Source organism: Microvirga ossetica (assembly GCF_002741015.1).
Lineage (GTDB): Bacteria > Pseudomonadota > Alphaproteobacteria > Rhizobiales > Beijerinckiaceae > Microvirga > Microvirga ossetica.
Genome location: NZ_CP016619.1, coordinates 795,990 through 911,332, shown reverse-complemented (window position 1 = coordinate 911,332; position 115,343 = coordinate 795,990). Strand labels below are relative to the sequence as shown.

97 protein-coding genes and 13 pseudogenes are annotated in these 115,343 nt (G+C 60.9%); 67 read left to right on the top strand and 43 right to left on the bottom strand.

Annotated features, from left to right (window positions below; all coding sequences use genetic code 11):
* Positions 1-137 precede the first annotated feature (137 nt).
* From BB934_RS42575 to BB934_RS42545, 7 genes are all read left to right on the top strand, one after another.
* Positions 138-1,133, top strand: coding sequence for a LacI family DNA-binding transcriptional regulator (locus BB934_RS42575; protein WP_237050689.1), 996 nt, complete (start codon positions 138-140; stop codon positions 1,131-1,133).
* Between the two features lie 133 nt (positions 1,134-1,266).
* Positions 1,267-2,496, top strand: a complete 1,230-nt coding sequence (locus tag BB934_RS42570) for an ABC transporter substrate-binding protein (protein WP_157934666.1) — start codon at positions 1,267-1,269, stop codon at positions 2,494-2,496.
* 44 nt (positions 2,497-2,540) lie between these two features.
* Positions 2,541-3,482 (top strand): carbohydrate ABC transporter permease, encoded by a 942-nt coding sequence (locus BB934_RS42565; protein ID WP_237050687.1) that lies wholly within the window; start codon positions 2,541-2,543, stop codon positions 3,480-3,482.
* A gap of 14 nt (positions 3,483-3,496) precedes the next feature.
* Positions 3,497-4,336: a carbohydrate ABC transporter permease gene (locus BB934_RS42560; RefSeq protein WP_099515565.1), complete on the top strand. Its 840-nt coding sequence runs from the start codon at positions 3,497-3,499 to the stop codon at positions 4,334-4,336.
* Between the two features lie 36 nt (positions 4,337-4,372).
* Positions 4,373-5,704 (top strand): alpha-glucosidase/alpha-galactosidase, encoded by a 1,332-nt coding sequence (gene melA / locus BB934_RS42555; protein ID WP_099515564.1) that lies wholly within the window; start codon positions 4,373-4,375, stop codon positions 5,702-5,704.
* A gap of 75 nt (positions 5,705-5,779) precedes the next feature.
* Positions 5,780-6,835, top strand: coding sequence for an ABC transporter ATP-binding protein (locus tag BB934_RS42550; RefSeq protein WP_099515563.1), 1,056 nt, complete (start codon positions 5,780-5,782; stop codon positions 6,833-6,835).
* Between the two features lie 289 nt (positions 6,836-7,124).
* The gene (locus BB934_RS42545) at positions 7,125-8,780 is read left to right on the top strand and encodes an MFS transporter (RefSeq protein ID WP_099515562.1); all 1,656 of its coding nucleotides are present in this window, start codon (positions 7,125-7,127) and stop codon (positions 8,778-8,780) included.
* An 86-nt stretch (positions 8,781-8,866) separates the two neighbouring features.
* On the opposite strand, the gene BB934_RS42540 is transcribed toward BB934_RS42545, so the two are convergent.
* The 3 genes and pseudogenes from BB934_RS42540 to BB934_RS42530 form a co-directional block, all read right to left on the bottom strand.
* A complete protein-coding gene (locus BB934_RS42540; protein WP_099508970.1) occupies positions 8,867-10,321 on the bottom strand; it encodes an IS4 family transposase in 1,455 nt (484 codons plus the stop codon).
* A 286-nt stretch (positions 10,322-10,607) separates the two neighbouring features.
* Positions 10,608-10,811: pseudogene (locus BB934_RS42535) on the bottom strand (helix-turn-helix transcriptional regulator); the annotation flags it as partial.
* Between the two features lie 54 nt (positions 10,812-10,865).
* A complete protein-coding gene (locus BB934_RS42530; protein ID WP_099515560.1) occupies positions 10,866-11,564 on the bottom strand; it encodes an IS6 family transposase in 699 nt (232 codons plus the stop codon).
* A gap of 365 nt (positions 11,565-11,929) precedes the next feature.
* On the opposite strand from BB934_RS42530, the gene BB934_RS42525 reads away from it, so the two are divergent.
* The 7 genes from BB934_RS42525 (at position 11,930) to nac (ending at position 18,847) form a co-directional block, all read left to right on the top strand.
* The gene (locus tag BB934_RS42525; RefSeq protein WP_099515559.1) at positions 11,930-13,123 is read left to right on the top strand and encodes an ABC transporter substrate-binding protein; all 1,194 of its coding nucleotides are present in this window, start codon (positions 11,930-11,932) and stop codon (positions 13,121-13,123) included.
* A 20-nt stretch (positions 13,124-13,143) separates the two neighbouring features.
* Positions 13,144-14,016: a branched-chain amino acid ABC transporter permease gene (locus BB934_RS42520; RefSeq protein WP_099515558.1), complete on the top strand. Its 873-nt coding sequence runs from the start codon at positions 13,144-13,146 to the stop codon at positions 14,014-14,016.
* Between the two features lie 39 nt (positions 14,017-14,055).
* The gene (locus tag BB934_RS42515; RefSeq protein ID WP_099515557.1) at positions 14,056-15,069 is read left to right on the top strand and encodes a branched-chain amino acid ABC transporter permease; all 1,014 of its coding nucleotides are present in this window, start codon (positions 14,056-14,058) and stop codon (positions 15,067-15,069) included.
* Positions 15,066-15,836 (top strand): ABC transporter ATP-binding protein, encoded by a 771-nt coding sequence (locus tag BB934_RS42510; RefSeq protein WP_099515556.1) that lies wholly within the window; start codon positions 15,066-15,068, stop codon positions 15,834-15,836. Before BB934_RS42515 ends, BB934_RS42510 begins: the two co-directional genes overlap by 4 nt.
* Complete coding sequence (locus BB934_RS42505) at positions 15,829-16,569, top strand: branched-chain amino acid ABC transporter ATP-binding protein (RefSeq protein WP_099515555.1); 741 nt, start codon at positions 15,829-15,831, stop codon at positions 16,567-16,569. Before BB934_RS42510 ends, BB934_RS42505 begins: the two co-directional genes overlap by 8 nt.
* 53 nt (positions 16,570-16,622) lie before the next feature.
* Positions 16,623-17,831, top strand: a complete 1,209-nt coding sequence (locus tag BB934_RS42500; protein ID WP_099515554.1) for an aspartate transaminase — start codon at positions 16,623-16,625, stop codon at positions 17,829-17,831.
* 77 nt (positions 17,832-17,908) lie between these two features.
* Positions 17,909-18,847 (top strand): nitrogen assimilation transcriptional regulator NAC, encoded by a 939-nt coding sequence (nac, locus tag BB934_RS42495; RefSeq protein ID WP_099515553.1) that lies wholly within the window; start codon positions 17,909-17,911, stop codon positions 18,845-18,847.
* A 349-nt stretch (positions 18,848-19,196) separates the two neighbouring features.
* On the opposite strand, the gene BB934_RS51520 is transcribed toward nac, so the two are convergent.
* Together BB934_RS51520 and BB934_RS51515 are read right to left on the bottom strand one after the other, a co-directional pair.
* Positions 19,197-19,502, bottom strand: a complete 306-nt coding sequence (locus BB934_RS51520; protein ID WP_472436447.1) for a hypothetical protein — start codon at positions 19,500-19,502, stop codon at positions 19,197-19,199.
* A gap of 255 nt (positions 19,503-19,757) precedes the next feature.
* Positions 19,758-19,919 carry a hypothetical protein gene (locus BB934_RS51515; RefSeq protein ID WP_472436446.1) on the bottom strand — a complete coding sequence of 54 codons (162 nt, stop codon included), beginning with the start codon at positions 19,917-19,919 and terminating at the stop codon, positions 19,758-19,760.
* A gap of 255 nt (positions 19,920-20,174) precedes the next feature.
* Between BB934_RS51515 and BB934_RS42485 the strand changes: the two genes are divergently transcribed.
* The 8 genes and pseudogenes from BB934_RS42485 to BB934_RS51365 form a co-directional block, all read left to right on the top strand.
* Positions 20,175-22,238 (top strand): hydantoinase/oxoprolinase family protein, encoded by a 2,064-nt coding sequence (locus BB934_RS42485; protein WP_099515691.1) that lies wholly within the window; start codon positions 20,175-20,177, stop codon positions 22,236-22,238.
* A gap of 11 nt (positions 22,239-22,249) precedes the next feature.
* A complete protein-coding gene (locus BB934_RS42480) occupies positions 22,250-23,929 on the top strand; it encodes a hydantoinase B/oxoprolinase family protein (RefSeq protein ID WP_099515552.1) in 1,680 nt (559 codons plus the stop codon).
* A 9-nt stretch (positions 23,930-23,938) separates the two neighbouring features.
* On the top strand, positions 23,939-24,763 hold the full coding sequence (locus BB934_RS42475) for an SDR family oxidoreductase (RefSeq protein ID WP_099515551.1): 825 nt from the start codon (positions 23,939-23,941) through the stop codon (positions 24,761-24,763).
* Positions 24,760-25,461 carry an HpcH/HpaI aldolase family protein gene (locus BB934_RS42470; protein ID WP_099515550.1) on the top strand — a complete coding sequence of 234 codons (702 nt, stop codon included), beginning with the start codon at positions 24,760-24,762 and terminating at the stop codon, positions 25,459-25,461. Before BB934_RS42475 ends, BB934_RS42470 begins: the two co-directional genes overlap by 4 nt.
* A gap of 15 nt (positions 25,462-25,476) precedes the next feature.
* Complete coding sequence (locus BB934_RS42465; protein WP_099515549.1) at positions 25,477-26,244, top strand: SDR family oxidoreductase; 768 nt, start codon at positions 25,477-25,479, stop codon at positions 26,242-26,244.
* A 123-nt stretch (positions 26,245-26,367) separates the two neighbouring features.
* A complete protein-coding gene (locus BB934_RS42460; protein WP_099515548.1) occupies positions 26,368-27,309 on the top strand; it encodes a 2-hydroxyacid dehydrogenase in 942 nt (313 codons plus the stop codon).
* 10 nt (positions 27,310-27,319) lie between these two features.
* Entirely contained in the window at positions 27,320-28,354 is a 1,035-nt protein-coding gene (locus BB934_RS42455; RefSeq protein WP_099515547.1) for an L-idonate 5-dehydrogenase, read from the top strand.
* A 25-nt stretch (positions 28,355-28,379) separates the two neighbouring features.
* A pseudogene (locus tag BB934_RS51365) lies at positions 28,380-28,499 on the top strand (hypothetical protein); the annotation flags it as partial.
* Between the two features lie 322 nt (positions 28,500-28,821).
* Here the strand turns inward: BB934_RS51365 and BB934_RS42445 are convergent.
* Positions 28,822-29,847: pseudogene (locus tag BB934_RS42445) on the bottom strand (Tn3 family transposase); the annotation flags it as partial.
* A 60-nt stretch (positions 29,848-29,907) separates the two neighbouring features.
* On the opposite strand from BB934_RS42445, the pseudogene BB934_RS42440 reads away from it, so the two are divergent.
* Positions 29,908-30,595: pseudogene (locus BB934_RS42440) on the top strand (IS6 family transposase).
* A gap of 53 nt (positions 30,596-30,648) precedes the next feature.
* Here the strand turns inward: BB934_RS42440 and BB934_RS42435 are convergent.
* The 4 genes and pseudogenes from BB934_RS42435 to BB934_RS42420 form a co-directional block, all read right to left on the bottom strand.
* Positions 30,649-31,011 (bottom strand): annotated as a pseudogene (locus BB934_RS42435) (IS110 family transposase); the annotation flags it as partial.
* Between the two features lie 121 nt (positions 31,012-31,132).
* A complete protein-coding gene (locus tag BB934_RS42430; RefSeq protein WP_099515546.1) occupies positions 31,133-31,990 on the bottom strand; it encodes a phosphotransferase family protein in 858 nt (285 codons plus the stop codon).
* A 405-nt stretch (positions 31,991-32,395) separates the two neighbouring features.
* On the bottom strand, positions 32,396-33,097 hold the full coding sequence (locus BB934_RS42425) for an NIPSNAP family protein (protein WP_099515545.1): 702 nt from the start codon (positions 33,095-33,097) through the stop codon (positions 32,396-32,398).
* Positions 33,098-33,167: 70 nt separating this feature from the next.
* Entirely contained in the window at positions 33,168-34,037 is an 870-nt protein-coding gene (locus tag BB934_RS42420) for a GntR family transcriptional regulator (RefSeq protein ID WP_157934665.1), read from the bottom strand.
* A 265-nt stretch (positions 34,038-34,302) separates the two neighbouring features.
* On the opposite strand from BB934_RS42420, the gene BB934_RS42410 reads away from it, so the two are divergent.
* The 9 genes from BB934_RS42410 to BB934_RS42370 all read left to right on the top strand — a co-directional run bounded on the left by BB934_RS42410 (position 34,303) and on the right by BB934_RS42370 (position 43,423).
* Positions 34,303-35,193: an NAD(P)-dependent oxidoreductase gene (locus tag BB934_RS42410; protein ID WP_099515542.1), complete on the top strand. Its 891-nt coding sequence runs from the start codon at positions 34,303-34,305 to the stop codon at positions 35,191-35,193.
* Positions 35,190-36,101 carry an amidohydrolase family protein gene (locus BB934_RS42405; protein ID WP_099515541.1) on the top strand — a complete coding sequence of 304 codons (912 nt, stop codon included), beginning with the start codon at positions 35,190-35,192 and terminating at the stop codon, positions 36,099-36,101. The genes BB934_RS42410 and BB934_RS42405 overlap by 4 nt, the downstream gene beginning before the upstream one ends.
* 53 nt (positions 36,102-36,154) lie before the next feature.
* Positions 36,155-36,943, top strand: coding sequence for an RraA family protein (locus BB934_RS42400; protein WP_099515540.1), 789 nt, complete (start codon positions 36,155-36,157; stop codon positions 36,941-36,943).
* Between the two features lie 106 nt (positions 36,944-37,049).
* Positions 37,050-38,300 carry an ABC transporter substrate-binding protein gene (locus BB934_RS42395; protein WP_099515539.1) on the top strand — a complete coding sequence of 417 codons (1,251 nt, stop codon included), beginning with the start codon at positions 37,050-37,052 and terminating at the stop codon, positions 38,298-38,300.
* 56 nt (positions 38,301-38,356) lie between these two features.
* On the top strand, positions 38,357-39,235 hold the full coding sequence (locus BB934_RS42390) for a carbohydrate ABC transporter permease (RefSeq protein ID WP_237050686.1): 879 nt from the start codon (positions 38,357-38,359) through the stop codon (positions 39,233-39,235).
* Between the two features lie 6 nt (positions 39,236-39,241).
* The gene (locus BB934_RS42385; protein WP_099515689.1) at positions 39,242-40,186 is read left to right on the top strand and encodes a carbohydrate ABC transporter permease; all 945 of its coding nucleotides are present in this window, start codon (positions 39,242-39,244) and stop codon (positions 40,184-40,186) included.
* A gap of 45 nt (positions 40,187-40,231) precedes the next feature.
* Positions 40,232-41,290 (top strand): ABC transporter ATP-binding protein, encoded by a 1,059-nt coding sequence (locus tag BB934_RS42380; protein ID WP_099515538.1) that lies wholly within the window; start codon positions 40,232-40,234, stop codon positions 41,288-41,290.
* 169 nt (positions 41,291-41,459) lie between these two features.
* A complete protein-coding gene (locus BB934_RS42375) occupies positions 41,460-42,656 on the top strand; it encodes a CaiB/BaiF CoA transferase family protein (RefSeq protein WP_099515537.1) in 1,197 nt (398 codons plus the stop codon).
* Positions 42,653-43,423 carry an enoyl-CoA hydratase/isomerase family protein gene (locus tag BB934_RS42370; RefSeq protein WP_099515536.1) on the top strand — a complete coding sequence of 257 codons (771 nt, stop codon included), beginning with the start codon at positions 42,653-42,655 and terminating at the stop codon, positions 43,421-43,423. The genes BB934_RS42375 and BB934_RS42370 overlap by 4 nt, the downstream gene beginning before the upstream one ends.
* Before the next feature lie 16 nt (positions 43,424-43,439).
* Here the strand turns inward: BB934_RS42370 and BB934_RS48505 are convergent, their stop codons facing one another.
* The 5 genes from BB934_RS48505 to BB934_RS50495 all read right to left on the bottom strand — a co-directional run bounded on the left by BB934_RS48505 (position 43,440) and on the right by BB934_RS50495 (position 48,172).
* Entirely contained in the window at positions 43,440-43,658 is a 219-nt protein-coding gene (locus BB934_RS48505) for a hypothetical protein (protein ID WP_162299278.1), read from the bottom strand.
* Positions 43,659-44,273: 615 nt separating this feature from the next.
* On the bottom strand, positions 44,274-45,473 hold the full coding sequence (locus BB934_RS42360; protein WP_099515534.1) for a mandelate racemase/muconate lactonizing enzyme family protein: 1,200 nt from the start codon (positions 45,471-45,473) through the stop codon (positions 44,274-44,276).
* A 51-nt stretch (positions 45,474-45,524) separates the two neighbouring features.
* Complete coding sequence (locus BB934_RS42355) at positions 45,525-46,574, bottom strand: L-idonate 5-dehydrogenase (RefSeq protein ID WP_099515533.1); 1,050 nt, start codon at positions 46,572-46,574, stop codon at positions 45,525-45,527.
* 31 nt (positions 46,575-46,605) lie between these two features.
* Positions 46,606-47,367, bottom strand: coding sequence for an SDR family oxidoreductase (locus tag BB934_RS42350; RefSeq protein ID WP_099515532.1), 762 nt, complete (start codon positions 47,365-47,367; stop codon positions 46,606-46,608).
* Positions 47,354-48,172 (bottom strand): FadR/GntR family transcriptional regulator, encoded by an 819-nt coding sequence (locus BB934_RS50495; RefSeq protein WP_099515531.1) that lies wholly within the window; start codon positions 48,170-48,172, stop codon positions 47,354-47,356. The genes BB934_RS42350 and BB934_RS50495 overlap by 14 nt, the downstream gene beginning before the upstream one ends.
* Positions 48,173-48,310: 138 nt before the next feature.
* Between BB934_RS50495 and BB934_RS42340 the strand changes: the two genes are divergently transcribed.
* Positions 48,311-49,009 carry a DctP family TRAP transporter solute-binding subunit gene (locus BB934_RS42340; RefSeq protein WP_099515688.1) on the top strand — a complete coding sequence of 233 codons (699 nt, stop codon included), beginning with the start codon at positions 48,311-48,313 and terminating at the stop codon, positions 49,007-49,009.
* Positions 49,010-49,017: 8 nt separating this feature from the next.
* Here the strand turns inward: BB934_RS42340 and BB934_RS42335 are convergent, their stop codons facing one another.
* A complete protein-coding gene (locus BB934_RS42335; protein WP_099513354.1) occupies positions 49,018-51,084 on the bottom strand; it encodes a recombinase family protein in 2,067 nt (688 codons plus the stop codon).
* Positions 51,085-51,479: 395 nt separating this feature from the next.
* Here BB934_RS42335 and dctP point away from each other — a divergent pair, with 395 nt between their 5' ends.
* The 8 genes from dctP to eda all read left to right on the top strand — a co-directional run bounded on the left by dctP (position 51,480) and on the right by eda (position 60,102).
* On the top strand, positions 51,480-51,821 hold the full coding sequence (gene dctP, locus BB934_RS42330; protein WP_237050685.1) for a TRAP transporter substrate-binding protein DctP: 342 nt from the start codon (positions 51,480-51,482) through the stop codon (positions 51,819-51,821).
* 168 nt (positions 51,822-51,989) lie between these two features.
* Positions 51,990-53,006 (top strand): TRAP transporter substrate-binding protein, encoded by a 1,017-nt coding sequence (locus BB934_RS42325; protein ID WP_099515529.1) that lies wholly within the window; start codon positions 51,990-51,992, stop codon positions 53,004-53,006.
* 110 nt (positions 53,007-53,116) lie between these two features.
* Positions 53,117-53,698 carry a TRAP transporter small permease gene (locus tag BB934_RS42320; protein WP_099515528.1) on the top strand — a complete coding sequence of 194 codons (582 nt, stop codon included), beginning with the start codon at positions 53,117-53,119 and terminating at the stop codon, positions 53,696-53,698.
* Positions 53,695-54,975: a TRAP transporter large permease gene (locus tag BB934_RS42315; RefSeq protein ID WP_099515527.1), complete on the top strand. Its 1,281-nt coding sequence runs from the start codon at positions 53,695-53,697 to the stop codon at positions 54,973-54,975. The genes BB934_RS42320 and BB934_RS42315 overlap by 4 nt, the downstream gene beginning before the upstream one ends.
* A 204-nt stretch (positions 54,976-55,179) precedes the next feature.
* A complete protein-coding gene (locus tag BB934_RS42310) occupies positions 55,180-56,751 on the top strand; it encodes a Re/Si-specific NAD(P)(+) transhydrogenase subunit alpha (RefSeq protein WP_099515526.1) in 1,572 nt (523 codons plus the stop codon).
* A gap of 11 nt (positions 56,752-56,762) precedes the next feature.
* Positions 56,763-58,193, top strand: coding sequence for an NAD(P)(+) transhydrogenase (Re/Si-specific) subunit beta (locus BB934_RS42305; protein ID WP_099515525.1), 1,431 nt, complete (start codon positions 56,763-56,765; stop codon positions 58,191-58,193).
* 241 nt (positions 58,194-58,434) lie between these two features.
* Entirely contained in the window at positions 58,435-59,331 is an 897-nt protein-coding gene (locus BB934_RS42300) for a sugar kinase (RefSeq protein ID WP_099515524.1), read from the top strand.
* Between the two features lie 36 nt (positions 59,332-59,367).
* A complete protein-coding gene (eda, locus tag BB934_RS42295) occupies positions 59,368-60,102 on the top strand; it encodes a bifunctional 4-hydroxy-2-oxoglutarate aldolase/2-dehydro-3-deoxy-phosphogluconate aldolase (RefSeq protein ID WP_099515523.1) in 735 nt (244 codons plus the stop codon).
* Positions 60,103-60,175: 73 nt separating this feature from the next.
* On the opposite strand, the gene BB934_RS42290 is transcribed toward eda, so the two are convergent.
* The 7 genes from BB934_RS42290 to BB934_RS42260 all read right to left on the bottom strand — a co-directional run bounded on the left by BB934_RS42290 (position 60,176) and on the right by BB934_RS42260 (position 65,966).
* Positions 60,176-60,871: an SDR family NAD(P)-dependent oxidoreductase gene (locus tag BB934_RS42290; protein ID WP_418294824.1), complete on the bottom strand. Its 696-nt coding sequence runs from the start codon at positions 60,869-60,871 to the stop codon at positions 60,176-60,178.
* Between the two features lie 106 nt (positions 60,872-60,977).
* On the bottom strand, positions 60,978-61,475 hold the full coding sequence (locus BB934_RS42285) for a 2,4'-dihydroxyacetophenone dioxygenase family protein (RefSeq protein ID WP_237050473.1): 498 nt from the start codon (positions 61,473-61,475) through the stop codon (positions 60,978-60,980).
* A gap of 17 nt (positions 61,476-61,492) precedes the next feature.
* Positions 61,493-62,989, bottom strand: coding sequence for a tripartite tricarboxylate transporter permease (locus BB934_RS42280; RefSeq protein ID WP_099515521.1), 1,497 nt, complete (start codon positions 62,987-62,989; stop codon positions 61,493-61,495).
* Positions 62,990-62,995: 6 nt separating this feature from the next.
* Positions 62,996-63,469 (bottom strand): tripartite tricarboxylate transporter TctB family protein, encoded by a 474-nt coding sequence (locus tag BB934_RS42275; protein WP_099515520.1) that lies wholly within the window; start codon positions 63,467-63,469, stop codon positions 62,996-62,998.
* Between the two features lie 110 nt (positions 63,470-63,579).
* The gene (locus BB934_RS42270) at positions 63,580-64,551 is read right to left on the bottom strand and encodes a tripartite tricarboxylate transporter substrate binding protein (RefSeq protein ID WP_099515519.1); all 972 of its coding nucleotides are present in this window, start codon (positions 64,549-64,551) and stop codon (positions 63,580-63,582) included.
* Positions 64,475-65,311, bottom strand: coding sequence for a FadR/GntR family transcriptional regulator (locus BB934_RS42265; RefSeq protein ID WP_099513434.1), 837 nt, complete (start codon positions 65,309-65,311; stop codon positions 64,475-64,477). The genes BB934_RS42270 and BB934_RS42265 overlap by 77 nt, the downstream gene beginning before the upstream one ends.
* A gap of 7 nt (positions 65,312-65,318) precedes the next feature.
* Complete coding sequence (locus BB934_RS42260; RefSeq protein ID WP_099513435.1) at positions 65,319-65,966, bottom strand: RraA family protein; 648 nt, start codon at positions 65,964-65,966, stop codon at positions 65,319-65,321.
* Between the two features lie 118 nt (positions 65,967-66,084).
* On the opposite strand from BB934_RS42260, the gene BB934_RS42255 reads away from it, so the two are divergent.
* The 6 genes and pseudogenes from BB934_RS42255 to BB934_RS42230 all read left to right on the top strand — a co-directional run bounded on the left by BB934_RS42255 (position 66,085) and on the right by BB934_RS42230 (position 71,389).
* Positions 66,085-67,005, top strand: a complete 921-nt coding sequence (locus BB934_RS42255) for a dihydrodipicolinate synthase family protein (protein WP_237050684.1) — start codon at positions 66,085-66,087, stop codon at positions 67,003-67,005.
* Between the two features lie 35 nt (positions 67,006-67,040).
* Positions 67,041-67,193: pseudogene (locus BB934_RS49965) on the top strand (IS6 family transposase); the annotation flags it as partial.
* A gap of 146 nt (positions 67,194-67,339) precedes the next feature.
* Positions 67,340-67,471: pseudogene (locus tag BB934_RS51360) on the top strand (IS110 family transposase); the annotation flags it as partial.
* A 104-nt stretch (positions 67,472-67,575) separates the two neighbouring features.
* A complete protein-coding gene (locus BB934_RS42240) occupies positions 67,576-69,291 on the top strand; it encodes an IlvD/Edd family dehydratase (RefSeq protein ID WP_099515517.1) in 1,716 nt (571 codons plus the stop codon).
* Positions 69,292-69,648: 357 nt separating this feature from the next.
* Positions 69,649-70,913 (top strand): annotated as a pseudogene (locus tag BB934_RS42235) (IS256 family transposase).
* A gap of 44 nt (positions 70,914-70,957) precedes the next feature.
* On the top strand, positions 70,958-71,389 hold the full coding sequence (locus tag BB934_RS42230; RefSeq protein WP_099515516.1) for a TetR/AcrR family transcriptional regulator C-terminal domain-containing protein: 432 nt from the start codon (positions 70,958-70,960) through the stop codon (positions 71,387-71,389).
* A 124-nt stretch (positions 71,390-71,513) separates the two neighbouring features.
* Here BB934_RS42230 and BB934_RS42225 read toward each other — a convergent pair whose 3' ends face one another.
* Positions 71,514-71,657 (bottom strand): hotdog family protein, encoded by a 144-nt coding sequence (locus BB934_RS42225; protein ID WP_418294823.1) that lies wholly within the window; start codon positions 71,655-71,657, stop codon positions 71,514-71,516.
* Between the two features lie 59 nt (positions 71,658-71,716).
* Between BB934_RS42225 and BB934_RS51355 the strand changes: the two genes are divergently transcribed.
* On the top strand, positions 71,717-71,899 hold the full coding sequence (locus tag BB934_RS51355) for a DDE-type integrase/transposase/recombinase (protein ID WP_099515687.1): 183 nt from the start codon (positions 71,717-71,719) through the stop codon (positions 71,897-71,899).
* Positions 71,900-72,040: 141 nt separating this feature from the next.
* A pseudogene (locus tag BB934_RS48875) lies at positions 72,041-72,231 on the top strand (CoA-transferase); the annotation flags it as partial.
* A 530-nt stretch (positions 72,232-72,761) separates the two neighbouring features.
* Here the strand turns inward: BB934_RS48875 and BB934_RS42210 are convergent.
* The 3 genes from BB934_RS42210 to BB934_RS42200 form a co-directional block, all read right to left on the bottom strand.
* Positions 72,762-73,340, bottom strand: coding sequence for a PRC-barrel domain-containing protein (locus BB934_RS42210; RefSeq protein WP_099515686.1), 579 nt, complete (start codon positions 73,338-73,340; stop codon positions 72,762-72,764).
* Positions 73,341-73,673: 333 nt separating this feature from the next.
* On the bottom strand, positions 73,674-73,979 hold the full coding sequence (locus tag BB934_RS42205; protein WP_157934664.1) for a hypothetical protein: 306 nt from the start codon (positions 73,977-73,979) through the stop codon (positions 73,674-73,676).
* A gap of 363 nt (positions 73,980-74,342) precedes the next feature.
* Positions 74,343-75,899 (bottom strand): ISL3 family transposase, encoded by a 1,557-nt coding sequence (locus BB934_RS42200; protein WP_099515514.1) that lies wholly within the window; start codon positions 75,897-75,899, stop codon positions 74,343-74,345.
* 667 nt (positions 75,900-76,566) lie between these two features.
* Between BB934_RS42200 and groES the strand changes: the two genes are divergently transcribed.
* The 3 genes from groES to tnpB all read left to right on the top strand — a co-directional run bounded on the left by groES (position 76,567) and on the right by tnpB (position 80,262).
* Positions 76,567-76,881 carry a co-chaperone GroES gene (gene groES / locus BB934_RS42190; protein ID WP_099509915.1) on the top strand — a complete coding sequence of 105 codons (315 nt, stop codon included), beginning with the start codon at positions 76,567-76,569 and terminating at the stop codon, positions 76,879-76,881.
* A 43-nt stretch (positions 76,882-76,924) separates the two neighbouring features.
* Positions 76,925-78,574: a chaperonin GroEL gene (gene groL, locus BB934_RS42185; protein WP_099515512.1), complete on the top strand. Its 1,650-nt coding sequence runs from the start codon at positions 76,925-76,927 to the stop codon at positions 78,572-78,574.
* A gap of 1,394 nt (positions 78,575-79,968) precedes the next feature.
* Entirely contained in the window at positions 79,969-80,262 is a 294-nt protein-coding gene (tnpB, locus tag BB934_RS42175) for an IS66 family insertion sequence element accessory protein TnpB (protein WP_157934663.1), read from the top strand.
* Positions 80,263-80,337: 75 nt separating this feature from the next.
* Here the strand turns inward: tnpB and BB934_RS42170 are convergent, their stop codons facing one another.
* Positions 80,338-82,140 carry an NAD(P)/FAD-dependent oxidoreductase gene (locus tag BB934_RS42170; protein ID WP_099515509.1) on the bottom strand — a complete coding sequence of 601 codons (1,803 nt, stop codon included), beginning with the start codon at positions 82,138-82,140 and terminating at the stop codon, positions 80,338-80,340.
* A gap of 316 nt (positions 82,141-82,456) precedes the next feature.
* Between BB934_RS42170 and BB934_RS42165 the strand changes: the two genes are divergently transcribed.
* Positions 82,457-83,482 carry an IS110 family RNA-guided transposase gene (locus BB934_RS42165; RefSeq protein ID WP_099514522.1) on the top strand — a complete coding sequence of 342 codons (1,026 nt, stop codon included), beginning with the start codon at positions 82,457-82,459 and terminating at the stop codon, positions 83,480-83,482.
* A 798-nt stretch (positions 83,483-84,280) separates the two neighbouring features.
* Positions 84,281-84,430 carry a hypothetical protein gene (locus BB934_RS50770; RefSeq protein WP_157934662.1) on the top strand — a complete coding sequence of 50 codons (150 nt, stop codon included), beginning with the start codon at positions 84,281-84,283 and terminating at the stop codon, positions 84,428-84,430.
* A gap of 173 nt (positions 84,431-84,603) precedes the next feature.
* Here BB934_RS50770 and BB934_RS42155 read toward each other — a convergent pair whose 3' ends face one another.
* The 5 genes from BB934_RS42155 to BB934_RS42135 form a co-directional block, all read right to left on the bottom strand.
* Positions 84,604-85,278 (bottom strand): alpha/beta hydrolase, encoded by a 675-nt coding sequence (locus tag BB934_RS42155; RefSeq protein ID WP_210422184.1) that lies wholly within the window; start codon positions 85,276-85,278, stop codon positions 84,604-84,606.
* Positions 85,279-85,400: 122 nt separating this feature from the next.
* A complete protein-coding gene (locus BB934_RS42150) occupies positions 85,401-86,267 on the bottom strand; it encodes a hypothetical protein (RefSeq protein WP_099515506.1) in 867 nt (288 codons plus the stop codon).
* A 353-nt stretch (positions 86,268-86,620) separates the two neighbouring features.
* On the bottom strand, positions 86,621-87,682 hold the full coding sequence (locus BB934_RS42145) for a hypothetical protein (protein ID WP_099515505.1): 1,062 nt from the start codon (positions 87,680-87,682) through the stop codon (positions 86,621-86,623).
* Positions 87,683-88,235: 553 nt separating this feature from the next.
* The gene (locus BB934_RS42140) at positions 88,236-88,880 is read right to left on the bottom strand and encodes an NrsF family protein (protein ID WP_157934660.1); all 645 of its coding nucleotides are present in this window, start codon (positions 88,878-88,880) and stop codon (positions 88,236-88,238) included.
* On the bottom strand, positions 88,877-89,434 hold the full coding sequence (locus tag BB934_RS42135) for a sigma-70 family RNA polymerase sigma factor (RefSeq protein WP_237050683.1): 558 nt from the start codon (positions 89,432-89,434) through the stop codon (positions 88,877-88,879). The genes BB934_RS42140 and BB934_RS42135 overlap by 4 nt, the downstream gene beginning before the upstream one ends.
* A gap of 454 nt (positions 89,435-89,888) precedes the next feature.
* Here BB934_RS42135 and BB934_RS42130 point away from each other — a divergent pair, with 454 nt between their 5' ends.
* The 5 genes from BB934_RS42130 (at position 89,889) to msrB (ending at position 93,251) form a co-directional block, all read left to right on the top strand.
* Complete coding sequence (locus tag BB934_RS42130; protein ID WP_099515504.1) at positions 89,889-90,176, top strand: pentapeptide MXKDX repeat protein; 288 nt, start codon at positions 89,889-89,891, stop codon at positions 90,174-90,176.
* Positions 90,177-90,255: 79 nt separating this feature from the next.
* Positions 90,256-91,104, top strand: coding sequence for a cytochrome b/b6 domain-containing protein (locus BB934_RS42125; RefSeq protein ID WP_099515683.1), 849 nt, complete (start codon positions 90,256-90,258; stop codon positions 91,102-91,104).
* Complete coding sequence (locus BB934_RS42120) at positions 91,101-91,877, top strand: molybdopterin-binding protein (protein ID WP_099515503.1); 777 nt, start codon at positions 91,101-91,103, stop codon at positions 91,875-91,877. The genes BB934_RS42125 and BB934_RS42120 overlap by 4 nt, the downstream gene beginning before the upstream one ends.
* 69 nt (positions 91,878-91,946) lie before the next feature.
* Positions 91,947-92,690: a peptide-methionine (S)-S-oxide reductase MsrA gene (msrA, locus tag BB934_RS42115; protein ID WP_099515502.1), complete on the top strand. Its 744-nt coding sequence runs from the start codon at positions 91,947-91,949 to the stop codon at positions 92,688-92,690.
* 57 nt (positions 92,691-92,747) lie between these two features.
* A complete protein-coding gene (gene msrB, locus BB934_RS42110; protein ID WP_099515501.1) occupies positions 92,748-93,251 on the top strand; it encodes a peptide-methionine (R)-S-oxide reductase MsrB in 504 nt (167 codons plus the stop codon).
* Between the two features lie 336 nt (positions 93,252-93,587).
* Here the strand turns inward: msrB and BB934_RS42105 are convergent, their stop codons facing one another.
* Both BB934_RS42105 and BB934_RS42100 read right to left on the bottom strand, forming a co-directional pair.
* Positions 93,588-94,319 (bottom strand): anti-sigma factor, encoded by a 732-nt coding sequence (locus BB934_RS42105; RefSeq protein WP_099515500.1) that lies wholly within the window; start codon positions 94,317-94,319, stop codon positions 93,588-93,590.
* Entirely contained in the window at positions 94,316-94,888 is a 573-nt protein-coding gene (locus tag BB934_RS42100) for a sigma-70 family RNA polymerase sigma factor (protein WP_099515682.1), read from the bottom strand. Before BB934_RS42100 ends, BB934_RS42105 begins: the two co-directional genes overlap by 4 nt.
* 556 nt (positions 94,889-95,444) lie before the next feature.
* Here BB934_RS42100 and BB934_RS50435 point away from each other — a divergent pair.
* Complete coding sequence (locus BB934_RS50435; protein ID WP_099515498.1) at positions 95,445-97,310, top strand: calcium-binding protein; 1,866 nt, start codon at positions 95,445-95,447, stop codon at positions 97,308-97,310.
* A gap of 1,651 nt (positions 97,311-98,961) precedes the next feature.
* On the opposite strand, the gene BB934_RS42080 is transcribed toward BB934_RS50435, so the two are convergent.
* Positions 98,962-99,456 carry a YciE/YciF ferroxidase family protein gene (locus BB934_RS42080; RefSeq protein ID WP_099515497.1) on the bottom strand — a complete coding sequence of 165 codons (495 nt, stop codon included), beginning with the start codon at positions 99,454-99,456 and terminating at the stop codon, positions 98,962-98,964.
* Between the two features lie 196 nt (positions 99,457-99,652).
* On the opposite strand from BB934_RS42080, the gene BB934_RS42075 reads away from it, so the two are divergent.
* A complete protein-coding gene (locus tag BB934_RS42075; protein ID WP_099515496.1) occupies positions 99,653-100,828 on the top strand; it encodes a YihY/virulence factor BrkB family protein in 1,176 nt (391 codons plus the stop codon).
* A 182-nt stretch (positions 100,829-101,010) separates the two neighbouring features.
* Positions 101,011-101,376, top strand: a complete 366-nt coding sequence (locus BB934_RS42070; protein WP_099515681.1) for a response regulator — start codon at positions 101,011-101,013, stop codon at positions 101,374-101,376.
* A 313-nt stretch (positions 101,377-101,689) separates the two neighbouring features.
* Here the strand turns inward: BB934_RS42070 and BB934_RS42065 are convergent, their stop codons facing one another.
* The gene (locus tag BB934_RS42065) at positions 101,690-102,112 is read right to left on the bottom strand and encodes a TIGR02588 family protein (RefSeq protein WP_099515495.1); all 423 of its coding nucleotides are present in this window, start codon (positions 102,110-102,112) and stop codon (positions 101,690-101,692) included.
* 7 nt (positions 102,113-102,119) lie between these two features.
* On the bottom strand, positions 102,120-102,962 hold the full coding sequence (locus BB934_RS42060) for a TIGR02587 family membrane protein (RefSeq protein WP_173909569.1): 843 nt from the start codon (positions 102,960-102,962) through the stop codon (positions 102,120-102,122).
* A 148-nt stretch (positions 102,963-103,110) separates the two neighbouring features.
* On the opposite strand from BB934_RS42060, the pseudogene BB934_RS42055 reads away from it, so the two are divergent.
* A pseudogene (locus tag BB934_RS42055) lies at positions 103,111-103,485 on the top strand (cytochrome P450); the annotation flags it as partial.
* A gap of 22 nt (positions 103,486-103,507) precedes the next feature.
* Here BB934_RS42055 and BB934_RS42050 read toward each other — a convergent pair.
* From BB934_RS42050 to BB934_RS42040, 3 genes and pseudogenes are all read right to left on the bottom strand, one after another.
* Positions 103,508-105,418 carry a potassium transporter Kup gene (locus tag BB934_RS42050; RefSeq protein WP_099515494.1) on the bottom strand — a complete coding sequence of 637 codons (1,911 nt, stop codon included), beginning with the start codon at positions 105,416-105,418 and terminating at the stop codon, positions 103,508-103,510.
* 666 nt (positions 105,419-106,084) lie between these two features.
* Positions 106,085-109,078 (bottom strand): annotated as a pseudogene (locus BB934_RS42045) (Tn3 family transposase).
* Between the two features lie 323 nt (positions 109,079-109,401).
* A complete protein-coding gene (locus BB934_RS42040; RefSeq protein ID WP_099515493.1) occupies positions 109,402-110,346 on the bottom strand; it encodes a GlxA family transcriptional regulator in 945 nt (314 codons plus the stop codon).
* 117 nt (positions 110,347-110,463) lie between these two features.
* Between BB934_RS42040 and BB934_RS51350 the strand changes: the two genes are divergently transcribed.
* From BB934_RS51350 to BB934_RS42025, 3 genes are all read left to right on the top strand, one after another.
* Entirely contained in the window at positions 110,464-111,018 is a 555-nt protein-coding gene (locus tag BB934_RS51350; protein WP_418294822.1) for an SDR family oxidoreductase, read from the top strand.
* Positions 111,019-111,155: 137 nt separating this feature from the next.
* Positions 111,156-111,608, top strand: a complete 453-nt coding sequence (locus BB934_RS42030) for a nuclear transport factor 2 family protein (protein WP_237050682.1) — start codon at positions 111,156-111,158, stop codon at positions 111,606-111,608.
* Between the two features lie 182 nt (positions 111,609-111,790).
* Entirely contained in the window at positions 111,791-112,375 is a 585-nt protein-coding gene (locus BB934_RS42025) for an NADPH-dependent FMN reductase (RefSeq protein ID WP_099515492.1), read from the top strand.
* A gap of 95 nt (positions 112,376-112,470) precedes the next feature.
* Here the strand turns inward: BB934_RS42025 and BB934_RS42020 are convergent, their stop codons facing one another.
* On the bottom strand, positions 112,471-113,169 hold the full coding sequence (locus BB934_RS42020; protein WP_099515491.1) for an IS6 family transposase: 699 nt from the start codon (positions 113,167-113,169) through the stop codon (positions 112,471-112,473).
* Positions 113,170-113,227: 58 nt separating this feature from the next.
* Between BB934_RS42020 and BB934_RS42015 the strand changes: the two are divergent.
* A pseudogene (locus BB934_RS42015) lies at positions 113,228-113,542 on the top strand (polyhydroxyalkanoate depolymerase); the annotation flags it as partial.
* A gap of 1,111 nt (positions 113,543-114,653) precedes the next feature.
* On the opposite strand, the pseudogene BB934_RS42005 reads toward BB934_RS42015, so the two are convergent.
* Positions 114,654-115,043: pseudogene (locus BB934_RS42005) on the bottom strand (Bax inhibitor-1/YccA family protein); the annotation flags it as partial.
* Between the last annotated feature and the right edge of the window lie 300 nt (positions 115,044-115,343).

The window sequence follows — 115,343 nt, the reverse complement described above, 5'->3', positions numbered from 1 at the left end:
TCCTTTTAGCTAATTCGTTTTAGCAGAGGGTCGATTGCGTGGCGCGACGTGGCATAACGAACGCAGCACAAACCGGAGCTCCGACGAGCGCCGATGTTGCGCGTCTCGCTGGCGTATCCCAGGCAACGATCTCCCTCGTGCTGAACGGCCGAGCCAGTAACGTTCGCATCTCCGATGAAACCCGCGACAGGGTGATTTCTGCGGCGACACAGCTTGGCTACACCCCGAACCACGCCGCTCGCAGCCTGCGGCAGCGTCGGACAAATATCATCACCTTCGTCCTGCCGACCCTGGATAACCCCTACTTTTCCGATGTCGTGAGGGCGGCCCAGACGGCAGCCCAACAGCGTGGCTATGCGGTTTCCGTCATTCCGGCGAAGACGAAGCCGGGGGAATTCCATGCGTTATCGTTTCTGCAGGGCGCTGCCTTCGACGGCATCATCGTGGCCGGACGCGAGAACTGCACCGCAACGGAACTAAGGCAACTCGCAGCCCGAGGCGTCGCGGTCGTCGTCCTACAAGAGCAAAGCCCGGATCCGTCTATCCAGAGCGTGAGCGTCGACCTGGAGGCGGGGGGCTACATGGCGACCCGGCATTTGATCGACCTGGGTCACCGCCGCATTGCTCACGTGACGGAAAGGCTGCACGAGCCCGGGACGCGGCGCGACCGTCTCGAGGGTTACCGCCGCGCGCTGGAGGAGGCCGGCTTGGCCTTCGATCCTTCTCTGGTCCTGACAGCAGAGAACACGATGGCCGGCGGCAGCAAGGCCATCGAGCAACTGCTTGACTCCGGGACGCAGCGCCCGACGGCCGCCTTCATGTACAACGATCAGATGGCGGTCGGCGCCCTTCACGCCTTGCGCGCGCATCGGCTGAGCGTTCCTGACGATTTCGCCGTGGTGGGGTTTGACGGAGTCGCCATCGGGCAGTTTACCGTCCCGACCCTCACCACCATCGATCACCCGCGCGAGGAACTCGGTCGTCTTGCGATTGAGGCGCTCATCGGTGCTCTCGAGAAGAGGCCCTCCGATGCGAGGGAGCATGTGCTCCCAGTCCAACTCGTTGTCCGTGAATCGTGTGGGGGAGGGAAGACATCGTCCCCCATGACTCGACGCCGAGCTCCAGCGAGATGAGCGCCGGACCTGCGCGATCGAACGCAGGACGGCAATCCAACCCAAGCACAACCAAACCAAGGAGGAAACCATGACGCAGACATTCGACCGCCGAACGATCCTGAAAGCAGGGCTTGGGGCAAGTGCTGGCCTGATGGTCACCGGGCGGGTCAACTCCAGCCTGGCACAGAGCCCGGTGCGACTCACCATGGCGGTATGGGGTGGCAAAGCGGAGGTCGATGCCTACAACCAGGTGATCGCCAAGTACCAGGCGGCCAACCCAAACGTGACGATACGCCTTGACGTCATTCCGTTCGGCCAGTTCTATCAGCAAGTCGACACGCGGCTCGCTGGCCGGCAGGCGCCGGATCTGTTCCGCGTCACGTACCAGCAGGTCGGCCGCTATGCCCTTGGCAAGGCTGCGATCGATCTCAGTCAGTTCATCGATTCCGGCTATAGCGCCGCTTTCACGCCTTCGGTCTGGAGTGCGGTTAATTACCAGGGTAAGCCCTATGCGCTGCCGCATCACACCGATACGTTCGCATTGTTCTACAACGCTGATATGCTGGCCCAGGCAGGAGTGACGGTGCCGACGAGCCTGGATCAGGCCTGGACTTGGGATCGGTTCATCCAGGTTGCCAAAGTCCTGAAGGAGAAGTCTATCGGCTCTTATCCGTTCGCTATGAGCTGGCAGAATTCAGCCGTTCACCGCTGGATGATCTACCTGTACCAGCATGGCGGCCAACTCCTGAACAATGATCTGACTGCGCCTCAGATCAACACCCCGGCCGGCATTGAGACCATCGCCTGGACCCAAAGCTGGTTCAAGGAGGGACTGGTTCCTCCGAGCACGTCCGTGAAGAGCGCCGAACCGGTTCAGAACCTGTTTGCCAACGGAACCGTCGCGATGATGCTGAACGGCAACTGGCAAATCCCCTTCGTGAACCAGCAGATGACCAAGTTCAAATGGGGCGTCACCTACCTGCCGCGCGATGTGGCGATGGCCGACGATCTTGGCGGCACCTGTGTGGCCATCTCGCGCGACAGCAAGAACCCTGAGGTTGCGGCAGACTTCCTCAAATTCCTCGTCAATGAAGAGAACATGCGCGACTACATCAGCGCGGCGCAGTTCCTGCCTGTCCGCAAGTCGCTGGTAGAGGGTGGGGTTCAGTATGCCCTGAGGCCGGATGAGATGAAGGTATTTGTCGAGCAGACGAAGACCATTCCTCAGCATCTCGTCAGCACGGTCGTGCTGCCGACCTGGGGAAAGTTTAACCCCAAGCTGGCGGATGAGCTCGACCTCGCCTTCACCTCGGGACAGTCGCCTGAGCAAACGGCCCAGAACATCGAGGCGCATGTCAAAAATATTCTGCTGTCGTCCTAAAGGCTTGAGATGAATCCAATCATTCCTCTCACGACGGAAACACCATGGCCGATCTCTCCATGACCTATCCGAAGGAGCGGAGCGAGACGACCACCAGCCGGAAACCCGGCTGGTGGAGTTCATATCGGTCTCGACTGACTCCCTATCTCTTCATCGCACCGAACCTGTTGCTGTTTTCCATCTTCGTGTTCTTCCCACTTCTATATGCCGCCTATATCAGCGTGCATCAGTGGTCCTTGATCGATGCGCCGGAATTCAACGGCGTCCAGAACTACACAAGACTTCTGAGCGACGGGCAGTTCTGGCAATCATTGACGAACACCGTCGTCTACTCGGCCGCCACGGTTCCAACGAGCCTCTTCCTGGGCCTGTTTCTGGCCATCGGACTGAATCGAAAACTGGCTGCCCGGACACTGTTACGCAGCATCTACTTTCTGCCCGTGGTCGTCTCCAGCGTCGCAACAGCCGTCATCGCTGCGTGGCTGTTCAATGACAACTACGGCATCATCAATGCGCTGCTCAAGCAGGCGGGCGTCGGGCCCGTGGCTTGGCTGTCGTCGCCGCGATGGGCGCTCCCGTCGATCATCCTGACGACGCTCTGGGTGCGGATTGGCTTCTGCATGGTGGTCTACCTTGCGGCGCTCCAGTCCATCTCTCCGAGCTACTACGAGGCAGCCGTGATCGACGGCGCGACACGTCCGCAACAGTTCCGCTTTGTGACATGGCCTTTGCTGCGGCCGACCACATTCTTGCTGCTCATCCTGAACGTCATCTACTCGTTCCAGGTCTTCGATCTGATCTTCGTCATGACCGGAGGCGGACCAGGCTTCTCCACCACGATGATCGTCCAGTATATCTACCAGGCGGCCTTCGCGAGCTCAGAAATGGGCTACGCGAGTGCCATGGGCATGGTCCTCTTCGTGCTGATCCTGCTCTTCACCCTCATCCAGTGGCGGATCAACCGTCGCACCGAGCAATTCGTCTAGGAGGCCGAATCCCGATGGTCACGACTACGAGTCCTGCACGTCAACGCCTCGAGACCGGCGGTCTTTGGCTTCTCCTCACCGCCGGCGCGCTGGTGATGTTTTTCCCGATCTATTGGATGTTCGCCACGGCGATCCGGCCCCGGGACGAGATCTTCAGCGGAGCGGTCAATCTTCTGCCCACAGGTTGGGTGTGGAGCAATTTCACGGCCGCGTTGAGCCGCATGCCATTCCTGGACTGGACCTGGAACTCCCTGGTCATCGCCATTGCGGCGGTCGTGATCACGGTCAGTCTCAATCTGTTGTGCGGCTATGCCTTCGCCAAGTTTCGTTTTGCAGGCCGCGACATTCTGTTCATTGGGGTGCTCAGCGCCCTGATGATCCCGATCCAAGTCATCATTGTGCCTTTGTTCCTGGTCGTGGCGGATCTGGGGCTTTTGAACAGCTACTGGGGCGTCATCCTCCCGCGCGCGGCCGAAGCGTTCGGGATCTTCATGGTGCGCCAGTTCATGGTCAGCATCCCGGACGAGCTGCTCGAGGCCGCGCGGCTCGATGGCGCAAGCGAACTGACGATCTTCCTGAAAGTGGTGCTCCCGCTCTCCAAGCCGATCATTGCGGTGCTGATCATCTTCACCTTCATGTGGCGCTGGAACGATTTCGTGCTGCCGCTCGTCATCCTCACCGATCAGGAAATGTACACAGTGCAACTCGGGTTGAACCTGCTGAAGGGGCAGTACAACACGGAATGGACCGACATCATGGCGATTGCCTTGCTCTCTCTGATGCCCATGCTCGTGATCTTCGTGTTCTTCCAGCGTCAGCTGATCCAAGGTATCGCCGGGACTGGCCTCAAATAGCGTCGACGTTTCAAAGCACTCTCGAAAGGACCCCACATGTTCAAAGTGGCTATGATCGGCGCCGGAAGCGTCGTGTTCGTCAAAAATCTTCTCACGGATATTCTGGACCTGCCCGAGCTTCGGGAGGTGACAATCTCCCTGCATGACATCGACGCGGAGCGTCTTGAAACCGCTGGTATGATGGCCCGCTGGACGGCCGACCAGTTCGGCGCCAATGCCAAAGTCGAGGAGCATCTGGACCGCCGGGCGGCTCTCGATGGTGCGGATTTCGTCATCAACATGGTGCAGGTCGGCATGCATGAGGCGACACTGCTCGATTTCGAGATCCCGCGCAAATACGGTCTCAAGCAGACCATTGCCGACACCTTGAGCATCGGCGGCATCTTCCGCGGCCTACGCACGATCCCTTTCATGGTCGACATGGTGGCCGAGATGCGCGAGCTTTGCCCGGACGCGCTGCTGCTCAACTATACCAACCCGATGAGCATCCTGACCCAAGCCGTCTATGAGGCTTTCCCGGAGCAGAAGGTGGTGGGCCTGTGCCACAACGTGCAGAATACCGCCAAGGAACTCGCAAGTTACCTGAACGTTCCGGTCGAACGTCTGTCGTATGATTGCGCCGGCATCAACCATCAGACCTGGTTCCTCAAGCTGCGGATCGATGGTGAGGACGCCTATCCGCGTCTGTGGCAGGCGATGGAGGACCCGCAGATCTTCGCCAAGGACAAGGTCCGCTTCGAGCTCATGCGTTCCTTCGGCTGGTTCATCAGCGAGTCGAGCGAACACAACGCAGAGTATACCCCTTACTTCCTGAAGCGGGACGATCAGATCGCCGAGTACGACGTGCCGGTGGACGAATACATTCGCCGCAGCGAACGCAATCTCCGCCGCTATCAGGACACGCGCAAGCAACTGCTGAATGGGCACGAGTTCCCGCTCGAGCGGAGCGTCGAATATGGCTCCCTGATCATTCACGCTATGATCACCGGCAAGCCCCAGGTCATCTATGGCAATGTGGAGAACACCAGGTTGATCGACAACCTGCCGGACGGCTGCTGCGTTGAGGTGCCGATGATCGTAGACCGCAATGGATTGCGGCCCTGCCACGTCGGCAATTTGCCGCCGGAGCTTGCCGGGTATTGTGCTCCGCACGTCTTCGTTCAGGATCTTACGGTGAAGGCAGCGCTCGAGGGCAATCGGGACCGGGTGCATCGTGCAGCCCTGCTCGACCGCCATGCAACGAGCGTCCTGTCGATCAAGGAGATCCGTGCCATGGTGGAGGAACTCATCGAAGCTCACGGCGACGCCATGCCGGAGGGTATTCGGACTGCCAAGACGCGCCCTGAACAAGTGAAGCGTTTCGCTTGAATTCCATCCCTGCATGCGGCGGGCGCCAGGGCTCGCCGCATGCCGCCAAGAACAAAAGACTTCGGAGGAAACCTCGTGGCCTCAGTTGAGATCCGCAACATTCGCAAGAACTTCGGAACCGTCCCGGTCATTCACGGTGTCTCCATCGAGATCCAGGACGGCGAGTTCGTAATCCTGGTCGGGCCGTCCGGCTGCGGCAAATCCACCCTCCTGCGCATGATCGCGGGACTGGAAAGCGTGTCCGGCGGCGAGCTTCGCATCGGCCCGAAGGTCGTGAACGACGTTCCGCCCAAGGAGCGCGACATCGCGATGGTGTTCCAGAACTATGCGCTCTACCCGCATATGACGGTCGCCGACAACATGGCTTTCTCGCTCAAGCTGAAGCGGGCGCCCAAGACCGAGATCAAGTCCCGCGTCGACCGCGCCGCCGAGATCCTCGGCCTGGGCAAGCTTCTCGACCGCTATCCGCGCCAGCTCTCGGGCGGCCAGCGCCAGCGCGTCGCCATGGGACGCGCCATCGTGCGCGATCCGCAGGTCTTCCTCTTCGACGAGCCGCTCTCCAACCTCGATGCCAAGCTGCGGGTCGCCATGCGCACGGAGATCAAGGCCCTGCACCAGCGGCTGAAGACCACCACCATCTACGTCACCCACGACCAGATCGAGGCCATGACCATGGCCGACAAGATCGTGGTGATGCACGATGGCGTGGTCGAGCAGGTCGGCGCGCCGCTCGAACTCTACGACCGGCCGGCCAACCTCTTCGTCGCCGGCTTCATCGGATCGCCGGCCATGAACTTCCTCAAGGGGCATCTGCAGGGCGGGCGCTTCGTGACCGATACCGGGCTGACCCTGCCGGTCGCCAATCCGCCTGCCGCCTCGGACGGGCAACCGATCATCTACGGCATCCGGCCGGAGCATTTCATCCTCGACGACGTCAACGGCGTTCCGGCCGAGGTCGCCGTGGTCGAGCCGACCGGGTCGGAGACGCAGGTCTTCGCCAAGTTCGGTGGCACGGATATCGTCGGCGTGTTCCGCGAGCGCGTCGATGCTCAGCCGGGCCATCACATCCGTATCACGCCCGACCCGAAGCTGGTGCACCTGTTCGACGAGCAGACCGGCAAGCGTCTGTAACCCAGAGATCCCGAAATAGGAGAGAGTAAGACCACGGTGCGCTCGACCTTTGACTTGGAGAAACCTGCAGCGGTCCAATATTACCCTGATGACCGCCGAAGTGGCTTGCTAACGTTCAAGGTCCAATCCCCCGTGTCTGTGGAGTTTCAACTCCTCGCTATCATCCGCGCAGTGCTCAAAGCTGAGTTCGCCGGTGCAGAGCCACCATGCGGGTCGATAGTGACGGATCCGCGTTGACCGCGCATCCGCTTGGCATGTCAAACCGTAGGAGAAGGGAGAGAACACTCCATTGGAACACCAGCCTTCTGCGCTCTCACCTTTCCGACACCCAATCTTTCGGGCAGTTTGGCTTGCCAGTCTTGCGTCCAACTTCGGCAGTTTGATCGAGTCGGTCGGAGCCGCTTGGCTGATGACCTCCCTAGGAGCGTCGGCCGGTATGATAGCCCTGGTGCAGGCATCGACAACGCTCCCTATCATGCTGTTCTCCCTGGCGGCCGGTGCCATCGCGGACAACTTCGACCGGCGCAGGCTCATGCTCACGGCTCAGGTTTTCCTGCTAATCGCTTCGATCGGCCTCACCCTCGTCACCTTTCTCGGCCTCGTGACGCCCTGGCTTCTGCTTCTCTTCACCTTTCTGGTCGGCTGTGGCACCGCGTTTAATGGCTCGGCCTGGCAATCCTTGGTCGGCGAGATGGTGCCACGCTCTGACCTTCCGGGCGCCATCGCCCTCAACAGCATGGGGTACAACGTCGCCCGTAGTGTCGGACCGGCGATCGGCGGTTTCATCGTGGCCGCGGCTGGGGCCTTTGGAGCCTTCGCAGCCAATGCGGTGAGCTATATCGGTCTCATCGCCGTGCTGGCGCGCTGGCGACCCGAAGCGCCTCCCAGGATCCTACCACCGGAGTCGCTGGGGACCGCCATGGCGGCCGGCCTCCGCTACGTGGCCATGTCGCCGAATATCAGTCTTGTTCTGGTTCGCGGAGCCATGTTCGGGCTGGCTGCGATTGCCGTTCAGGCACTGATGCCGCTCATCGCACGGGACCTGGTTCACGGCGGGCCTCTCACCTTCGGGCTTCTGCTGGGCGCGTTTGGTGCAGGAGCCGTCTGCGGTGCCCTGCTGGTCGCACGCCTGCAGCGGGCCCTGTCGATCGAGGCCATTGTTCGCCTCGGCTTCATTGGCTTTGCCATCTGCGTGATTGGTGCTGGCCTGAGCTCGTCGGCCATCCTCACCATGGTCGCGATGGTGTTCGGAGGCGGGAGTTGGGTGGTTGCCCTGTCAAGCTTCAATGTGACCGTTCAGCTCTCCGCACCTCGCTGGGTCGTCGGCCGGGCGCTTGCGCTTTATCAGATGGCCACCTTCGGCGGCATGGCCTGCGGTAGCTGGATCTGGGGGGAAATTGCTGAGCGGTATGGCATCACCGAAGCTCTGTTGATGGCAGGCCTTGTTCTTGTCGCTGGCGCGGCCTTCGGGCTGCGCTACGCATTGCCGGAGCTGAAATCGCTCAATCTCGACCCGCTCAGCCGTTGGAAGGAGCCTGAAGTTGCGCTTGATATCCGTCCGCGCAGTGGTCCGATTGTGGTGACGATCGAGTACATCATTCGCGAGCCCGATGTTATTGCCTTTCTGGAAGTGATGGCCCAGCGCAGAAGGGTGAGGCGCCGGGACGGCGCCCGTCACTGGACCCTGCTGCGCGACCTTGAAAACCCCGAATTGTGGGTGGAACGCTATCATACCCCCACGTGGCTGGAATACGTGCGACACAACCAGCGCCCGACGCATGCCGACGCCGCTATCATCGAAAGGCTCCGGAGTTTGCACCAGGGATCCGAACCGCCGCGCGTCCATCGCATGATCGAGCGGCCGACAGGCTGGCTTACCCCGGACGCAGCGTCCTCAGTCCGTGACACCGCAGGACCTCTCGCAGACTCAGCCGGTCCATCCTGACAGCTTCAATCAAAGGTTTAGAGAGGCATCCTTACAGAAGCGGATCAGGATCGAGCCATCTAGTACAGCCCATCAGGGACTTTCAATTACCCATAGATTTGCGCCCCAATCCTAGCGCCGAGTTCGATATCCATCAGGCGGGATAGTCCTCTCCACATGACGGTGTTTCCTGGCGGAGGATCATGGCCACGGGCAAGGTAGCCGCCCATGCGGGCGATCTTAGTTAAATAGTAGGCGAGCGTCTTGCTCCGCAGCAGCACCTGGCCCTTGTCTCGCACCAGCTCGTCGAGCAGGTCCATTTCCAAGTCCGTCAAGGCCAGCCGCGGCGGCACGTCCGGAACAACACGATTGAGCATCGTCATCCAGAAGATCCGCCAGCTCAGGATGCAGTAGATGCTGAGCAGGTTCACCAGGCGCTCGGCCGTTCTCAGCTTGGTCTCCTCCGCTCGGCACCCGGACTTGAGGATCTTGTGGAACAGCTCGACCTTCCAGCGCATGGCGTACCAGTCGAGCATCTGGATCGCGTCCGCGCGGGATCGTACCGGCAGATCCGTGATCAGCTTCCAGTCGATCCGCGCCCGGTCTTTGGGTGGATGACGCTCCTGTGCGTGGATCACCGTCAGGCTCAGGGCTGGATAGCGCTTCTGCTTGCCGATCGGAGGCAGGATGTGGATCCGGCGGTATTTGAGCTCTACGGTGGCAAGGCTCACATCGCCTTTCGGGCTGCGAACTTCGACCTGATGCCGTCCTTTGACCTTCACCTCTGCCATCTCGTCCGCGATGGTGTGCTGGCCATCGCCCGCCAACCGATCCACGCAGGTTCGGACCAGGAAGTGCGTGCTCAGAGCCTGAGCCGTGCAGAAGAACTCGTCGATGTCGTTCTCCCGGTCGCCGATATGGATGCAGCGCTCAGGAGCACCGAACAGCGCCACGGACTGCCTCATGCACTCCAGCCAGCGGATACTCTCCTTCTGATCGATGGGCACCCGGGTCGGGTTGATCTTGCGTTTGAGCGTCCGGGCGCCCTTGAACTGAGGCCTCGTCCAAAACTTGATTGCCGAAAGCCCCAGCGGCAGCCCATCCGCGGTCACAGCCAGGCAAGAGTGCATGAGCAGCCCGCAGACCGTGTGCATCCTGGAGCGACCTTCCTTGTCCCGGCCGCTGTTGACCCGGCGGGTCGCACCAATCCGTTCAGGCTGTGCTCTTTCGTAGGACAGTTCGGTTGTGTCCTGAATGACCAAGATAGGGCCACCGAAGGCGGCAAAGCGGGTTCGGGTGGCTTGGAAATGGCCCTGAAGGATCTCATGGTCGGAAACTTTGGGATTGGACAGGAAGCGGTAGGCCGCTTTGGTGTTAGCCCAATCCTGGCAGGCCAGCGGAAGGCTGCCGCCAATGGCACCGGCCATGTGGGTCAGGAGCTTGCGCAGGCGCTGGCCGAGACGATTGTCCCGAAAGCGGCACCCAGCGAGTTCCTGATCGACCCAGGAAATAACATTGGCTGCCTCTCCCAGAGGATGCGTCGGAAGAGACGTCTTTGTCATGGCCCAGCTCCCGCGCCGCCTCGTGGGAGCGAATAGGAGGCCGTCCGGCGTATGCCCGGCGCGCAGAGATCAGCGAGATCACGGGAAAGCCGAGACAGAGCCCTGTCCATGGGACACCTCTCACAGATGAGGAGATGCTCACCAAGGAATCACGCTTGGTGCTGGTCAGGCAAGCACTGCTGCTAAGTCAGAAATGTGGGTAATTGAAAGCATCAGGGAGCCCCTACTATCACGGGGCTCAAGTAGCTCGAGGCAAACTTCAAGATCATCCGGTCCAATGAATCAATTAGCGAGTGCTCCGTTGGGACGCATACATACCCGTTGTGCGGAATTCAGTTGGGCTGGTGTTAAATACCCGCCGAAAAGCTTTGGCGAAATAATTTGGATCATCAAATCCGCTGGCATTCGCAATCTGCTTCACGGATATGTCGCCCTCGACGAGGAGCTTCGTCGCAAGCGCCATTCGTTCATTCAGCACGAACTCTGCGGGTTCTGTCGCGAATTTTAGCTAAGGACAAAAAGGCACCTGTCCCGCACGCACGCTCTACGCGGCCAGGAGCTCGAACTGCTCGGCGAGGGACAATTCCGAACGGCAGGCATACTTCGCCTGTCCTTTCCGCATCATGTGAACCATCTCGATCCCTCCTAAGATCGCCTGAGCGGATACCATCGACTTGAACCCGAGCATTAGTCGAACCCGGCGTTTGACGGCGCGATGGTCCTGCTCAATGCGATTGTTGAGGTAGGCACTTTGCCGAATCCGGATCGGCTTCAGCTTGTGTCTTGACCGATCCTGGAGCCGACTTGCCGTATCGCAGGATTGTATGGCTTCCCGGTTGGTCTGGCTGCCGTCTATAACGATCCGCTCAGGACGGCCGTGCCGCTTCAGCGCTTGGCGCAGGAACCGTTTGGCGGCCGTGAGGTTGCGCCGCTCGCAGAACCAGAACTCGACCGTGTCACCATCGCTGTCGATGGCGCGGTACAAGTACATCCACCGCCTACGGACTTTAATATACGTCTCGTCCACGTGCCATCTCCGGCTGACAGCTCGCTTGCGCCGATTGAATTGCTCGAGCAGGAGCGGAGCGTAGTGAACCGTCCAGCGATGGATAGTGGCATGATCCACCGTCACACCTCGCTCGGCCATCATCTCCTCCAGGTTCCACAGGCTCAGGCCATAAGCCAGATACCACCGAACGCACAGCATGATGACTGAACGATCGAAGTGACGGCCTTTGAACATCATGTACCTCCGGAGTTGCCTGGAGACATAGGGCGAACCCTGTTACCGAACGGTTTGCGACAGTTCCCTGAGAAGTGGTCGTCCCTGATTCATGGGTTAGGACTCCCAGGGATAGGTAACGTTATACGCAAGTAAGAGTTCTCCCGCGGGTAAGGATTCGCCGCGGCCGTCGCTATAAATAAACGCTATAGCGGCAGAATGGAGTTGTGTTGGCGGACCTGCTGTCCTGACCCTACTCTCATCGATTAACGGGCCAAGAGGAAGATGGCCTGGCTCAAGAAACGAACCGCATCAATGCGGCACATAAAACAGCGTGCGCTGGCATAGGGCCAAGCTCGTGCGTTCCAGTAACATGGAGTGGGAACATGACCAAAGTGATCAGCCGTAGAGCATTTTGCCTCTCGACCGCAGTTTTAACTCTTGCCGCCGCGATTCCGAACTTTGCAGGGACAGCGTATGCGGCGGGAGAAAGTATCAAACTCGGCCTCGTGGCGCCGATGAGCGGGCCTAACGCCCGCTATGGCTCGTTCTCGATGCGCGGCGCACAACTCGCCGTAAAGGAGATCAACGATGCCGGGGGCGTGGATGGCCGAAAAATTGAACTCGTCTCGGGCGACAGCCAAGGTACGCCTGTTGAGGGTGTTTCAGCAACCCGCCGCCTGATCGACAGCGACAAGGTCGATTTCATTATTGGTGACGTTTCCAGTTCCGTCACTCTCGCCATGCAGCCCGTTGCAGAGGACGCTCGAATTCTTCTCCTCAACGCAGCCTCCTCAAATCCCAAGATCACCTATGGGGCCGGGGTCGGCGGCTATAAGTGGACCTTCCGCAACTACCCAACCGACGAGAACCGCGCCCTGATCGTCGCAAAGTATGCCGCCGAGCAACGTGGGCTCACGAAGTTCTCCGTTCTTTCGGTCGACAGCGACTATGGCCGTTCCGCCATCGAGTTTACGAAGAAGTATCTGCCCCAGTTCAAGGGACAAATCCTGACAGAAGACTACTACAAAGAGGGTGAAGTCGATTTCCGCAGCGTTTTGGCAAAAATCCGCGATGCCGGCGCTCAAGCCATCATCTTGTATGGTCTTGCCGACACAACCCCGATCATCGCGCGGCAGATGACCGAAGTCGGGCTCGCCGGCAAGGTGCCGCTGATTGGGAACGCCGAATTCAACACCCCATCGAATATCAAGGCCGCACCGCGTGCCATGGAAGGGGCCGTAGAAGCCGCGGCATGGCTGCCGGCCTGGGACTCGCCCAAGAGCAAAGCTTTCGTCGAAAAGTTCACGGCGGCCAACAAGGAAGGGCCCAACAACCACGCCTACGTGCATTGGGAGACGGTTCATCTCCTGGCGCAGGCCATCAAAGAAGCCGGAAGCCCAGACCGTGAGAAGGTTCGTGATGCGCTGTCCAAGATCAAGTATGACAGTGCTGTCGGCGAAGTCACGTTCGACAATCACAACCAAGCCCGGCTGCCGATGATCCTGCTTCAGATCGAAGGCGGAAAGCCCAGCATCAAGGGCGCCTATACGGCTGAAATCCAGTATCCAGCACCGTAAAAGCGTCGAAGGATGAGGCCATGTTCTCCACTTTTGCAGAACAGATCATCAACGGCATCGTAACAGGCTCTGTCTATGCGATCGTTGCTGTCGGCATGACGATGATCTTCGGTGTTCTACGGGCAATCAACTTCGCTCACGGCGAATACTATATGCTTGGGACGTTCGGGGCATGGTTCGCCATCGATTACCTTGAACTGTCCTATGAAGCGTCGATCGTCGTCGGGATTCTGGCCACGATCGTCATAGCCTATGCCGTCGGCAGGCTCGTGATGCAGCGCATGGTCGGCGCCCCGGCAGAGGCCGGGGTGCTCGCCACCCTCGGCATCGCCCTCATCCTCCAGAACACCGTCATCCTCGTCTTTGGCGGCGGCTACAAGTTCTTCTCAGGTGGATACATCGAACCGGTTTCGGTTCTGGGTTTCACCCTGGCTCAGCAACGCATCCTCATCCTTGTCGTTTGTGCGCTCGTTTTCATCGGCCTTGAACTGATGGTGACGTACAGCCGCATGGGAAAGTCCATGCGGGCGGTCTCGCAGAACATCGAATGCTGCGAGGTCGTCGGGATCGATGTGCCGCAAGTCGTACTGCGAACCTTTATTCTCGGCGCGGCGCTTGCGGCTCTGTCCGGAGTGCTGACTGCGCCCGTCAACGTCAATGTCTATGGCGGGATGGGTGAGCTCATCACGTTCAAGACCCTCCCGATCATCATCATGGGCGGTCTCGGGAACGTCCGGGGCACATTCTTTGCTGCTATGCTCCTCGGCATCGCCGAGAGTCTGGTCGCAACCTATGTCGGCCTGCAGTTCCGTGACACGGTCGGGTTTGTGACCCTGATCCTGACGCTGATGTGGCGGCCCTACGGCCTGTTTTCCACGGAAGCACGTTTTTGACGGCATTGCCGAACTTCTCTCGAACTCTGAGGACACCCTATGTCTCTCACCCAAACAACGCGCGAGACGTCTCTCGCTGAGCCGACATCTAAGGTGCGACGCCGCGATTTGCGGCTGCCGCTGGCGACCCTCGTCGCAATCGTGGCGCTATCCACCCCGTTCCTGATCGGCTCCTATGCGCTTCACGCTATTATCATTGCCTTAATCTTCCTCCTCCCGGCCCATGGGCTCAATCTTCTGGTTGGTTATACAGGGCTCCTATCGCTGGCTCAGGCCGCATTCTTCGGCATCGGCGCCTATACCGCTGGTCTTCTGGCGGTTCATTACGGGACACCTTTCTACGTCAACCTTGTCGCTGCCGGCTTGATGGCTGGCCTGATCGCTCTTCCGCTCGGGATCCCGGCACTGAGGCTTCGGGCGACCTCCTTCGTCATGTGTACGCTCGGATTCGTCATCATCGGTCAGGCGATCGCCAAGAACTGGATCAGCGTGACGCGTGGAGACATGGGCCTTTCCAGCATCCCGAAGCCGCATTTCGCCCTGGGGCCGGCGTCGTTTACGGTCTCCGGCACAACCGGGTTCTATTATCTCACGCTCGCCGTGGCGGTTCTCGCGACCCTCGCCGTCTGGGCCATCGTCCGCTCCCCAGCCGGGCGCAACATGATCGCCATCCGCGAGAACGAGACGCTGGCGGAGTCCGTCGGCGTGCCGACCTGGCGCTACAAGCTGATCGTCTTCATGCTCAGCGCGGTCTTTGCCGGCGTCGGCGGCAGCATCTACGCCCATTATCTGACAGTGGTCAGCCCGCTCACCTTCCAGATGTACTATTCGACCACGATGCTGATCATCGTGCTCGGCGGCGGCGCTGGAACGATCTCTGGCGTGGTGTTCGGCAGCCTTCTCTTTGTCGGCTTGTCGGAAGCGCTCCGTGTGGCCCCGGAGCTGCGGATGATCGCCTACGGGTTCTGTCTTCTGATCCTAGTCTTTTGGTTCAAGAAGGGCTTCGCCCCACTTCTCAACCGATTCTGGTCCTTTGTCGGAGGTGTGAAATGAGCACCCTGCCAATCCTCGAAATCTCGAACCTCACGAAATCATATGGTGCCGTGAAAGCCGTCAACGATGTGAGTATTCACATTCATCGTGGTGAGATCTGCGGGCTCATCGGACCGAATGGCTCCGGCAAGTCGACCTTCTTTGACTGCAGCACCGGCCTCGGCAAGCCTGACTCGGGCAAGGTCACTCTGGATGGGCAGGATATCACGGGCTGGTCTCTCAACCGCATCGCCCGCGAGGGCCGGATGCTGCGTTCGTTTCAGAAGACGGTCGTGTTCAAGGCGCTCGATGTTGAGGAAAATCTGATCATCGCCGGTCAGATGTTCACATTCCCAAGCCTGCTCTCGACCTTCAGCCTCGGACGGATGTCGCGCCAGCGCGTCGCGGCCCTGCGGGAGAGGGCTCGCGAGCTCATCCGGATGGCTGGGCTGTGGGACGTTCGCCATATGCCGGCGGGCAACCTTTCCGGCGGGCAGCAGAAGCTCATCCAGTTTGCCTCCATGCTGATGCCGGAGCCCAAAATCGTTCTTCTCGACGAGCCCATGGCGGGCATCAACCCCAAGATCATCGAACGTGTCGTCGAGACGATTAACTACGCCAACAAATCCCTCGGCGTGAGCTTCCTCGTGATCGAGCACAACATCGACGTCGTCACCAGTATCTGCGAACGGGTTGTCGTCCTCGACCAGGGCCGCAAGCTTGCCGAAGGCACACCCCAGAGCATCGTTCAGAACCAGCAGGTGAGGGAGGCCTATCTCGGTGGCTGATTCAAACCTTTCCATCAAGAACCTACGCGCTGGCTACGGCTCACTCGACATCCTGAACGGGGTCGACCTGGACGTGCCGCAGGGTCAGTTTGTGGCCCTCATGGGACCAAACGGAGCCGGGAAGTCTACCCTGCTCAAGACGCTCTATGGCATGACCACGATCAAAGAGGGCAGCATCAGCTGGCAGGGTAAGAATATCGCCGGATACAAATCGCGAGCGATCCTTGGCGAGGGCATCTCCTTCGTGCCACAGGGCCGATGCAATTTCCCGGTCATGACGGTGGACGAGAACCTGCAAATGGCGGCCTACACCCTGCGCGACAGCCAGGTCAAAACCGACCGCGATTATGTCTACGATCTCTTCCCAATCCTGAAGACGCGCCGCGCGACGCTCGCTGGCAACATGTCCGGTGGCGAGCAGCAACTCCTGGAAGTCGCGATGGCTGTGCTCCAAAGGCCGAAGATCCTTTTGGTCGATGAGCCGTCCGTCGGCCTGTCGCCCGCCGCGATCGGTGTCGTCTTCAACGAGCTCCTCCGGTTACATGCGTCAGGTCAGACGATCTTACTCGTCGAGCAGAATACCAAGAAGGCGATGGAAGTCGCAGAGCGTGCCATCATCCTTCGTCTTGGCAAGGTAATCTGGGATGGTCGGCCGACGGACATTACCCACGACGAACTCGGCGAACTTTTCCTGACCGGGAAGATGCGGGGCGAGACGGAAGCGATCCATTAGATCTGCCGTATCTTCCAGCCACACTTCAGTCCGATCACATAAAGAACAATCTCATGAGCAACTTCGTGCCTGCTTCCCGCGTCTCGCGCATCAAAATCTCACCCAGCACGGCGGCTTCGGCGCGTGCGCGCGAGCTCAAGGCAGCCGGCCGCGATATCGTCGACCTGACGGTAGGCGAACCGGACTTCGATACACCAGAGAACGTCAAGGCGGCCGCCCATGCCGCAATCGACCGGGGCGAAACCAAGTACACAGCCGTCAACGGAACGCCGGCATTGCGGAAAGCCATCATCAGTGATTACCAACGTCGGCTCGGTCTTTCCTACCGAGACAGCGAGATTTGTGTCGGCGGCGGCGCCAAGCAAATCCTCTTCCTGGCTCTGATGGCGAGCGTGGAGAACGACGCCGAAGTTATCATTCCGGCTCCCTACTGGGTCTCCTACCCAGACATGGTCATTGCCAATGAAGGCAAGCCGATCATCGTGGAATGCCCGCAAGAGAAGGGATTCAAGCTTACTCCGGAGGCCCTTGAAGACGCCATCACACCGAAAACTTTGTGGCTCATCCTGAACACACCCTCAAACCCCACAGGTGCCGCCTACAGCCGGGCCGAACTCGAGGCCTTAGGCGAGGTTCTGTCGCGTCATCCTCACGTGCTCGTGCTGTCGGATGACATTTACGATCAGGTCTGGTTCGAGGACGAGCCGACAACGACTCTTGTCGCGGCGGTTCCCGCGTTAAAGAATCGTGTCCTGCTCACGAACGGCGTATCAAAGTCCTACGCTATGACGGGGTGGCGGATCGGCTACGCTGCCGGCCCCGAGCCGCTCGTTGCAGCTATTAACAAGCTCCAATCCCAGATGTCCTCTTGTCCCTCCTCGGTGAGCCAGGCAGCCGCCGCCTACGCGCTGACCGAGGATCAAGCCTTCGTCACTGAGAGCGTGAAGGTCTACAAGGAACGCCGCGACTATGCCTGTGCGCGTCTCAATGCGATACTGGGTCTTTCCTGCCTCCCGCCGGCGGGCGCTTTTTACCTATTTCCAAACTGCTCGGGCGTAATCGGGCGAAAGACACCGGAAGGAAAGGTTATCGAGAACGATCTCGATTTCGTCCTCTATCTGCTGGACGGCGTTGGCGTTGCTGCACTGCAAGGAGCCGCCTATGGCCTCTCGCCTTATTTTCGGCTGTCGATTGCCACGTCGATGGAGGTGATCAAGGCTGGCTGCGACCGCATCGAGACCGCCGTCGCAGCGCTCCAATAACTGCTCCGGCCTGGCAGGAAGGGGATTGCGCCCTTCCCGCGCAATGCTCTAGTTTTGGCAGGAAAGAGCCTGGAACGATGAGCGTCGACTTCAGAAAACTGAAAAGCTTTGTTAAGATCGTTGACACTGGCAGCATGTCGCGTGCAGCCAGTGTCCTGCGCACGGCACAGCCGGCGCTTTCGCAGCAGATCGCGTCGCTCGAAGCCCATTTCAACCACAAACTTCTGATCCGCAGCAACGTCGGCATTGCTCCAACGGAGGCAGGCCTCGTTCTCTACCGGCATGCCCAGTTGATGCTCAAGCAGATCGAGCAGGCTCAGATCGATATCAATCTGTCAGCTACAACGGTAGCCGGTCGGGTTTCCATTGGGCTTGCGACCTATTCAAGTTCGAGCGCCCTTTCGTTGCCGCTGCTGAAGGAGATGAAGGTCCAGCATCCGCGGATCGTTATCCACATCAATGACAGCTTCGGGCATATCCTGAGCGAACTGATCATGACCGGCAAGATGGACATGGCGCTCATTTATTCGGCGGACCCGATGAAGGGCGTGACCCTTCAGCCGCTCTTCCGCGAGGAGATGTTCCTCGTCTCGCCTTCTGGGCTGGAGCTCCCCGGCGAAGCCGGTGAGCCTTTGCCCCTTTCAGCTTTGAATGGTGTTCCACTTCTGCTGCCGAGCAAGAGCCATCTGCTTCGTCGGCTGATCGACGAGGCTCTGTCGCGGGCGCGGGTCATGCCCGAAGTTGCGGCCGAGATCGAGTCCGTTCCGGCCCTCAGCGCCGCGGTGCTGGATGGCTTGGGTTCGACCATTCTTCCTGCCTCAGTGGCGACCGAGACCGCAAGCTTCGCCGGTGCCCAGGTCAGACGACTCGTGCGGCCCGTGATCGAGGCCACCGTATCCCTGTGCACCTCCGATCATCTCCCGCTGTCCGAGCCAGCCTTGGCGGCCCGATCGGTCCTGCTTGCCACGGTTGAAAGGCTGATGCGTGATCTCCATCAAGGCATACGGTCGGCCTAAGCGTCACTCGGCATTATCAACCGAAGACAGCTCCTTTCGCAGATCGATCCCACCCGCTTTGTTCGGCGCATCTCACGCCCCACGGCTGAGCGGAAGGCTGCTGAAAGCTGCAACGCTTGTGGAACCCGCGCCAATAGGGTCTTAGTAATCTTATGCCCTTAGCGCGCCCACCGGCACGCTTGCCCTGTGACGACCCGCTGAGACCACAACCGAAAGCCGCTCTCGTGGAAATAGAAATCCGCCAGATGCGGGCTGACAGGGTCGACCGTTGGGACGGCGCGGCGGATTCTTCCGCGGAGTTGATGTGAGCCGGTCGCAGGCGTAGTCGCAAGCCTCATAGTAGACGGCGTCATGGGCTGCCAAGGCACTGTCCAGAGATACACGCCTTCCATTCATCATTCATTAGATGTGCGCTGGGATCGACAGACTCCGTGAGGGCGCGATCGGCCTCGAATTCGAACAAATCCTCGATCACTACTGCCCGAGTCTTACCGGCGCATGCACCAATGCTTTGATCCGGCGGCCGCTGCACAGCCACGAGCGCCACCGTTTTCAAGGTCTTAAGGTGGTCTTTGGGGCCATGTCCTAGTGAAACATAGTTCGGCTCCCTCTGCGGCTTGCCACCCACATCGAGGCCGTTGTTCGACCACGCCATCCAGCGCCTGCTCGTGCCGCGCCATCAGGCGCAGGGCATCGGCCATACGCCAAGCCGTCGGCGCGCTGATGCCGTGGGCTTCCACCAAGCGGATAGAGAAGATGTCTTTGTCCGACTGTAGTATCAGCCACATCTGAAGCGACCGCCTCGTCGCGTGTAAAGGTGTTCGTGTCGTGACGATGAACCGAAATCGGCAAGTGCCGTTTGAGCATTGGTAGAGTCCGGGCCAGGCCCGCTTCCTATTCTCCCGGCCCATCAAGACGATGGAGGAACGATAGTTGCAGCCAAGCAAATCCGTCCGGTTGGCCAGACCATGGCTTCGAGTGGCCGTCGGCAATGATCCTCGTCCTTGAAGGCTTTGATCACGTCCTGCACCGTAGCGACGCCCGACAGCGCCTCGCGCACTGATGCTTCCATCGCAACCTCCCGCTCCCACTACTGGTTTTGCAGCCAGAGTCTCACGCGAGGCCTGCCTTCCAAGGAAAAGCTGCGTGTGGTTGACAATGCCGGCGTCACTTTATCCGGACGCTATAAAGAAAGGCTATAGCGGCAGACCGTAGTTGTGTTGGCGACCGCGGAATCCTTCGCCTAACCTCACCGATGACATGGAAATTTGGCTTGGCCAAATTCGCTGGAACGACGCCAAGCGTCGCCTGCTCGCTCGAGGGAAACATGGCAAAACTGGCTTTCGACACCGGGGGAACCTTCACGGATTTCGCCCTCCTGGACGACGACGGCGACCTTCACCTCCACAAGGTCCTGAGCACTCCAAAGAACCCAGCAGAGGCTGTGGTGCAGGGTGTCACAGAACTGCTCGAGCAATTCGGGCAATCGATCTCCCTCGAAAACCTCCAGGTTCTGGGTGCGACCACGGTCGTCACGAACGCGGTTCTGGAACGCAAGGGCGTCGAGACCGGCTTCATCACGACAGACGGCTTCCGGGACATGCTGCGCATCCGGAATGAGGGCCGTTACGATCTCTATGACTTGAACATCAAGTATCCCGATCCGCTTGTCAGCCGGGCAAACAGCTTCGGCGTGGACGAACGCATCGCCGCCAGCGGCGACGTCATCACGGAGCTGAAGGAAGAGACCGTCCGTGAGATTGCCGGCAGGCTCAAGGAGAAGGGCATCCGCTCCGTCGCCGTCTGCCTGCTGCACGCCTACAAATATCCGCAGCACGAGCAGCGCGTTGCGGCTCTCCTGCGTGAGGAGGACCCGGACATCTTCGTGTCGCTGTCTTCGGAAGTCTGTCCGGAGGTTCGGGAATTCGACCGCGCCTCGACGACCGTCGTCAATGCCTATACCCGGCCGCAGATGTCCGGCCATGTGGCCCATCTCCAACGCGAGTTCGCCAAGAAGGGCATCGACCGCCAGGTTCTCTGGATGACATCCTCGGGTGGATTGGTCCCGAGCCGGCGCGCCGCCGAGCTGCCGGTGCGCCTGATCGAGTCCGGCCCGGCCGCAGGGGCGGTCGCCGCCGCAGAGTTCGGCCGGATCGCCGGCGAGGGAAGCGTGCTGTCCTTCGACATGGGCGGCACGACCGCCAAGCTTTGCCTGATCCCGCATGGCGAGCCGACTGTCGGCACCGAGTTAGAGGTGGCTCACTACCAGCGCTTCCGCAAGGGATCGGGCTTCCCATTGAAGATCCAATCGATCCAGATGATCGAGATCGGCGCCGGCGGCGGCTCCATCGCGGCCAAAAACCCGCTCGGCCTGCTCGATGTCGGCCCGCGGTCGGCCGGAGCTCTGCCAGGCCCAGCTGCCTATCAACGCGGCGGCACGGAACCGACGGTAACCGATGCCGACATTTTGCTTGGCTATATGGGGGTCGAGTCGTTTGTCGGTGGCTCGTTCAAGGTCTCGAAAGACGCAGCTCGCACAGCCATAGAGAAGCTCGCAAACGATCTCGGCGTCAGCGTCGAGCGCTGCGCCTGGGGCATCCACGACCTCGTCAACGAATCCATGAGCAAGGCTGCCGCCATGCACGCGACGGATCTCGGGGTCGACCCGCGCTCGCTGCCCATGGTGGCATTCGGCGGCGCCGGCCCGGTCCATGCCTACGGCATCGCCCGCAAGCTCGGCATCAAGCGGATCATCTGCCCAACGGGCGCCGGCGTGACATCGGCGATCGGCCTCCTGATTGCACCGGTCGCAGTCGACCTGTCAGCGAGCCATCCGATGGCAATCGACAGCTGGGACATGGAGGTCATGAACCAGGTTCTCGACGATCTCGCGGCTCAAGGGTCCGAGGTCGTCAGTGCTGGTGGCGTCTCCAAGGACACGATCACCAACCGCTATACGGTCGACATGCGCCATATCGGCCAGGGTTATGAGATCACCGTCCAACTGCCGGATCGCAGCCTGCCAAAGGATGAGTTCCTGAAGCAGTTGCTCGATAACTTCTACAAGCTCTATCGCGAGCTGTTCGGACGCACCGTGTCCGCCCCGGTCGAAGTGATCACCTGGCGCCTGCGAGCCAGCGGTGAGAAGGACCAAGTTACCCGTCCGCATCACACCGACGTCGCCGATGCCCTCAAGGGACATCGTGAGGTCTATTTCCACGAGCTCGGCGCCTTTGTGGCAACGCCGGTCTACGATCATTACCGCTTGCCGGTGGACGAGCCGATCCAGGGGCCTGCCATCGTTGAGCAGCGCGAGTCGACCGCCGTGGTCGGGCCGAGCGGCACGGCGCACGTCGACGCCAACGGCAACCTCGTCATCAACATCCTGTAAGGGGCAGTATCATGTCGAAGTCAACGCCCGATTTTAACGACCCGATCAACCTGCAGGTCATGTGGAATCGCCTGATCTTCATCGCCGATCAGGCCGACAACGCCCTCGGCCGGACCGCCTTCTCACCGATCGTACGTGAGAACCACGATTACGTGACGGTGCTGATGGACAGCCGCGGACGTGCACTCGCACAGTGTACCTGGTCAATCCCGGTCTTCATCAGCTCGCTTCCGGCCGCAGCGCAGCAGTACTTCCTGCCGAAGTTTCCGGTTGACAAGCTCGAAGAGGGCGACGTTCTCGCTACCAACGATCCGGAAATCGGCACCGGGCACCTTCCCGACGTGACGATGATCACACCGATCTTCAAGAACGGCAAAGTGGTGGCCTATGCGGGATCGATCGCGCATCTTCCCGATATTGGTGGCCGTCCGCTCCATTCTGAGGCGAGCGACATCTTCGAGGAGGGCATTCGCTTCCCCATCCTCAAGCTCCACAAGGCCGGGGTTCCGAACCAAGACGTCCTCGATATCATTGCCGCCTCCGTTCGTATGCCGACCGAAGTTCTCGGCGATCTGGAATCCATGGTTGCCGCGAACGGCGTCATGGCCCGAGAGCTCGTGAAGTTCCTCGACGAGTATGGCTTGGATGACGTGGATGGGCTCGCCGACGCCATTCAGTCCCGCTCGGAGGCACAGTTCCGCAAGGCCATCCGTGCTTGGCCGAACGGCACCTATGGCGCTGAGGTCCTGCTTGACGGCTATGGCGCTGACGTGAGGCTGAAGGTTTCAGTAATCGTCAATGACGATTCCATTCACGTCGACTATGCCGGCACGTCGGACCAGATAGCAGACTCATCCATCAACTGCCGCACGAACTACCGCTACGCGCACTCCGTCTACGCGTTGAAATGCCTTTTGGACCCCGACACACCGAACAACGAAGGCTGTATCACGCCTGTTACCGACGAGGCGCCGAAAGGATCCATCCTCAACCCGGAATCATGGGTAGCCGGCAACTCGCGTAACGTCATCGGCCATGTGATCCCATCGCTCATCTTCAAGGCGCTTGAGGGGGTCGTGCCGGATAAGGTGATCGGCGACAGTGGCGGTGCGCCGATCTGGGCCACGAACTGCGTGGGTCAACACGATGATGGAACCCAGTACTCAGCCGTCCAGAACTATCACGGCGGCCAGGGAGGCCGGGCGGAGTTCGATGGCCTTGATACGCTGAGCTTCCCCTCAAACTGCAAGGTCACAGCCATCGAAATGTTCGAGATGGCCGTTCCAGTACTCATCGAGCGTAAGGAACTTATGGCAGACTCCGGAGGCGCCGGTAAGCATCGCGGCGGCCTTGGCCAGAGAGCAGTCCTGCGCAACCTCGGCAAGTCACCGATGCGCATCTACCTCGCAACCGAACGCGTTCGCCACCCGTGCTTCGGCGTGGTTGGCGGTGAGTTCGGTACGCCCGGCAAGGTCCTGAAGAATGGCGAGGTACACTCTCCAAAAGGTAAGGCCGTTCTTGAGACAGGTGACCGCCTTCAGGTCGAAACGCCCGGTGGCGGCGGCTGGGGCCAGGCACATGACCGCTCCGTCGGCCTGATTGAACAGGACCTTGTCGACGGCCTGATCACTCCCGAAGCCGCCAAGGAACATTATGGCTACGTTGGGCCAGCCGTCCTGGCTGCCGAGTAGGAGATTTCGATGGGATTGCTTGATGGCAAGGTTGCTCTCATTACAGGTGCAGGGACTGGGATCGGCCGCGAAGCCGCAATCCTGCTGGCGAGGGACGGTGCCCGCGTGATCCTGACAGGTCGCCGGATCGAGCCCCTCGAGGAGGTTGCCGCAGCGATTGAGGCGGAAGGCGGATCGGCGGCTGCTCGTTCCCTCGATATCGAGTCGCGTGACGATATCTTTGAGACGATTGCGTGGATCCGCAAAGCCGTTAGCCCCGTCGACATTCTCGTGAACAATGCCGGGAGCGCCAGTAAGGTTCTGAACGCCCGCTTCCTCAGCGAAGAAGAATGGAACTCAACCGTCAACGTCAATCTGACGGCGGTGTTCAATCTGACCCAGGCGGTCCTGCCTGGCATGATTGCGAAACGGGAGGGCACCATCATCACGGTGTCGTCCCTCGCGGCCCTGAATCCGAACCTGCTCGGTGGCGCCGCTTATGGTGCCGCCAAAGCAGGCGTGAAGAATTTCATGACCTTCCTGCACAATACCTATCGCAACCAGGGTATCCGGGCGACGACGATTCTGCCGGGCGAGACCGATACGCCGATCATGAACAATCGCGCGCGGCCGCCGCTTGAAAGTGAACGCGAGAAGATGCTCGACCCGCACGATGTCGCTCGGGCCATAGCGCTATGTGCAAGCCTGCAGAAGGGCGCCGTCATACCCGAACTTCATATCTGCCCAACCTACATGCGTGATACCTCCGCCGACATCGAGACCGCCCGCTGGGTGGGTGCGCCGGCGGATACGCCGGATCTGCCAAAGAAACAATCGACAGGAGAAGCCTTATGAACGGTGCGAAACTACGCGCCCGGCTGCAGGCCGGCGAGAGCATCACCATGTTCAATCCGCACCATGTCTCGCCGGGTCTCGCCGTTCGGCTGGTGGAGCTTGGTGCCGACAGCATCTTCGTCGATTGCGAGCACGGGACGTGGGGCTTTGAGGATGTCCGCAATGCCGGTCAGGTCATTCGCGGCGCGGGCGGCGCCGCCATCGTACGACCGCATTCCCACGAACGCCCGATCCTGATCCGGTACCTCAATGCCGGTGCCGACGGCATCATGGCGCCCATGGTCGACACAGCGGACCAGGCGCGTGCGATTGTGGATGCGGTGCGCTACGCCCTGCCATCGGATTACGAGAAACGACTTGTGGTCGGCATGGTCGAAACGTTGGAAGCCATTGAGAACCTCGACGAGATGCTCACTGTAGATGGTATCGACGTGTTCTTTATTGGTCCCGGGGATTTATCGCAGAACATGGGCTACCCGCCCGCGCCGCCGTTCGGCGAACCCCGCCCGAAAGAGGTGTTGGAGAAGGTCGCGTATGCGGTGCGCAAGATCCGCGACGCGGGAAAGATCGCTGGAACGCTGGTGACAGCCGACGAGATGCCCCACTGGTTGGAGAAGGGCGTGCAGTATTTCTACGTCCATTCAGATCCTTTCCTACGTATCGGCATGAACGGCATCAAGTCGATCCTCAAGCGCTGATTGAGAAGTTTGCTTATGGACTATCCACTGTTCTCTCTTGAAGGCAAACGTGCCCTCGTTACAGGCTCATCGCAGGGCATAGGGCTTGCTTTGGCCAAGGGCCTGGCCGAGCACGGCGCTGCAGTTGTCCTCAACGGTCGCGACCCGGGCAAAATCGACGTGGCCAGTTCCGAACTGTCGGCCGCGGGACATAAAGTCACGACCGCGATCTTCGACGTCACGTCAGCGGAGGCCGTCCGGAACGGAACCGAGGCGATTGAGGACCGCGAGGGCCCGATCGATATTCTGATCAACAATGCGGGCATGCAGTTCCGCACCCCGCTCGAGGACTTTCCGGTCGATCGCTGGGAGCAGCTGCTCACCACCAACATCTCCAGCGTGTTCTATGTCGGACAGGCGGTCGCCCGGCGCATGATCGCCCGTGGGCGTGGCAAGATCATCAACATCGCCTCGGTGCAGAGCGAACTCGCCCGGCCCGGGATCGCTCCCTACACGGCCACCAAGGGGGCGGTGAAGAACCTGACCCGGGGCATGTGCGCGGACTGGGCCAAGCACGGCCTACAGATCAATGCCATTGCGCCCGGGTACTTCAAAACCCCGCTTAACCAAGCCCTCGTCGACAGCGCGGAGTTCTCGGGCTGGCTGGAGAAGCGCACGCCGGCCGCCCGGTGGGGCAATGTCGAGGAATTGGTAGGCGCGGCTGTCTTCCTATCGAGCGCGGCATCCTCGTTCGTGAACGGCCATACACTCTACGTCGACGGCGGCATCACGACTTGCCTTTGAGGCAGGTCGCTGCCCCACGCTCACCGTCATGACGGGCGGCAGTTCCCCGTCCGATTAACGATTGCGGCAGCCCACGGAGCACGCCGCAACTCCGCCAATAGCTGACATGGGAGGACGATCACAATGACTAAGCCCGAGATTCTGATGATGGGTCCGTACCCGGCCTGGGACCTTGAGGACCTGGAAAGCAACTACAAGGTTCACAGGCTCTGGGAGGCTGCTGACCGGGCGGCCTTTCTGAGCGAAGTGGGTGGCAACGTTCGCGCCATTGCGACACGCGGTGAGATCGGCGCGTCAGCTGAGCTTATGAAAGCCCTACCAGGGCTCGAGATTGTCTCCTGCTACGGTGTTGGGACTGATGCCATCGACCTCTCACACGCCAAGGCAAATGGGATCCGGGTCACCAACACGCCCAACGTCCTGACTGCTGACGTGGCCGACATCGGTGTTGGGCTGCTCCTCGCCGTGGCCCGCCAGATCCCCCAGGCGGACCGGTATGTCCGGGATGGACGCTGGCGCAACGCCAACATGCAGCTCGTCACCCGGGTTCATGGCAAGAAAGTCGGCATCGTCGGCATGGGGCGCATCGGTGTCGAGGTGGCCAAGCGTCTCGCCGCGTTCGACTGCCCGATCGCCTACTTTGACATCAACCAGCGGGACGATCTGCCGTATACCTTTGTTCCGCATCTGCTCGCTCTGGCCGAGCAGTCCGAGTTCCTCATTGTGACCCTGGCCGGGGGCGCCAGCACCCAAGGGATCATCAACGCCGATGTCCTGCAGGCGCTGGGAGGCGACGGCATCCTGATCAACATCTCGCGCGGATCAACCATCGATGAAGCAGCCCTGCTCGACGCGCTCGAGCGCAACGTCATCAAAGGAGCAGGCCTCGATGTGTTCTGGAACGAGCCGAACATCGACGAGCGCTTCCTGACGCTGGAGAACGTCGTCCTTCAGCCGCATCACGCGTCAGGGACCGTAGAAACCCGGCAGGCCATGGGCAAGCTGGTGCGCGACAACCTGGCGGCGCATTTTGCCCGTCAGCCGCTTCTCACGCCCGTCATCTGAGGATTGCCCCATGAAAGCTGTTGTCATTCATGCCGCCAAGGACCTGCGCATCGAGGAGCGCGAGCCGGAGGCTCCTGGGCCCGGACAGGTCGAGGTCGCCATCGAGGCTGGCGGCATCTGTGGCTCCGATCTGCACTACTACAACCACGGCGGCTTCGGGGCGATCCGCGTGCGCGAGCCGATGATCCTCGGGCACGAGGTGGCGGGCACCGTCCGTTCGCTGGGCGAGGGCGTGTCCGGTCTCGTGGTCGGAGACCGGGTAGCGGTCTCGCCGAGCCGGCCCTGCAATCGCTGCGAGTATTGCCTCAAGGGTCAGCAGAACCAGTGCCTGAACATGCGCTTTTATGGCAGCGCCATGCCGATGCCGCACATCCAGGGCGCGTTCCGGCAGAGCCTGGTGGCCGAGCAATGGCAGTGTCACAGGGTGTCCGATGACGTCTCGATCAACGAGGCAGCCTTTGCCGAACCGCTGGCGGTGACGCTGCATGCCGTCAACCGGGCCGGGTCGCTTCTGGGCAAGCGGGTGCTGGTGACGGGCTGCGGCCCGATCGGGGCGCTCGCCATCATCGCGGCGCGGGCGCACGGTGCCCGGGAGATCGTGGCCACCGACGTCATGGATGCCGTGCTCGAGAAGGCACGGGCTGTGGGCGCCGACCGGACGATCAATGTGGCGAGCGAGCCCGAGGCGCTGTCGGCGTACGCGGCCAACAAGGGCACCTTCGATGTCCAGTTCGAGGCCTCGGGCAATGAGAGCGCCGTGCGGTCCGGACTGGAGGTTCTCAGGCCGCGCTCCGTACTCGTTCAGCTCGGGCTCGGCGGCGACGTGTCGATCCCGCAGAACCTAGTGGTGGCGAAAGAAATCGAGATGAAGGGGGCGTTCCGCTTCCATGAGGAGTTCGCGCTCGCGGTCGACCTCATCAACGCGCGGCGGGTGGACCTCAAGCCCCTGATGAGCGGGACCTTTCCCATCGCCGATGCGGTGGCAGCCTTCGAGGCTGCCGGCGATCGCAGCCGGTCGATGAAGATCCACCTGAGTTTCACCTGACCCAACGCATAACAGTACATTGGGCATGAGGATCGGAGCACCGAACGAAGCCTTTCCGGGCGAAGCACGCGTTGCGATGACGCCCGAGTCCGCCCTCCAGCTGCAGAAACTGGGTCATACGTGCTTTGTCGAGGCCGGGGCAGGGGAGAATCGACTGTGCCTACAAAAAACGCTGTGGCTCCCCGTGCGCAGGCTCGTTCGGGACTGGGTCGATGGTCTCGATCCACTCACTGGCAACCAGATGTTTCCATGTGCGTCCAAAACCATCAGGAACTCCCTTCAGATATGGCGTTTAAAGGGCGCAGGACAATGCCCGCGCTTGCAGAGGTCAGCGACCGTTTTCCTTTCGCCAGGTTTCATACTTCGCCAAATATTCGTCCTTCGTAGGGGCCAGCGCAAGAACTGTTCCCATTGACACGCTAAGGTAGAACAAATAAAGAACCTGCGCTTTTTATGAGCCAGCTGCGCTATGCGGCGCGTGCCAACGCTTGCGGCAGTCGCAAGGGTCGAAAGCCGTCCACGAGCACAGGCTGCTCGCCCCAAGCATAGGTGCCGGTGAGATTGATATGCTCCCAGCTCAATGGCGACACGTGTTTGAGCATCTCGGTGGGAATGATGCGTCCCTGCCGGCGGAGATGATCCACAGCGCGCCCGAGATAGACCGTATTCCAATAAACAATGGCGCTCACGACCAGGTTCAGCCCGGATGCCCTGAACGCCTGGCTCTCAAATGAGCGATCCCGGATTTCGCCGCGCTCATGGAAGAACACGGCCCGTTTCAGCTTATGAGCTGCCTCACCTTTGTTCAGACCTGCCTGACAGCGGCGCCGGAACGCGGGATCGGAATACCACTCGATCATGAACAGCGTGCGCTCGAGGCGGCCGATCTCGCGCAATGCCCGTGCGAGCTGGCTGGGATTGCGGGAGGCTGCCAGCCGCTTGAGGATTGTTGAGGGAGCGACCGTCCGCGTCTGGATCGAGGCCGCCAGATGCAGCAGGTCATCCCAGTACTCCATGATCAGACTGGTGTTGATCGGCACGCCGATATGTTCCTGCAGCGCAGGATAGGCCTCCGGCTTCTCGAAGGTATGGAGCTTCCGGTCCTTGAGATTACGAAGCCGCGGAGCAAAGCGCCGACCTGTCAGAGCAAAGAGACCAAAGACATGATCGCTCGCCCCGCCTGTGTCCGTGAAGTGCTCCTGGATGTCGAGTTCCGTCTCATGATCAAACAAGCCATCCAGCACGTAGGGAGCCTCGCTCTCGGTGGCGCTGATCGGCAGGATGCTGAAGTAGCCGTACTGATCGGACAAATGGCTGTAGAACTTCGAACCGGGTTCGCTGCCATAATGCAGATTGATGTCGCTGCGCTGACCGGCACGATCGCTGGCTTGGAAGAATTGCCCATCTGATGAAGCGGTAGAGCCATCGCCCCACAAGCGGGCATGCGGGTGTTGGGCGTGCCTATCCGTAATACAAGCCTGCGCCAGCTTGTAGGCTCCGTTGCATTAACCTTGGCAGTTTAATGAAGGGCGGTCAGTCAAGGAGCCGTTCTGTTGTCCCTGTTCAAGCGCCGTCGCTTTCCGGTCGAGATCATCCTGCTGTGCGTGCGCTGGTACTGCAAGTACGGCATCAGCTATCGCGATTTGGCCGAGATGATGCAAGAGCGCGGCGTCGCCGTCGACCCATCCACTCTCTTTCGCTGGGTCCAGCGCTACGCGCCGGAGATCGAGAAGAGGGTTCGCCGATACCAGGGGCACCGGTCTGGCTCATGGCGAGTCGATGAGACCTATGTGCGGGTCGGCGGCAAGTGGAGGTACTTGTTTCGGGCAGTCGACAAGCACGGCCAGCTTATCGACTTCACGACGGAACACCCAAGCGGCTTACCGCTTCTTGCGCAAAGCCGTGAAGACGATGAGCGACTGTCCTCCTGAGTCGATCACGACTGACAAGCTGGCGTCTTATCCCAAAGCCATCCGGCGCCTGAAGTACGAAGGGCTGCTGCCCAAAGAGGTCATGCATCGGACGTCGAAGTACTTGAACAACATCATCGAGGCGGATCATGGAGCGCTCAAGCGTGTGGTCCGGCCGACCCGCGGCTTCCAGAGCATGAAAACGGCGCGTGCGACGATCAAGGGCTTCGAGGTGATGCGGATGATCCGTCGTGGCCACTGCGCCCTGACACAGCCAGGAGTGACAGGCGAAATCCGTCTCATCAACAAGCTCTTCGGCCTCACCGCCTGAAGAATGCGTGCGGGCGGGTGCGTCATGCCCTTTCCAATTTACTGCAACGAAGCCACAGCAGCGGCTTGAGCCTTCTCACTCTTGGGAGCCACGAAGCGCATCGTCGGGCGCTGGGCCGCCTCGCAGATCGCCTCGGCATCGGCAGCGTCGTTCTTCTGGCGCTTCACAAAAGGCTTCACGTAAGCCGGCGGGATCAACCGGACCGCATGCCCGAGCCGGCCGATCTCGCGCGCCCAATGGTGAGCGCTGCCGCAGGCTTCCATGGCCACCGTGCAGGGTGGCTGAGACGAGAAGAACGCGAGGACCTGATGCCGCCGCAGCTTCTTGCGGAACAGGACCGTGCCCGATGCATCCGCCCCATGAACCTGGAACACGCTCTTCGCCAGATCCAACCCGATTGTGCTAACCTCTCCCATGGACGCCTCCCTCAAGTGGTGCAATCAACACCTCCACTGTGGCACACCGAGGCCGTTGGGGGGCGTCCACACCATCAAGGCAACGCCTATGCTTTCCGCCCCGCTAAAGGATGGATCGACATTACCGACTACTCCAGTCCATGACCGCCTTCATCTTTTCAGCGAAGTGGACGGCATCATCAATCGCCTCCGCAAGTTCCGACAGTCTCAGTACCCCGGTGAGCAAATCGATGCGCTGACGGTCCAGATCACGGCCAGTTAGCGCCTCATACTCCGCTACTATGCGCGCAGTGAGATCCGGCTCAATCCAGTTGGTGTAGATGAATTCTTGGTGAAGTGGCCCAAAGCCAGAGTCCGCAAAATCATAAATGCCGTTCAGACGTTTCTCCTTATGGTCGAATGCCATGTTCCAGCCGTGACCGTCGAAGAAACCATATGTTACGCCATAGGGGTCAGACGGCAGTTGCTGCCAATCGTCAATGGCTTTGTCAGCATAACGCCGCGAGGCCAACGGCAGGATGGGCCACACGCGGCGAAGGATATCGTCAGGGTGTAGCCAGGGTCTTAACGGGCCGGCACCTAGGGCCTCCATGTGCCGAGCATCAATGCTGTGGAGTTCGGCATAGAAGAGTGCCATATCACTTGCGAGGCGCTGGCGGGCCTCAGATGGCAACTGCTGATAGTGCTGCGTTAGCAAATGCTCTCCCTTGAGCTTGACGTGTCTGGAGAACCGAGGCGGACCGGAAAAGAGAGTTAGATCTGGGACCGGCATGGATACGGCCGGCCGAATAGCGGTGAGAAGGCGGGCCTCAACAATTAGGGCTTTCTCGGCCAGTTCATGGCGGGGAAACTTGAAAATCAGACGACCATCGACGTCCACTGCGACGCAGTCCCAACCGGCCGTGTGGGTGATGAATTCTGATCCGGAGAGCTCTGGAAATGAGTCCGTCAAGATGGAGCGTAAGGCATCCAAGTCCATTCCAGCCTTCATATTAGCTCCTGATCCACGCGAGACTCTATGAAGATCGGATTGGTCGAAGTCTGCAAGTAAAGTTCGATCATGTCCTCGATCAGTTTAAATTGACTACTATATTCAATCTGGCAAGCGGACTGGGATTCATTTCGCGCCAGACCTTATATCGCAGACTCTTGGGTATGCGGGGTGCGCGTATGCCGGAGTAGGGTTGTGTTCGCGCTCAACAGAAGTCGCCAACTAATTGGCTTTGCAGCGCAGGGCAGATAGCTCAATGCGGACAACGCAATTCACTTGTCGGAGTGCGGCTGCATCCAAGCGGATGCGAGGCAGACATTGCAGGACCTGACCATCCGGCATGATTTTCGTTGGCGGCAGCCAGCCCGGCTGCGCGATCGAAATGACGACCCACTACATCGCGGGCCAGAGGTGGTGATTAGGGCGACCAAACGGAGACGCCTCAAGCAGCACACAGGCGGAAGAGCCCAGAATATTTAATGCCTCGGTCGAGCGAACTTCTGGCAAGGACTCAAAGCGGCGAAGACCTTTACGCCTTTCCTCGAAGTTTTGCCAACCCAACAGCATCGTAATTCCAGGGGTCGATGGTCCCGTCTGATTCTCGAAAACACCGAGGATTGTGGCACCGCATGCAGCCAGAGAGGGAAGGTGGGAAGCGGTCAGAATCTCATTCGCTGCTGCGAGGAAGCCAACCGGCACATCATAAACTCGCAGCTCGAAGAGCTCCGCATCAACCGGCTCCGGTGGCAGTCCATCAGTCGCTGATGGCCGCGCCCATGCCGGCGATGGCGTGAGGATGCGAAGATCGTACTTGCGGACCATCTCGCCCAGTCCATTGGTTGTCAGTCTGATGGCCTGCCATTCTGGATCGGCACCCAACCCAGCAAATGACGCGGATCTCTGAGTGAAACCTTGGGGCCAGCAGAGAAGCCATATCAGCATGGGCATCGAAGGACCTGCGCTCACGGTCCACTGGCCCAACCGTGGCGGGAAGCCGTGACGTTTGAAGAACGGCGGCAGAATCTTTCCGATCCGCTCGACCAGTTCAGCAAGACGTCCGGGGACCGCATGGTACATCCGGAGTTCATAGAACATGAACGCCTCCACAGCTACGATCGGAGTCTTGCATACAAGTTTTAGCAAGGCAACTTGTATGCAAGTGCTGTTAAGCTGCCTGCTCCGGATCTGTATCGGCCGCCGTTTCCATAGCCGCCCGCATCACGGCCAAGCCATTAAGATAATGCGGCTCCATCAGCGTGCTGAGCCTGATCCCGTCTCTCGTAACCAGCGCCGCCTGCATTTCCTCATGCTCGCGAACCGCAGCATCCCACCGTGACGGATAGAGATTGGCTGCGGAGCGGGCCCGACGGACGCGCGGGGCAAGAAGATCCCAAATCTCAAGAAGCACGAAATTACGGGACGCTAGAACAATGTTGCGATGTATGTCCTGGTTCAGGCTGATGTAGCTAGGCAGATCGCGCTGCACATAGGCGATCATCATCTGGTGGTGGAGGATCGTGATTGCGGCGATCTCCTCGTCAGAAGCCTGTTGGCAGGCTAATTTCGCTGCTCCTGCCTCGACGTGACCAACCGCATGGTACAGAGCCTCAATTTCGTCGAGATCGAGCGGAGTCACGACCGCTCCTCGATTGGGCTCGAGTCGAACCAATCCCTCGCGCGCCAATGTTCTGATGGCCTCCCGCAGCGGCGTGCGGGAAATGCCAAGCTCTTCGCAAATCTCCTTCTCGCGGAGGAAAGCCCCCGGCAGGAGCTGACCGGAAACAATCCGCTCCCGGAGCGCAGTCACGGCCTCTCCATGGAGGCGTCCTTTGCGCCCAACGGAGGGCTCGGAAAGCACTGGAGTGTCATCATCGGCAGTGGTGAAAGACAAAGATGAGTAAGCCATCAAATATGTATGCACCAGATGAGCCTTGAAGGCAATTTCAAGAAAAATCCGAACGAGGTGTTGACGAGCTTTGAATTTGTATGCACGCTCAGCCCAACAACCTAAGGCACTTCGGTGACCGGAGGGCAAGGGAGAACGCCATGGGCGAACGAGGCCAAATCGCGCTTCAGCGCGAGGGTTTGGTTGCAGCCGCTACGCGCCTGAAGCGGACAGTATCGGCTCCGATGGTTGACGCGTTCCCCCCTGGCTTGAGCTTGGCCGGAACATTCAGCGTCTCGCCGCATGTCCCCGCGTGCGCCAATTCCAACGCCATGGGCCTGTGCGGGGATGACCCCCAAGGTAAGGTGCTTGACGCACTGCCCAGGGACGGTTCCCCAAACCGGGAGCTGCTGCAATGAACGAGGCGAGGCCGAGACTTGGATTCATTGGGATCGGCCTGATGGGTGAGGGGATGACGCGCCGACTTCTCGACCAGGGCTGGACGGTGACGGTTTGGAACCAGGAGCCGCAGCGCCTCGACACGGTCGTACCCTATGGAGCGGTAGCGGCAAATGATCCTGCCTCCGTTGCTGACAACAGCGACATCGTTCTGATGTGTGTGTTGCACACCGAGGCCGTGGATCGCTGCATTTTTGAGAAGGACGGCGTGGCGGCCTCCGCGAAGCGGCCCCGGATCGTGGTCGACCTCTCAACGGCGGATCCCGAGGCAACACGTCAGATGGCCTCCCGGCTTCGCTCCGAAACCGGGTGTAGGTGGGTCGACGCCCCCGTTTCGGGCGGCCCAAGCGCCGCACGGCAGGGCGCCATGACCATCATGGCCGGAGGGGAGGCTGAGGATATTGAGGCGATCCGCCCGATCATGAACGACCTTGCCGCCAATTTCACGGTGATGGGGCCTGTCGGTGCAGGCCAGACAACGAAGATTATCAATCAAGCGATTGTAGGGGTAGGCTACGTGCTGATGGCTGAGACCGTTAGCATGGCCGAGGCCGCGGGGATCGATGCCAAACGTCTCCCCCAGTGCCTTGCAGGCGGGGCAGCCGATAGCGTTCTGCTGCAGACGATCTACCGGCAAATGAAGGCCCGGAGTTTCGACCCTCCGAAAGCTTATGCACGCCAGCTCCTGAAGGACCTGAAATCCGTCGTGGAATTTGAAAGGGAACTCGGCCTGTCCCTGCCGGTCGTCGAGACCGCGTTCGAACAATACGCGACCTTTGTGAACCAGGGCAATGAAATGCAGGATTCGGCCTCTGTTGTACGGCTTTACGAGGGTTCGCGATCATGAGCGATGCCCGTCACGTCACCACAATCATCGATGCTCACCAGCACTTCTGGGACCTCGACGCGAACTATTATCCCTGGCTTCAAGACCCCGAGCCAATCGCTTTCCGCTACGGTGACTATTCAGCGTTGAAGCGCAATTACCTCCCAGCCGACTTCCGCCGGGACATGGCGCCCTATCAAGTCGTGAAGACTGTTCATATTGAAGCGGAATCGGACAGGGCAAGGCCAGTCGCCGAAACAGAATGGCTTCAGAAGCTGTCCCATCAGGAGAGTCTTCCGACAGCCTGCGTCGCCCATGCGGCGCTGGATCGACCCGACGCTCACTCAATCCTCAAGGAGCAGAGTTCCTTCCCGCTCGTCCGGGGCATTCGCCACAAGCCCGCGGCGGCTTTATCGCCGAGCGAGGCAAAGCGGGGCGGCCTAGGCTCTATGGATGATCCGAACTGGCGGCGCGGTTACGCTGTCCTAGGTGAGCTACGATTGTCCTTCGATCTGCAGACGCCGTGGTGGCACCTCGACGCCGCCGCCGATCTCGCCCGCGATTTCCCAACGACACAAATCATCATCAACCATACAGGACTACCGGTAGATCGCAGCCCTGAGGGCCTCGCCGCCTGGCGCCGGGCTCTGGAAGCAGTCGCCGCATTCCCGAACGTTGCCATCAAAATATCCGGCCTTGGTCAAATGGGCCAACCCTGGGCTCTTGAAGCCAATGGGCCGGTGATCCGCGACGCGATTGCGATTTTCGGCACCGACCGTTCAATGTTCGCAAGCAACTATCCGGTGGACAGTCTCGTGGCGCCCTACGCAACTATCGTCGCCGGCTTTCTCGCGGCCATTGCAGACTTGCCGCTCCCGGAGCAGCGCAAGCTCTTTCACGACAACGCCGAGCGGATCTACCGCCTCTGACTTCTTTCAACCGCGGGCTTTCGGGCACGCCAGACTGCAGCAGGAGAGCAAAAATGGATACCAAAGCTACGTCCCCTTCAGAGACCTCCAAGGTCGGTCAACCGGACCCGTTCCGGGTTCGCAAGTACTTTGAACCACTGCGGGTTGTTGACGTGTGCGATGCCCTGGACGGGATCGGATACTTCAACATCGGCCTTGTGTCAGAAGACATTCGATCGCTGTGGCTCGGCATGCGCTTTTGGGGCGTGGCCTATACCCTGAGGTGCGTTCCCGCCAACAAACCAATGTGGAAGCTTGACACCACTGAAGACATCGTCAACGCCCATGGAATCTGGTTCGACAAGGTCGGACGCGGGGCCCTTGGCTTCAACGACGAGATCAAGCCCGGCCACGTCGTAGTCACCGACGTCGGCGGAGCTGATAATGTGGGTCTCTGGGGGTCGGAGAACACTCTGCGGGCGGTCAAAGCCGGTGCCGTAGGGATCATCACCAATGGACAGTGTCGCGATACCGCCGAGATCCTGCAGCAGAAAACCCCTGTTTGTGCAAAGAGCCGCGGCCGCACCATCATTCCGGGCCGCATTGAGGCTGTTGAGAAGCAGGCCACCATCGGCTTTGGAGGGGCGCAGGTCCGTCCGGGCGACATCGTTGGCTGCGACGACGATGGTCTTGTGATCGTGCCTCTCGAGGTCGCCGAGGAGGTCGCACGGCACGCCAAAGCGGTCCTCATCGCCGACATGAAGTCGCGCCGGGGCCATTACGAGGCGCTTGGCATGCCCGTCGACAGTACGGTCGATTACACGGCTGTGGATGAATATTACGCCGAACTTGACCGTGCCTGATAGATCCTCAGCCGGCGGCGTCTGCAACGCCGTCGGCTCTGGAGCAAATCGCCGGACGAAGCCATAGCAGACCCACAATAAGGGGCACAATCCAACGGAGGAAACCATGAAGCTCATAAGGCACTTGACTGCCGGTCTCTCACTCAGCGTCGCTGTGATATCTGGCAGCTACGCACAGGCACAACAGGTCACATTGCAGTTTTGGGAAGGTCACAGCGTTCAGGAAGAGACGGCGACGGTCCGCATGATCGAAGCCTTCGAGAAGGCGAATCCCAATATTAAAGTCCAGAGAACAAAGGTCAATTTCGGCGGCAATTTCGAGAAGATCACCACCGCCGTTGCATCGGGAACGGCTCCCGACGTGAGCCCCATTTGGAGCGGCTTCCTCACGCAGTTCGCAGCCAATGGATCCCTACTGGACCTCAACAAGTACGGTGCTGCCGAAATCAAGAACAGCATCTATCCGTCTGCCTGGAGTTACGCGCAGTTCAAAGACGGGGTCTACGGCATTCCGTATGCGCAGGATCCGCGCATGATTGTCTACAATCTGGACGCCTTCAAGGAAGCCGGAGTTGAGAAAGGTCCCACAACACTGGATGAGCTTTACGCGTCGGCCAAGGCTCTCTCCAAAAAAACCGGCAATACTGTCGATCGCTACGGCCTTGCCGTTGGTGACCAGGACAACCTCATCTACTTCTTTGTGAGCCTCCTTTATGCCCATGGCGGTCAGGTCTTCAACGCGGATGAAAGCGAGGTTGCGTTCAATAATGATGCTGGCATCAAGGCGGCCACATATCTCAGTAAGCTGTCGCGAGAAGGTCTCATCTCCACGAATGTACCCCAGGATGGCATGCGGCGTGGTCTGCTCACAGGCCGCTTTGGGATGATCTTCGATGGGCCGTGGATCTTCTATGCAGCGGCGAATCTTGGTCAACCTGCCCAGCCGTTCGACGTTGTTCCATTCCCAACCGCGACCCCGGGCGGCCCATCCGGAACAGTCGCCAGCATCGGTGCGTATACCGCCTTTTCTACGACAAAGCACCCAAAGGAAGCCGCGAAGTTTGTGATGTTCATGGCCTCTCCTGAAGCACAGCAATATCGCATCCAGGTTCTAAAGCCAGGTGTATCACCAGCTGTGGTCAACGAGCCCTTCGCGAAAGAGACATTCGGGAAGCTCCCAGCGCTCGAGAAGACCCAGGAACTCTCGGCCAACGTCAAGATCTACCCGGTCCAGGCGAAGTGGACGAAGGTCGTTGACGCTCTGCGGCCGGCCCTTGAGGCGATCAGCTCTGGAGCCGACCCCCAGGAGACCATCACCAATGCGGCGCGCCAGGCTAACCGCGGGCTCCGGCGCTAAAGCGATCCGGCGCGGCACCCGTGCCGCGCCGCCTTATCATCTCTGGGAAGGAATGGATGATGGGCTTGAATCGACAGAAGGTTATCCTCGGCTCTGTCTTTCTTGGCCTGCCACTGGCGTGGATGACTGTCTTTGTCATCTTTCCAATCCTGCTCGTCGTGTACCTAAGCTTCACAAGCTATGATATCGTTGGCACGCCTAAGTGGATTGGCCTCCTTAACTATGAGGATCTTCTCGACGACGACGTGTTCTGGACGGCGGTGCGAAACACGGCCTACTACACAGCCGTTACAGTTCCGGTAGGAATGGTCCTGTCGCTCCTGCTTGCGCTGTTTATCAATCGCCGCCTCCCAGCGATTTCGTTCTTCCGCACCGTCTACTATGCCCCTGTCGTTGCGCCGCTGGTAACGACGGCGCTAGTCTGGATGCTGTTCTATTCTGAGACGATCGGCCTTTTCAATTACGTTCTGTCGCTCTTCGGCATTGCACCTAAGCAATGGCTCAGCAGCAGCACCTGGGCCATGCCGAGCGTCATCATCTTGAGCATTTGGAAGGGTGTCGGCTTCAACATGGTGATCTTTCTTGCGGGACTGCAGTCGATCCCGCGCGAACTCTACGAGGCGGCATCGCTCGACGGAGCCGGGAAAGCTCGCAGCTTCTGGTACATCACGCTGCCTTTGCTGATGCCGTCGACCGTCTATGTGATCATCACCTCCGTGATTGCCTCGTTCCAGGTTTTCGAACAGGTCTTCGTGATGACGAATGGCGGGCCAAACAACTCGACGACAACGATCGTGCACCAGATTTATCGGACCGCCTTCGTGCACCTCGAGATGGGCTATGCCTCCGCGATGGCGCTCGCTTTGTTCGTCATCCTAGTCGCCGCGTCTCTGGTCAACGTTCGCGTGTTTGCTCGTAAAGAAATTTATGGATAAATGACGATGAGCGCAAATCCGACCGTTCTGACTGGCGTCCCTGCACACGACAGCGAAGTGGACGTCAGCGTACGTCCAGCCGTCCGCAGGCTCTTAAGGGACTGGTTCGGCTTTTACTTACCGGCAACTGTCATCGCACTCGTAATGCTGTTCCCATTCTTCTGGATGATCTCGATTGCGTTACGGGCTGAACCGGACGTCTATGCCTATCCGCCTCATCTTCTTCCAGAACCTTTTAAGTGGGATAACTTCGTCCGCATCTGGTCCGACCCTCGTATGAAGATGGGGCTGCTGTTCTGGAACACGCTCGTCTATGCTACGATCAGAACCTTCCTCCAGCTCCTGCTGTCCAGCATGGCGGCATTTGTGCTGGCGCGCTATCGCTTTCCTGGGCGCGAGGCTGTCTTCTTTGTCATCCTCGCGACGGTGATGATTCCGCACGAGGTTCTGGTCATTCCGCTGTTCGTGATGATCAAGCACATGCCGTTCGCCGGCGGGAACGATTGGTTGGGCATGGGAGGCACCGGCTGGCTGGACAGCTTCAAGGGACTGATCCTGCCGGGCATCGTGAGTGGGTACTCTATCTTTTTCCTCCGGCAGTTCTTCCTCACTTTACCGTCAGAACTAGAGGATGCTGCTCGAATCGACGGCGCAAGTGAATTCGGCATCTATTGGCGCATTACGCTGCCAATGGCGATCCCTGCCCTCACAACACTCGGGGTCTTCAGCTTTCAGTTCGCTTGGTCTGATTTTATGTGGCCGCTCATCATCACCAACAGCGATCATATCAAAACCATCCAGCTTGGTCTGTCCGTCTTGCAGTCAAGTGAGGGAACGGAATGGTCTCTCCTCATGACAGGCGCTGTTATCGCAACGCTCCCTCTGATTTCTCTCTTCGTCCTTCTGCAGCGCTTTATCTCGACAGGCATCAGCTTTGGTGTCGGACGATAGAGGTGATGACTGCAAGAGGAGTAGAGCAAGCGTGAAAGGTAAGTGATGGCTTCAGTTGAGATCCGCAACATTCGCAAGAACTTCGGAACCGTCCCGGTCATTCACGGTGTCTCCATCGAGATCCAGGACGGCGAGTTCGTGATCCTGGTCGGGCCGTCCGGCTGCGGCAAATCGACCCTCCTGCGCATGATCGCGGGACTGGAAAGCGTGTCCGGCGGCGAGCTTCGCATCGGCCCGAAGGTCGTGAACGACGTTCCGCCCAAGGAGCGCGACATCGCGATGGTGTTCCAGAACTATGCGCTCTACCCGCATATGACGGTCGCCGACAACATGGCCTTCTCGCTCAAGCTGAAGCGGGCGCCCAAGACCGAGATCAAGTCCCGCGTCGACCGCGCCGCCGAGATCCTCGGCCTGGGCAAGCTTCTCGACCGCTATCCGCGCCAGCTCTCGGGCGGCCAGCGCCAGCGCGTCGCCATGGGACGCGCCATCGTGCGCGATCCGCAGGTCTTCCTCTTCGACGAGCCGCTCTCCAACCTCGATGCCAAGCTGCGGGTCGCCATGCGCACGGAGATCAAGGCCCTGCACCAGCGGCTGAAGACCACCACCATCTACGTCACCCACGACCAGATCGAGGCCATGACCATGGCCGACAAGATCGTGGTGATGCACGACGGCGTGGTCGAGCAGGTCGGCGCGCCGCTCGAACTCTACGACCGGCCGGCCAACCTCTTCGTCGCCGGCTTCATCGGCTCGCCGGCCATGAACTTCCTCAAGGGGCATCTGCAGGGCGGGCGCTTCGTGACCGATACCGGGCTGACCCTGCCGGTCGCCAATCCGCCTGCGGCCTCGGACGGGCAGCCGATCATCTACGGCATCCGGCCGGAGCATTTCGTCCTCGACGACGTCAACGGCGTTCCGGCCGAGGTCGCCGTGGTCGAGCCGACCGGGTCGGAGACGCAGGTCTTCGCCAAGTTCGGTGGCACGGATATCGTCGGAGTGTTCCGCGAGCGCGTCGATGCTCAGCCGGGCCATCACATCCGTATCACGCCCGACCCGAAGCTGGTGCACCTCTTCGACGAGCAGACCGGCAAGCGCATGAGTTGAGGGTCGTGTGCGCCCGGGGCCGCCTCATTGTGGATGGGAGCAGCCTTTAAGTTGTCTCCCAGGTGGCTCTCGCCGCATTTGCTCCGGGGCGCCAGTGGTCGAGTGGTCAGCAGGGACAACGATCGAACTACGAAACCGGGTCTGACTGAATGAAGAAGGAAGTCTTTGAATGAACCTCCCACTTGCTCAGCTCAAGGTTCTCGATGTTAGTCAAGTCATGGCGGGTCCGTTCTGCTGTATGCTGCTCGGCGACATGGGGGCAGATGTGATCAAGATCGAACCTCCAGGGTCAGGGGACCAGACCCGGCGCTCGATGGGCTTTCGTCTGAAGGGTGCTGACAGTGGTGGCTTCCTGGCTTTGAACAGGAACAAGCGTAGCATTGAGGTTGATCTTAAGAACGAGGCTGGCCGTGAGGTCTTTTACGACCTTGTCCGCAGCGCAGACATTCTGGTTGAGAATAACCGTCCAGGCGTTGTGGCCCGGCTGAAGATCGATTACCCAACCTTGAAGGCCATTAATCCACGGTTGGTTTATGCCAGCATCTCGGGATTTGGCCAATCAGGCCCATGGGCTCAGCGGCCGGGTTTCGATCTGATCGCCCAGGCCATGAGTGGCGTGATGAGCGGGACCGGCTATCCTGGCCTGCCGCCGGTGAAGAACAGCATTCCGATCGCGGATCTCGGGTCAGGACTGCTTGCCCTCTACGGAATCCTCAGTGCCATCATAGGACGGGAGCAAAGTGGAGCGGGTCAGTTCATCGATGCATCTCTCTTTGAGACTGCTCTGAGCCTTTCGATATGGGAAACCGCGGAGTATTGGGGTACAGGACGAGTACCGGGACCGATCGGGAGCGCCAATCGCATGAGCGCCCCCTACCAAGCCGTCAGGTGCGCTGACGGCCATCTCGTAATCGGCGCGGCAAATCAGAAGCTTTGGATCAGCTTGTGCGAGGTCATCGGGCGCCTCGATCTCGTTGAGGATAGCCGGTTCCTTACGAACACTGATCGTCTTCAGAACCGCGAGGCACTCATCGAGGAGATTGAAAAGAGTCTGATGCAGCGCTCAAGCGAGGAATGGACCGGTGCGTTGCTTGCGGCTGGTGTGCCGGCCGCGCCGATCTACGACTATGCGCAGGCCCTTCAGAGCGAGCAGGCGAGTGCACGTCAAATGGTGATGGAGATGCAGCATCCCGTAGAAGGCACTATCAAGGCGCTGGGTTTTCCAGTGAAGATGAGCGAGACGCCGCAGGAAGTAAGATACCCGCCACCACTGTTGGGGCAACATACGGAAGCTGTTTTGACCGAGCTCGGTTACAATTCCGTGAAAGTTCAGGAATTGCGCAAGAAGGGAGCGTTCGGATTATGACTGGTGCTGTCCATTTCAAGCGAGACGGCGCCATTGCTCACGTGATCTTTGATCGCCCTGAAGCACGCAATGCGATGACCTGGGCAATGTATGAGGAGCTTGGATCCATCTGCGAGCGGATCCGGGCCGAGCCTGGCATTCGCGTTGCCACGTTCCGGGGTGTTGGCCAGTCCTTCGTCGCAGGAACTGATATTCAACAGTTCGTCGACTTCAAGTCTGGAGAAGACGGCATCAACTACGAGCGTCGCATGGAGGAGTTTCTGGCCAGTGTCGACCGGCTGCCGTGTCCGACGCTCGCGATCATCGACGGATGGTGTGTGGGCGGCGGACTGGCCATTGCGGCATGTTGCGATCTGCGCATTGCGACGCCAACAGCGTCATTTGGTGTTCCCATCGCGCGCACTCTCGGAAATTGCCTGTCCATCGGCAACTACGCCCGCCTTGTTGCCGAACTAGGGGTGGGTCGGGTGAAGCGCATCCTTCTCACGGGCGAGATGCTTTCCGCCCACGAGGCGCGTGAGGCTGGGTTCGTGGCCGAGGTAGTTGATCCTGGCACCATCGATAAGCGTGCAGCTGAACTGGTTCAGCGGCTTGCTCAGAATGCGCCTATCACGATGCGTGTCAGCAAGGAGGCTATTCGCCGTGTGATCACGGCATTGCGCCTTGAGGGAGATGATCTCATACGGGAGTGCTATGGAAGCCAAGACTTCAAGCATGGCGTCCAAGCCTTTCTGAGCAAGCGCAAGCCAGAATGGAGTGGTCAATAAGGATTAGGCGCTGAAATCAAGTGCGAGGGGCTGACGGAAGGAGCTCCGTTCCCTCTATCCAATCATGGATTGCGGCCTCGCGGGCGGCCTGCTCGTCCTCGAAGCCACGATCGGTGCGCTTCTCGAAGCCGCAGACGTGGCACTGAACAGCGGCGGTGAAGCCACGATCATGCGTGGCGAAGCTCAAGACGGATGCTGCGCCGCAGGAACACTGTGGGCAGAACGTCTGACCCATGTGGCTTTTCCTTTCCCTAACGATTGCCGCCAGTTGACTCGAGGTTAACCCATATGGTGCCACTTTCGAGCCGCAGAAGCCGCGACAAATTTGTGCAATGCAAGATAACAGTAGATCCGGGCCAAGACGCTCATCCGTGATCCACTGCAAGCTCTCGGTTTGGCACGGGGCTGAAGAACGCTGAATGTCAGCTTGCGGCCGCAACACCAGACGTTCATGAAGGGTAGAGCATTTCCTGGCCTGACCCACTACGGATCTACCCGGATTACAGTAGCAGAGTAGGTATCCGGAACATGCCTAGCCAAATTGTTCGGCTGATAATGGCGGGACGAACCGATTGAGCCGGATCGATTGTTCCACCTGCCCTATAGTGCGTTCGGGCTCGCAAGCGTAGGCAAAATCCAGGCCCCAATAACCGAGCGTCTCGATCTCGTCCAGACTGAACGTGAGGGGCGATCGCGATGGAAGCGGATGCTGGAGAAATCGCGCTGCATCTGTAGCAGCATGCCGCGCAGCCAGTGGTCCTGAGGATCCAGCGGATCGAGGGCGGTCGCCTGCTGGGCATGGCCGATCGCCCTCTCTCGTTGACGATCATCTTCGCTGGCGGCGTCAGCGTTAAAGTTCCGACCGCCTGACCGTCAGGTCTGCACGTTCGAACACGGCCGGCAGGAGTTCGACACCGAGCCCTGGTGCTTCCAGCGGATAAACGTATCCGCCCTCGATCTTCGGCATCTCGGTCACTAGCTCGAGGTACCAGCCACGGTAGAAGGCGCGCACCGATTCCTGGATCAGCGTGTTGGGCTGGCTGAGCGAGGCATGGATCGAGGCCACGAAGCCAACGGGTCCGGTGCAGTCGTGCGGCGCGAACGGCCGGTGCCACGTCTCGGCCAGTGCTGCGATCTTGCGCCCTTCCGTCAGTCCCCCGGTCCAACAGAGATCCACCATGACCACATGGGTGGCATCGCGCTCGAGGAGGTCCTTGTAGGGCCAGCGGGAGCCGAGGGTCTCGCTGGCGCAGACCCAGACGTCCGTCGAGCGCGCATATTCGGCCAAGGCCTGAGGCGATGTCATCCGGATCGGATCTTCGTACCATGTCGGTTTGTAGGGCTCGAGCGCGCGCGCGATCTGCTTCGCCACTGGCAGGTTCCACAGGGAATGGAACTCGACCATGATCTCCATCTTGTCGCCGACGGCCTTGCGGATCTTCTCGAAGGGCACAATGGCCGTCTTCATCTGTTCGGCCGAGATGAACAACCCGTGGTTCTCGATCGCAGCCGGGTCGAAGGGCCAGATCTTCATGGCCGAGATCCCCGACTCGAGAAGGCTTTCGGCCAAAACGTCGGCGCGGTTCATGAACCCGTCTAGGTCCTCGTACGGGCTGTCATCAACGCCAAGACCCCAGGTCGAGACCGGCTTGATGTTGGAGGAGCGGACGTAGCGGGTACCGGCGCAGGTGTTGTAGATGCGCTGCTTGTCGCGGCAAAGACCACCGAGCATCTGATGCACCGGCTGGCCGCAAACCTTGCCGAAGATGTCCCATAACGCGATATCGACGGCCGAGGTTGCACGCGACTCCGCCCCCGTCGAGGCCTGGGCCATGGGCAGGTTCGTCATGTCACGGTGCAGCGCCTCGATGTGAAGCGGATTACGTCCAAGGACCCGACCCGCCAGCGTTTCGTGGAGATGAGCCTCCACCGCGCCGGCGCCATAGAATGTCTCGCCGAGCCCGATCACGCCCGCATCGGTGTGAACCCGGACCCAGATCACGTTTCCGAACTCCTCCGTGCGTAACGTCTCAATTGCCGTAATTTTCATGGATGTTTCCCTTGTGAAGTTGCCCGCAGCGGCCGGAATCCGGCCAGGCCATCAGGCGAAGGTGAGTTGAACCTTGACGGCGCGCGAACGATCCTGCGCCAACGCGAACGCCTCAAGGGCATTCCGAAACGGGACCGTGGCGCTAAGAAGCGGCTTGACGTCGATCTGACCCCGCCCCATGAGCTCGACGGCAAGCGGGAACTCGCGGTCAAAGCGGAACGTGCCACGCAGTTGCAGCTCTTTCGCCACGATGAGATTGATCGGGAGCTTCACGTCGCCGCCCAGGCCGACCTGCACGACGATCCCGCCCGGGCGAATGGCGTCGAGCGCCCCCGCCAAGGCACGTTCATTGCCCGAGCACTCGAACTGAACGTCGAAATGGCCCTTGTCGGAGGTATAGGAGGCAAGGGCGTCGGGCTCCTCAAGCATATTGACAACTCGCGTCGCACCGATCTGACGTGCAATCGAGAGTGGATAATCGGCAATATCGGTCGCGACGATCTCGGCGGCGCCTGCATGCCGGGCCACGGCCACGCACAGGACGCCGATGGGACCGCACCCGGTCACCAGCACCCGCTTTCCTTGCAGCGGCCCGGCCTGCACGGCGGCGTGGAGGCAGACGGAGAGCGGTTCGGCCATGGCGGCCTCCGCCATCGAAACCGTATCGGCGACCGGCACCGCCTGTTCGGCGCGGATGGTCAGGCTTTGCCGAAAGCCCCCTTGCGCGTGTGGGAACCGCATGGCGCTCCCGATGAAGTGCATGTCGACACACTCGTGCCGCATGCCTTCCCGGCAGAAACGGCAATGGCCGCAGGGCCGGCTTGGGTTGACCGCCACGCGAGCGCCGGGAGAGATCGTCGTGACCTCAGGGCCGACCTCCACGATCGTGCCGGCGATCTCGTGACCAAGGACCATTGGCTCGCGAATGCGGACCGTGCCGAACCCACCGTGGTTGAAGTAATGCAGGTCGGAGCCGCAGATTCCCCCGGCCTCGATTGCAACCCGAACCTCACCAGGGCCGGGAGTGACGGAAGGGACCGCTTCCACATGCAAGTCCTTTGGGGCGTGAATGACGACACCAAGTGACGATGAGACGGCCATGATGACACTCCCTGCTATTCGCGGACATTCCTCAGAGGACGGAGATCATTCCACCGTCGACATAGATGATCTGGCCGCTGACGTAATCCGACGCGGCCGAGGCGAGGTAGACACAAGTTCCCGCAAGCTCATCGGGGCGCCCCCACCGCCGCGCGGGAGTCCGTCCCTTCACCCAGGCATCGAAGGTCGGATTGTCGATCAGCGCCTGGTTCATGTCGGTGATCATGTAACCCGGTCCAATGGCGTTGGCCTGGATTCCAAGTTCCCCCCACTCGGCCGCCATCGCCTTGGTGAGCATCTTGATGCCACCTTTGGCAACCGTGTAGGGGGCCACGGTCGCGCGCGCCAACTCGCTCGTCAGCGATCCGATGTTGATGATTTTCCCGTAGCCCCGCTGCGCCATCCGGCGCGCTGCCTCCCGTCCGATCACGAAGGCGCTTGTCAGGTTTGTGTCGACGACGCGCCTCCAGTCCGCGGTCTCGAGGTCGAGCATCGGGCGGCGGAACTGGATGCCGGCATTGTTGACGAGAATGTCGATCGCGACGCCCTGCCGGTCGAGGGCGTCGAAGGCCTCGAGGATCGCCGTCTCGTCGGTGACGTCGAAGCGTGAGGCCTGCACGATGTACCCGGCAGCACCCATCTCTGCGACCGCCTTGGTCAGCCTCTCCTCGTCGGAGCCGTTTAACACGATCCCGGCGCCTGCGGCCGCGAGTCCCTCAGCCATGGCACGGCCAAGTCCGCGCGAGGATCCTGTCACGAGTGCCGTCTTGCCCGAAAGATCAAACAGTTTCATCACGTTTACCTGCCTTTGGAAGCTTTCCCTGCGGAACCGGACGTGGATCGAGCTCCGGGACGCCCGACGGCACCAGGGCGGCGTAGTGGCCATAGGCCTCGTCGATGTGCCGGCGCATGGCCTCTCCCGCCTCGGCAACCTTCCGCGCCTTGATGCGCTCAAGGATGCGGTCATGATCCGCACGACGTTTATCGATACGCTTCGCCGCTCCTCTATCCTTGGCCCGCATGTTCTGGATCGAGGCCAGCAGCGGCTTGGAGACGAACTGCAAGACACGACGGATCAGTGGATTGCGGGCGGCATCGGCGATGGCCAGATGAAAGGCGAGGTCATGCTGGGCACTTTCCCGACCTGCCTCGTCAGCCGCGTTCAATGCGGCGATGGCCGCCTCCATCTTGACCAGGTCGTGAGCCGTGTGCCGCATCGCGGCGAGCTGGGCCGCCTCGACCTCCAGTCCGCGCCGCAACTCCAGGAACTCGAGGATCGTCTTCTCGGACGCATCGATTTCACCCAGGCGCAGCCTCAGCGTCTCCTGGCGATTGACGAACAGGCCACGGCCATGCCGGCTCTCGACTAGGCCGTCGGCCTTCAGGTAGGCGATCGCCTCGCGGACGACGGGGCGGCTGATCCCAAGCTGGCGCGCCAACTCGATCTCGCCCGGCAACCGCGCGCCCGGCTTGAGGGACCCGTCCTCGATCGACCGGGCGAGAATCCCCGCGGCATGGGCCGCGAGGTTCGGCCGTGGGACCAGCGATTCGAGGACGATCCGGGCCTCGTCCTTGGCACTTTCCTTGGCGGGCAGCATCGCGAAACTCCTTCTTCCCTCTCTTTGCCACGTTGACAGATGTAAGACAACCTGTCATCAGAGCAAAAAAGGGCGTTGTTGCAATCTAAGCGCTCGAAAGTCGCCGAAGAGCGGTTCACCAAGATCGGAGGAATGTTCATGCTGAAAACGTCACGTCCCGCTTCCCTTGCAGGTCTGGCAGCCGCTGTCGGCTTGTTACTGGGGATTGTAGCGAGCCCCTCCGTTGCCCAGGAGACAAAGACCGCCCGCCTCGGCCACTCCTTCGCCGACAGCCATCCGCGCTCGGCGGCGATGAAGTACTTTGCCGGGAAGGTCGCCGAAGCGACGGGCGGTAAGGTCAAGGTCGATGTCTTCGGCAACGCCACGCTGGGATCCGAGGAAAAGATGCTGATCGCAACCCAGGCCGGGACGATCGACTTTTACATGGGAGCGCTGTCCCCGATCGCGACCCGGAAGAAGGAAATCCAGATCTTTGATTTTCCGTTTCTGTTTGCGACCGACGCCGAAGCAGCGGCGGTCCTGGACGGTCCGGCCGGCCGCAAGGTTTTGGACGGCCTGGCCGACATGAACTTGCAGGGCTTGGCCTGGTCGGGCGGTGCCTTCCGGAACATGTCGAACAGCAAGCGCCAGATCAATGCGCTCGCGGACATGAAAGGGCTCAAGGTTCGCGTGATGCAAAGCCCGATGGCCCTGGCCAGCTTCAATGCGATGGGACTCAACGCCGTCCCGATGGCGTTCACCGAGGTCTACACCGCTCTCGAGACGAAGGCTCTCGACGGATATGAGCACCCGGTCGTCGACATGTACGCGAACAAGATGTTCGATCACGCATCTTAGTGCCCTCCTCAACAAGCCAACCGAGGGACGGGAGAGAGGCGGTCCACCTTGCCGGCTTTGAGCTTTTGGAACGCGCGCAAGGTCGTGGGGCCATCCGGGAACAGATAGAGACCTGTCTTGGCATCCAGTTCAATAGCAATCGTGCCGTTGTAAATGCGGTCATAGATCCAGTGCGGCGTAACGCCGAGCTGGGCCGCGAGTTGGGACACCGTCAGGCAGCCGGGGATGCGGCGCGGATGCGACTGGCGGCGTTCGCGCAGGATGCCGTGCCGCAGCCGGATGGCCTGAACTGTGCTCGGCAAGACCGCCTGGCGCAGAGGTGAGCGATGTCCGGCGGCGGTCAGCGCGGCGGCGATGGCCGCATCACTCTCACCCGCGCGGGCGCGCTCGACGATGGCGGCTTCCATCTCGCCGCTCCGTGACAGTTCAGCGAGCGAGCCAACCGTAATTGGCAGCGCGATCTCGCTCGTCGCGCCGCCGCGCCAGACGAGGCGTAGGGCGATCGTGTCCCGGACGGCACGGTGGATCACCACCTTGTCGATGAGGCATCGCAGCAGCGCCTTCTTGCGCACCGTGGTGAGGGCCGGTTGCTGCCATAGATCCGGCAGGCGCCGACCGACCTCGGTAAACGCGGCTTGGAGATCAGGGCCGACACCGAACGGGATGACGCGGCCTTCTTCCGGCGCCGCATCGGCGAGCGCGGCTTCGGCCTGGCGCAAATCACGCAACGTTTCCTCCCAGCGCCGCTCGAGTTCAGCCGCGACGAGACGGTTGTCTGGATCGACCTGATCGAACTGCCGTTCGGCCAGCGCCGCCCGGTAGCGCAGCCGCTCAACCTGTTGCGCTTGAGCCTTCAGCCCGGCTGCGTCTGCCTCGCGCCGGAGGGAAACAGCCTGCGTGTAGGCATCCAACTCGGCGGGGGTGAGGGCCTTGAAGAAAGCCGCCACGGCCTCGGCATCGACCGGCGCGGCCGGGATGACTTGGCACACCGGAACGCCATGCTGCTGACGAAGATAGTTGCACATGTACCGGGCGCCGCCCTTGTACTGGACCACCATCTTGTGACCGCACGCGCCGCAGTAAACCATCCCGTGCAGCAGCGCGGCACCCTCGCGCGGCACGCCACGCGTCTTGTTCCGGTCGTACTCAGCGTAATTGTCGCGCAGCATGGCCTCGATCTTCTCGAACGTCGCCCAGCTGATATAGGCGGGGTACTGGTCCTTCACGACGATCCTCCACTGCTCGCGCGGGAGCCTCTTTTGCGAGCCTTTGCCTAAGGGCGCTGTGCGGACCGAGCGGGTGCGCCCGTAGACAAAAGCGCCGGCGTAGGCGGGGTTCTTCAGCACCTGCAGGATGGCCGCAACGGTGGGTGGGCGCCAGACCGTATCGCCGAACCGTCCCCGGCGCGGGATGCTCAGGCCGCGCTCGTTGAAGGCGTGCAGCACCTTGCTGGCCGAGCGGAGCCGCAGGAAGGTCGTGAAGATCAGATCGAGGCGGGCTTGCACCTCGCGGTCAGGGTTCTTGACCACCACACCGCCAGTCTCCCGGACGAGGCCGACCGGCAAGATCAGCGCCAGCTCTCCGCGTGCGGCCTTGTTCAGGAGACCAGCCGTGAGGCGGGCGCGGATCGTGTGCAACTCGACTTCGGAGAGGGTCCCCTTGAGCCCGAGCAGCAGGCGCCCATTAGCGGTGCCCGGATCATAGACTCCGTCGCGGTCGGCAATGAGGCAGTCCCTGTAGCCGCACAGATCGAGCAGTGGGTACCAGTCCGAACAGTTTCGGGTCAGGCGCGTCACCTCGGAGGAGAGCACGATGCCAACCTGGCCGAGCGTAACGCGTGCGATCAGGTCCTTGAAGCCCTCGCGGTGGACAGCGGCTGCGCCGCTCAGCCCGAGGTCGGCATCGATGATCTCGACGTCCTCCTCACGCCACCCGAGGCCGAGCGCGCGCCGACGTAGATCGTACTGCAGGCGCAGACTCTCCTGATTGCTCAGCACCTGGTGCGGACTGGACTGGCGGATGTAGATGACCGCGTGGCGGGCCAGATGCCGGTCGGTGATAAGTTCCGATCTCATAGATCACCTCTGTGAGGATGGCGGCGACGTCTTCGGCGATCGCGGCGCGGAGTTCGTCGGGCAAGCGTCTCCAGACGCGTTCGGGTCGCATGGGCATGGCGCCACCCCGCACTCGTCGGCCAGGGCGATCAGTTCCTCCAGTGCCTCACGTGTCAGCTTGCACGGCGGCTCACACGACGGCCGTGGAGCAAGGCTCGTCGCTCCGATCGGAAGCTTCAGCACCACGCGGTCCCGATAGGCGACGAGAGCGTGGCCGTCATGCCGGCGCGCGCTCACCGAGACCAGCAGGAACCGGCGGCCGAAGAGCGGGTGCCGCGAATCAGTGACCTCGATCTCAATCGAATCCCGATCCGCCGGGTTGTGGAAGGGGGTATCAACTGACGCTGTCGTTCGAGGTGCAGAAGTACCTGACCATCACGAACCACGTCTATACGCCGGTCGCCCTGGTGGCCTCGAAGAAATTCTGGTCGTCCCTCAGCCCCGAGCAGCAGTCGGCCGTGATGGCGGCAGCCGAGGCAACCCGGACCTTCCAGCGCGCCGAGGAACTCAAGCAGGCCAACGAGGTCGTGAGCGAACTGACGGCAAAGGGAATGACCGTCTCCTCGATGCCTCCCGCTGAACTCGAGAATATCCGCAAGGCGATCCAGCCCGTCATCGACAAGAGCACGGAAACGATTGGCACCGAGTTTGTCGAAGGGTTCTACGCCGAGATCAAGAAGGCTCGTGGTACGCACTAGCAGTTCAGGGTGCGCCAGGGACTCATGGCAAAGTGAAGCCCAAGCGTATCCGTGCGATCTCGAGATGTCCTACGCACCGCGTCTGAAGTGGCTTATGGATGAAGCGAATGGCGGCTTGCAGCCGCCTCGCCAGGGCGAGAAGCCTGGCGCGACAAGGAGGAAAACATCATGACACGTTCTGTTCTCACGCGACGGGCGGGCTTTGTCCTGGCCCTTGGCGCCATGCTGATGGGTTCGACTGTGGCAATGGCCGAGGTCAAGGCCAAGATCGGCCACGCGATGCCGGACACTCATCCTCAGGCGATTGCGATGAACAAGTTTGCCGAGCTTGTGGCAAGCTACACCAATGGCAATGTCAAGGTTCAGGCGTTCCATTCGGCCATGCTCGGCAGCGACGAGAAGATGCTTCAGGCTGTCCAGGCCGGAACCCAGGAACTGTACATCGGCACGCTGGCGCCGCTGTCCACCCGCATCAAGGAAGTCCAGGTTTGGGACCTGCCGTTCCTGTTCCAGAACGAGAAGGAGGTCTACAGCGTCCTCGACGGCCCCTCGTCGAAGAAGATCTTCGAGAAGCTCGAGCCGAGCGGCCTGGTCGGTCTGACCTGGACCGGCATGGGCTTCCGTAACCTCTCGAACAGCCGGCACGCCGTGACGAAGGCCGACGACGTGAGCGGCCTGAAGCTGCGGGTCATGGCCAATCCGGTGGCGCTCGATACCTGGAAGACGATCGGCGCCAATGCCGTGCCGATGGCTTTCTCCGAGGTCTTCACCGCCCTCGAGGTCAAGGCGCTCGATGGGCAGGAGAACCCGCTCCAGCACATGTGGGCCAACAAGATGCAAGAGGTCCAGAAGTACATCTCGCTCACAAACCATGTCTATACCCCCGTCGCGATGGTCGCCTCCAAGAAGTTCTGGGATTCGTTGTCTGCAAGCGACAAGGCCGGAGTCCAGAAGGCCGCGACGGAGGCAGGGTTGCTCCAGCGCAAGCTGCTCGATGAAGGCGACAAGGACGTGATCGAGAAGTTCAAGGCCGCCGGCGTGTCCGTCGACGCCGTACCCCCGGCCGAACTCAGCAAGGTCCAGGAACGCGTCAAGCCCGTCGTCGCTAAATTCAAGCAACAGATCGGCGAGGACTTCGTGAACGGCTTCATCGCAGAGGTCGAGAAGGCCCGCACGACCAATTAGTCCCTATTCCAGGCGGCCTCGTTCGATGAGGCCGCCTGCTTGCCGACCGGGCCGGCGGTCGAAAGACGCGGTGCGGGTTCAGTCAATCTCGGCGTCCGAGGAGTGTCCACATGGGTCGATGGGTGCAAATGGCGATTGGCGCGTTCTTCAGGACGCTCGAGATCGTCATGGTCGTGTGCATGGTCGTGATGCTGGTCATGGTCTTCGGCAACGTCGTCTTGAGGATCTTCTTCAACACAGGGATCGACCTCTCGGAAGAGGTGCCGCGATTCGCCTTTGTCTGGATGACGTTCCTCGGAGGCATCATCGGACTGCATCGCCGCAATCACCTCGGCGTCGACATGGTCGTCCATGCGCTCCCGGTGTTCGGCAGGAAGGTCTGCTGGGGCATCAGCCAGGCGATCATGCTGGTTTGCAGCCTCATCATCTTCTACGGGACCTACCTTCAGCACGACATCCTCGCGGGCAACGCGTCCCCGGTCGGCCAGTTCAGCATGATCTGGGTCTATGGCGTCAGTTACCTGACCGGCGCCTCCATCGCGGTCATTTGCACCGTCAACCTGATCCGGCTGTTCCTGGGCCAGGTCGGGGAGGACGAGCTGATCGAAGTCCACGAGGAGGGCCTCAGCGAAGGCCTCGAGACTGAGCGGGACATGAAGGCGCAACTCTCGCATGAAGGGGCCCAACGGTGATCGTATTCGTCTTCATAGCCTCACTCCTCGGCCTGATGGCCCTGGGCATGCCGATCGCCTTCGCGCTCATTGGCTGCGGCCTCGCCATGATGCTGTACATGGGGATCACGGACCCGCAGATCGTGATCCAGAACATGTGGGATGGCGCCAACAGCTTTCCCCTGCTCGCGGTGCCGTTCTTCATGCTGGCGGGAGAGTTCATGAATGCGGGCGGGATGACCCGCCGCATCATCGTGATGGCCATGTCCTGGATTGGTCATATTCGGGGCGGCCTGGGTTACGTGGCGGTCGGCGCGGCGGTCATCATGGCGTCCTTGTCCGGGTCGGCCGTCGCGGATACCGCGGCGCTGGCGGCTGTGCTCATTCCCTTGATGAGGAAAGCCGGCTACAACATCGACCGGTCGTGCGGCCTCATCGCCTGCGGCGGGATCATCGCTCCAGTCATTCCGCCGTCGATCGGGATGATCGTCTTCGGTGTCGCCGGAGGCGTCTCGATCACCAAGCTGTTCATCGCGGGCATCGTCCCCGGCATCCTCATGGGCGTGTCCATTCTCCTCGCCTGGCGATGGAGCATCGGGCGGGACAATCCGAAGGTCGAGCCGAAGCGTTCCTTCCCTGAGCGCTTGCAGGAAACCCGCAAAGCCTTGTGGGCACTCGTGCTGCCCGTGGTCATCATCGGAGGCCTCAAGTTCGGCGCCTTCACGCCCACCGAGGCGGCCGTGATCGCAGCCGCCTATTCGCTCTTCGTGGGAATGGTCATCTATCGGGAGATCAAGTTCGGACAGCTCTTCGAACTCTTCTATCGCGCCGCGGAAACGACCGCCATCATCATGTTCCTGGTCGCGGCGGCCGGCGTCTCCGCGTGGCTGATCACCACTGCAAACATCCCGCAGCAACTGGCCGACATGGTTCAGCCCTTGATGGGGAACCAGACCCTGCTCATGGCCGTCCTGATGATCCTGATCCTGATCGTCGGAACGGCACTCGACTTCACGCCGACGGTCCTGATCATGACACCGGTGCTCATGCCTGTCGTCAAGCAGGCCGGCATCGATCCCGTTTACTTCGGGGTGCTGTTCATCATGAACAATGCCATTGGGCTCGTGACGCCACCCGTCGGCACGGTTCTCAATGTCGTGTGCGGCGTCGCAAAGGTTCCGATGCGGGGCGTGATCCGGGGGGTGATGCCGTTCATGATCGCACAAGTCTGCGTCTTGGTCCTTCTCATCGTCTTCCCGCAGATCGTCATGTGGCCGCTGGCTCTTATGACACGATGACGCAATAGACTGCCGTGCCCAGGGTTGGGCTAAACGGCCCAGCGGAATGGGACAAGCGCGGCTTCTTGAGAGCGGGCAGCGCCCGTCTCGCCCGAGACGCGCTTTGCCCTGGAACTGTCACGCGGGGGCGGCAGCGCAGGCGGCGCTCGGCGGCAAGGCCGCAAGCCAGGCCTGATGATAATCTACTACAGGGGATCCTGGATTATGAAGATCGGAGCACTGAGGGAGATCTTTGCGGGCGAGAACCGGGTGGCGCTGACACCCGACTCCGCGCTCCAGCTGCGGAAGCTGGGGCATGCCTGCATGATGGAGTCCGGCGCAGGGGCGAAAGCGGGATTCTCCGATGCCGCCTACGCGGCAGCCGGCGTCGAGGTTCTGCCCTCCGCCGTCGCTGTGTTTAGGGCCGCTGATGTGGTGGTGAAGGTGCGTGGGCCCGAGAGATCAGAAGCCGAGATGCTCCGCAGCGGTCAAACCCTGATCTCATTCTTCTGGCCGGCGCAGAACGTCGACCTTCTGGAGCAGACGAGGGCACAGGGCGCCACCGTGATCGCCATGGACATGGTGCCGCGCATCTCGCGCGCCCAGAAGATGGACGCTCTCTCCTCGATGGCGAACATCGCCGGCTACCGCGCGGTGATCGAGGCCGGCAACCACTTCGGCCGCTTCTTCACCGGCCAGGTCACCGCCGCCGGCAAGGTGCCGCCGGCCAAGGTGCTGGTGGTCGGCGCCGGCGTAGCAGGGCTGGCCGCCATCGGCACCGCCACCTCGCTCGGGGCCATCACCTATGCCTTCGACGTGCGCCCTGAGGTGGCCGAGCAGATCGAGTCCATGGGCGCGCAGTTCGTCTTCCTCGAGTTCGAGGAGGCGCAGGACGGGGCCGCCACCGGCGGCTATGCCGCCCCCTCGAGCCCGGAGTTCCGCGAGAAGCAGCTCGCCAAGTTCCGCGAGCTTGCCCCGGAGATCGACATCGTCATCACCACCGCCCTGATCCCGGGCCGTCCCGCCCCGAAGCTGTGGACGGCCGACATGGTAGATGCCATGAAGCCGGGCTCGGTGATCGTCGATCTGGCGGCCGAGAGGGGTGGCAACTGCGACCTGACGGTTCCGGACGAGAAGGTGATGACGGCGAATGGCGTCACCCTTATCGGCTACACCGATTTCCCGAGCCGCATGGCAGCCCAAGCCTCCACCCTCTACAGTAACAACATCCGCCACATGCTGACGGACCTGACACCGAACAAGGACGGCGTCATCCACCACAACATGGACGATGACGTCATCCGCGGCGCCACGGTCACGCACCAAGGTGCGGTCACCTATCCGCCACCGCCGCCCAAGGTGCCGGCGATCGCCGCCGCCAAGCCGAAGGACAAGCCCAGGGAGCTCACCCCGGAGGAAAGGCGGGCAGGAGAGGTTGCTGCCTTCAAGGCGCAGACCCGCAGCCAGGTCGGCCTGCTCGTCGCCGGCGGCCTGCTGATCGCGCTGGTGGGCGCCTATGCCCCGGCGAGCTTCATGGCCCACTTCATCGTCTTCGCGCTCGCCTGCTTCGTCGGCTTCCAGGTGATCTGGGGTGTCAGCCACTCCCTGCACACGCCGCTGATGGCGGTGACCAACGCCATCTCGGGCATCGTGGTGCTGGGGGCCCTGCTGCAGGTCGGCTCCAGCCACTGGCTGGTGGTGAGCCTGGCCTCGCTCTCCTTCCTGATCGCCACCATCAACATCGTCGGCGGCTTCCTGGTCACGCGCCGGATGCTGGCCATGTTCCAGAAGTCTTAGAGGATCGTCCGATGAGCCTTGGTATCGTCTCTGCCGCCTATGTGGCGGCCGCCGTCCTGTTCATCCTGTCACTCGGCGGCCTGTCGGGCCAGGAGAGCGCCAAGCGGGCCGTGTGGTACGGCATTGCCGGCATGGCGCTGGCCGTGGGAGCGACGGTGTTCGGCCCCGGTGTGGGCAACTACGCCGTCATTGCCGTGATGCTGGTGATCGGCTCAGCCATCGGCTGGTATGTGGCCAAGACGGTTGCGATGACCGAGATGCCGCAGCTGGTGGCGGCGCTGCACTCCTTCGTCGGTCTCGCCGCCGTGTTCATCGGCTTCAATGCCGATCTCGAGCTCACCCGCGTGCTGGCTCTTGATGAGACCTCACGGCAGATCCTCACCGGCTTTGCCGGGGTGCTGGCGCACAAGACCGGCGTCGAGATCGCGATCCTGCGGGTGGAAGTGTTCCTCGGCGTGTTCATTGGCGCCGTGACCTTCACCGGCTCCATCGTCGCCTTCGGCAAGCTCGCCGGCAAGGTCGACGGCAAGGCCAGGAAGCTGCCGGGCGGGCACGGGCTCAATGCGGCAGCCGCCCTGGCCTCGGTCGTCCTGCTGGTGCTGTATGTCAACGGCGCGGGCATCTGGACACTGGTGGCGATGACGCTGCTGGCCTTCTTCATCGGCTATCACCTGATCATGGGCATCGGCGGGGCCGACATGCCGGTGGTGGTCTCGATGCTCAACTCCTACTCGGGCTGGGCGGCGGCGGCGATCGGCTTCACCCTCGGCAATGACCTGCTGATTGTCACCGGCGCCTTGGTAGGTTCCTCCGGTGCGATCCTGAGTTACATCATGTGCAAGGCGATGAACCGCAGCTTCATCAGCGTGATCCTGGGCGGCTTCGGCGCCACCACGGGTCCGGTGATGGCGATTGCCGGCGAGCAGATCGCCATCGATGCCGATGGCGTGGCCACCGCCCTGGAGGAGGCCGATAGCGTCGTCATCGTGCCGGGCTACGGCATGGCCGTGGCGCAGGCGCAGCAATCGGTATCGGAACTGACGCGGCGCTTAAGGGCGAAGGGCAAGCAGGTGCGCTTTGCCATTCACCCGGTGGCGGGCCGGCTGCCGGGGCACATGAACGTGCTGCTGGCGGAGGCCAAGGTGCCCTACGACATCGTGCTGGAGATGGACGAGATCAACGAGGACTTTGCCGACACCGACGTCGTGATCGTCATCGGCTCGAACGACATCGTCAATCCGGCCGCCCAGGAGGACCCCAACAGCCCGATCGCCGGCATGCCGGTGCTGGAGGTGTGGAAGGCCAAGCAGGTGTTCGTGTCAAAGCGCGGGCAGGGGACCGGCTATTCCGGGATCGAGAACCCGCTGTTCTACAAGGACAACACCCGCATGTTCTACGGTGATGCCAAAGCCAGCATCGATCTGCTGGTGCAGGTTATGTGAAACGCCGTTTGAAATTCGGTTCTCAGGGCCAAGCACCGGCGTCTGTAGCATGCCATTAGAATATGTTGCGCATGCTGGCTAAGAAATTCGACCTGAGTAAAAGGGTTTGATCACATGGGCATCTAGGCAGCTCTCTTTCAGGCACCAGACGAACGCAACAGCAATGCTGAAATGCTACGTATGACAGCCCAGTAGCGGCGAGATTGACCCCACCGGTGGATGTTGGAGCTTCGAGAAGACGATGACAAGGGTCGCCTGCATCGGAGAGTGCATGATCGAGCTTCGGGAGGAGGCCGACGGCCGGTTGTGCCGCGGTTACGGCGGCGATACGTTCAACACCGCCGTCTATCTGGCCCGCCTCGGAACGCGGACCGACTACATCACCGCGCTCGGAGACGACAGCTGGAGCGATGAGCTGATCGCGGCCTGGGACGCGGAAGGGATTGGGACGCAACGGGTGTTGCGCCTGCCCGGGCGGCTCCCGGGGCTCTACATCATCCAGACGGATCCGAAAGGCGAACGCCGGTTCTCCTACTGGCGAGAGACCGCAGCCGCGCGCCTGCTGTTCCAGGCGCCCGAGGCCGAGAGCATCATCGAAGCCATCGGCACATACGACCTCGTCTATCTGTCAGGCATTTCCCTTTCCCTCTACGGCGAGAACGGACGCGAGCGCCTGTTTGACGTGCTCGGCAACGCACGGTCCAAAGGCAGGCGCGTGGCTTTCGACACGAATTTCCGCCCGCGCGGCTGGCCCGATCTGGATGTCGCGCGGACTGCCTTCCGTCAGGCTTTCGAGTGTGCCGACATCATCCTCGCCTCGACGGAAGACCTCGACCTCTTGTTCGGCGGCAACGGTGTGGACGAGCTGTTGACCTTCTCCGACCGGGCCGAGATCGTCCTCAAATATCCGGACCTGACCGGCCGCGTGCTGTCGCAAGGCGAAGACGTCGTCGTGCCCGGCAAGCCTGCGGAGGATGTGGTCGATACCACCGCGGCCGGCGACAGCTTCGCTGCCGCCTATCTGAACGCACGCCTGTCGGGTCAAGATCCTCGATCTGCCGCGGCGGCCGGGCATCGCCTCGCCGGACAGGTCGTTCGCTATCGCGGCGCGATCATTCCGCGCGAGGCTATGCCATAGAATATTTCTACACTCTCCATCCAAGGAGTTTCTCCCATGCCTCAAGACCAGAAGGACCTCGCCGGTTCACGCAACAAGAAGCTGGCCGATCTCCTCCGCGCTGGCCCCATCGTTCCAGTCATCACGCTGGAACGTGTGGAGGATGCAGTTCCCCTCGCGCGAGCTCTCGTGGCAGGCGGGCTGCGCCTGCTGGAGATCACCCTGCGCACGTCCGCTGCGGCGGAATCGGCAGCTGCCATCATCCGGGAAGTCCCCGACGCCATCGTCGGCATCGGGACCGTGCTGACCCCTAAGGACCTGGAGCGTGCGCAGGCCCTCGGCGCTCGCTATGCCCTGAGCCCTGGCGCCACACCAGATCTGCTCGACGCCGCAAGCCGGAGCGAGATGCCGTTCATTCCCGGCATCGCCACCGCGTCCGAACTGATGGCGGCGCTCGCCCATGGCTTCCAGACCGTCAAGTTCTTCCCGGCCGTTGCAGCCGGCGGCATTCCGGCGCTCAAGGCCTTGGCCGGCCCGTTTCCTCAGGCTCGCTTTTGCCCGACCGGCGGCATCGATGAGAAGAACGCCCGGGATTGGCTTGCCCTGCCGAATGTTGTGGCCGTCGGCGGATCGTGGGTGTGCCAGACCTCTGATATCCGCGCTCAAGCCTGGAATAAAATCAGAGATCAGGCGAGGCGAGCGATCTCGTCCCTGTCGCAAGATATCGGACGCGAGGATGACGGGTCGAGTTCATCCCTCATGTATGCCTCTGGGTCGTCACCTGTCGGTTAACCTGATGGTACCGTCGGGTGCGGTGGCTCGGATCAGATTCCGCGACGGCGGACAGGTCCACTCGCGGGATTTATTAGACGACTGAATACCCGCCATCGATGGCTAGAATCGATCCAGTAATAAAGGCTGCCGCAGGCGAGCAGAGAAAGAGTACACCCCCAACCAGGTCCTGCGGCGTCCCCCAGCGCTTCAAGGGCGTGCGCTCAAGAATTGCGCGGCTGCGATCTTCATTTTGGTGCAAGGCGGCCGTCAGCGGCGTCTGAATCCATCCAGGCGCAATTGCGTTGACGCGAATGCCATCTGCTGCGAACGCGATGGCGAGCGACTTCGTCAGCTGGGCCACCCCGCCTTTGCTCGCAGAATAGCCGGGCACGAGCCCGCCGCCAAAGAAGGATAGCATCGACGCCAAGTTGACGATCGATCCCCGCGAGCGGGCGAGGAGCGGCCTTGCGGCTGTGCAGACGCGCATGGTTCCTGTAAGATTGATGTCGATCACCTCCTCAAATACAGAAGACTCGAATTCGTCGACGCGCCGGATGATGCCGGCGCAGTTTACGACGACGTCGAGGGCGCCGAGTTCACCCACCAGCGCTTCCACGGCCCGGCCATCCCGCACATCGAGCACGCGACAATCGGCTGGGGCCATGGCTTCCCTAACCTTATCGACTTCGCCGCGCGAGACCCCTGTGGCGATCACCTCGGCGCCGGCTTCGAGAAACCCCTGTGCGATACCGGCTCCGATACCAGAGGTTCCGCCTGTGACGAGCACGCGCTTTCCGGAATACCACTGCGCAGCCCAATGACCCGAGGGTGCGGGAGCGCTCGACGTTCCGCGATCGGTTGTCCTGTCCGTCATTCCTTGGTCCTCGTTGGCATCAGCGCACGAACTGGTCGACGTAGTCAGCTCCGAGGCCGACCTCAGTGTAGTGCTTCCGGCACATGTCGATCTTCGTAAACACGTCCTCGAAGCCTACGTGCTTGTTGTCCTGATCGACGTAGTACATGCAGCCGCTGATGTTGAAGAACGTGATCATCTCCTGAACGTCGTCCGGCACGACCAGGGTGTGTATCTCGCCGGGCGGCTCAAACACGTAGGAGCCCTCGGTAGCAACCCAGTCATGCTCGAGGTAGCGCCATGAGCCCTTCAGGACGAAGCCGTGGACCGGGCTGGGATGCAGATGCCGCGAGAGGACGCCGGCGCGCCGGACGCGCAGAAGGTTGCACCATTGCCCCTGAAGCGTGTTGAGCATGAGAGGGCGGAACCAGACGTTTGGCGCCTGTGGCACCCAGACACGTTCGTCCTCAGGGATTGCCGTGACGGCAATTTCCTGAGGAGCGAGAACATGGGTCGAGCCTTTCATAGCGTGATACATGAGATCTTCTCCTGCGCTCAGACGGTTATAGGGGCGGACTTCGACTTTCGGGACGCCCAGATCGTCCAGGCCACCATGCCGATGGTGATCGCAGCCAGCACAGCCGCGATCGGGCGGTCCACGAGGCCGATCGGATTGCCGTCGGCCTTGATCATCGAGTTGATGAAGTTCTCCTCCAAGAGCGGCCCGAGGACCACCCCAAGGATCGTTGGTGCAACCGGAAAGCCGTTCTCCTCCATGATAAAGGCCAAAACCCCGAAGCCGAGCATCAGTCCGACATCGAACAGCGAGTTGTTGATGGCGAAGGCACCAACGATGGCGAAGAGCAGGATGATCGGCATGAGGATGTCGCGAGGAACGCGCAGGATCTTGGTTGCTACCTTGATCATCGCCCAGCCCAGCGGAAGCATCAGGAGGTTGGCCAGGACGAACACCAGAAAGAGAGCGTAAACGTTCTGCGGGTTGTTCACAAAGATCGTCGGCCCCGGCGCCATGTTCTTCATATAGAGAACCCCGATGGCGATGGCTGTGATCGAGTCGCCAGGGATACCGAACACCAGGGCCGGGATCCAGGCGCCGGCCAGCGAGCTGTTGTTTGATGCCCCAGCCTCGATGAGACCTTCCGGATGCCCAGTGCCGAATTTCTCGGGCTCCTTGGAGAACCGCTTGCTCATCGCATAGGACATCCACGCTGCCATGTCCGCGCCGCTGCCGGGCTGGATGCCAATGACCGTTCCAAGGGCGCTGCCGCGGATGAGCTGCCAAGGATACTGCTTCGTCAACTTCCACATGTTGGCGAAGATCGGCCCGATATGGGTCACAGCGATCTGAGCCTTCGCCTCTTTCGACACCATGTGCCGTAAAACCTCGGATACCGCGAACATCCCGACCATCATGGGAATGAGCGAGATGCCGCCGAGCAGGCCCGTCGTGCCGAAGGTGAAGCGGGGTTGTCCCGCCGGGTTGTCCATGCCAATCAGCGCGATGGCAAGGCCCAGCAGGAGCGCGATGCAGGCCTTCAGGGGGCTTGAGGAGCCGATGAACACAGCGCCGCCTAGGCCCATGGCCACGATCCAGAAGAATTCGACTGAGCCGAAGCCTAGTGCAAACTCGGCGATGGCTGGCGACGCGACCATCATGACGGCCGTCCCGAACAAGCCGCCAATCACCGAAAAGTACAATCCGATGCCGAGCGCCAGCTCCGGCTTCCCCTTCAGGGTCAGCTGATAGGAGTCCTCGACATAGGCCGCCGATGCGGGCGTGCCGGGAATGCGCAGGAGGCATCCGGGAATATCGCCGGAGAAAATCGCCATGGTGCTGGTGGTGACGATGGCGGCCACCGCGGGGACCGGCGGCATGAAGAAGGTGAGCGGCACGAGAAGGGCCGTCGCCATGGTGGCCGAGAGGCCGGGAATGCAGCCCACGACGAGGCCGTAGACAGCCGAGGCGACAATCACCGCGAGCACGTAAGGCTCGAACACCATTCCGAAGGCTGTCAGGTAAGCATCAAGCATGAAACATCACCACCGCACGGGGTCCATGATCCCCCAGGGAAGTTGTACGCTGAGGCCCACGTAGAAGATCGTGTGGACGAGAAGCGCGACGCAGATGGATAGGAAGGCCGCCCGGACGACCTGCACATGACCCGACAGGAAGAGGACGAATAGGATTGCTGCTGCCGTTGGCAGGAAGCCGAGCAGCTCTACGAGGGTCACGTACGCGAACACCGCCGCCGGCACGAGCAGGAACCGGGCGACGAGCCATGGATGGCGGACCCAGTCGGACCATGCGAACAGTGGCGCGTGGCTGGCGGATCGCAATCCGCCGGCCAAAAGGAGGATTGAGCACAGGGCGAGTAGGCTCGCGATGACGAGTGGAAAGGTCGAGGGACCGAAGATCTGCTCGCCCGGGTTCGGGAGGTTCCAGGCTCCCAATCCCAGCGCTAAAGCCAGGATCAGGAACAGGGCTCCGCCCGTTACGTCGTTGATCTTCATGGAGCGCTCTCCTTGACGTTCATGCGGGCAACGATCCGATCGACCGGCTGGTCGCTGCCCGCATCGGTGTTCAAAGCCGTCGTGACCGTGCTTGCGTCAGGCGCCGATGCTTATTGGCGTAGCTTCAGGCCAAGATCAGCCATCACCTCGCCATTGTTCTTGTGCTGCTGCGCCAGGAATGTCCGGAAGGCGTCGCCCTTCTCGAAAGCGTAGCCAAAGCCGCGCTCATTGAGGAAGGCCTTGTACTCGGGCCCGGTCGCGACCTTTTCAACCGCGGCTACCAAACGTGCCGTTACTTCCGGCGGAAGGCCGGCCGGCGCCGCGATGCCGCGCCATGTTCCGCCCGAATAATCCTTGCCGATGGCTTCCTTGACGGTCGGCACATTTGGGAACGCCGCGATCTTCTCCTTGGCAAGGACCGCGAGCGACTTCACCCGCCCGGCATCGATCATCGGCTTGCCTTCCGGCAGCGAGGACGGGACGATCTGGACGCCCCCAGAGGCCAGTTCCTGGAAACCGGGAGCCGCGCCCTGGCTCGGCACGACAGTCACGCTTTTGGGGTTGATGCCTTCGAGCTTCAGCAGGCCCGCGAAGGCGAGGTGATAGGCTGCGCCCGCGGCCATGCCCGAGAGCTTGTAATGCCCGACAGGCTGCTTGCGAATGTCCTCCAGCGCTCCTTTGAGATCCTGCCAGGAGCTGGAGGCGGAAACGTTGAAGGCGGAGGCGTCGAAGTTGACGAGCGCAATCGGCGTCAGCTGTTCATAGGTAAACGGAGCCGTGTTGGACCAGTAATAGGTGGTCACCTCGGCCGTCGCGAGGCCGATGGTGTAGCCATCTGGCTTTGCGTTGACGATCTCCGTATGGCCGACCACGCCGCCCCCGCCGGTGCGGTTGACCACATTGACTGGCTTTCCCAGCTCCTTCTCCAGCCCTGCGGCGAGCATGCGAGCGACGGCATCGGTTCCGCCGCCGGCGGCCCATGGGACGATCAGCGTAATCGGTCGCTCAGGCCATGCCGCTTGAGCGGGCAGGCTTGCCACGGCGGCCAGCGCTGCGAGGGCGAGTACTTTCTTTAGCTTCATGGCGCTTCTCCCTTGGTTTTCTTGGGGTTTCACTTTTCCGAGATGCTTTTTTGCTCTTGGACGTCTCACTGGGCTCGATGGAAAGGTGATGGAACGTGTAGCCCAGGACCCGCTCCATGGCCCGTTGGGCTTCGCCGGCATTGCCTCGCACGATCGCGTGTGCGACGGCGGCATGGTTCTCCAGGTTTCCACTGAACGCCTCAACGGCCACATCGAACACGGCACTTAGAATGGCCTCGATGGCGCCGCGAAAGCTTCGCAGGACTGGATTGTGGGTTGCCTCCAAGATCGACAGGTGGAAATCCTTATCGGCCGCGATGGCAGCGTTCGGGTCGGTCTGCCCGCGTTCCATGGCCTCAAGCGCAGCCATGATCCGATTCAAGTCGTCGGGTTCGGCTCGCTGCGCGGCGAGTGCCGCGGCGGCGGGTTCGATAATGGCCCGCGTCTCCTCGAAGGCCAGAAGCAGGGCTCGATCGAGGCCCTCGTCCCCAGCAAGCCATCCAAGGAGCTCCTGATCAAGCAGGCTCCAATCATGGCGGGGCTTGACATGGGTCCCGAACCGCGGCCGGACGCTGACCAGCCCCTTCGCGGCCAGCATCTTGATCGCCTCCCGCACGACACCGCGGCTGGCCCCGAATCGCGCCTCCAGCTCATGCTCGGGCGGAAGGGCCTGCCCGGGCAGAAAGGTGCCGCGCACGATCTCGGACCCTAGGCCCGATACCACCGCGCCGATCTTCCCCGGCTTGGAACCCTGCCGCATCGCCGTGTCAGAACTTTCCGTATTGGAGATAAGCCTGCTGCGGATCCTGTCCGTTGCGGATGGCCTGACGCAGAGCGGACTCCGTACGGATCACTTCCTCGGTTTTGGCAATGATGCTTTCCGCATCATCTCTCGGGATCACGACGATGCCGTCCCGGTCCGCCAGGATGTAATCGCCGGCCCCGATCACGACGTTGCCGATGGTCACCGGCTCGTCGAATGCCTCGGGAATCCACCCCGCCACGATGTCCACGGGCGTCGCGTAGCGGCAGAAGACTGGAAAGCCTTCCGCCTCGATGAAGCCCGTATCCCGGCAACCGCCATCAACGATATAGCCGCGAACACCCCGAAGCTTCAGGGTCTCGGCCGATAGTTCCCCCATCAGCGCGCGAACGTCATCCTGCGGTTGGCACACGACGACGTGGCCGGCAGGAGCCTTTGACAGCAGGCCTGTCCAGGCCAAAAGGGATTCATGGGCGCTCACCGTCGTGTCCGGACGTCCGCGTACGGTGAAGACCGGGCCGGCTGCTTTCATGTCCTTGGTGAGACCGAGGAGGTTACGTGGCAGCACCCGCGGCGTCATGCCGAGATCGCGCATGACATCATAGACGGCGCCCGAGTAGCACTCCTGCAGTCGATCCGCGAGGGATGTCATTCTTTCCTCCTGAACCAGCCCATCTGAGGTGGGCTTGACAGGATCCTGACACGCTACGATGGTCACCGCAACAAACATCTGATGTTTAACATCATACCTTTGTAGAATGGAGGAAGCCTTGGGTCAGCATGCGTTTCACGGGGTGTATCCCGTTCTGTACGCCTTCTTCGACAGCAATGGCCGGCTCGATACAGAGGCCATGCGGCGTCAGGTCGAACATTGCATCGGTGCCGGCGCGCACGGACTGATGGCGTTGGGCCTGGTGACCGAGGTCAACAAGATGGATGTGCGCGAGCGCATGGAGCTCGTGGAACTCGTAGGCGCACTCAATCAAGGGCGTGTTCCTTTCGCAGTGACGGTTGGCGAGCCTTCGATCGCGGGTCAGATCGCCTTCGCGCGGGAAGCTCGAGCTGCAGGTGCGGACTGGGTCATCCTGCAGCCACCTCCCGCACGGGGTGGCGGGGAGCCGGAGCTGATCCGGTTCTTCGGGAGCGTTGCTGACGCACTGGACTGCCCAGTCGCGATCCAGCACAATCCCTTCAACCTTGATGTCTGGCTTTCCGTGGACGGCATGGTGTCGCTGCATCGGCAGCACGCCAACATCACGGTTCTCAAGGGCGAGGGAACAGCAGTTGAAACGGAGCGCCTGATTGCGGGAACGGACGGGCGGCTTGCCGTCTTTGCGGGGCATGGCGGGATTGAGTATCTTTCGAACCTGCGGGCTGGAGCGGCCGGACTCATTCCCGCGCCTGATTGCCTCCCCATTCAGGTGAGGATCTACGAGTTATTCCGTGAGGGTTCGCCGGAGGCGCTTGCGGAGGCCGAGCGTCTTCACAAGGAACTTCTCCCGCTCATTGTCTACATGATCAGGTCAATCCCCTCATTGCTGTGCTACGGCAAGCGGTTTATGGCTGAGCGATTGGAACTCGCAGAGGTATTCGATCGTGCGCCGGCAGTAACCCCAACGGAGTTCGGCCTATCGGAGATGAGGCGGTTACTTGATAATCTCAAGCGACTTGAAAGGGCAACGCCAGGTTAACCCAAGGGTGACCGCGTAGGACGCATGGTCGGAGAATGTGTCCGGCCCGTCACACTGGGTACGCCCGCCGCTCTCCGGTTGAAGTGATCAGCTATGCCGTCTGGTTATATTTTCGGTTTCCGCCGAGCCTAAGCATGATGAAAGAGGTGCTCGCCGCCAGAGGTATCGATGTCAACCGTGCGACAGTGAGCGCTTGAAGTTCTGCCAGAGCTTTGCCAACTGGATTCTCAGGAGGCTCCTGATAGTCGGGACAAGTGTTGGGATAGATGGCCCCTTTACGGCATCGCGGTGCCAGAATGAGGTCGTTGCAGATCTCAGACCCAGGAGACCGTCCATGAACCAGATTATTCGCATCGGAATGGATAGGTCAAAACATGTCTTTCAGCTGCGCGGCGTGAACGCCGCCGAGGAGCCGGTCCTGCGCAAGAAGCTGCGGCGCCAGGATCTCATCGCTTTCTTTCAGAAGCTCTTGAGCTTACCCCTTCAACATACCGTACATTCCAGGATGACTCTATCAAGTTGACGGACGGGTCACGCCGATGAGAGTTCACGTTTAAGAAGGCTTCTAGGATGGCAAAGAAACTACGGTCCCAGCATTGGTTCGGAGGTACGGACAAGGACTCTTTCATTCATCGCAGCTGGATGAAGAACAACGGCCTGCCAGACGATGCGTTTGATGGTCGCCCGGTCATTGGGATCTGCAATACCTTTTCAGAACTCACGCCATGCAATGCTCATTTCCGAGGGCTGGTGGAACACGTGAAAGCCGGTGTCCTCGAAGCCGGCGGACTCCCGCTAGAGTTTCCAGTGTTCTCCTGCGGTGAGTCGAACCTTCGACCCACAGCGATGCTCTTTCGGAACCTTGCCTCAATGGACGTAGAAGAGGCCATCCGTGGCAACCCAATTGATGGTGTCGTTTTGATGGCAGGGTGTGACAAGACTACTCCGTCTCTCCTGATGGGAGCTGGCTCATGCGATCTGCCGACGATTCTGATATCCGGTGGCCCAATGTTGAACGGGAAGTTCAAAGGACGTGATATCGGTTCTGGCACTGATGTCTGGAGGTTCTCCGAGGACGTGCGAGCGGGGGTTATGAGCCGTGCCAACTTCATGGCCGCCGAAAGTGCTATGTCTCGCTCCCCAGGTCATTGCATGACCATGGGTACTGCCTCCACGATGGCCTCAATGGCTGAAGCCCTGGGAGTTACGCTTCCAGGGAATGCAGCTTATCCTGCGGTCGATGCCCACCGGGCACGTCTAGCGCGCCTTACCGGACGTCGCATCGTCGGAATGGTGCGAGAGGATCTAAGATTGTCGCAAATCCTCACGAGGAAGGCTTTTGCGAATGCGATCCGCATGAATGGCGCGATTGGCGGCTCAACGAACGCAGTTGTTCACCTTCTTGCCATCGCAGGACGTATTGGGACGGACCTATCTATTGATGATTGGGATACGTTGGGACGCGATGTGCCAACAATTGTGAATTTGATGCCGTCAGGCCGTTATCTTATGGAGGACTTTTGTTATGCAGGTGGAGTTCCTGCAACTATGAAGGAACTCTCGGATTTACTCGACCTGGACGCTTTAACAGTCACCGGACAGACAGTCGGCGAGAACATAGCGGATGTGGAGAATCACAATCCAGATGTGATCAGGCCACGTTCGGAAGCACTGGTGCGGCACGGCGGTATTGCCGTCCTGCGCGGAAATCTTGCACCGAATGGCGCCATAATTAAGCCGTCCGCTGCATCCCCGCACCTAATGCGCCATCGCGGACGTGCCGTGGTCTTTCATTCCATAGAGCACTATAAGGCTCGCGTAGATGACCCGAGCCTGGAAATTGATGAGACCTCAGTCATGGTACTGCAGAACTGTGGTCCTAAAGGCTATCCGGGGATGGCTGAAGTTGGTAATATGGCTTTGCCACAAAAACTCCTTGAGCGCGGCGTGCGCGATATGGTGCGCATCTCTGATGCGCGTATGTCAGGGACTGCGTTTGGTACAGTTGTGCTACATGTCGCTCCCGAAGCAGCGGCTGGAGGTCCCCTCGCACTCGTGCGTGACGGTGACATAATTGAACTAGATGTCGAGGCACGTCGACTCCATTTGGACGTGTCAAATGAAGAGCTGTCGCAACGGCAGTCGACATGGACGCCAGCGGTGCCACAGATGGCCGGAGGCTACCAGAGCCTTTACGTAGAGCGGGTACTTCAAGCAGATCGTGGGGCAGATCTCGACTTCCTTGTGGGGTGCCGCGGAGCGGCGGTGCCACGTGAAAGCCATTAAAGGCTAATCAGGAGGGCTCTTCTCTATTCGGTGGTTTGAGGTCAAGCGCTTTCAGGTCTTCCACATTCCCGATGTTTGACGTCACTCGCGGGCCCTTGCTTCTCTTCGGGATCAGCACTGTGGCTCTCCGAGTATGGGATCAGAGGAATGAGGCAGCCCAATCTGTTGCGCGTTCCGATCGCGCCAGGCGCGACCGACACAAGAATCCTAGTGTTGTGACTCTAACGCTTGTTGCGCACCGGCGACCTTTTCCAGGATAGGAGCTATGGCGGAAACTGGGTGATGACAGTGTGAGAAGGGCGGCGTATCGAGGCGGGTGTCGAGCCTGCCAGAACCTCTTCGAGAGAGCGATACGCCATGACCGAGACCACCACCATTGTCCGCCTTCGTCAGCCCGATACGATTGACGATCCCCTGACGGATATTCTCCGAGTCGGGGCCCGCAAGCTGCTGGCCCAGGCCATCGAGATCGAGGCTGAGGCCTTTCTCGCCAGCATGCGCGATCTGAAGCTGCCGGACGGCCGCGAGCGCCTGGTCCGGCACGGCATGGCCCCGAGCGCACGATCCAGACCGGCATCGGCCCGGTGGAGGTCAGCCGGGTCAAGATCCGCGACCGAGACGCCAGCGGCGAGGACAGGATCCGCTTTACCTCGGCGATCCTGCCGAAATGGGCTCGGCGGACGAAGAGCTTGGATGCGCTGCTGCCGATCCTGTACCTGCGCGGGCTCTCGACCGGCGACTTCCAGGAGGCGCTCTCAGCCCTGCTCGGCAGGGATGCGCCCAACCTCTCGCCCTCGGTGGTCACCCGGCTCACCAGCGAATGGCAGGGCGAATACGAGCTCTGGCAGGCGCGCGATCTCTCAGCGCGTCACTACGTCTACGTTTGGGCCGACGGGGTCTACCTGCAGGCCCGGATGGAGGACCAGGCGGAGTGCATCTTGGTGCTGATCGGCGCCACCCCGGAGGGCAAGAAGGAGCTGGTCGGCTTCCAGGCCGGCGTGCGTGAGAGCGCCCAAAGCTGGAGAGAACTGCTTGTCGAGATCAAGCGGCGGGGCTTGTCGATCCCGCCCCGGATTGTGGTTGGAGATGGAGCTCTCGGCTTCTGGAAGGCGCTTGATGAGCTCTTCCCCGGCACCCACCATCAGCGCTGTTGGCTGCACAAGACCGCCAACGTGCTCAACAAAGTGCCCAAGTCCGTGCAGCCCGGCATGAAGACGGCCCTGCGGGAGATCTATCTCGCGCCCACCCGCGCCCAGGCTGAGGTGGCCGTTGATCTGTTCGCCGACGCCTACCAGGCGCGCTATCCCAAGGCGGTGGAGTGCCTGCGCAAGGATCAGCGAGCATTGCTGGCCTTCTTCGACTGGCCGGCTGAGCACTGGATCCATCTGCGGACCACAAACCCGATCGAGAGTGTGTTCGCGACAGTCCGGCACAGGACCGTGCGCACCAAGGGCTCGCTGTCGCCAACCACCGCTCGGCTGATGGTGTTCAAGCTCATCATGGCGGCTTCGAAAACCTGGCGGAGATTGATGGGTGAAAACCAGTTGCCGAAGGTAATCGCCGGTGTCAGATTCCAAGACGGCACCGAGATCACAACGGTGTCAACACACAGCGCCGCCTGACCGGCCCCATCACCTAAATTCCGTCATAGCTGATTGGCCGATTCATGCTGGCGATTGACGAGACGCTTGTCGGAGCCCTCGATCTTGAGGCAGCGCTTGAGCGCATTCTGGGCGCGTATGGCAACCTGGCGCTCGACGAGGAAGTCATTGCTCTCACTCGGCTCGTCACCAGTGAGAGCGACCGCTTTCCCGAACTCGGGGCAGCCTTCTCCGAGGGGGCTTTCAGGCACACCAGGGAAGCCATTGAGGGCTGGCTGCGGCGGCAATGCGACGCGGGAGTGATCGCTCTCGATGATCCTCGTGTCGCGGCTGACATGCTGCGCGGGATGGTGGCCATGGAGCCGCAACGCGCCGTGATGCTGGGCCAACGCCGCGCGCCCGATGCGGACGAGATCGCGGCCCGAGCCAGGATGTGCGCACGCCTGTTCCTGAACGGCTGCCGTCCCGGTCATAAGTCCGCCGGCCTGAGCCAATAACCATGCACAGTCTGGCATTCGCGCGAGGGACAGAAGGGGCGCGTAAACTCATCAATGTGATGCCCCGGCTCCGGCGGTTCCAAGTGGTCCACGATTGTTGACCCGCCATCCGATCAGGTGGCTCTCAGTGAGAGAAGGTGGACGGGCTGCGCGGAACCACAAGCTTCGACACAAGCACCTGAACGACTTCGCCATGCTGGTTCCGGGTCTCGCTCCGCAACACCACAATGCCCCGGTCCGGCTTGGAGCGGGACGGAATGATCTTCATGACCTCACTGACGACATGGAGTTCGTCGCCCCGACAAACTCGCTTCCTATCCGAAGGCCATTCGACGCTTACAAAGCGAAGAGCTGCTGTCGAAAAATGTCGAGCATCGGACGTCGAAATATCTCAACAATGTCATCGAGGCGGAGCACGGCGCGCTCAAGCGTGTGATCCGGCCGACCCGCGGCTTCCAGAGGATGGCAACAGCCTTCTCTACCATTAAAGGCTCGAGGTCATGCGGATGATCCGTCGCTGCCACTGCATCCTACAACAACCCGGCCCGACGGGCGAAATCCGTCTTGTGAAGCGGCTCTTCGGTCTTGCAGCCTGAGTGACCCGTTCGACAGGGTTCGTTACGCCCTTTTCATGTTAATGCAACAACGCCTCTTAGGGCCATGCAGGTGGCCGAGAACGGCGATCTCGCCAACTGGATGATCCTGGGCACGATGGTGAAAGGCATGGGCGGCGCCATGGACTTGGTGACGGGCGTCAAGCGCGTCGTGGTGATGGAGATGTGGCCAAGGCCAAGGACGGCTCGGAGGACTTGAAGCTGCTGACGGCGTGCAACCTGCCGCTAGGGCAGCTGCGCACAGATGGTCAGCGCGACACTTGCTGCTGTGATGGCTGTCGCTGCAAGTCCAAGCTCAATCGAGAAATGACGCGCAACAGCGAAATGAAAAAGCTGCTTGACCACGGTTCTGCCCCGGCAATCGATTTTATAATAGTATAATTGACCGTCACCTAACCCAGCCGCTTCTGAAGTCAACGGATGTAATGAGGGTTTCGAGTAGGATTGGCTTGTGCGTCCCCTTATCGTCTCTGAGTGTGTCTTTCTTGCCGCTCCGCTCACATCACAGGCGGCGATTTCAGGCGGGAAGGTTGCCCACATCCGACCCCTTAACGCCGCCTGTGAGCATCACCCTGTAGCAAACCAAAGAGCCCCAGGAGTTAGCGGCCTGAGGCTCCCACTCGGTCAGGAGTTGCTGCCTAGCTATGCCAAAGGGAGTTAAGACCGCTAGGCACGAAAGATAACGCCATTCCTGTGCGTCCGGTTCGCTAAACCCCTAGGAACTTGAAGATTTATCAAGGAACGGCTCCCGCTAGAGGTTAAATCGGGCCTCTTGGATAATCATGCCAGTAGTCTCTCATCTCCTGCTGACGCTTGCGGTCAGGCCACAACTCATCGTCACCCTCAATGCAGAACGATGGTGCGCCTTGCACCTGCTCCTTGGTGATGTCAGTGCGGTAGCCCTCAAGGTCTCTGGCATAGGAAAGCTTATCCCATGGGACCGTGCGATGGTGAACACCAATGCCGAGAAAGCCGCCAAAGGTCACGTCCACAGACAGGACGCGTCCACTGACTTTCTCGATCAGCAGCCGCTTGATCGTGCCGATCTGCCGGCCCTGTTGGTTGTACACCGCCGTGCCTTCAACACGATCGCTCCCGATCACCGGATGTAATGAGGCTGCCTCGTTGCTTGCCTCCCACAAAAAGAAGCCATTCTTCAGTATTCCGGCTGAAACGATGGCTCGGCCTACGCTGAAGGTCCACTGCTCGTCTAGGCTGAGCTGTCGCACAACCGTCCAAGGCCCACTCGCAGCCGGAAGCTTTTCGCCTGCAGAACTGCCAGTGAAGCCATATAGATTCGGGTCTGCCTCGGACTGAAAGACGTAGCAGGGCCTCATGGGCTCCTCGTCGCGAAAGAACACACAGCTATTGCCTCAATCATCCACGGCCGAAACAGAAAAGCAATACTAGGATATTTAGGATAATGCCAGTATATAGGCCTAAGATTGAGCCAATAAATGCCTGATACTGAATATAAAATACATCAGCTAAGCTTTCTCTTGTTCCTTCGGCTGACAAAAGCGCCCTTAACTAAGCCTTTACCTGACCGTCAAGACTGACCAAGTAACTCTCTGAGCTGATCTCTGTGCTGAGCGGAGTCCGTCGTTAGCGGAGAGTGAACCCTTGCCGTGCCGCGACGGGCACCGTCGTGACGTCTAGCCTGTTCCAAGCTAACTGTTGCACCTCCTGAATGGGATGACGTTACCGCCGATCTCGACTGCCTTCGGCAGGCGCGACAGCTCGATGACCGCGCGGGCGCGGTACAGCCTCCACATCGGGCTGATCACCGGCTGGCCGGAGATCGCCGTGTTGGACGTCCACCGGTACTGCCATTCCAGGACGGTGAAGTCATCGCCGTATGCGTGCATCACGGTCTCACCCGGGTCGAGGCCGGCATCGGCGCAGAGGGCCTTCGCCTTGGCCTCAATCTCGCTGTCCATGACGTGGGATGTCGCCCGTGCCCTTGCGTGCAACATGATCAATCCGCAGCCGGCTTGATTGAGGGGAAAGGTTGGCTGCGCTGCTCCAGGCAGCGTGTCAGCTCTTGGATGACCCAGCGTCTGGCCTGGCGTTTTGAGGATCGCGTCATGGTGACCTCCTGCGATTGATCGCAAGGATCGCTCGAAACAGCCCGTCCTTCCGTGACCGACACCACACAAGCCTTGTGTGACCGGGCTCACAGTCAACCGCCGATGAAGGAGCTAAAGCTAAGGGGTTCCTTCTGGTCTCCCTGACTTAGCGCCTCGGTTCGAGACCGAGGCGCTCTTTTTGACCCGGTCCCGTAAACTGTAAATCAGCTTCGAATGCTGGGTCTGACGCATTCTTGATGCAGGGGTCCTTCAGATTGCTCCGATGAGGCGCGCCTGAAGCAAGTCTAACTTTCCGCGACCGTACATCTGGCGCTTGACCAGTTTGAGTTTGGTAATCTGGCCTTCAGTCTGGCCGTTTGACCAAGACAATGTCATGGCTGCGCGCACGGCAGCTTCGTCATTGGTCACACCGCGGGCAAAGGAAACGACGAGGCTCTGGCTGGCGCGCTCAAGCCAGTTCTTCAGGCCAGCCGGGGCCTTGTTCCGGATCATGGACTGGAACTCGATGATCAGCGTTCGGGCTTCGACGAGGGGCAGTACGCCAGTCTCGATGGCAGCGATCGTGACGGTTTCAGATTTCGATAGAAGATCCCTCCCGGTTGTCATCAGCCGCGCGATGGTGCGGGCGGAGGGAATGCGGTGAAGGGCCTCAGTATCCGCTTTTTCGGCGCGCCTGCGACGGGTGGCCCACTCACCGATGACGCGCAAGGAGCCACGGAAGCCTCGTTGCTTCAGACGACGCCAGAGGTCCGTAGCATTGCGCGCTCCGGCATCCCACTGACCATCGAGCCAGGGCAGGTGCGGCTCCAGCGAGCTTTGCCGCATGCGAAAGACATCCGTCCGCTCACCGCGAATAACCTGCCGCACCAGCTTGCGGCTATGCCCGGTCTCCCGGACGATCTGCTTGATCGGTACGCTGTGCTGGGCCAAGGCGAGGATAGCCATGTTGGTTTCCTCGCGTCGGAGATAGCCTTCGTACTGAATCCGCTCGGCCGCGGTCAACAGTTCGGGATCGATCACTGTCGCGCCGATGACGGAACGGATCTGGCGCATGGACTTGCGCACCGCATCGAGGAAGGCGCGGCTCGCATTCTCCATCAGGTGCCAGCGATCCGCGATTTGGATGGCGTGAGGCAGAGCCTTCGCCGCAGCCTCGCCGTATCCGCCGCCACGGTCACGGGCAATCGTGACAATAGAAGGATGATCTCGCAGCCAAGCCTGAGCCGTTGCCGGCTCGCGGTCTGGCAGCAGCACCACGGGACGACGGCGCTCCAGATCGCATACGATGGTGCCGTAGCGATGATTGCGCCTCCAAGCGAAGTCGTCGATGCCGATCACCGCGAGAGGGTCGACCGGCTGTTGCGCCCGCCGTCTCACAACTCGCAGCAGTGTGTCATTGCTGACGGGCAGCATCAGGCGTTCGGCAAAACTGGCCGCGGGGCGGCCACCCAAGGCCAGTCCAAGATGATGGACGATGTGCTCCAGGCGGCCAGTGCGCCGGGCCAATGGCGGGAGAACGCCATTGGCGAACCGTTCCGAGAACACCTGTCGCCCACACAAAACCGCGTCACAGCGAAAGCGCCGGACCATCACCCGCAAATCAACGCGGCGCCCGGAAAGCGGCAGATCGGCCGCTCGGCGAAGATATCGGCTGTGAACTCGCCGCGAGAGAACACCGCACGCCGGGCATGCACAGTCGAGCTGCCGTGATCGAACCCATACAACGACCCGATCAGGCTCAAGAGTCGTCCGCTCAACAAGAAATCCCTCGGGGACAAGGCTGGACGGGCGAAGTGACTGATCCATCGCGCTGACTCCTCTTGGAAAACAGCGCCAGACATGCACTCGCCTGCATCAGAATTGAGTCAGAGCCAACCTTCGGTGCCGCTTCACACCTTATGCGGGCTGCCGCAGAGTGATGTTCGAGCTGAGAAGATGCCTTAGACGTAACTTCGAGACGTATGGCGTTCAGCCTCCTTTGATCCGTTGGAGCCCCTCTGCGGCGACAGGGTCAACCCTCAAGATTGGGTGCCCTCCCGCGGATTGGCGCTGTGAAAATCGCAGCCGCTCATAGCTGCCGCATTCTAGAGGCAAAAAGTAAAGCCCATCTGTTTCCCCCTTCAGAAAGCAGCGCAGGCCAATGTAGAAGCTCTCCTCATAGCCCCTGACGGCGCGACGGATGGCGGGATGAAGGACAAGGGTGATGCTTTTGCTCTCGCAGACCTCTTCGACGCTCTCGAAACTCAACACGGCCGAACCTCGCTGCCCAGGCGGCCGGTCGGCCGCTACCTTAGGTCAACGCCGCACACAGGGGTGATGTTCGCCCTAAGCTCAGCCTTTCCACCAAGGGATGAGCTTGCCTCGCCAGGAGCATTGAGGTATCAACTCGCGTTAGCACTCCCATGCGTCGAGTGCTAAACGTGCTGCTCGGCGCAGACGAGTGCCCCCAATTCTAGAACGAGGAGGCACACCCATGAAGTTCCGTCCGCTGCACGACCGCGTCGTCGTCCGCCGCATCGAAGCCGAAGAGAAGACGGCCGGCGGCATCATCATCCCGGACACCGCCAAGGAGAAGCCGCAAGAGGGCGAAATCGTCGCCGTCGGCCCCGGCGCCCGTGACGAGAGCGGCAAGGTCGTCGCCCTCGACGTGAAGGCCGGCGACCGCGTGCTCTTCGGCAAGTGGTCCGGCACCGAGGTGCGTATCGATGGCCAGGATCTCCTGATCATGAAGGAATCCGACATCATGGGCGTGATCGAACAGTCCGCCGCGGCTCAGAAGGCAGCTTAAACAGCCCAGCCCGAACAGATAACAAATAACAGGAGTTCAGCTCATGGCTGCCAAAGACGTAAAATTCTCCACCGATGCACGCGATCGGATGCTGCGCGGTGTCGATATTCTGGCCAACGCCGTAAAGGTCACGCTTGGCCCCAAGGGCCGCAACGTGGTGCTGGAAAAGAGCTACGGCGCTCCGCGCATCACCAAGGACGGCGTCACCGTCGCCAAGGAGATCGAGCTTTCCGACAAGTTCGAGAACATGGGCGCCCAGATGGTGCGCGAAGTGGCCTCGAAGGCGAGCGATGTGGCCGGTGACGGCACCACCACCGCGACGGTTCTGGCTCAGGCCATCGTCCGCGAGGGCGCCAAGGCGGTTGCCGCCGGCATGAACCCGATGGACCTCAAGCGCGGCATCGACATGGCTGTTGCTGAAGCCGTGAAGGACATCCAGTCCCGCGCCAAGAAGGTGGCTTCATCTGAGGAGATCGCTCAGGTCGGCACCATCTCGGCCAATGGTGATGCCTCCATCGGCGAGATGATCGCCCAGGCGATGCAGAAGGTCGGCAACGAGGGTGTCATCACCGTCGAGGAGGCCAAGACCGCCGAGACCGAGCTCGATGTCGTGGAAGGCATGCAGTTCGACCGCGGCTACCTCTCGCCATACTTCATCACCAACGCCGAGAAGATGATTGCGGAGCTCGAGGATCCCTACATCCTCATCCACGAGAAGAAGCTCTCCTCTTTGCAGTCGCTACTGCCGATCCTCGAAGCCGTGGTGCAGACCAGCAAGCCGCTGCTGATCGTGGCGGAAGACATCGAGGGCGAGGCTCTCGCCACCCTCGTGGTCAACAAGCTGCGTGGCGGCCTCAAGATCGCTGCCGTGAAGGCTCCCGGCTTCGGCGACCGCCGCAAGGCCATGCTCGAGGACATCGCGATTCTCACCGCCGGCCAGACGATTTCTGAGGACCTCGGCATCAAGCTCGAGAATGTCACCCTCGACATGCTCGGCCGTGCCAAACGTATTCGCATCGACAAGGAGAGCACCACGATCATTGATGGCGCCGGTGCCAAGGACGCGATTGAAGCTCGTGTTCAGCAGATCAAGGCGCAGATCGAGGAGACCACCTCGGACTACGACCGTGAGAAGCTCCAGGAGCGCTTGGCCAAGCTCGCAGGCGGCGTCGCGGTGATCCGCGTCGGCGGCGCGACCGAGATCGAGGTCAGGGAGAAGAAGGACCGCGTGGATGACGCCATGCACGCCACCCGCGCGGCGGTGGAAGAGGGCATCGTTCCCGGCGGCGGCACGGCTCTGCTGCGCGCCAAGGCTGCGGTTGCCAAGCTCACCAGCGACAATCCGGACGTGAAGTCCGGCATCAACATCGTTCTGCGCGCGCTCGAGGCTCCGATCCGTCAGATCGCCGAGAACGCCGGCGTTGAGGGCTCCACGGTTGTCGGCAAGATCACCGACAACACGAAGTCCGACACCTACGGCTTCAACGCCCAGACGGAAGAGTTCGTGGACATGCTCCAGGCCGGCATCGTCGATCCGGCCAAGGTCGTGCGCACGGCTCTCCAGAACGCAGCGTCTGTGGCTGGCCTGCTGGTCACCACTGAGGCCATGGTGGCCGAGGCTCCCAAGCGCGAGAGCGCTCCGGCGATGCCTGGCGGCGGCATGGGTGGTGGTATGGGCGGCATGGACTTCTAAGTCCTGCTTCCATCATTCCAATGGAATGGCCCTGGAGAAATCCGGGGCCTTTTCGTTTGTGCCGTGAATTTCAGCAGGCCATCGCGCCGCTAAAGATTTGACAGACAGGGTTTTGCGTTGCTCGGTAGTTAAAGTGTTATCTCAGTTACAGCTAAGCTTATTGCAAAGGCGCTTTTATGCAGATTTCTCGTCAATTTCTGATCGCTCCATCTCTCGCTCGCCTGATACAACGGGAGGCAGGCATCGTTCGGCAAGTGACTGACGGCTATTTCTCGGATCATCCTGAGCGACAACACTTGGTTCGACTCGAGGCGCACCAATGCTACCTTATCGTTGTTGGGGCTAACTCTGCGGTAGAACCAAACGAAGACCCCGCGGAGATTCCGCGCCAGCACGCCGAGGCGCTGCTCGATCTTTGCTCTGGGCAGATCTCGTATGAGCAAATCACCTTGTGCATCCAGGCTGACCAGGAGGTTCGCCTTGACCGAATTGTAGCACCCGGCTCCTTAGATCTTGCTGTGGTCATGTTTAGTGACCGGTTGCAGGCCGATGCCTTCGAGCCTCTGATGTGGCTTGGCGCGGAGGTGACTGGCGACCCTGCTTACACCCGACGCGCTATTGCTCTGGATGGGCTTCCACCCGCCATAGACGTTTCACTCTCAGGCGTGCAGCTAGACGCCCTTCTGGATGTGCTCACACCCGATGAAATTGCCAATCCTAGGGCGGCTCGCGGGCCTGATGATTGGGCGCCTAGCGCAAGGAGAAGCAGGCGGACAGATCCTTTAGATGAAGAGACTGATACCTCCAGCAATTATGATCCAGTGACTGCTCTCGCTCGTTCTTTAGAGGCCTCGGGACTGCTTCAAGCGGAAGACCGAGACACGGCTGCCTCTGGAGGCAAGGGCCATTAAATGGCGCCGTGGTCTGGGGCCAGTTGTCCGTTGACATCTTGGTGTGAGACGTCGTGGTGAGCGTTTTCAAGCATTTAGCTTTGAGCATCTAATTTGAGAATGTGCGTTTAAATTGAGAATATGAGGAGCTTTGGACATTTCTTTTGAGACAATTGCCGCACAACGCTGGCTGCTGATCTAAAGGGTGGAGCTAGCGATACCAGAGAGCACACCGCTTGGAACTGGCACTAAGAGTGAGACAATGGACCGCCCGTTTGTCTCACTATTGATGTCCAACCCGACCAGAAGCCCGATTTTCTCATTCCAAGATGTCAGCTGACAGCAGCGGTAGCGCAGAGTGCATCGCTTTAGAACTGACATCTAAATTGAGACAACAGACCGGCCGTCTGTCTCACTATTCATGGCCAACCCGGCTGAAAACCCGATTTTCTCACTCCAAAAATACAAGCTGACATCGGTGATCGGCGCCTTGAAGGGCGCGTCGTGATCGGGCCGACCGACGCGATCCGGGTGACGGTGGCGACGAAACCGCGGGACTTCCGCAAGGGAGCGGAGGGGCTGGCCGCGCTCGTGCGCGAGACGATGGGCGCTGATCCGTTCTCGGGCGCCGTCTACGTGTTCCGGGCCAGGCGCACCGAGCGACGCCGCATCGCTCGACGTCAATGCCGCCCGGACGTCGTCCGCATGCTCGACGGTGTCCTTATCCTCTCCTCCGACGGTGGTTTGCATCTTGCGTTGTTCGATTTCCCTCCGTCGTCACTTGCTTTCGCGCGTTGATCAGTTAGCCGATAGTCGCATACAGGCATGCAGGCTGGCGAGTGGAGAAGCTCGCCGGCCTGTAATGGTTGGACGTCAGGACGTGTGATGCACCTCCTGCAATCCATAGACCTGCGTGGAGATCCCTTCCTTGCGCGCCTTGAGTTGCAGGGAGAGATATTGCGAGTAATGCCTGGACTGATGCAGGTTGCCGCCGTGGAACCACAGCGCTTCCTGCTGCGTCGGCTTCCACATATTGCGCTGCTCGCCTTCCCACGGACCTGGGTCCTTGGTCGTGTTGGAGCCCAGCCCCCAGCACTTGCCGACTTTGTCGGCGATGTCCTGGCTAATCAGGTCAGCCGCCCAACCGTTCATCGAGCCGTAGCCGGTCGCATAGACGATGAGGTCGGCGTCCAGTTCGCGCCCGTCTTCGAGCACAATCGACCGCTCCGTCAGTTCCTTGACGCCCACGCCGCTAACCAGCTTGATCCGCCCGTCGGCAACCAAGTCGCAGGCACCGACGTCAATGTAGTAGCCGGAGCCGCGCCGCAAATACTTCATGAACAGGCCGGACTCGTCGTCACCGAAGTCGAGCATAAAGCCTGCATCTTTCAGCCGCTGATAGAACGCGGCGTCCTTCTCGCGGATCTTGTTGTAAACCGGCACCTGGAATTCGTGCAGGATGCGATAGGGCAGGGAGGCGAAGATCAGATCGGCTTTTCGTGTTGTCATGCCGGAGGCGACCGCGCGCTCTGAATAGAGGTCGCCGAGCCCGACCTCCATCAAAGAGTCGGACTTGACGATGTGGGTGGAAGAGCGCTGCAGCATGGTGACGTCTGCACCTCCCTCCCAAAGCGCCGCGCAGATATCATGTGCGGAATTATTGGAGCCCACGACCACGACCTTCTGTCCCTTGTAGGCATCCGGCCCCGGGTGCTGGGAGGAATGCTGCTGCTCGCCCTTGAAGATGTCCTGGCCCTTAAATTGCGGGACGTTTGCCTTGCCGGACATGCCTGTGGCCAGCACCAGTTGCCGGGGCTTCAGCACGATCTCCTGGCCGTCGCGTACGACCAGTACGGTCCATTCTCCGGCAACCTCGTCATAGCTGGCGGATTTGCAGGTGGTCGAGCTCCAGTAGTTGAGCTCCATGACCTTCGTGTACATCTCAAGCCAGTCGCCGATCTTGTCTTTCGGCGAAAAGACCGGCCAGTTTTCGGGGAAGGGAATATAGGGCAGGTGGTCGTACCAGACCGGATCGTGCAGGCAGAGCGACTTGTAGCGCTTGCGCCAGCTGTCGCCGGGCCGCTCGTTCTTTTCAACAATGATGGTGGGCACGCCCAGCTGCCGCAGTCGGGCACCGAGGGCAATGCCGCCCTGGCCTCCGCCGATGATGACGACATAGGGCTGGGTGGAGAAGCCCAGTTCGGCAGCTTCGGCCTCGCGCTTTTCTTTCCACGTCCGGCGTCCGGCGTCGCTGCCATGTTCGGCACCCATCGGGCGCAGCACGCCCATGGGCTCCTCGTGGCTCTTCAACTCGGTCATCGTGGTCAGCAAGGTCCATATCCGGCCATTTTTGAGGCGCACGTGGCCATAGCCGCGCGCTACGCCGGTTTCGAACTCGAACCATCCCTCAGTAACTCCATCAGTTTCAGTGGCCGGTTCCTTCTCGTCCCGACGGAACCGGCCCGGTTTGATAGAAGCCAGTTGGGCCTTCAGCATGTCGCGAACCTGGTCATGGCCTTCCATGGTCTTGAGGTTCCAGGTGAACGTCACGAGGTCGCGCCAGTAGCAATCCGCCTGAAACAGGTTCACAGCGGCGTCTATATCACCGCCTGCAAGAGTATTTTCCAACTCGCCGAGAATGCTCTCGATCTTGGTCTGTGGGCTGTCATTGAGCATATGTTCTCCTCCGAATTGCCGATGAGTGCTTGTTGGAAAGCGGCCCCTTGCCTGCCGCGATCTCCGGGCGGAGACTTGCTGGAGAAGTCAGGATCTTCGTGATAGTCCCGCAGAGTCCAGCAGGGCATCTGGCCAGCCACCCACGAGGTGGTCCAGGGTCAATGTTAGTGCATGATCGGGCGTGGCGCTACGGCCGGGGTGGCTGGCGGAGCGGGTTGGGATGGGGCCAGCGCAAGATCTGATGGGGTAGACGCCCCCCAGCGGCCTTGATGTGCCAGAGTGGAGGTGTTGATTGCACCACTCAAGGGAGGCGTCCATGGGAGAAGTTAGCACGATTGGTCTGGATCTGGCGAAAAGCGTGTTCCAGGCTCACGGAGCCGATGCATCGGGAGCGGTTCTGTTCCGCAAGAAGCTGCGGCGGCACCAGGTCCTCGCGTTCTTCTCGTCCCAGCCACCCTGCACGGTGGCGATGGAGGCCTGCGCCAGCTCGCACCACTGGGCGCGCGAGATCAGCCGGCTCGGGCATGCCGTCCGGCTGATCCCACCCGCTTACGTGAAGCCTTTCGTCAAGCGGCAGAAGAATGATGCGGCGGATGCCGAGGCGATCTGCGAGGCCGCCCAGCGTCCGACCATGCGTTTCGTGGCGCCCAAGAGTGACGGGGCTCAAGCCTCAGCCCTCGTGTTCCGCGCCCGCGATCTCTTGGTCAAGCAGCGCACCCAGATCATCAATGCCCTACGGGGGCACTTGGCCGAGTTCGGGATCGTGGTCGCCAAAGGACCAGCTCACGTTTCGAAACTCGCGCAGGCTGTCGAGAACTCGGACGAACCGGTCCCGGAGCTCGCCCGACCGATCCTCCAGATGCTGATCGAGACGCTCCATCGGCTGGACGAGCAGATCGCCCGGTTGGATCGTGAGGTCGCCCAGCGGGCCAAGGAGGATGAGACGGCGCGGCGGCTGATGACGATCCCGGGTGTCGGCCCGGTCACCGCCGTGGCTCTGGCGGCGCTGGCCCCTCCGGCTGAGACATTCAAACGCGGCCGGGACTTTGCCGCCTGGGTCGGGCTCACACCGCTGCAGCATTCGACTGGTGGCAAGCAGAAGCTGGGGGCGACCTCGAAGATGGGCGAACGCACGCTGCGCCGCCTGCTCATCATCGGGGCCAACAGCGTCTTGCTTGGAGCCGCCCGCAACGGAGTTCCCGCTGGGTCGTGGCTCTCGCGCATGCTGGCGCGCAAGCCACCGATGCTGGTGCGTGTGGCGCTCGCCAACAAGATGGCCCGGATTGTATGGGCTCTGCTGGCAAGAGGTGAGGTGTATCGGGCTCCGGCTGTGGGTGCGTGAGCATTCGCAGGTGTGAGGCTGTTGGGGCGTAGGAAGGTCGAAGGAGAGGAATGGCGCAACGGTCAACGAGACGGGATCAGACAAACCAGCTTAGGCACAAGCGCTTCGAGCGCGTAGATCTGATTGGGACCTGATCCGCGTACTCCCATTCGGGCCCGCGGCATGTGAGCCGCATCAAAGGCCGCACACATGTCCGCATCCGACCCGCGCGCTGCACCAAACCCGAAGATTCTTCTTGCGTTACCAGGGGCGTCTACACATGTGTCTGATTGAGCGCTAAGGGAGTACGTAGCAGGAACGTGTACTCTCAAGCAGGCATGTTGGGCTAACGAACAGCCCAATACGATTTGGTTCGGGTGCCTGGGTAGCCATACAGCGCTGTGGGAACATTGCCAGGAAGGATGCAGTTGCCCGGAGGATTGGCTGGAGCGATTGGCTCTGCTTAGCACGCGGCACAGAGAAGATTAGGCGGACGGACCAACGGTTTAGCCAATACGCGTCGAAGGGATGGCCCCTAACATTGAGGATCAGGCTTCAAGTCACGCCTGATTAGTTCCCAATGCGTTCTACCTAAGCGCTCAATCAGACACAGATCTTGCGCTGGCCCCTACCCGGTCCGGCAATTCGATGGATCAGAACCGGTTGAGGGGCTTAATCGAGTTGTCGCATTCTTTCCCTCACCGGAAGAGGCGTGGGAGTGGCTGGTCACTCCCTGTCTATACACTAATGAAGAGGCTCCGATCGACCGTCTGCGCTCGAAGCACGTCAACGAGGTGGTCAGAGCGGCAGAAGGGGTGAATGACTTCCAGTGAGATCGTAGCGTCATCCCTTGGCACGAAGACGAGCGATGATATCCGCGGCCGCATTAGTTCTGCCTGCCATCACATCCTGATTGCCAAGCGCGAGGATGGTCAGAAGCGCCAACGTTTCCGGCGGCTGCTCGGATGAAGCAATCTCATCGGAAACTCGGAATGTCTCAGCGACACCCTCGGCCTGGGCCTCTGAGGCGAGCCTCGAATGGAGTTCGGCGAAAGGGCGCCTACCGGCCATTTTCTCATCTCCAACTTGCGAGTACTATAACATCGTGGTCGGAAATGGGTACCCGCAAGTCGGATGCCAAGCTATAACGAACCGAAGAATTCCTCTACCTCCGCATCAACCATGCCAAGGATGGAGACGTGGTCTCCGTCGACCTCGATTAATCGAGAATTGCTCGTAACCTTCGCGATCAACTCCCTCGCAGATGAGGCCGGGATTACCGGATCCTGTTTGCCGTGGATTGCGATAACCGGCGCTGTCACGCGAGCGACCCGCAAATCCGAGCGCATGGGATCTCGCATCAGAAATCCAGGAAGATACCGGAACTGGCGTTTGGCCAGGCTGAGAAGCGATGCATAGGGTGCTTCAAGATACGCCCCGATTACCGGATGGGTCGCAGCCATGGCAACGGCAACGCCCGTGCCCAACGAGTGTCCATGAACGAGGATGGCGGACTCGGGAGCAGCCTTCCAGACGAAAGTCATGGCGGCGTCGCCATCAGCCAGAATGCCCTCTTCGCTCGGAGAGCCAGTCGAGCCGGGATACCCTCGGTATGCAATAGCCAGAACACCCCAGCCGTGAGCGGCCCAAAGTCCGGTTGAGAACCGGTCAGCGGCCCATCCCGGCGCACTGGCGTTGCCATGGAACGATACGACCACTGGGCGGCCAGTTTGCGGCGCTTTCCACAGACCATAGAGACGTTCCCCGTCAGCTGTCTCGACCGTGACCTCCTGAACTTCAGGAGCGAGCTGCTCCATCCGCGCAACCGGCGGCAGGAGGTGTCTTGGGAAAACCAAATGGCGCTGGGCGTAAAAAACCAGAAGAGCAATGGCGAGCCAGATCCCGATGACAACTGAAATGATTATTGCAAGCACTCGCCTCACGAACCGTGTTCGCCCTTCCTAATTGTTTCGTCGTACACTTCTTCGATAATTCGCAGCCATTCACGCTCCGCCTCGGCCATCGAGAGAATTTTCGACCACTCCGGATCTTTCTCCCAGCCTTTGCCCCAGTGACTGTCGAGAAGTCGATCCAAAGCACCGCACGCTCCCTTTTCGCGTGCGGTCAGTTGATAAAGATTGGAGTTGGCAAGCTTCAATTTAACCGTGAGAGGAAAGATAAAAGCGGCAATCACTATGTGCTGCCAGCTTCTCCAGTTTCGGCTGAAATCAGACTTTGGGCCGCGGTGCGCTCGTGAACTTCTTGCCTCGTAGAATTCCTTCATCCACTTGCGATGTAGGGGCCATTCTGGCTGCACCTTCGCATACTCCGGTCGATGGTCCGGCTTTACTCTTTTAGCTTGAGCCAGGGTCCGGCTGGCGTAAGGAGCCCACAGACCGGCAAGCGCCTCCGCGACACCTTGGGCACTGGCCAGGGCGGGCTCCAGCAGCCGTTCAAAAGCCATAGCCGAAAGCATGATGCAGCTTTCCCAATCCAGTTCAGGCACTTCGGCATGCCCCAGCAAAAAGAACTCAAGCGAGGAGGCGATTGGCGCCCATACCGGGGACTTTGACTTGCGTGCCTTCGAAAGGGCTTTGGCAAGGCGGACATTGACGACTTCGCACCTCGTGCCCTCAACCTGCGATGGTCGCTGGAAGACGACATCCTTGAAGCGGACGCCACCGACGCGAAGCCCACCGCCTCGCCGCGGATAGAACAAACCGATCTGATCCGACCCGGCTGTGACCCTCTGCCCGATTATCTGGAACATCGTCGCGTTAAGATGGGGACTGAAATGCCCTTCCATAAATCTTTGCTCTGCCAAACAGGATAATGCCAGGATTTCAGCGGCACGGCGGGCTGATCCCCACATCTGGTCAGGGATGTTCCAGGACTGCTGGTGGCGGGGCCTTAGTAGGATTGTGCAACTCTCAATCTGGTGCCCGCGCCGATCGGCATATGGCCTCAGGGCTGTTGCGATGGTTGGGGCTATTTCAGGCCCAACGACTGGAGCCGGGTCTTTCACATCGATCGGAGAGAATCGAAACCCGCCGAATGTCACTGCCTCTGGTAGAGTGACCCAGGGCATGAAAACTATGTGTCCGGCCAGAGACAAAACCGCTTTCTCCCGTGCTGTTTCCGGACCTTAATAGGGCAGGACTACTCGGCTGCTATAGCAGGCAATGCCGCGTCAGACGGGTGCGACATGGCCTGCAGGGCTAGATCCTCCGCTTGAGCAAATAGCAGCATTTCAACCTCGTCGATCGCCGCCAATTCGAGCTGCCGTGCGACCTCTGACAGGATGCGCAGATAAATGCCATAGGCGCGAGCCGGGAATGCCTTGTGAGCATCGCCATGATCGCGAGCCTTCATCCATTCATGGAATTTCCCGATTTTTGTATTTTTGCTCGGCAGGGGTGGAAAGAAAATCGGTCGCTCATGATCCTGCACAATTTGCAGGGCATTGAGAGCCACCGACACGCGGGCATCGAAAATTGCGAACCGGTCGGGATCTCGGACGGCGAGCAACTTCGACCATGAGGCGACGCCGGCCGTGCCGCTGCCGGCGAGTTCGTCCTCAGCGGCCGCGATATACCCCCAGAGCTTTTCGGGCCGATTATGCACGCCGCCCCATTTTGCGACGTACCATTCCGCGATCTCGAATTGGCGTTCGGGTTGCGTATGCCAGGCGGCGGAAAGGGCTCGTTTAAGCCGGGCATTGGCCTTGGGCAGGCTATCGGAGTCCCGTTCGAAGGGGACAAACGCCGGAACCGCGGGGATCTTCCACCGGTAGAGACTGTCTAGTGCCGGCCCGTGTTCCTCGACATAGGCGGCTAGGCCCTCACACAAGGGGGCGAGATACCGGGGGAGGCGCTGTTCCGGTGGATCGACTGGCCGGGGAGGAGAGGGCGCGGGCGATGCCGTACTCGAGGCAACAGGTACCGTCTCCGGTTCGGTGACGGCCGGGGCAAGTCCCGTCCAGGTAAGCCAGCTCCGGAATTGCTCGTCGGCAGCCTGTTTCGCCGCTTCTAAGCTCTCCTCGACGCCCTGCTTCTTTATCGTCGTCGCACCTGGAAGCTCGTTCAGATACCAGCGGAAACGTCCTTGATCCGGACCGCTCTGCACGCGAACGACCTGCGCAAATGGATAATGCCGGAGGCTCCCGGTCTGATCGTCCGGGTTGTTGTCCTCTGGAATGGTGGGTTTCCAGCGCAATGCCATAATTTAAAGTGCCCCAATTTTTAGGGACATTGGGGTCAGCGCAAGAGGAGTTCCCAATGACACGATAAGATAGAACGGATCGGCAATCTTGCCGTCCAGGCTCGAGGGCAGCTCCATCAATGGGAGACAAAACGATACTCGCGTCGGTCTGCTACCCATTTGAAGCTATTGCGTTAATTTGCTTTGTCGAACCTATACCAACAACACCACTTTCTTGCGGGCGCCATTCTGAGAGACGCGCCCCTTCTCCATCGGGCATTCTGGCCTGAATGGAGGCTCCGGTACCCAAACAAAGCCGTATTCGGCTTTTGGGAAGCTCTTTCGGACACCTTGAGGACTTACGTTCCTGCTACGTACTTCGTTACCGTGTCATTGGGAGCTCCTCTTGCGCTGGCCCCGTTCTGGGGGCGCGGGGTGAGATCCCTCCGCGCGACTCGCCAGATATTTGATATCAAGATCCATGGGCGTTGGACGAATCCCGACCGCGCCATCTGGCTGCTGCCAGCAGTTCTGGCGCAAGCCGCTCAAGCGTCATAGCCGATCCGAGTGATTGTCACCAGCGGAGGAGATACCGACCCGAGATTGCGCCGCACAGGCTCATCAGAGCTATGCCCAGTGTATACCAAACCGCCACGAACGGGATGGCGCTTTCGTCACAATGGAAGGAATAGATCCAGGCTCCGGCAGCTCCCGACCCCAGTCCGGCGGCGAGGCCGGCGATCGTGAGCCGCGTCGGAGCGAGTGCCCGCAAGGCCCACCCTGTGCCGACAAAGATCGGCAGCGAGAGGATCATGATGTTCCAGGGGCAGGTCTCGGCTGTGGCGCCAAACATGAGATGATCCCGCTCGGCGCGCGGAGCCATGGCGAGCTGCGCCACGGCGAGAACGGCGATTCCTGCGACGAGCACGATGATTGCAACGGAAGCAGCTTGGGCTTGACCGGCAGGTCGCGCCAGCCTCCCGACGCATGACAGGCCGGCGACTACAAGCAGGAGCGTATAGGCGAACTTGACCCAGAAAAGCCCGGTCGTCGTCGCCGTAGCGAAGTCCGGGCGCACACCGAGCCACGCCAGCATCATTGCGGCTGAGACCAGCATGCCACCGCCGACGCCGAGCGCGATCTTCCGCGCAACCGCGCCTTCGTCGACGGGCCTGAGATCGCTCGCCAATGCGTCAATGACCTCGTTTGTCGTCCTCACTCGGGTTGCCTCCTCAGTCGGGCTGCGAGAGCCTTCAATCCCCGATGAATGCCGACTTTGACGGCGGATTCCGACAATCCGGAACAGGCCGCGGCGTCCGCAATCGACTGTCCTTCGATTTTGACAGTGCGGATCAGACCGCGCATCTGGGCAGGAACCGTTTCGAGCAGACGGTCCAAGTCCTGCCGTGCCGTGGCCGCATCGATCTCGTCGTCGGCGAACAGCCCCTCGATGTCGTCGATGGGAACTGTCGGGCTTAGCTTGGATCGCCGAAAGTGATCCATCAACTTGTAGCGTGCAATCGCGTGGAGCCAGGCCGTGAAAGGCATGTTCGCATCGTAGGTGGCGCGACGGGCATGCAACGCCATGAGCGTTTCCTGGACGAGGTCCTCGCAATCCGCAGCGCGGTCATGCCCTATGCGGCGCAGGAAATAGCGCCGCAAATGCCTGCTCAGCTCGGTCAGCAACAGGCGGTAGGATGCGGCATTGCCAGCCAGTCCTGCGAGCATGAGGCTTCTGAGCCGTGCTTCCAGCATTGCCACGTCGACTACCATCCAGCACCCGCTCGCCAGTAGCGAGGGGTATTATTGGTCGAAACAACCTTATCCCTATCCCCATCCGGTGCCTATCCCTCCGACGCTGGCGATCACAGGTCAGTGATCGCTGTAACCGAGAGGCTCGTTCCGGCGAATTGATAGATAGGCCGCTGCGGAGCGGCCTCGTGCTCTGAAGGTCAGAACCATGGCTGCTCTTAAAAGCTCCCGTCCGAGATGTGGCTTTGGCTGACATTCGCCATTGCGACGCCGCTGATTCCGATCGCTGTCGTGGCGGCGACTGACGAAGGCGTGAGCGTCGGCTGACGCTAGACGTGCCAAGACCCGATCGAAGCGACCGTCAGGCCGCATCGGTTAGGGGCTCGGAAATATTGTGGTGCTTCAAGACGCTGCGCCATGCCCCGCAACCCACGCCGTGACGGGCGTGCACCGATGACAAGGGAGGATCATTGACATGAAGACGTTCATCAACACTATCACACTCCCGGTTCTTGCCGCCGGCCTCGGCTTGGTCGCATTTGCCGGCGGAGGCCTTGCCCAAACCTCCGATGCCATGAAGCGGGATGCTATGAAGACCGATGCCATGCAGAAGGACTGCATGAATAAAGCCGCAATGGAAAAGGATCCCATGAGGAAGCAGACCATGTCCGCCGACTGCTCGAAGATGGGGGCGATGTCTGCCGATCCGATGACGAAGAATTCGATGGGGACAGGCAGCATGGCTGCACCCATGAAGAAATAAGATGCCTGCCGGCCGTTTCTGCGGCACTGCGGAAACGGCTTGCTGGTTGGATACCATTCGGCAATCCGGAGTGATCGACATGGCCATGCCTGCGTCGGATCTCAGCCCATCCACCGATGCACTGATCTATCGGCACTCAGCACTGGTGCGTCTAACGCACTGGGTCAGTGTCCTGTGCCTCAGCTTTCTGTTGTTGAGCGGGCTGCAGATCTTCAACGCTCATCCGGCACTGTACTGGGGCCAATCTGGCGCTGACCACGATCCGTCCTTTATCTCGATCGGCGCGGTTCAGAACGGCAATACCCTCCAGGGCATCACTCGCATCGGCTCGCTCGCGATCACCACGACGGGCTTTTTGGGCGCATCCCACGCCGATGGCGAACTGACCGTGCGTGGGTTTCCCTCCTGGCTGACCATCCCAAGCTACCAGGATCTCGCATTTGGCCGGCGGTGGCATTTCTTCTTTGCCTGGCTCTTCGTCACCAATGGGCTGATCTATCTCCTCCACGGCTTGGCGGTAGGCCATCTCCGTCGCGATCTGACGCCGACACGCCGCCAGCTGAATCCGCGCTCCCTCGCTCACGAAATCGCCGACCATGCTCGCCTGCGATTTCCCAAAGGTCAGGCGGCACGGCACTACAACGCCCTGCAGAAGTTGGCTTATCTCGTCGTCATTGTTGTCGTCCTGCCTTTGATCGTGGCGACAGGCCTGACCATGTCGCCCGGCATCGATGCGGCCTTCCCGTGGCTGCTCGACCTGTTCGGCGGGCGGCAATCGGCGCGCACGATCCATTTTCTCACGGCATCGGCACTGGTGGTTTTCGTCGTCATTCATGTGGTCATGGTGATGGCGTCCGGCACATGGAACAATATGCGGTCGATGATCACCGGTTATTACGCCATCAAGCCTGAACGGCCGCGATCATGAGCAGGCTTCTCACACGGCGTGGGTTTCTCAGTGGTTCGGCAGCGGGAGCCGGAACCCTGCTGCTCGGCGGATGTGATCGGCTGACGCAAAGCGACAGTGTTCAGCGGGTGCTGCGCCTGGCGGAATCCCTCACAATGGGAACGCAGCGGGCGCTCCTGTCCGGAGGGGCCTTGGCCAGGGAGTTCGGCGAGGCTGACCTCTCGCCGATCTTCAAGGCCAATGGCACGTCTCTGCCGGAGGGGAAGGACTATGCCCGCATGATGGCGACCAACTTTACCGACTGGCGCCTCAGCATCGACGGGCTGGTGCGACAGCCGTTGAGTCTGTCTCTGGCCGAGCTCAAACGCCTGCCGTCTCGGACCCAGATCACGCGCCATGATTGTGTGGAAGGATGGAGCGCCATCGGCAAGTGGACCGGCGTTCCGCTCAGCCTCCTGCTCCAGACGGCAGGCCTCACGACCAATGCCCGCTATGCCGTGTTCCACTGCGCAGACGCGTTGGAGCAGACTCTTGATGGCAGCGGGCGCTATTACGAGAGCCTTGATCTCGCCGACGCCTTCCATCCTCAGACCATCCTCGCTTACGGCATGAACGGCGCTGATCTACCGGTGGCACATGGGGCGCCGCTGCGCCTGCGCGTCGAGCGGCAGCTGGGCTACAAGCACGCCAAGTATCTCATGCGCATCGAGGTGGTCGACAGCTTTGCCCAGATCGGCCTCGGAAACGGCGGCTTCTGGGAGGATCGTGGTTATGAATGGTACGCGGGAATCTGAGCCAGCATCGGCCTTGTGTGACGCCTGGTCTTGACGACGCCTACGTTGAAGATCGAAGGGAATGAAGCGATGTCCTCGGCTGAAACGACAGCTTTCCTCACAGATCGTTGGCGCGCCGCGCCCTCCAGGCTTCTGGCAGTGGCGCTTCTTCTCCCCTTCGCCCTTGGGTGGCAGGCAACACCCGCCCGCTCGAGCGAGGCGGCTGTCATCATTCCGGCGCCTGTGATCGACGCACCACAGCAGGGGCGCTCTGACACGGCCGTTCTCGCCGGAGGATGTTTCTGGGGCGTGCAGGGGGTCTTTCAACACGTGAAGGGCGTGACGAGCGCCGTCTCTGGCTATTCGGGCGGGGCCGCGGAGACCGCGCATTATAACGCCGTCGGTTCGGGTCGCACCGGTCATGCGGAGGCGGTCCAGATCACCTACGATCCGAGCCAGATCAGCTATGGGCGGATATTGCAGATCTTTCTCTCGGTCGTGCACGATCCGACACAGTTCGACCGACAGGGGCCGGACAGAGGGCCGCAATACCGCTCGGCGATCTTCCCGGCGACGCCGTTGCAGAGACATATCGCGACCAGCTATATTGCCCAGCTTGACCAAGCCGGCGTGTTCCCACAGCCGATCGTGACAAAAACCGACCCGCTGACGGCGTTCTATCCGGCTGAAGGCTATCATCAGGATTTCCTGACGCTGAACCCACGCCATCCCTACATTGTGATCAACGATCTTCCGAAAGTCGCGAACCTCAAGCGGCTGTTTCCCGATGTCTACCGTGAGACCCCGGTATTGGTCACGAAGCAGGGGAGCTGAGCCACGGCCGTTCGAGGCCAGGCCGAGACGGCAAGACGCGTGCTGGAGGAGGTCGCCATGATGACGCGACGCATATTGGGTCTGGGTGCCCTCGGCACCATCTCGGCCGCCTTGGGGCTGCCCCGCCTGTTCGGACAATCGTCCGCGGCCGGCGAGGCGAAAACCTACGAGGTGAGCTATACGGATGCGGAGTGGAGGCAGCGGCTGACACTTGAACAGTACCGGATCCTGCGCAACCACGGCACCGAGCGCGCCGGTACCAACGTTCTCAACGGCGAGAAGCGCAAGGGGACCTATGCCTGCGCCGGCTGCGACCAAGTGCTCTTCCGCTCGGAAACCAAGTTCGAATCCGGCACCGGGTGGCCGAGTTTCTTCCAGCCCATCGACGGCGCGATCGGTACCTCAACCGACAATGCTCTGTTCATGACGCGGACCGAAGTGCATTGCGCCCGTTGCGGCGGCCATCTCGGCCACGTGTTCGACGACGGCCCACAGCCGACCGGCTTGCGCTACTGCATCAATGGCGCGGCCATGACATTCCGGGCGGCGGCGGCGGTTTGACGAACCTTTGTGGGCGAAGATCCCCCCGACGGCCCTTTTGAGCAGGACAACGATTCAGGAAGACGCCGAATCATTCCATGGCAGGTCGAAGAGCGGCTCTGCGGTGCCCGTCCAAGGCAGTGCTCCTCAGCAGAAACAAGGAAATCGGCGCCTGTGCCTTGGGGCCTATCCAGGCCATCATCGCCATTCAGTGTCGCAATCTTCGATTCTGGGCAACGAGCCTTCGCCAAGTCTACTGAGTTCGCAGAAGGCACGCGAACTAAGTGCAACCTGGACCTGCCCTGAAAGCAGGATGTCCGCCGGGGGAATTTCCCGGCGTGGGAGCGGCCTCGCTTCTTAAAGCGCGCTGCTTGTCGTGCCCTTCATCAGCACTGGTCCAGTCGGGCGTCCGGTGGGTGAACCTGTGGCGGGTTCGAGGCTAATCTCGAACAGCTGGTTAGGGCCTGTCTGCGGCAGGTTGCCGACATTGAGGCGCACCGTGCGCGCCTGGTCGATGAGGCCAATGGAGACCGGGCCCCGGGCACGATCCCAGAGCGTCCAGATTTCGAGTGCGCGGCCGGGCGGAACGGGAATTGCCTCAAGTGGGATGAGTTCAGCGGTGCCATTGGCGAAGGCGTTGACAACCGCGGCGGGGCGGTTCTGCTCAGTCAGCAGAACTGCTATGAGCACCGGTTCCCGTGCCGCGCGCGTGGCGAGCAGACCCATGCCAAGCGCCAGAAGAAGCGACGCGAGGACGCCTGCAATGCCTGTGATGCGCCAGAAACGCAGCGAGCGCCAGAGCGCCGCAACGGCTGCGTGCGGGCTTGGGATGACGGCAGGCGTGGGATCCTCAATCCGCAGGGGTGCAGGAGCCCGATCGAGGCCAATTTCGATCCGGCTCCAGAGCTCGTCTCCCGGCAGGACGGGGGCCGCTGTGGCGTCGAGCTCCGCCACACGGGTTTGCCATCGCGCGACTGCGTCTTGAAACTCCCGATCATTTTCGGCGAGGCGCTCGGCGCTGCGCCGCTCGTCACCGTCGAGCAGGCCGATGACGTACTCTGCGGCGAGCCGTTCGTGCTCCGGGGTCATGGCATGCACTCCCGGAGCGCTGCGAGGGCGCGGCGAAGCCAGGATTTCATGGTGCCGAGCGGAACGCGGAACCGACCGGCGAGCTCGCCGTGGCTCAAGCCGTGCGCGTAGGCAAGCACAATCGCCTGGCGCTGAACAGGCTCGAGCTCCTCCAGGCAGCGTTTGAGGGCGTTCGTGTCGGAAAGGCGCAGCACAATAGCTTCCGGACTCTCGCCTTCGCTGACGAGACCCATCGACTCGAAGTCTTCCGTCAGTTCCGTGCGGGACTCGCCGCGCAGGATGTTGAGGGCCCGGTTACGCAGCACTGCGTAGAGCCATGTGCGGGCATTGCCGCGGGTGGCATCGAAGCTGGAGGCATGCTGCCAGACCTGCAAGAAGGCATCGTGCACCGCTTCCTCGGCGAGGGGGCGCCGCCGCAGGAGCCTCGTCGCCACGCCAAGCATCCGGGGCGCCTCGGCATCATAGATCGTGCGCAGGCCCGTCGGATCGCGCGCCGCGCAGCGGCGGAGCGCCTCCTCCAGGAGGCCCCGCTCAGGGACAGAGCGGGGCACATACGAGGGAATAGTCATCGCGACGGCAGCCATAGCTTGAGGAATCCGGCTCACCTGATCCAGATGCACCGGTCGCAGCCTCTCTTGCTGCTTGGGAAGCCTTGGTGGTGACCTGTGGGTTTAGATCACCCGCACACAAATTCCAGGCACCTGATGCATCCAGACGTGAGCATGATGAGTACTCCCTTGGCCAGCCTGTGGGTTTGGCGCAGGCAATGCCTCACCTGAGGCGGAATGACCGAAGAGACCACCAGGCGCCTTGTGAGGCCCCTCGCTTTGACCCTTGCGACTGCTCTCATGGCCGTGCCTGCGTTTGCGCGCAAGGAAACACGGTTGGAGAGTCCGTCGTTGTTGCTCACTGGATCGAAACCATAAAGGCTAAGCTTAAGGTCGATCACCATCTCAAAATTTATTACTTCAGTGCTGCATCCACCGGCTGTGCTGCCGTGTAGCCGCTGTTCAGGGTGGACGTCGCTTGTCATGTCTTGCGTGCGGCTTTGTCCAAGCATTGCTTGGGATGCCGCTGCCACGCCGCTCCCTGAAGTTCGCTGATGACAAACCAAGGGAGTAAACGATGGCGGAGCACAATCACACCGGACACGAGGGCCTCGCTGGGAGCGCGGCAAGCGGATCGCACAGTTCGGTCGAGCTTAACAGCGCCGGCCTCAACGCCGCGCTTCAGGCCTTCATGGGGGCGGACAGAGCGTTCTTTGCCGACCTGAACGAGTTGAACAACTCGGAAGCGGAAGGCGGCGCCCTGCTGCTGCTGAAAGGCGACCAACTGACAGTCATCACGGCGGCACGCGGCGTTGAAGCTGGTCAGGTGCATGTGCAGCATATCCACGGTTTTGAGGACGGGCGCGATGCGAAGGTTCCGACTCTTGCCCAGGACGATGATCGCGACGGCTTCGTCGAACTGGCCGAGGGCTTGGACACCTATGGTCCAATCCTGCTCAACCTGACCTCGTCGCCCGAGGCTGGCCTTTCGGGCTTCCCAAACCCGACGGGCACTTCGTTCCTGTTCTCGCAGAGCTACGATCTGTCCGATCCGAGCAACGGTGAGCTTGCCAAGCTGTTGGATGATGTGTCGCTCAGCCGGCGGGAGATCGTCCTGCATGGCACGTCCGTCCTAGAAGGTCATGGCCTGGGCACTGCTGGCGAGGTGGATGGCAGCGCAGGCTACAAGCTCGTGCTGCCGATCGCGTCCGGCGAGATCCGGGAGCTATCCTACAAGAACGCTCTTGCATCCTTCGAGGCCGCGCTCTCGGTCAAGCTCCGCGCAGCTGTCGTTGGGGATGGCGGGAATGATGTTCTTCGCGGCACGGGCGCTGACGACAACCTCAATGGCAGTGGCGGCCGCGATGTTCTTTCCGGCAGAACTGGCGATGACTACCTGAACGGTGGCTCAGGCCGCGATGTGCTTTATGGCGGGTCCGGTGATGACTACCTCGATGGCGGGCGCGACAACGACCGGCTGTTCGGCAACTCCGGCAAGGACCATCTCCTCGGTGGATCCGGCAGTGATGAGCTGACCGGTGGCTCCGGTCATGATCACCTCTACGGTGGGTCAGGCAACGATCGGGCGTTCTTCAATGCCTCGACCGATGGTTCGGACACGGTCAACCTTGGCGCCGGATCGGACAGCGTCAGCGTCAGCGCTGCAACGGCCAGGCAGATCCGCCTGACCTTTACCAGCGCAGAGGTGGGTAACGGACAGGCAACAGACGCGAACACCATGACCAACCAGGATGGTGGGCTGGCTGTCCGTCTTCAATCCGAGAACGCCTCTGGTGATCTCATTGGTGAGATCAGCCGCTTCGACGATGAAGGCATGACGTTCGTTGCCTCACGGGCCGGGGTCACCTTTGACGTGCGGGATCTCGTCTCGGGAGCCGCCCGCGGTGATCAGTTCGAGGTCGTCAGCCTTGGCACGAAAGCAGCCGACACTCTCACCGCCGTACGATCAGGCGACGCTTACTACTTCAATGCCGGACTAGGCAACGACCGGGTGACAGGAGGGCGTGCCAGCGACTTTCTGGTCGGGGGTGCGGGCAACGATACGATGGACGGCCGAGGTGGCGACGATCGCTTCATCGCCGGCGCTGGCAACGACGTGCTTACAGGTGGGGCCGGCGGCGATACGTTCATCTTCAATGCCGCTTTCACAGGCAATGTCGACAGGATCCGTGACTTCCGTGCGAGCGATGACACGCTTCAGTTGGATAATGCCGTGTTCATGGGTCTGACAGACGGAGCTCTGAATGCGGGTGCTTTTGCGCTCGCGAGTACGGCGGCTGAAGCTGACGACCGCGTCATCTATGATCAGGCGACCGGCAACCTGTTCTTCGATGCCGATGGCGGACCTCGGGATAATCAAACGCTCTTTGCGACCCTGACCAACAAGGCCAGCATTACAGCCAGCGACTTCTTCGTCATCTAGCCGAACGATAAGCAAGAGGTCTGAGCCTCTCACGCTCAGACCTCGTCTCGTAGACTGTTAATGACCAGCGCTTCGCATGACGGCCGGCGGTATTCTCAGCCTCTCAATTGGTGGCTGGTTATTAGACGGCTCTGGGAGCTCAATAGGCCTAGGGTAACGAGCATGGCTCAATTCTCTAGCATCGCACAGCCGGCTCAATTTTGGTGGCGTCGGATCGCTCTGAATCTATTCATGACACACGAGTCCCGGCCGCCTAGCCACTGTTGAGGCTGCAAGCTGAAACATTCGAATGTTCAAGGCCAAAACTGGCTCTCGCGATTGAGGTAAAGATGAACTATCAGGTCGAGTTCGTCGCACAGGCGATCTATGAAGCCGAGAAGAGTGGACGTCTATGGACAAATGAGCCTGCTATCAACAAGGAGCGCTTTCGGCATTATGCACACAATGCCATCAGGCTACTGAACGAGGACATTTGTGTTCTTCTTCATGCGTTGGAGAAGTCCGGAGTAAAGAAGGACATTGAGGGGCGGCAAGTTGTAGCCGACAACCGAACAGGTCCGAGGTATCTGGGACATGGTCTTACTGAGACGGCTTGGGTGCAGTTGAAAAGTCGGCGATCATGGATAGGGCTGGATAGTCAGCCGAGGCTCTCGCATAGTTCAAGATCACCCAAGCCTTCTCAATAACAGCTGCTGGGCCCCACCCTGGCGTCGTAAGGAAATCGGACCAAGTTTATCCGGAGTCACCAAATCGCGGGTGCATCATCATGTCTGAGACGATAGTCGCAGCCAGAATCCTGATGGAAGTTCGCTCGTGACAGTCTGGCTGATGGTCGTGCCCTGGAAGCAGCCTGAGCCAGCTCGCGAAAGCTACCGGTTGGCTTCGAACCGGCTCCGAGCGCTTCCCGCCGCAGAACCCCGTATTGCGCTACCATTCGGGCAAACGCCTTGAATGTAGAGGACCTCTCGTACACAGATCTGAGCCGCAAGTCACCCATCCTCAAGGATGTAGCACGTCAGATAGTGACTGGCCGGAGAATCGACGTCATTAGACCGCGTGGATCCGGTAAGAGCGCCTCTCGCTTAACGAGCAAATCGGTAGCGCTTCGCCGTTGGCCAGTGGCTCGCGTGATCCCGATGACATGTCACGACACGTCTTGCGCTTGCCCTCCGAGCATAACCACGCACCGTCGATCGCTTTCGGCAATGCGAAAGCGATCAGAGCCCCTGCGACGACGTTTCCCTCATTAGGGAGAGTTTTGATAGGTCTTCCGGAGACAGAACCCGAACCGAAACAAGGTAATTCCTGTAAGGAAGCTCTCATCATTGTTGATGACGAATGGTTCTCGCAGGAATGCCTTGTCCAAGTGTTACGTGGTGAATTTCCCCATATGATAGTAATAGGGCGCCCAACGGTCGGAGACTTCCGGGATGTGTCGCAGGCCGCCATTGCGCTGGCTCTTTAAGAGCTGCATCGGGCATTCTTTGTGCCCGATGGGAGGATGCACGGAGCATTCCTCCATCCGGTTTGGCTCCTTGAAACGCCATGCTGCGAACGTCACTGGATCGATGGGGACATCGACAGACGAAAGGCCGGATCTGCATGATCCGGCCTCAAGCGGTTGGACAGGCACTTCGGCTGCGGGCGACGCTTACGCCGCCTTGACGTTGACCCGGGCCTCGGCCAGTCGGGTGAGAAGGACGTCGGTTTCCTTCTCTTCCTGGAGGGTCTGATCGAGCAGGGTCGCGGCCTCGGTCAGCCCGAGCTCCCGGGCCCAGGTTTTGAGCGTGCCGTAGCGGGTGATCTCGTAGTGCTCGACGGCCTGGGCCGCGGACAGGATGCCGGCATCGAGGGCGGGACTGTCGGCGAAGTCCTCCATGATCTCGGTGCCCTCGTCGAGGATCCCCTTGATCGCCTCGCAGGGCACGCCGCGCGCGGGCTTGCCGAGGAGTTCGAAGATCTGCTCGAGGCGCTCGATCTGGCCTTGCGTCTGCTCGCGATGGGTCTGGAAGGCGGCCTTGAGCTCGCCCGACTCCGCCCCCTTGGCCATCTTCGGCAGGGCCTTCAGGATCTGCTTCTCGGCGTAGTAGATGTCCTTCAGGGTGTGGAGGAACAGGTCATCGAGCGTCTTCTGTTTCGCGGCCATGAACGGTTCTCCTGGCTTCGGGTCAAAAGGTGCAAGGCATTGATGCGGCGACTAACGGCACGGCATCACCGAAGTTCCAAAACGGAATGTGGACAAGCCAGAGACAGGGAAGCGAGGGAACCTTGGGTTGACCGTCCCGGTTGTTTCAATGGCCAAGCCAGGCCGTTGCCTGCATTCCGGAGAACGGAATTCCGTCATGACCGCTGCCACTGAGCTGCCTCAGGATCCGAAGGAGCGCCGGGGCCTCTCCGCGACAGTCACCATGCTGGCCATCGTGGCGGGATGGGCGCTGGCGCGTCACGTCCTTGCCGGCACCGCAAGTGCGGGAGCGGCAGTCACACACCAAGGTCGTCAGGCCAGTGCGGGTCGACCAGGTCAGGATCGCAGCGCTGGGCCGCCTGCTTCTCCCGCAGCAGCCGCGGGCGAGAAGGAGCGCGGACGCGAAGCCGCCACGCCGACGCAGATCCCGACACTCGGCTGGAAGGACATCCTGTGGCGGACCTACGAGGAGTTTGGGCAGGACCGGATCATGGCCGTGGCGGCAGGCGTGACCTACTATGCCCTGCTCGCGATCTTTCCGGCGATCGCCGCCCTGGTGTCAGTCTACGGCCTAGTGGCCGATCCCGCGACGATCCAGGACCATCTCAATGCCCTCTCAGGCGTGCTGCCGGGCGGCGCGCTCGACATCATCCGTGAGCAGGTCACCCGCATCGCCTCCCAGGGCGGCGGCACCCTGGGGTTCAGCTTCGTCTTCGGCTTGGTGCTCTCGCTGTGGAGCGCCAACGCGGGCATGAAGGCGGTCATCGACGCGCTCAACATCGTCTACGACGAGGAGGAGAAGCGCACCTTCGTGCAACTCAATCTCCAGTCGCTGGCCTTCACGCTTGGCGCCATCGCGTTCATTCTCCTGGCCCTGGTCGCCATCGTCGTGTTGCCGATCGTCCTCGACTTCATGGGCCTCGGCAGCGGGGTCGAGTGGCTGCTCGCGCTGGCGCGCTGGCCGATCCTCCTCGTCGTCGTGGTGGCGGGGCTGGCCGTGCTGTACCGCTACGGCCCGAGCCGCGACAAGGCGGAGTGGAAATGGGTCACGCCGGGCGGCATCGTCGCTGCCGTGCTGTGGCTCGTCGTGTCGATGCTGTTCTCGTGGTACGTGGCGAACTTCGGCAGCTACAACGAGACTTATGGCTCGCTCGGCGCCGTGATCGGCTTCATGACCTGGATCTGGATCTCCGGCATCGTGGTCCTCGTGGGTGCCGAGATCAACGCCGAGATGGAGCACCAGACCGCAAAGGACTCCACCGAGGGTCCGGACCGGCCGATGGGCAGCCGTGGTGCAACCATGGCTGACACGATTGGCGCCGCGAAGGCATGACGAGCGGAGTTGATGACAGCCATCATCGTGAGCACCGCCATACGGGCTTTCCGTGCCGAGCGGGACGCTGACAATCGGTCCTTCAATGATAGGTTCTCCCTCACGCGGCGATGACTACGCTCGAAAGGGCCGATCACAGGAACGAAGTCCATCGGACGCTGTTGAGAGGCATGGATTCCGGAATGCCAGAGCGGCATTGCATTCTCGTCGTCGAAGACGAGCCGATCATGCGCATGAACGCCCGCGACATGCTTGAGGACGCGGGATTCGGGGTCCTGGAGGCGGAGAATGCCGACACGGCCCTGCACCTGCTCGAGCGCCATGGCGACGAGGTGGCAGCCCTGTTCACCGACATTCACATGCCGGGCAGCATGGATGGCATGGATCTGGCGCGAACCGTCCATGAGCGCTGGCCGCATATCGTCCCCGTGGTCACCTCGGGCCGGCTACGCCTGCGGGACAACGATGTCCCCGACAGCGGCCGTTTCATCGACAAGCCCTATCGGATGGCCGAGGTCGTCGGCGCCGTCCGCGACGCCTTGAGATAACGACCGGCAACGCCGCGCAGGGTTTATTTCCAGATATCCATGACGCGATACGGCAGTCCCCTCAGGACCTGTGACCATGCTTTACGACACGGAGACAGGACTCCACGACCTGAAGGCCCGAATGACCCAGGAGGGGCCGATGCGTGCCAGCCTTCTCTGGCTGATGGTCGTCGCCGGCATGGCCCTGATCGGCCTCGGCCTTTGTGTCGGGAACCTGAAGACGACCAAAGCACCTTGTCGTCCGACCTGTGGCGGGACGAGACGAATTGGACGACACTCTCACGCGTCCGGAGCGCCTTCCGGGCACGCACCCTCAAGGCTCCGCGAAGCCGGCAGCCCGCAACGAGAGGCCTCCGGACGTCGGGTCCTGACTGAAGAACAAACCGCCTTCCCTCAGCGAGTGTCCCGGAATGTAGTCCAGCACTACGTCGCTGGTCTCATTCGGACTGTTGCTCCGTGAGAGAACCCCTTCAATCCGCACTTGTGCCGCAGCCGCGCCTCCGATGTTGTGCACACGGAACATGACCCGATAGCCACCCATGACGGGAGCCACGCCGGTGGTTTCAACCGTGATTATGGGTGGGGAACCCGCATCGTTCAGCGCCTGCCATCCGATCAGGCCGAACACGCCAAGGGTCAGCAGGAGGCCGACGCCCGACGCGACCCACTCGAGCCATGGTGTATGTGCCGCAGATCCCGAACGACGCGCATCGTTACTCACCTCATCGCGCTTCATCACCACCTCATATCACCAGCCGGGTCATGGCCGCGCCAAGCGCCGCCGGAAACCCGAGCACCACGGCCATGTTGGCGATCTCGGCCCATGCCACTCCGTCCGTGCGGCCGAAGGTCCAGAGCACGTAGAGGCTGACGAGGAGCGAAATGCCGTAGCCCGCCAGGGTAAAATGCAGGAAGGTCGACAGAGACGTCCCACCCTCGGGCCGGCTCTCCTGGCCGGAGAACCCGACCGTGTAGACGAGCACGTGCAACAGGATGATGGAGACAACGCCGAGGGCCAGGGTGTGCCAGGGCGACATCTGGTAGGCGATCAGGATCATCTCTTCCGTCGGCGCCACGTTGAACGCCAGGAACAAGGCCCCCGCCAACATCAGGAAGAGCTCGCCGCCATACCCTGCCAGCGCCTTGCGCTCCTCCTCGGCCCCGACGTCCTGCTCCGCTCCGAGCTGCTTGCGCCCGAGCATGGCGCCGATGCTCGCGGGCACGCTCTGGAGAGCCACCTTTCCGATGATCTCGGTCCAGGTCATATCGAAGGTGATCACCGCCAGAAGGGCGAGCATGGCGGCCGAGGTGATCACGCCAACGCCGAAGGCGGCGAGGGCATCCATCACATCCTCCTTCCAACTGAAGGTCTTCTCGAAGCCCGCGAAGTAGGACAGCCCGACCAGGATGGCGAAGTTGACGCTCATGAACAGGAGGAGCCGACCTCGTCCCATGGAAAAGCCCAACCACCACATCTCCATGGTCATCAGCAGCGGAATGGCGAAAATGATCGCGCCGCCAAAGGCACGGCTCAGCCCTACGGCATAGTCTCTGTTCATCTCCGGAAGAGTGTCGTCGCGCGCCATCCGATCACCCTGCGGCAGCCTCACTCCACGAAAAGCTTAGCCGTACGGAGAGAACCCGGCTTCAAGAACAAGGTTCCGAATCCGCCAGCCGAACGATCGCATCCGGCACTGCCACGACATGAGGGCTTGATCTGCTTCAGCACTCCCGCGCTTCGGGCCACCGGTACAGTTCACCAAGCCCCGGTTCGTTGGAAGGGACATTGAGCTCGGCGGGGTCAGGCTGAGAAAAGGGGACCGGATCATGGCCATGTTGGCTGCGGCCAATTTCGACCCTGACGCCAATCCACATCCCGAGAGGCTCGATCTGGCGCGACGGCCCAATCGGCACTTGGCCTTCGGCACGGGCATCCATTTCTGCCTCGGACAGCAGCTCGCCCGGATCGAGGCAAGGTGCGCGCTGGAAGCGCTGTTCAAGCGCTGACCTGGGCTCGCACTGGCGGTGCCGCCGGACACCATCCGGTGGCGGCCGCGGCCTGGCCTCAGGGCCCTCGAACGACTGCCGGTCACAACTTCTCCCCGGTAACCCGTCCCCGTCAGGTATCGGCTCAGATGGTGATCCGCGCGCCCACTTCGACGGCCTGGTCCTCAGGGATGCAGAACTGGTCCGAGACATCGCTCGCCGACCGTGCCATCGGAATGAAGATGTAGTCCTGCCAGAGTGGCAGACCCGCCTGGGCTGACGGTTGCAGTGCCCGCCGCGACAGGAAGTACGAGGCGTCGCTCAGGTCGAAGTTTACAGCCTCCAGCGCCTTGGGCACGTTTGGGCTTTCCATGAACCCGAACCGCACGACTACCCGCGAGAACCGGTCCGAGAGCGTCTCCACGGTAACGCGGCCCTCATCCTGCAAACGTGGGACCTCCTCGGTCACGACCGTGAGGATGACGTTGTGGTCATGCAGCACCTTGTTGTGCTTCAGGTTGTGTAGCAGGGCGGCGGGCACATCCTGGGAATTCCCGGTGAGGAAGATCGCCGTCCCGGGCACACGCGGCACCGAGCTGCCTTCGGCTGCCCTGATGAACTCGGTCAAAGGCGGGCGGCCCCGGTGCGAGATCTCGGCCAGCAGGCGCGTACCCTTGCGCCAAGTCCGCATCAGGATGAACAGCCCGGTGCCGACCAGCAGCGGGAACCAGCCGCCGTGGGGGATCTTGAGGGCGTTCGCGCCGAGGAATACGAGCTCAATGGCCAGGAACGGAACGATCACCAGCGCCACCACGGCCGGCGACCAGCGCCAGAACTTCCAGGCCACGATGAACAGCAGGCACGAGGTGATGACCATGTCGCCGGTCACGGCAAGGCCATAGGCTGCCGCCAGGGCGCTCGACGACTCGAACAGGACAACGACCACGATCACCGCCGCGAGCAGGAGCCAGTTGATGGTGGGGATATAGATCTGACCCTTCTCGGTTTCGGAGGTGCGCATGACGTGGAAGCGGGGCAGCACACCCAGATGCATTGCCTGCTCCGAGATCGAGAACGCGCCCGTGATCACCGCCTGGCTGGCAATGATGGTGGCGACGGTGGCGAGGATCACCATCGGCAGCAGCGCCCAGGAGGGGTAGAGCAGGAAGAACGGGTTCTCCAGCCCCTCGGGATGGGCCAGCAGCATGGCACCCTGGCCGAGATAGTTGAGGGCGAGCGCGGGCAGGACGAGGCCGAGCCAGGCGGTGCGGATTGGCGCACGTCCGAAATGCCCCATGTCGGCATAGAGCGCCTCCGCGCCAGTCACCGACAGGAACACCGCGCCCAAGGCGAGGAGCCCGGCCGTGCCGTGGTTGAGCAGGAAGCTGAGGCCATGGACTGGATTGATGGCGGCGAGGATGCTGAGATCGTCCCGGATGTGCATCAGGCCGCCAACGGCCATGACCAGGAACCAGAAGGCGGTGATCGGGCCGAAGAACGAGGCGACGCTGGCCGTGCCGAAGCGCTGCACGGCAAAGAGGGTGATCAGGATCACGAGGCTGAGGGGCACCACGTAGGGTTCGAAGGCCGGCGTCACCAGTTTGAGGCCCTCGACCGCCGAGAGGACGGAGATCGCCGGCGTGATGATGACGTCGCCGTAGAACAGCGACGCGCCGACCATCCCAAGGATGATGGTAGCGCCGGTGCTATGGCCGAGGGCGCGTTGGGCCAAGGTCACGAGCGAGAGGGTGCCGCCCTCGCCGTTGTTGTCGGCGCGTAGGACGATGGCCACGTACTTGATCGTCACAATGATGATCAGGGTCCACAGGATGAGAGAGACCACCCCCAGCACCATCCCGCGGGTCAGGGCCGTAGCGCCGGCATGATCCGTCGCGGCGGCAAGGCTTTCCTTGAGGGCATAGAGCGGACTGGTGCCGATGTCGCCGTAGACCACGCCGATGGAGCCGAGGGTCAGGGCCCAGAAGGACGTCGGGGTTGCGTGCCCGTGCTCGACAGGGCCGACGCCAACCCGTTCGCTGATCCCTGTCGCGGCCATGAACCCTCCTGTGCCTTCTGAAGGAGCAGGCCCCCTCAGCTCAACGTAGCTGCACGGGGACAGTTTCACCCCACGCGGAGACCCTCCGCAGCGGGTGACCCATAACCGTGGCACCGGACACGGCCGCTGTATGTTGGTTGCACATGGCAGATGCTCTCAAGCTCGTTTCAGCTCGGCCTGAGGAGACTCCGGGAGGCCCAGGAGCGGGCTGAGGAGGCGGTGGTCTCCAAGGAGGCTCGGGTCACGGTAAAGGTCGTCATCCGGTAGGAGGTCCAGCGCACCGAGACCGTGTCCGATACCGTCCGTCAGACGAGGTCGAGGACGAGCGCGGCAACAAGATCAGCGGCACCGGTACCACTGACCGGACCTGACCATCCGCATTCTTGGACCCGGGACGGCATCGCTCCGGTCCATTGCACTCTGCCGTAAGGGTGATGAAACCGCAGCCATCACCGGACGATACCAATCAGATCTGATCCTTCTTGGCCCCTGACCAACAAACGAGTATCGAAGCGTACAAGGATCTCTGATCTCTTGTGCAGGAGCGGGGCATGAGGCAGGGCAACAAACGCACGGTTGATGCCGTCTCGGGGCGGGAACAAGAACTGCTCCCAAACACACGCTAAGCTAGAACGAACAATGAACCTCCATTTTCGCCCAGTGGGATCATGCGGCTCGAGCCAAGGGCTGCGGCAGGCGCAAGGGGCGGAAGCCGTCGATGAGCGTGGGCTTCTCGCCCCAGGCGTAGGTGCCCGTGAGATTGATATGCTCCCAGCTCAATGGAGAGACGTGCTTGAGCACCTCAGTGGGAATGATGCGCCCCTGTCGGCGAAGATGATCAACAGCCCGTCCAAGATAGACCGTGTTCTAATGAACAATGGCGCTCACGACCAGGTTCAGCCCGGATGCTCGGAAGGCTTGGCTCTCGAATGAGCGATCCCGGATTTCGCCGCGCTCGTGGAAGAACACCGCCCGTTTGAGCTTGTGGGCCGCCTCGCCCTTGTTCAGACCCGCTAGGCAGCGCCGCCGCAGCGCGGGATCGGAATACCACTCGATCATGAACAGCGTGCGCTCAAGGCGACCGAGTTCACGTAAGGCTCGAGCCAGTTGACTCGGGTTACGGGAAGCGGCCAGCCGCTTGAGGATCGTCGAAGGTGCGACCGTCCGCGTCTGGATGGAGGCTGCCAGATGAAGCAGGTCATCCCAGTACTCCATGATCAGACTGGTGTTGATCGGCACGCCGATATGTTCGTGGAGCGCAGGATAGGTCTCGGGTTTCTCGAAGGTGTGGAGCTTCCGATCCCTGAGGTTACGAAGGCGTGGAGCAAACCGCCGGCCCGTCAGGGCAAAGAGGCCAAACACGTGGTCGCTTGTTATGTGGACAAGTCAAGCGCCCCCTGTGCCCGTGAAGTGCTCCTGGATGTCGAGCGCCGTCTCGTGATCAAACAGGCCATCCAGCACATAGGGAGCCTCGCTCTCGGTAGCGCTGATCGGCAGGATGCTGAAGTAGCCGTATTGATCGGATAGATGGCTGTAGAACTTTGACCCAGGCTCGCTGCCGTAGTGCAGATTGATGTCGCTCCGCGGGCCTGCACGATCGCTCGCCTGGAAGAACTGACCGTCTGATGAAGCGGTGGAGCCGTCGCCCCAGAGCAGGGCATGTGGATGCTGGGCGTGCCCGTCGGTGATGCAGGCCTGCGCGAGCTTGTAAGTCTCGGGCCGGGTATGGAAGATCCGCTTCCAGGCGATCTCCCGCGCACTGATGCCTTTCGAGGCCGCAGCCATGCGTTTGGCGCCAAGGTTTGTGGCGTCGGCCAGAACACCGGCCAACATGGCTGGAATGTTCTCAGGCGGATCCTGAGTTCGAATGTGCGTGAAGCGATCGGCGAACCCGGTCCAGGCATGCACCTCCGTCAGGAGGTCAGGCACCTCGACTAGCGGGTAAATGTCGCTCAGCTCCCATTTCAGCTCCTCGGCCGCTGCCGGCACCTCGCCGGGCAGGGGAGTGACAACGAGTTGTCCCGCCTCAAGCCGGACGCCTTCAAGCTTGCCGTTGCGGGCGCGATAGGCGAGCCGCTTGAGATTGAAGTCGAGGGTCTGACGAGCCTCGCTGAGATACGCCACGGCATCACCCTGAACGCCGAGACCGAGTTCATCGGCTGCTTTCAAGGCTGCGAAGGCCGGCTTCGGCATGAGTTGTTCGTCCATGGGCCGGAAGGCGCTACTGCCCTCAACCCAGATGTCGCCGGAGCGCAACCGATCCCGAAGGGCCGCCAGCGTCGCGATCTCGTACAGCCGGCGATCCGGCTTGGCGTCGGTGAAGATCAGCTTGCGGGCTTGGGCGGCGAGGTGGCCGACAGGTACTCGCTCCGGCAAGGTACGGCGTCCGCTGGCGTTTAGGGTTCTGAGCATCCCGATTGCGGCCAACAGCGAGTCATGCTGCCGGGATGAGCGGAACGTAAGCATCTCAAGGAAGCGCGCTGCGTACTTGCGCACGGGGCCGTAGCGTTCCGCAGCCAGCACAAGCGGATCGGGATCGGCGTCCTGCACCATTGCCTCGACTTCGGGTTTGGCCTGCAACAGGCGATGCCATCCGATCTCATCGTCGAGAACATCGATGGCATTCCGGCCTGTATTGTTCGCGACAACGAGGGCTCGCAAGGTGTCGCGGAACAGGCGCAGCGCCTTGGTGGTCTCTTGCCGAGCATCGGCGTAGCGCTGCTTGCGCCGCGTGTTGGCTCGCGCGAAGAGACGGCCGATCAACTTGTTGAACATCGTGACCGCCTCGTCAGTCACCTGCTCTCCGAGCGTGATCAGTTGCGCGATGATCGTCGCCCGCCGCCGATTGGCATTGAAGTCGGCCACGAGCCACGCTGGCGCCGCGTCACCCTCACGCACAATTTGGGTCCAGCGCTCAGGGTGGATCCGCTCACGCCGCTGCGGTTCCACGGCCATGGAGCGGATGAAGGCCAAACGCTCCATGAGGCCAATGAAATTGTCAGCACCGGGTGCATCGGGCGCGGTGCGCAGCCAACTGAGCCGGGTCTGCTGGATCGCTGGATCAACCGTCAGAAGGGCATCAAGGCTGTCGAGCTGATCCGGTGCCAATCCCTCCAGCAAGGCAGCTTCGGCCCGCTGGCGGGCAATGGCGCGCCCGGCGATGCCGATCTTCTCGAGTGCGCCATCCGGCAACAACAGGGCGCCGCGTTCGCGAAACGCATTGATGACAGCGGTTGCGATCGGCAGTCCCTGATCTGTCGCCATGGCCACATTGATTGCAGCTATCAGAGCCGCGCGCCGATCCTCGCGTGTCGCGGTCCGGACGCCCAGGTATTGCGCCAGACGGCGGCTGTGATCGAAACGGGTGTGATACCGGCGCGAGTAGAGGGCAAAGGCGCCGGGGTCAACCTCCAGCTGCTCGGCTACATAGGTTACCATGGCGGCCGGCGGACTTTCCTCGATCCCAAGGATCCGGCCGGGATAGCGCATGAGGCAGAGCTGGACGGCATATCCGAGTTGATTATGGGACCGCCTTCGGACCTCAGCCTGGAGCCGATCCTGCGGCGACAAAGTGTAGTGCCGGATCAGGCTGGCCTCATCGTCTGGGATGCCGAGCAGCGCCTGACGCTCTTCCGGGCTCAGAAGTTTGCGACGTGTCATCACTCATCTCCCGCACTTGTTGTCTCGCCGCTCTCACGGTCCTGAACAAAGGTGCGGGATGTTGCGGCTTGGTACAGCCGCCGCCTGGCCTATCCACACGTTACGTTCTGGATAGCGTTACCGGGACGGTCTGGAGGAACTGCTTGATCTTACTCGGCAGAAGGGAGGGCGAGTGGCCCGGACAGAGGAGGGTTCCTGGTCCGTTCTAGCTTAGCGTGTGTTTGGGAGCAGTTCTTGTTCCCACCCCCACAATGCGGACGTTGGGCAAGGCTCAAGAATTCGTTGTGATGTCGATACGGCTGCGGGGAGGCGGATCACAGCGTTCACGCCGCTATCTCCGCACGCCCATTTCGGCGGATCACTTGTGGTGGCTGACCAAACGCCCGCAGGAAAGCCCGGCGCATGCGCTCGCGATCGGCAAATCCGGTTTCTCTTGCCACCACGTCGATCGGATGTCGGCTCTGCTCCATCATCAGCCTCGCCGCTTCGACCCGGAGGTTCTCGACTGCCTTGGCCGGCGACTGACCGGTTTCCGCGCGGAATGCACGGCTGAATTGGCGGGGACTTAGATGCGCCGCTTCGGCGAGTTGTTCAACCGTCAGCGGCTTATCGAGATTGTGCTTCGCATATGCCAGTGCGCTCTGGATGCGGTCGGATTTCGGCTCCAGCTCCAGCAGGGCCGAAAACTGCGACTGGCCACCGGCACGCCGGTGATAGACAACCAGTTTCTTGGCGACCGATCGCGCTATCTCCATCCCCAGGTCCGTCTCAACCATCGCCAGCGCAAGGTCGATGCCTGCCGTCATTCCCGCCGATGTCCACACCGGGCCATCGACGATGAAGATGCGGTCTTCCTCCACCTTCACTTTTGGGAACCGGGCCTGCAAGTCCCGCGCGCGGTACCAGTGCGTGGTCGCGCGACGGCCATCGAGCAGACCGGCTTCGGCCAGCACGAACGCGCCGACGCACGTCGAGGCAACACGCCGGGATCGCTCCAAAGCGTGGCGCAGGAATTTGATCACGCCCGGCGTCAACGATCCGACTACAGCGCTGCCGCCGACTATCAGTGTGTCGAAGTTCGTATCGTAAAACGGCTCCGTCGCGACGCTGATGCCGATTGAGCTGCGGATGGACCCGCCGGTCTCGGACAGCAGATGCACATCATAGACCGGCTTGCCCATCTCCCAATTCGCGAGTTCGAAGACTGAGAGCGTAGCCAGGCTCATCATCTGAAAGCCGGGCAGGACGATGAAACCGATGCGCTGCATTGGGTCACTCCCAGGGAATGTCCTAAAACGTCGTATATATGACATTTAAGACAAGCGTCTGCAAGGCTAGTCTCCTTCCTAAGGCCGCAACCGGTCGCCAGAAAGAAGAGGCGAAGCATGAACGCCACTGAAACGAACGGCACCGCACTGATCAAAGGTGCCTATGGAGGCATGGACGCAATCTATGCAGTCCGCTTGGCCAAGCGTGGCCATGACCTGATCCCGGTCATTCGCAACCGGAGCCGCCTCGCGGTACTGGTCAGGCGCCTGAAATCATTGGCGCTCGGTGTCGGCCAAACGCCGGCCACTCAAGGCAATGACTTCGCGGAGATTCACATGACTCATTATCACGTCATCGCAGCCGCAGCATTGGTCCTCACAATCGGCACGGCACGGGCCAACGACTTGAAGCCGATCCAGGCGCAAAGTGTTCACCTAGGAGGTGTGTCCGGTACGGCCTACTACACGGTTGAGCCCGACGGATTCCACGTGATTACCACCCTCGCGCAGGACAGTGGCGACAGGACCCCAGTTCGGATTCACACCGTGCTTGTTCCAGGACAGAGGGTCATAATCTCCACTCCGGGCACCGTGGGCGTTGAGCCGACTATGATCAGTATCGGGCGCCAGGGTGACAACGTCGTGGTTCAACACAGTCCACTCTCGAATTAATCATCGGGAGGCATGCCATGGATATGCGTCGCGACTGTTGCTGGAGATGCCGCGGCTTTGCCCACGGCTCATCCACTCAGAAAAGGCAGCATGCCTCGCAGTGCGAGGTTCTCGTTCGCTCACTCCGCCTGAAGGAGATGAAGATGAAAGACTCAAAAGCTCTGCTGTTGGAATATCTCGTCTCGATCCGTGAGCCGGAACGCGCTGCGTCCCTTTTTGCGTACGACGGGGCGTTCGAACTGCCGTTTCTGCGCTCGCTCGGCGTCGAACCTCGCTACACGGGCCGCCATGAGATCACCGCGCTCCTTCGCCGGTTGCTCGAACTCTATCCGAACTTCGCGTTCGCGCCGGACGATGTTCGTATCCTGATCGAGACGCCGGACAAGACGTTCGCCGAGTATGTAGCGCACGCACGGGCCGCTGCGACCGGCAGAACGCTCCATCAGCTGTTCACGGGGTACTTGGTGGCAGAGGCTGGTGAGATCAAGTTGCTGCGCGAAAGCTTCAATCCGCTGGCGATGGCGCAGGCGCAACTGCCGAATGGCGTCGCCGATATCGGACCACCCAGCGACGTGGTACAGTCGTTCTGATCGAGTGCGAGCAGATCGTCCACCTTCATCCAGGTCGCAGTTTGATACCGGAATGGACACGACGATCTCCTCAAAACGCAAACGGGATGCGCCGGACGACCAACCAAACCTGGTCCGGGAGGCAACCTGTTCCCCTCATCAACCGACCTTTTTTCTTTCGGCGAACAGCGAGGATTAAAAGCATGACCGTCATTTCCGTCATTGTTGGAAGCACCCGAGACGGCCGGTTTTCGGAAAAGCCCGCGCACTGGATTTTGCAACACCTGAAGAAACGCGATGGCGTCGACGGGCGGCTACTCGACCTGCGCGACTATCCGATGCCGTTCTTTGACCAGCCTGTGTCGCCGGCCACCCCGGGTCGACAGCCCTATGAGAATGAGGTGGTGCAGAGATGGACCGCCGCGATCGCGCAGTCCGACGGCTTCGTCTTCGTCACCCCCGAGTATAACTACGGTCCCTCCGCGGTGCTCAAGAACGCGATCGACTGGGTCTATCCCGAGTGGAATCGCAAGGCGGCTGGCTTCGTGAGCTACGGATCCGCCATGGGCGCGCGCAGCGTGCAGCAGCTCCGCCAAACCTTGATTGAGCTTCAGATCGCCCCGATACGCTCATCGGTCCACATCCCTGTCGCCACCCTATGGGCTCACTACAAGGGCGGCGATGTCGATGCCGGGCTGGCTGAGCTGGAAAAGCCTGCCGAGATGTTGATCGACGATCTGCTGTGGTGGACCGCGGCCTTGAAGGCAGCGCGCGCCAGTGCGTCCTGACTAGCCACTGCGGAGACGGCTCCAATTGCCGCACAATTTTCGGCACTGTTGCAGTAACTTGAAAAGGGCATAACGAACCCCACCGAACAGGCCGCTCAGGCAGCAAGACCGAAGAGCTGATTGATAAGACGGATTTTGCCAGTCGCTCGACATCCTCGCTTGTTGTAATGACCGCGGCGGATCATGCGCATGATTTCAAAACCCGCCAGGGTCGCGGCGGCGGTTTTCATCGTCTGGAAGCCACGCGTCGGACGGATCACGCGCTTGAGCGCGCCATGATCCGCCTCAAGGATGTTATTCAGATATTTCGAGGTGCGGTGCTCGACATCTTTCGACAACAGCCCTTCGTTCTGCAGGCGCAGGATCGCCCTGGGATACGACGCCAGCTTATCCGTCGTGATAGAGGATGGTGGACAGTGGCTCATCGCCTTGAGGGCTTTACGCAGGAAACGATAAGCGGCGTTGGTATTCCGGCGATCGGATAGCATGAAGGCGATCAACCGACCGTGCTTGTCGACCGCGCGAAACAGGTACTTCCACTTGCCGCCGACGCGGATGTAGGTCTCGTCCACTCTCCAGGAGCGTGAGCGAGGTCCCTGGTAGGGCCGGATCCGCTTCTCGATCTCCGGAGCGTAGCGCTGAACCCATCGAAAGATTGTGGATGGATCAACGGCGACACCGCGCTCGGACGTCATCTCGGCGAGATCGCGATAGCTGATCCCATACTTGCAGTACCAGCGCACGCACAGCAGGATGATCGTGACCGGAAAGCGGCGGCGCTTGAACAGAGACAATAGGACGGCTCCTCGACTGACCGCTCCGGATTACACTGCCGAGGTTAATGCAACAGTGCCGTTCTACCTCGAGACCGTCAAATCGGTGTTCCAGGACAATGATGTTGGGCGCAACCAGCCCAAGTACCGCGGCCAGTCCCTTGATCTCCGCTCTATCCGACGGACCGCCCTTCTGACGGTTGAGGGGGAACGCGATGATATCTGCTCGGTTGGCCAGACGGTGGCAGCCCATGATCTCTGCTCACAGCTACCTCCCTTCATGAAGCGCCACCACCTGCAGACCGGTGTCGGCCATTACGGTGTCTTCTCGGGCAGGAAGTGGGAGAACCAAGTCTATCCGGTCGTGCGGAACTTCATCTTGTCGAACAACTGACAAGGCGTATGTCCGCGTTTCATGGGATGGCCAGGACTGGCGTTCCACATGCCGTGGCGGCACCTCAGGCCGTTCCGACGGCGTCGTAACCTTAACTGGGGTTGCTTACCTCGACGAGATTTTCTGCCGGGTCACATCGCGGGTTTTCACTGGCTTTCGCTCTGACGTGATAAGCCTAGTTCAATTGGCGATTCCGTCTGCGCTAGAGTGGAAAACGATAGCCGCTCACCAGCCTCCTGGTGCCTGCACTCGGGATTCTAACTCGTTCAGGCGCTGAACATAACGCCTGCGCGCCTCCTGGTGGTGCTTCTCGCGTTCGGCACAAACGGCGTGCCTTGAAGCCTCCGCGACTGAGCCCAGCTTGGATTGCTCCTGATCCATCTCGTAGCGGCACTCCAGATCAGCCATGGCCGCAAGCGTGGCCTGGATTTCGCCGAGCAGATCATCTGGCGGATAGAATCGTCTCATTGCCGGTGAGGCGATGGGCTGCCGAAGAAGGTTGCGTTGCACTTTGAGCTCTCCATCGACGAGGGTGACATTCAGTGACGCTTTGTCGCCAAGCCGTGGCTCGGATCAGTCCTAGCCCGTTGCTATGCAAGGAGCGTGCCAGGACTGATCCGGTGAGAAATAGAAGGGCAGCAAAAATGGGTAGCCATGAACCTGAATAAGGTCGTCGACCTCCCTTGCCGCTGTCAAAGTTGCACCCAGAGCCCTTGATCAGATGGCATGCTCCATCGAGACCAAGGGTCCCTCAAGGGCTCAGGAGTTGGGCGTCAAGCCAGGATCTTTATCGTCCCTCGGCTCGGGCGTGAGACCATAGGTCGACGCTGCAATGACCCATCGGAGAAAGGTCGTGCGATAAGCTGAACAAGAGGATGTTGGTGAGCCACTGCGTCGTCGCTATGCATCTCGTGGTGAAAGAACAGACACGGTGACGTTTTCGCGCGCAGTCGCGCGAAAGCAGAATGCCGAGTCGACATTGCTGATTGTGAGCCGCGACCTCATTATGCAGAGCCCTCGCTATCCGAGCATTAAACCTTACCAAATTGCATCTGACGATAACGCCCCGGCTTCTCAGTCGGGGCTTCGAGATCGTGCGGTCCGCTTGTCCTTACGCTCTGCGGTTGCCTACGAGCGCGAGGAGGAACTGGAACATGTTGATGAAGTCCAGATACAGCGTCAGGGCGCCGAACACGGGGGCCTTCGCGGCAGTCTCGGAGTCGAAATTGCCGTAAAGGTACATCTCCTTCAGCTTCTGCGTGTCGTAGGCCGTCAGGCCTGCGAAGATCAGCACGCCGATCACGGAAATGCCGAACTGCAGCATGCTCGATGCCACGAAGATGTTGACGATCGAGGCCAGGATCAGGCCGACGAGACCCATGATCAGGAACGAGCCCATGCCGGACAGGCTGCGGTTCGTGGTGTAGCCCCACAGGGACAGCGAGCCGAAGGCCGCCGCCGTGATGAAGAACACCTGCACGACGCTTTGTTGCACGAATAGGCGAGTTGGTAACTGGAGCCGGATCACATAGGAGGTCTGTGCCCTTCCTGTGGAATGTCTCCCGTGCCCCTACCGCGTTTGACCCGTTCCGGTCGTTCGCCGAACCGGCAATCGCTTCGATGGCTGCCGATCATAGCCGCGTTAATTCCGGTTGTTCGGCGTGACCGAGCTGCGAGGATTGAGGCGGCCCAGGCTATCCGACTGCGCTCTGGAGGGCGTTCATGGCACCGTGTCGGGTCGAGCGGAGCCTCGCGGCGATTATGGCCACTGACATCGTCGGGTACTCACGCCTGATCGAAG

What these genes read in the sequence shown, in the direction of transcription:
- BB934_RS42570 (WP_157934666.1), top strand. Translation starts at nt 1,267, where the DNA reads ATGGTCACCGGGCGGGTCAACTCCAGCCTGGCACAGAGCCCGGTGCGA.
- BB934_RS42565 (WP_237050687.1), top strand. Translation starts at nt 2,541, where the DNA reads ATGGCCGATCTCTCCATGACCTATCCGAAGGAGCGGAGCGAGACGACC.
- BB934_RS42560 (WP_099515565.1), top strand. Translation starts at nt 3,497, where the DNA reads ATGGTCACGACTACGAGTCCTGCACGTCAACGCCTCGAGACCGGCGGT.
- melA (WP_099515564.1), top strand. Translation starts at nt 4,373, where the DNA reads ATGTTCAAAGTGGCTATGATCGGCGCCGGAAGCGTCGTGTTCGTCAAA.
- BB934_RS42540 (WP_099508970.1), bottom strand. Translation starts at nt 10,321, where the DNA reads ATGACAAAGACGTCTCTTCCGACGCATCCTCTGGGAGAGGCAGCCAAT.
- BB934_RS42530 (WP_099515560.1), bottom strand. Translation starts at nt 11,564, where the DNA reads ATGTTCAAAGGCCGTCACTTCGATCGTTCAGTCATCATGCTGTGCGTT.
- BB934_RS42525 (WP_099515559.1), top strand. Translation starts at nt 11,930, where the DNA reads ATGACCAAAGTGATCAGCCGTAGAGCATTTTGCCTCTCGACCGCAGTT.
- BB934_RS42520 (WP_099515558.1), top strand. Translation starts at nt 13,144, where the DNA reads ATGTTCTCCACTTTTGCAGAACAGATCATCAACGGCATCGTAACAGGC.
- BB934_RS42515 (WP_099515557.1), top strand. Translation starts at nt 14,056, where the DNA reads ATGTCTCTCACCCAAACAACGCGCGAGACGTCTCTCGCTGAGCCGACA.
- BB934_RS42510 (WP_099515556.1), top strand. Translation starts at nt 15,066, where the DNA reads ATGAGCACCCTGCCAATCCTCGAAATCTCGAACCTCACGAAATCATAT.
- BB934_RS42500 (WP_099515554.1), top strand. Translation starts at nt 16,623, where the DNA reads ATGAGCAACTTCGTGCCTGCTTCCCGCGTCTCGCGCATCAAAATCTCA.
- nac (WP_099515553.1), top strand. Translation starts at nt 17,909, where the DNA reads ATGAGCGTCGACTTCAGAAAACTGAAAAGCTTTGTTAAGATCGTTGAC.
- BB934_RS51520 (WP_472436447.1), bottom strand. Translation starts at nt 19,502, where the DNA reads ATGGCGTGGTCGAACAACGGCCTCGATGTGGGTGGCAAGCCGCAGAGG.
- BB934_RS51515 (WP_472436446.1), bottom strand. Translation starts at nt 19,919, where the DNA reads ATGGAAGCATCAGTGCGCGAGGCGCTGTCGGGCGTCGCTACGGTGCAG.
- BB934_RS42485 (WP_099515691.1), top strand. Translation starts at nt 20,175, where the DNA reads ATGGCAAAACTGGCTTTCGACACCGGGGGAACCTTCACGGATTTCGCC.
- BB934_RS42480 (WP_099515552.1), top strand. Translation starts at nt 22,250, where the DNA reads ATGTCGAAGTCAACGCCCGATTTTAACGACCCGATCAACCTGCAGGTC.
- BB934_RS42475 (WP_099515551.1), top strand. Translation starts at nt 23,939, where the DNA reads ATGGGATTGCTTGATGGCAAGGTTGCTCTCATTACAGGTGCAGGGACT.
- BB934_RS42470 (WP_099515550.1), top strand. Translation starts at nt 24,760, where the DNA reads ATGAACGGTGCGAAACTACGCGCCCGGCTGCAGGCCGGCGAGAGCATC.
- BB934_RS42465 (WP_099515549.1), top strand. Translation starts at nt 25,477, where the DNA reads ATGGACTATCCACTGTTCTCTCTTGAAGGCAAACGTGCCCTCGTTACA.
- BB934_RS42460 (WP_099515548.1), top strand. Translation starts at nt 26,368, where the DNA reads ATGACTAAGCCCGAGATTCTGATGATGGGTCCGTACCCGGCCTGGGAC.
- BB934_RS42455 (WP_099515547.1), top strand. Translation starts at nt 27,320, where the DNA reads ATGAAAGCTGTTGTCATTCATGCCGCCAAGGACCTGCGCATCGAGGAG.
- BB934_RS42430 (WP_099515546.1), bottom strand. Translation starts at nt 31,990, where the DNA reads ATGGACTTGGATGCCTTACGCTCCATCTTGACGGACTCATTTCCAGAG.
- BB934_RS42425 (WP_099515545.1), bottom strand. Translation starts at nt 33,097, where the DNA reads ATGTTCTATGAACTCCGGATGTACCATGCGGTCCCCGGACGTCTTGCT.
- BB934_RS42410 (WP_099515542.1), top strand. Translation starts at nt 34,303, where the DNA reads ATGAACGAGGCGAGGCCGAGACTTGGATTCATTGGGATCGGCCTGATG.
- BB934_RS42405 (WP_099515541.1), top strand. Translation starts at nt 35,190, where the DNA reads ATGAGCGATGCCCGTCACGTCACCACAATCATCGATGCTCACCAGCAC.
- BB934_RS42400 (WP_099515540.1), top strand. Translation starts at nt 36,155, where the DNA reads ATGGATACCAAAGCTACGTCCCCTTCAGAGACCTCCAAGGTCGGTCAA.
- BB934_RS42395 (WP_099515539.1), top strand. Translation starts at nt 37,050, where the DNA reads ATGAAGCTCATAAGGCACTTGACTGCCGGTCTCTCACTCAGCGTCGCT.
- BB934_RS42390 (WP_237050686.1), top strand. Translation starts at nt 38,357, where the DNA reads ATGATGGGCTTGAATCGACAGAAGGTTATCCTCGGCTCTGTCTTTCTT.
- BB934_RS42385 (WP_099515689.1), top strand. Translation starts at nt 39,242, where the DNA reads ATGAGCGCAAATCCGACCGTTCTGACTGGCGTCCCTGCACACGACAGC.
- BB934_RS42380 (WP_099515538.1), top strand. Translation starts at nt 40,232, where the DNA reads ATGGCTTCAGTTGAGATCCGCAACATTCGCAAGAACTTCGGAACCGTC.
- BB934_RS42375 (WP_099515537.1), top strand. Translation starts at nt 41,460, where the DNA reads ATGAACCTCCCACTTGCTCAGCTCAAGGTTCTCGATGTTAGTCAAGTC.
- BB934_RS42370 (WP_099515536.1), top strand. Translation starts at nt 42,653, where the DNA reads ATGACTGGTGCTGTCCATTTCAAGCGAGACGGCGCCATTGCTCACGTG.
- BB934_RS48505 (WP_162299278.1), bottom strand. Translation starts at nt 43,658, where the DNA reads ATGGGTCAGACGTTCTGCCCACAGTGTTCCTGCGGCGCAGCATCCGTC.
- BB934_RS42360 (WP_099515534.1), bottom strand. Translation starts at nt 45,473, where the DNA reads ATGAAAATTACGGCAATTGAGACGTTACGCACGGAGGAGTTCGGAAAC.
- BB934_RS42355 (WP_099515533.1), bottom strand. Translation starts at nt 46,574, where the DNA reads ATGGCCGTCTCATCGTCACTTGGTGTCGTCATTCACGCCCCAAAGGAC.
- BB934_RS42350 (WP_099515532.1), bottom strand. Translation starts at nt 47,367, where the DNA reads ATGAAACTGTTTGATCTTTCGGGCAAGACGGCACTCGTGACAGGATCC.
- BB934_RS50495 (WP_099515531.1), bottom strand. Translation starts at nt 48,172, where the DNA reads ATGCTGCCCGCCAAGGAAAGTGCCAAGGACGAGGCCCGGATCGTCCTC.
- BB934_RS42340 (WP_099515688.1), top strand. Translation starts at nt 48,311, where the DNA reads ATGCTGAAAACGTCACGTCCCGCTTCCCTTGCAGGTCTGGCAGCCGCT.
- BB934_RS42335 (WP_099513354.1), bottom strand. Translation starts at nt 51,084, where the DNA reads ATGAGATCGGAACTTATCACCGACCGGCATCTGGCCCGCCACGCGGTC.
- BB934_RS42325 (WP_099515529.1), top strand. Translation starts at nt 51,990, where the DNA reads ATGACACGTTCTGTTCTCACGCGACGGGCGGGCTTTGTCCTGGCCCTT.
- BB934_RS42320 (WP_099515528.1), top strand. Translation starts at nt 53,117, where the DNA reads ATGGGTCGATGGGTGCAAATGGCGATTGGCGCGTTCTTCAGGACGCTC.
- BB934_RS42310 (WP_099515526.1), top strand. Translation starts at nt 55,180, where the DNA reads ATGAAGATCGGAGCACTGAGGGAGATCTTTGCGGGCGAGAACCGGGTG.
- BB934_RS42305 (WP_099515525.1), top strand. Translation starts at nt 56,763, where the DNA reads ATGAGCCTTGGTATCGTCTCTGCCGCCTATGTGGCGGCCGCCGTCCTG.
- BB934_RS42300 (WP_099515524.1), top strand. Translation starts at nt 58,435, where the DNA reads ATGACAAGGGTCGCCTGCATCGGAGAGTGCATGATCGAGCTTCGGGAG.
- eda (WP_099515523.1), top strand. Translation starts at nt 59,368, where the DNA reads ATGCCTCAAGACCAGAAGGACCTCGCCGGTTCACGCAACAAGAAGCTG.
- BB934_RS42285 (WP_237050473.1), bottom strand. Translation starts at nt 61,475, where the DNA reads ATGTATCACGCTATGAAAGGCTCGACCCATGTTCTCGCTCCTCAGGAA.
- BB934_RS42280 (WP_099515521.1), bottom strand. Translation starts at nt 62,989, where the DNA reads ATGCTTGATGCTTACCTGACAGCCTTCGGAATGGTGTTCGAGCCTTAC.
- BB934_RS42275 (WP_099515520.1), bottom strand. Translation starts at nt 63,469, where the DNA reads ATGAAGATCAACGACGTAACGGGCGGAGCCCTGTTCCTGATCCTGGCT.
- BB934_RS42270 (WP_099515519.1), bottom strand. Translation starts at nt 64,551, where the DNA reads ATGAAGCTAAAGAAAGTACTCGCCCTCGCAGCGCTGGCCGCCGTGGCA.
- BB934_RS42265 (WP_099513434.1), bottom strand. Translation starts at nt 65,311, where the DNA reads ATGCGGCAGGGTTCCAAGCCGGGGAAGATCGGCGCGGTGGTATCGGGC.
- BB934_RS42260 (WP_099513435.1), bottom strand. Translation starts at nt 65,966, where the DNA reads ATGACATCCCTCGCGGATCGACTGCAGGAGTGCTACTCGGGCGCCGTC.
- BB934_RS42240 (WP_099515517.1), top strand. Translation starts at nt 67,576, where the DNA reads ATGGCAAAGAAACTACGGTCCCAGCATTGGTTCGGAGGTACGGACAAG.
- BB934_RS42230 (WP_099515516.1), top strand. Translation starts at nt 70,958, where the DNA reads ATGCTGGCGATTGACGAGACGCTTGTCGGAGCCCTCGATCTTGAGGCA.
- BB934_RS42225 (WP_418294823.1), bottom strand. Translation starts at nt 71,657, where the DNA reads ATGAAGATCATTCCGTCCCGCTCCAAGCCGGACCGGGGCATTGTGGTG.
- BB934_RS42210 (WP_099515686.1), bottom strand. Translation starts at nt 73,340, where the DNA reads ATGAGGCCCTGCTACGTCTTTCAGTCCGAGGCAGACCCGAATCTATAT.
- BB934_RS42205 (WP_157934664.1), bottom strand. Translation starts at nt 73,979, where the DNA reads ATGTTGCACGCAAGGGCACGGGCGACATCCCACGTCATGGACAGCGAG.
- BB934_RS42200 (WP_099515514.1), bottom strand. Translation starts at nt 75,899, where the DNA reads ATGGATCAGTCACTTCGCCCGTCCAGCCTTGTCCCCGAGGGATTTCTT.
- groES (WP_099509915.1), top strand. Translation starts at nt 76,567, where the DNA reads ATGAAGTTCCGTCCGCTGCACGACCGCGTCGTCGTCCGCCGCATCGAA.
- groL (WP_099515512.1), top strand. Translation starts at nt 76,925, where the DNA reads ATGGCTGCCAAAGACGTAAAATTCTCCACCGATGCACGCGATCGGATG.
- BB934_RS42170 (WP_099515509.1), bottom strand. Translation starts at nt 82,140, where the DNA reads ATGCTCAATGACAGCCCACAGACCAAGATCGAGAGCATTCTCGGCGAG.
- BB934_RS42165 (WP_099514522.1), top strand. Translation starts at nt 82,457, where the DNA reads ATGGGAGAAGTTAGCACGATTGGTCTGGATCTGGCGAAAAGCGTGTTC.
- BB934_RS50770 (WP_157934662.1), top strand. Translation starts at nt 84,281, where the DNA reads ATGACTTCCAGTGAGATCGTAGCGTCATCCCTTGGCACGAAGACGAGC.
- BB934_RS42155 (WP_210422184.1), bottom strand. Translation starts at nt 85,278, where the DNA reads ATGGAGCAGCTCGCTCCTGAAGTTCAGGAGGTCACGGTCGAGACAGCT.
- BB934_RS42150 (WP_099515506.1), bottom strand. Translation starts at nt 86,267, where the DNA reads ATGGAAGGGCATTTCAGTCCCCATCTTAACGCGACGATGTTCCAGATA.
- BB934_RS42145 (WP_099515505.1), bottom strand. Translation starts at nt 87,682, where the DNA reads ATGGCATTGCGCTGGAAACCCACCATTCCAGAGGACAACAACCCGGAC.
- BB934_RS42135 (WP_237050683.1), bottom strand. Translation starts at nt 89,434, where the DNA reads ATGGTAGTCGACGTGGCAATGCTGGAAGCACGGCTCAGAAGCCTCATG.
- BB934_RS42130 (WP_099515504.1), top strand. Translation starts at nt 89,889, where the DNA reads ATGAAGACGTTCATCAACACTATCACACTCCCGGTTCTTGCCGCCGGC.
- BB934_RS42125 (WP_099515683.1), top strand. Translation starts at nt 90,256, where the DNA reads ATGGCCATGCCTGCGTCGGATCTCAGCCCATCCACCGATGCACTGATC.
- BB934_RS42120 (WP_099515503.1), top strand. Translation starts at nt 91,101, where the DNA reads ATGAGCAGGCTTCTCACACGGCGTGGGTTTCTCAGTGGTTCGGCAGCG.
- msrA (WP_099515502.1), top strand. Translation starts at nt 91,947, where the DNA reads ATGTCCTCGGCTGAAACGACAGCTTTCCTCACAGATCGTTGGCGCGCC.
- msrB (WP_099515501.1), top strand. Translation starts at nt 92,748, where the DNA reads ATGATGACGCGACGCATATTGGGTCTGGGTGCCCTCGGCACCATCTCG.
- BB934_RS42105 (WP_099515500.1), bottom strand. Translation starts at nt 94,319, where the DNA reads ATGACCCCGGAGCACGAACGGCTCGCCGCAGAGTACGTCATCGGCCTG.
- BB934_RS42100 (WP_099515682.1), bottom strand. Translation starts at nt 94,888, where the DNA reads ATGACTATTCCCTCGTATGTGCCCCGCTCTGTCCCTGAGCGGGGCCTC.
- BB934_RS50435 (WP_099515498.1), top strand. Translation starts at nt 95,445, where the DNA reads ATGGCGGAGCACAATCACACCGGACACGAGGGCCTCGCTGGGAGCGCG.
- BB934_RS42080 (WP_099515497.1), bottom strand. Translation starts at nt 99,456, where the DNA reads ATGGCCGCGAAACAGAAGACGCTCGATGACCTGTTCCTCCACACCCTG.
- BB934_RS42075 (WP_099515496.1), top strand. Translation starts at nt 99,653, where the DNA reads ATGACCGCTGCCACTGAGCTGCCTCAGGATCCGAAGGAGCGCCGGGGC.
- BB934_RS42070 (WP_099515681.1), top strand. Translation starts at nt 101,011, where the DNA reads ATGCCAGAGCGGCATTGCATTCTCGTCGTCGAAGACGAGCCGATCATG.
- BB934_RS42065 (WP_099515495.1), bottom strand. Translation starts at nt 102,112, where the DNA reads ATGAAGCGCGATGAGGTGAGTAACGATGCGCGTCGTTCGGGATCTGCG.
- BB934_RS42060 (WP_173909569.1), bottom strand. Translation starts at nt 102,962, where the DNA reads ATGGCGCGCGACGACACTCTTCCGGAGATGAACAGAGACTATGCCGTA.
- BB934_RS42050 (WP_099515494.1), bottom strand. Translation starts at nt 105,418, where the DNA reads ATGGCCGCGACAGGGATCAGCGAACGGGTTGGCGTCGGCCCTGTCGAG.
- BB934_RS42040 (WP_099515493.1), bottom strand. Translation starts at nt 110,346, where the DNA reads ATGCAGCGCATCGGTTTCATCGTCCTGCCCGGCTTTCAGATGATGAGC.
- BB934_RS51350 (WP_418294822.1), top strand. Translation starts at nt 110,464, where the DNA reads ATGAACGCCACTGAAACGAACGGCACCGCACTGATCAAAGGTGCCTAT.
- BB934_RS42030 (WP_237050682.1), top strand. Translation starts at nt 111,156, where the DNA reads ATGAAGATGAAAGACTCAAAAGCTCTGCTGTTGGAATATCTCGTCTCG.
- BB934_RS42025 (WP_099515492.1), top strand. Translation starts at nt 111,791, where the DNA reads ATGACCGTCATTTCCGTCATTGTTGGAAGCACCCGAGACGGCCGGTTT.